The sequence below is a fragment of the Streptantibioticus ferralitis genome (assembly GCF_029223525.1).
GTDB classification, from domain to species: Bacteria; Actinomycetota; Actinomycetes; order Streptomycetales; family Streptomycetaceae; genus Streptantibioticus_A; species Streptantibioticus_A ferralitis.
The window spans coordinates 227,100-324,575 of sequence record NZ_JARHTQ010000008.1; the positions used below are offsets into that span (position 1 = coordinate 227,100).

General features: G+C 70.8%; 88 protein-coding genes, 1 pseudogene and 3 riboswitches (1 of these 92 cut by a window edge). Of the genes and pseudogenes, 27 read left to right on the plus strand and 62 right to left on the minus strand.

Features of this window, described 5'->3' with window-relative positions:
• A protein-coding gene (gene dnaE, locus P2L57_RS15325; protein ID WP_275814358.1) for a DNA polymerase III subunit alpha crosses the window boundary here: on the minus strand, positions 1–127 show its beginning. It extends 3,434 nt beyond the left edge of the window; only the first 127 of its 3,561 coding nucleotides appear in the window; the start codon lies at positions 125–127; its stop codon lies beyond the left edge, outside the window.
• A 135-nt stretch (positions 128–262) separates the two neighbouring features.
• Between dnaE and P2L57_RS15330 the strand changes: the two genes are divergently transcribed.
• Entirely contained in the window at positions 263–919 is a 657-nt protein-coding gene (locus P2L57_RS15330; RefSeq protein ID WP_275814361.1) for a hypothetical protein, read from the plus strand.
• A gap of 72 nt (positions 920–991) precedes the next feature.
• A complete protein-coding gene (locus P2L57_RS15335; protein ID WP_275814627.1) occupies positions 992–1,801 on the plus strand; it encodes a thioredoxin domain-containing protein in 810 nt (269 codons plus the stop codon).
• Between the two features lie 7 nt (positions 1,802–1,808).
• Here the strand turns inward: P2L57_RS15335 and P2L57_RS15340 are convergent, their stop codons facing one another.
• On the minus strand, positions 1,809–2,390 hold the full coding sequence (locus P2L57_RS15340) for a dienelactone hydrolase family protein (RefSeq protein WP_275814363.1): 582 nt from the start codon (positions 2,388–2,390) through the stop codon (positions 1,809–1,811).
• 156 nt (positions 2,391–2,546) lie between these two features.
• Here P2L57_RS15340 and P2L57_RS15345 point away from each other — a divergent pair, with 156 nt between their 5' ends.
• Complete coding sequence (locus P2L57_RS15345) at positions 2,547–3,659, plus strand: mechanosensitive ion channel family protein (RefSeq protein WP_275814366.1); 1,113 nt, start codon at positions 2,547–2,549, stop codon at positions 3,657–3,659.
• 92 nt (positions 3,660–3,751) lie between these two features.
• On the opposite strand, the pseudogene P2L57_RS15350 reads toward P2L57_RS15345, so the two are convergent.
• The 5 genes and pseudogenes from P2L57_RS15350 to P2L57_RS15370 all read right to left on the minus strand — a co-directional run.
• A pseudogene (locus tag P2L57_RS15350) lies at positions 3,752–3,979 on the minus strand (Na+/H+ antiporter); the annotation flags it as partial.
• 317 nt (positions 3,980–4,296) lie between these two features.
• Positions 4,297–4,782 (minus strand): GNAT family N-acetyltransferase, encoded by a 486-nt coding sequence (locus P2L57_RS15355; RefSeq protein WP_275814369.1) that lies wholly within the window; start codon positions 4,780–4,782, stop codon positions 4,297–4,299.
• A complete protein-coding gene (locus P2L57_RS15360; RefSeq protein ID WP_275814372.1) occupies positions 4,779–5,720 on the minus strand; it encodes an RluA family pseudouridine synthase in 942 nt (313 codons plus the stop codon). The genes P2L57_RS15355 and P2L57_RS15360 overlap by 4 nt, the downstream gene beginning before the upstream one ends.
• Before the next feature lie 46 nt (positions 5,721–5,766).
• Positions 5,767–6,456, minus strand: coding sequence for a signal peptidase II (gene lspA, locus P2L57_RS15365; protein WP_275814375.1), 690 nt, complete (start codon positions 6,454–6,456; stop codon positions 5,767–5,769).
• A 76-nt stretch (positions 6,457–6,532) separates the two neighbouring features.
• A complete protein-coding gene (locus P2L57_RS15370) occupies positions 6,533–7,369 on the minus strand; it encodes a TraR/DksA family transcriptional regulator (RefSeq protein WP_275814378.1) in 837 nt (278 codons plus the stop codon).
• A 524-nt stretch (positions 7,370–7,893) separates the two neighbouring features.
• Between P2L57_RS15370 and ileS the strand changes: the two genes are divergently transcribed.
• A complete protein-coding gene (ileS, locus tag P2L57_RS15375) occupies positions 7,894–11,028 on the plus strand; it encodes an isoleucine--tRNA ligase (RefSeq protein ID WP_275814381.1) in 3,135 nt (1,044 codons plus the stop codon).
• Positions 11,029–11,231: 203 nt separating this feature from the next.
• Here ileS and P2L57_RS15380 read toward each other — a convergent pair whose 3' ends face one another.
• The 17 genes from P2L57_RS15380 to mraZ form a co-directional block, all read right to left on the minus strand.
• Positions 11,232–12,434: a DivIVA domain-containing protein gene (locus P2L57_RS15380; protein WP_275814384.1), complete on the minus strand. Its 1,203-nt coding sequence runs from the start codon at positions 12,432–12,434 to the stop codon at positions 11,232–11,234.
• Positions 12,435–12,480: 46 nt separating this feature from the next.
• Positions 12,481–12,765 (minus strand): YggT family protein, encoded by a 285-nt coding sequence (locus tag P2L57_RS15385; RefSeq protein ID WP_275814387.1) that lies wholly within the window; start codon positions 12,763–12,765, stop codon positions 12,481–12,483.
• A 62-nt stretch (positions 12,766–12,827) separates the two neighbouring features.
• Positions 12,828–13,388: a cell division protein SepF gene (locus tag P2L57_RS15390; RefSeq protein WP_269854375.1), complete on the minus strand. Its 561-nt coding sequence runs from the start codon at positions 13,386–13,388 to the stop codon at positions 12,828–12,830.
• 124 nt (positions 13,389–13,512) lie between these two features.
• Positions 13,513–14,232, minus strand: coding sequence for a YggS family pyridoxal phosphate-dependent enzyme (locus P2L57_RS15395; protein WP_275814393.1), 720 nt, complete (start codon positions 14,230–14,232; stop codon positions 13,513–13,515).
• A gap of 7 nt (positions 14,233–14,239) precedes the next feature.
• Positions 14,240–14,956 carry a peptidoglycan editing factor PgeF gene (gene pgeF / locus P2L57_RS15400; RefSeq protein WP_372515719.1) on the minus strand — a complete coding sequence of 239 codons (717 nt, stop codon included), beginning with the start codon at positions 14,954–14,956 and terminating at the stop codon, positions 14,240–14,242.
• Positions 14,957–14,990: 34 nt separating this feature from the next.
• The gene (ftsZ, locus tag P2L57_RS15405) at positions 14,991–16,241 is read right to left on the minus strand and encodes a cell division protein FtsZ (protein ID WP_275814396.1); all 1,251 of its coding nucleotides are present in this window, start codon (positions 16,239–16,241) and stop codon (positions 14,991–14,993) included.
• Between the two features lie 274 nt (positions 16,242–16,515).
• A complete protein-coding gene (locus P2L57_RS15410; RefSeq protein WP_275814399.1) occupies positions 16,516–17,322 on the minus strand; it encodes a cell division protein FtsQ/DivIB in 807 nt (268 codons plus the stop codon).
• Between the two features lie 33 nt (positions 17,323–17,355).
• Complete coding sequence (murG, locus tag P2L57_RS15415; protein ID WP_275814402.1) at positions 17,356–18,450, minus strand: undecaprenyldiphospho-muramoylpentapeptide beta-N-acetylglucosaminyltransferase; 1,095 nt, start codon at positions 18,448–18,450, stop codon at positions 17,356–17,358.
• Between the two features lie 6 nt (positions 18,451–18,456).
• Positions 18,457–19,896 (minus strand): putative lipid II flippase FtsW, encoded by a 1,440-nt coding sequence (gene ftsW, locus P2L57_RS15420; protein WP_275814405.1) that lies wholly within the window; start codon positions 19,894–19,896, stop codon positions 18,457–18,459.
• Positions 19,897–19,953: 57 nt separating this feature from the next.
• Positions 19,954–21,456 carry a UDP-N-acetylmuramoyl-L-alanine--D-glutamate ligase gene (gene murD / locus P2L57_RS15425; protein WP_275814409.1) on the minus strand — a complete coding sequence of 501 codons (1,503 nt, stop codon included), beginning with the start codon at positions 21,454–21,456 and terminating at the stop codon, positions 19,954–19,956.
• 8 nt (positions 21,457–21,464) lie between these two features.
• On the minus strand, positions 21,465–22,529 hold the full coding sequence (gene mraY, locus P2L57_RS15430; RefSeq protein WP_275814412.1) for a phospho-N-acetylmuramoyl-pentapeptide-transferase: 1,065 nt from the start codon (positions 22,527–22,529) through the stop codon (positions 21,465–21,467).
• Between the two features lie 3 nt (positions 22,530–22,532).
• Positions 22,533–23,951: a UDP-N-acetylmuramoyl-tripeptide--D-alanyl-D-alanine ligase gene (locus P2L57_RS15435; RefSeq protein ID WP_275814415.1), complete on the minus strand. Its 1,419-nt coding sequence runs from the start codon at positions 23,949–23,951 to the stop codon at positions 22,533–22,535.
• A complete protein-coding gene (locus P2L57_RS15440; protein WP_372515720.1) occupies positions 23,948–25,666 on the minus strand; it encodes a UDP-N-acetylmuramoyl-L-alanyl-D-glutamate--2,6-diaminopimelate ligase in 1,719 nt (572 codons plus the stop codon). Before P2L57_RS15440 ends, P2L57_RS15435 begins: the two co-directional genes overlap by 4 nt.
• Positions 25,667–25,673: 7 nt before the next feature.
• Positions 25,674–27,635: a peptidoglycan D,D-transpeptidase FtsI family protein gene (locus P2L57_RS15445; RefSeq protein WP_275814421.1), complete on the minus strand. Its 1,962-nt coding sequence runs from the start codon at positions 27,633–27,635 to the stop codon at positions 25,674–25,676.
• Positions 27,636–27,639: 4 nt separating this feature from the next.
• Positions 27,640–28,104, minus strand: a complete 465-nt coding sequence (ftsL, locus tag P2L57_RS15450; protein WP_275814424.1) for a cell division protein FtsL — start codon at positions 28,102–28,104, stop codon at positions 27,640–27,642.
• A gap of 8 nt (positions 28,105–28,112) precedes the next feature.
• Positions 28,113–29,084, minus strand: coding sequence for a 16S rRNA (cytosine(1402)-N(4))-methyltransferase RsmH (gene rsmH / locus P2L57_RS15455; RefSeq protein ID WP_275814633.1), 972 nt, complete (start codon positions 29,082–29,084; stop codon positions 28,113–28,115).
• 356 nt (positions 29,085–29,440) lie between these two features.
• Positions 29,441–29,872 carry a division/cell wall cluster transcriptional repressor MraZ gene (gene mraZ, locus P2L57_RS15460; RefSeq protein ID WP_275814428.1) on the minus strand — a complete coding sequence of 144 codons (432 nt, stop codon included), beginning with the start codon at positions 29,870–29,872 and terminating at the stop codon, positions 29,441–29,443.
• A gap of 368 nt (positions 29,873–30,240) precedes the next feature.
• On the opposite strand from mraZ, the gene P2L57_RS15465 reads away from it, so the two are divergent.
• The 4 genes from P2L57_RS15465 (at position 30,241) to P2L57_RS15480 (ending at position 35,749) form a co-directional block, all read left to right on the plus strand.
• Complete coding sequence (locus tag P2L57_RS15465) at positions 30,241–30,786, plus strand: beta-class carbonic anhydrase (RefSeq protein WP_275814432.1); 546 nt, start codon at positions 30,241–30,243, stop codon at positions 30,784–30,786.
• Between the two features lie 172 nt (positions 30,787–30,958).
• On the plus strand, positions 30,959–31,954 hold the full coding sequence (locus P2L57_RS15470; RefSeq protein ID WP_275814435.1) for an AAA family ATPase: 996 nt from the start codon (positions 30,959–30,961) through the stop codon (positions 31,952–31,954).
• Positions 31,955–32,030: 76 nt separating this feature from the next.
• Entirely contained in the window at positions 32,031–33,362 is a 1,332-nt protein-coding gene (locus P2L57_RS15475) for a DUF58 domain-containing protein (RefSeq protein ID WP_275814437.1), read from the plus strand.
• A complete protein-coding gene (locus P2L57_RS15480; RefSeq protein WP_275814440.1) occupies positions 33,359–35,749 on the plus strand; it encodes a transglutaminase TgpA family protein in 2,391 nt (796 codons plus the stop codon). The genes P2L57_RS15475 and P2L57_RS15480 overlap by 4 nt, the downstream gene beginning before the upstream one ends.
• 63 nt (positions 35,750–35,812) lie before the next feature.
• On the opposite strand, the gene P2L57_RS15485 is transcribed toward P2L57_RS15480, so the two are convergent.
• From P2L57_RS15485 to P2L57_RS15495, 3 genes are all read right to left on the minus strand, one after another.
• A complete protein-coding gene (locus P2L57_RS15485; protein ID WP_275814443.1) occupies positions 35,813–36,220 on the minus strand; it encodes an SCO2097 family morphological protein in 408 nt (135 codons plus the stop codon).
• A gap of 286 nt (positions 36,221–36,506) precedes the next feature.
• Positions 36,507–37,262: a methyltransferase gene (locus tag P2L57_RS15490; RefSeq protein WP_275814447.1), complete on the minus strand. Its 756-nt coding sequence runs from the start codon at positions 37,260–37,262 to the stop codon at positions 36,507–36,509.
• A gap of 97 nt (positions 37,263–37,359) precedes the next feature.
• Complete coding sequence (locus P2L57_RS15495) at positions 37,360–37,851, minus strand: SAV_6107 family HEPN domain-containing protein (protein ID WP_275814449.1); 492 nt, start codon at positions 37,849–37,851, stop codon at positions 37,360–37,362.
• Positions 37,852–38,090: 239 nt separating this feature from the next.
• On the opposite strand from P2L57_RS15495, the gene P2L57_RS15500 reads away from it, so the two are divergent.
• The 4 genes from P2L57_RS15500 to P2L57_RS15515 all read left to right on the plus strand — a co-directional run bounded on the left by P2L57_RS15500 (position 38,091) and on the right by P2L57_RS15515 (position 43,395).
• Positions 38,091–38,909 carry an ATP-binding cassette domain-containing protein gene (locus P2L57_RS15500; protein ID WP_275814452.1) on the plus strand — a complete coding sequence of 273 codons (819 nt, stop codon included), beginning with the start codon at positions 38,091–38,093 and terminating at the stop codon, positions 38,907–38,909.
• The gene (locus P2L57_RS15505; RefSeq protein WP_275814455.1) at positions 38,881–40,968 is read left to right on the plus strand and encodes a YhgE/Pip domain-containing protein; all 2,088 of its coding nucleotides are present in this window, start codon (positions 38,881–38,883) and stop codon (positions 40,966–40,968) included. Before P2L57_RS15500 ends, P2L57_RS15505 begins: the two co-directional genes overlap by 29 nt.
• A gap of 21 nt (positions 40,969–40,989) precedes the next feature.
• Positions 40,990–41,592: a TetR/AcrR family transcriptional regulator gene (locus P2L57_RS15510; RefSeq protein ID WP_275814458.1), complete on the plus strand. Its 603-nt coding sequence runs from the start codon at positions 40,990–40,992 to the stop codon at positions 41,590–41,592.
• Positions 41,593–41,970: 378 nt separating this feature from the next.
• Positions 41,971–43,395, plus strand: coding sequence for a phytoene desaturase family protein (locus P2L57_RS15515; protein WP_275814461.1), 1,425 nt, complete (start codon positions 41,971–41,973; stop codon positions 43,393–43,395).
• Between the two features lie 16 nt (positions 43,396–43,411).
• Here the strand turns inward: P2L57_RS15515 and P2L57_RS15520 are convergent, their stop codons facing one another.
• From P2L57_RS15520 to P2L57_RS15540, 5 genes are all read right to left on the minus strand, one after another.
• Positions 43,412–44,344, minus strand: a complete 933-nt coding sequence (locus P2L57_RS15520; protein ID WP_275814464.1) for a hypothetical protein — start codon at positions 44,342–44,344, stop codon at positions 43,412–43,414.
• Between the two features lie 62 nt (positions 44,345–44,406).
• Positions 44,407–45,324 carry a methylenetetrahydrofolate reductase [NAD(P)H] gene (gene metF / locus P2L57_RS15525; RefSeq protein WP_275814467.1) on the minus strand — a complete coding sequence of 306 codons (918 nt, stop codon included), beginning with the start codon at positions 45,322–45,324 and terminating at the stop codon, positions 44,407–44,409.
• A 59-nt stretch (positions 45,325–45,383) separates the two neighbouring features.
• The gene (thiE, locus tag P2L57_RS15530; RefSeq protein ID WP_275814470.1) at positions 45,384–46,082 is read right to left on the minus strand and encodes a thiamine phosphate synthase; all 699 of its coding nucleotides are present in this window, start codon (positions 46,080–46,082) and stop codon (positions 45,384–45,386) included.
• A 41-nt stretch (positions 46,083–46,123) separates the two neighbouring features.
• Positions 46,124–46,498: an Rv2175c family DNA-binding protein gene (locus P2L57_RS15535; RefSeq protein WP_275814473.1), complete on the minus strand. Its 375-nt coding sequence runs from the start codon at positions 46,496–46,498 to the stop codon at positions 46,124–46,126.
• A 313-nt stretch (positions 46,499–46,811) separates the two neighbouring features.
• Positions 46,812–48,029 (minus strand): NAD(P)/FAD-dependent oxidoreductase, encoded by a 1,218-nt coding sequence (locus P2L57_RS15540; protein WP_275814476.1) that lies wholly within the window; start codon positions 48,027–48,029, stop codon positions 46,812–46,814.
• A gap of 216 nt (positions 48,030–48,245) precedes the next feature.
• Positions 48,246–48,359, plus strand: a riboswitch (TPP riboswitch).
• On the opposite strand from P2L57_RS15540, the gene thiO reads away from it, so the two are divergent.
• From thiO to P2L57_RS15565, 5 genes are all read left to right on the plus strand, one after another.
• Positions 48,356–49,531, plus strand: a complete 1,176-nt coding sequence (gene thiO / locus P2L57_RS15545; protein WP_275814479.1) for a glycine oxidase ThiO — start codon at positions 48,356–48,358, stop codon at positions 49,529–49,531. It overlaps the preceding riboswitch by 4 nt.
• Positions 49,528–49,728: a sulfur carrier protein ThiS gene (thiS, locus tag P2L57_RS15550; protein WP_269854347.1), complete on the plus strand. Its 201-nt coding sequence runs from the start codon at positions 49,528–49,530 to the stop codon at positions 49,726–49,728. The genes thiO and thiS overlap by 4 nt, the downstream gene beginning before the upstream one ends.
• A 4-nt stretch (positions 49,729–49,732) precedes the next feature.
• Complete coding sequence (locus tag P2L57_RS15555) at positions 49,733–50,539, plus strand: thiazole synthase (protein ID WP_275814482.1); 807 nt, start codon at positions 49,733–49,735, stop codon at positions 50,537–50,539.
• A gap of 80 nt (positions 50,540–50,619) precedes the next feature.
• The gene (gene pknB, locus P2L57_RS15560; protein WP_275814486.1) at positions 50,620–52,527 is read left to right on the plus strand and encodes a Stk1 family PASTA domain-containing Ser/Thr kinase; all 1,908 of its coding nucleotides are present in this window, start codon (positions 50,620–50,622) and stop codon (positions 52,525–52,527) included.
• Positions 52,527–53,402: a deoxyribonuclease IV gene (locus P2L57_RS15565; protein ID WP_275814636.1), complete on the plus strand. Its 876-nt coding sequence runs from the start codon at positions 52,527–52,529 to the stop codon at positions 53,400–53,402. Before pknB ends, P2L57_RS15565 begins: the two co-directional genes overlap by 1 nt.
• A 43-nt stretch (positions 53,403–53,445) precedes the next feature.
• Here P2L57_RS15565 and P2L57_RS15570 read toward each other — a convergent pair whose 3' ends face one another.
• Positions 53,446–54,060 (minus strand): sulfite oxidase-like oxidoreductase, encoded by a 615-nt coding sequence (locus tag P2L57_RS15570; protein WP_275814489.1) that lies wholly within the window; start codon positions 54,058–54,060, stop codon positions 53,446–53,448.
• A 171-nt stretch (positions 54,061–54,231) separates the two neighbouring features.
• On the opposite strand from P2L57_RS15570, the gene bfr reads away from it, so the two are divergent.
• Positions 54,232–54,714, plus strand: a complete 483-nt coding sequence (gene bfr, locus P2L57_RS15575; RefSeq protein WP_275814492.1) for a bacterioferritin — start codon at positions 54,232–54,234, stop codon at positions 54,712–54,714.
• A gap of 7 nt (positions 54,715–54,721) precedes the next feature.
• On the opposite strand, the gene P2L57_RS15580 is transcribed toward bfr, so the two are convergent.
• Together P2L57_RS15580 and P2L57_RS15585 are read right to left on the minus strand one after the other, a co-directional pair.
• Complete coding sequence (locus P2L57_RS15580) at positions 54,722–55,018, minus strand: (2Fe-2S)-binding protein (protein ID WP_275814495.1); 297 nt, start codon at positions 55,016–55,018, stop codon at positions 54,722–54,724.
• Between the two features lie 143 nt (positions 55,019–55,161).
• Positions 55,162–56,505 carry a class II 3-deoxy-7-phosphoheptulonate synthase gene (locus tag P2L57_RS15585; protein WP_275814499.1) on the minus strand — a complete coding sequence of 448 codons (1,344 nt, stop codon included), beginning with the start codon at positions 56,503–56,505 and terminating at the stop codon, positions 55,162–55,164.
• A gap of 261 nt (positions 56,506–56,766) precedes the next feature.
• Between P2L57_RS15585 and P2L57_RS15590 the strand changes: the two genes are divergently transcribed.
• A complete protein-coding gene (locus P2L57_RS15590) occupies positions 56,767–58,704 on the plus strand; it encodes an anthranilate synthase family protein (RefSeq protein ID WP_275814503.1) in 1,938 nt (645 codons plus the stop codon).
• Between the two features lie 55 nt (positions 58,705–58,759).
• On the opposite strand, the gene P2L57_RS15595 is transcribed toward P2L57_RS15590, so the two are convergent.
• From P2L57_RS15595 to P2L57_RS15610, 4 genes are all read right to left on the minus strand, one after another.
• Positions 58,760–59,788: a 6-phosphofructokinase gene (locus P2L57_RS15595; RefSeq protein ID WP_275814506.1), complete on the minus strand. Its 1,029-nt coding sequence runs from the start codon at positions 59,786–59,788 to the stop codon at positions 58,760–58,762.
• Positions 59,789–59,936: 148 nt separating this feature from the next.
• Complete coding sequence (locus P2L57_RS15600) at positions 59,937–60,608, minus strand: response regulator (protein WP_275814509.1); 672 nt, start codon at positions 60,606–60,608, stop codon at positions 59,937–59,939.
• Entirely contained in the window at positions 60,605–61,816 is a 1,212-nt protein-coding gene (macS, locus tag P2L57_RS15605; protein ID WP_372515721.1) for a MacS family sensor histidine kinase, read from the minus strand. The genes P2L57_RS15600 and macS overlap by 4 nt, the downstream gene beginning before the upstream one ends.
• A gap of 38 nt (positions 61,817–61,854) precedes the next feature.
• Positions 61,855–62,604, minus strand: coding sequence for a lysophospholipid acyltransferase family protein (locus P2L57_RS15610; RefSeq protein WP_275814512.1), 750 nt, complete (start codon positions 62,602–62,604; stop codon positions 61,855–61,857).
• 473 nt (positions 62,605–63,077) lie between these two features.
• On the opposite strand from P2L57_RS15610, the gene P2L57_RS15615 reads away from it, so the two are divergent.
• A complete protein-coding gene (locus P2L57_RS15615; protein ID WP_275814515.1) occupies positions 63,078–63,866 on the plus strand; it encodes an alpha/beta hydrolase in 789 nt (262 codons plus the stop codon).
• Positions 63,853–64,395 carry a hypothetical protein gene (locus P2L57_RS15620; RefSeq protein ID WP_372515722.1) on the plus strand — a complete coding sequence of 181 codons (543 nt, stop codon included), beginning with the start codon at positions 63,853–63,855 and terminating at the stop codon, positions 64,393–64,395. The genes P2L57_RS15615 and P2L57_RS15620 overlap by 14 nt, the downstream gene beginning before the upstream one ends.
• Before the next feature lie 492 nt (positions 64,396–64,887).
• Here P2L57_RS15620 and P2L57_RS15625 read toward each other — a convergent pair whose 3' ends face one another.
• The 6 genes from P2L57_RS15625 to P2L57_RS15650 all read right to left on the minus strand — a co-directional run bounded on the left by P2L57_RS15625 (position 64,888) and on the right by P2L57_RS15650 (position 69,798).
• On the minus strand, positions 64,888–65,643 hold the full coding sequence (locus P2L57_RS15625) for an endonuclease/exonuclease/phosphatase family protein (RefSeq protein WP_275814518.1): 756 nt from the start codon (positions 65,641–65,643) through the stop codon (positions 64,888–64,890).
• Positions 65,644–65,770: 127 nt separating this feature from the next.
• On the minus strand, positions 65,771–66,712 hold the full coding sequence (locus P2L57_RS15630; RefSeq protein WP_275814521.1) for an ROK family glucokinase: 942 nt from the start codon (positions 66,710–66,712) through the stop codon (positions 65,771–65,773).
• Between the two features lie 55 nt (positions 66,713–66,767).
• The gene (locus P2L57_RS15635; protein WP_275814524.1) at positions 66,768–67,169 is read right to left on the minus strand and encodes a DUF5304 domain-containing protein; all 402 of its coding nucleotides are present in this window, start codon (positions 67,167–67,169) and stop codon (positions 66,768–66,770) included.
• A 134-nt stretch (positions 67,170–67,303) separates the two neighbouring features.
• On the minus strand, positions 67,304–68,455 hold the full coding sequence (locus P2L57_RS15640) for an ArsA family ATPase (RefSeq protein ID WP_275814527.1): 1,152 nt from the start codon (positions 68,453–68,455) through the stop codon (positions 67,304–67,306).
• 5 nt (positions 68,456–68,460) lie between these two features.
• Positions 68,461–68,901 (minus strand): SRPBCC family protein, encoded by a 441-nt coding sequence (locus P2L57_RS15645; RefSeq protein WP_275814530.1) that lies wholly within the window; start codon positions 68,899–68,901, stop codon positions 68,461–68,463.
• Positions 68,902–69,036: 135 nt separating this feature from the next.
• The gene (locus tag P2L57_RS15650) at positions 69,037–69,798 is read right to left on the minus strand and encodes a metallophosphoesterase family protein (RefSeq protein WP_275814533.1); all 762 of its coding nucleotides are present in this window, start codon (positions 69,796–69,798) and stop codon (positions 69,037–69,039) included.
• A gap of 309 nt (positions 69,799–70,107) precedes the next feature.
• Here P2L57_RS15650 and P2L57_RS15655 point away from each other — a divergent pair, with 309 nt between their 5' ends.
• A complete protein-coding gene (locus tag P2L57_RS15655; RefSeq protein WP_275814536.1) occupies positions 70,108–71,907 on the plus strand; it encodes an AMP-dependent synthetase/ligase in 1,800 nt (599 codons plus the stop codon).
• A gap of 444 nt (positions 71,908–72,351) precedes the next feature.
• Here P2L57_RS15655 and P2L57_RS15660 read toward each other — a convergent pair whose 3' ends face one another.
• On the minus strand, positions 72,352–73,485 hold the full coding sequence (locus P2L57_RS15660) for a glycosyltransferase family 4 protein (RefSeq protein WP_275814539.1): 1,134 nt from the start codon (positions 73,483–73,485) through the stop codon (positions 72,352–72,354).
• A 191-nt stretch (positions 73,486–73,676) separates the two neighbouring features.
• Between P2L57_RS15660 and P2L57_RS15665 the strand changes: the two genes are divergently transcribed.
• The gene (locus P2L57_RS15665) at positions 73,677–74,846 is read left to right on the plus strand and encodes a putative hexosyltransferase (protein WP_275814542.1); all 1,170 of its coding nucleotides are present in this window, start codon (positions 73,677–73,679) and stop codon (positions 74,844–74,846) included.
• Here the strand turns inward: P2L57_RS15665 and P2L57_RS15670 are convergent.
• The 6 genes from P2L57_RS15670 to P2L57_RS15695 form a co-directional block, all read right to left on the minus strand.
• The gene (locus tag P2L57_RS15670; RefSeq protein WP_275814545.1) at positions 74,834–75,979 is read right to left on the minus strand and encodes a M48 family metalloprotease; all 1,146 of its coding nucleotides are present in this window, start codon (positions 75,977–75,979) and stop codon (positions 74,834–74,836) included. The two genes, P2L57_RS15665 and P2L57_RS15670, sit on opposite strands and share 13 nt — an antisense overlap.
• On the minus strand, positions 75,976–77,211 hold the full coding sequence (locus tag P2L57_RS15675) for a hypothetical protein (RefSeq protein ID WP_275814548.1): 1,236 nt from the start codon (positions 77,209–77,211) through the stop codon (positions 75,976–75,978). The genes P2L57_RS15670 and P2L57_RS15675 overlap by 4 nt, the downstream gene beginning before the upstream one ends.
• 104 nt (positions 77,212–77,315) lie before the next feature.
• Positions 77,316–78,398: a C40 family peptidase gene (locus tag P2L57_RS15680; protein WP_275814551.1), complete on the minus strand. Its 1,083-nt coding sequence runs from the start codon at positions 78,396–78,398 to the stop codon at positions 77,316–77,318.
• Between the two features lie 262 nt (positions 78,399–78,660).
• Positions 78,661–79,683, minus strand: a complete 1,023-nt coding sequence (locus tag P2L57_RS15685) for a C40 family peptidase (RefSeq protein WP_275814554.1) — start codon at positions 79,681–79,683, stop codon at positions 78,661–78,663.
• 10 nt (positions 79,684–79,693) lie between these two features.
• Positions 79,694–79,846, minus strand: a riboswitch (cyclic di-AMP (ydaO/yuaA leader).
• Between the two features lie 479 nt (positions 79,847–80,325).
• Entirely contained in the window at positions 80,326–81,690 is a 1,365-nt protein-coding gene (locus tag P2L57_RS15690; RefSeq protein ID WP_372515724.1) for an NYN domain-containing protein, read from the minus strand.
• Positions 81,691–81,751: 61 nt separating this feature from the next.
• A complete protein-coding gene (locus tag P2L57_RS15695; protein WP_275814557.1) occupies positions 81,752–82,006 on the minus strand; it encodes a hypothetical protein in 255 nt (84 codons plus the stop codon).
• Between the two features lie 214 nt (positions 82,007–82,220).
• On the opposite strand from P2L57_RS15695, the gene P2L57_RS15700 reads away from it, so the two are divergent.
• On the plus strand, positions 82,221–82,997 hold the full coding sequence (locus tag P2L57_RS15700) for a rhomboid family intramembrane serine protease (RefSeq protein ID WP_275814647.1): 777 nt from the start codon (positions 82,221–82,223) through the stop codon (positions 82,995–82,997).
• Between the two features lie 39 nt (positions 82,998–83,036).
• On the plus strand, positions 83,037–83,318 hold the full coding sequence (locus P2L57_RS15705) for an Lrp/AsnC family transcriptional regulator (protein WP_275814560.1): 282 nt from the start codon (positions 83,037–83,039) through the stop codon (positions 83,316–83,318).
• Positions 83,319–83,338: 20 nt separating this feature from the next.
• On the opposite strand, the gene P2L57_RS15710 is transcribed toward P2L57_RS15705, so the two are convergent.
• From P2L57_RS15710 to ctaE, 6 genes are all read right to left on the minus strand, one after another.
• Positions 83,339–84,727 (minus strand): aminotransferase class V-fold PLP-dependent enzyme, encoded by a 1,389-nt coding sequence (locus P2L57_RS15710; protein ID WP_275814563.1) that lies wholly within the window; start codon positions 84,725–84,727, stop codon positions 83,339–83,341.
• 163 nt (positions 84,728–84,890) lie between these two features.
• Positions 84,891–85,007, minus strand: a riboswitch (SAM riboswitch).
• 69 nt (positions 85,008–85,076) lie between these two features.
• Positions 85,077–86,141: an anthranilate phosphoribosyltransferase gene (gene trpD, locus P2L57_RS15715; RefSeq protein ID WP_275814567.1), complete on the minus strand. Its 1,065-nt coding sequence runs from the start codon at positions 86,139–86,141 to the stop codon at positions 85,077–85,079.
• A gap of 192 nt (positions 86,142–86,333) precedes the next feature.
• Positions 86,334–87,980, minus strand: a complete 1,647-nt coding sequence (gene qcrB / locus P2L57_RS15720; RefSeq protein WP_275814570.1) for a cytochrome bc1 complex cytochrome b subunit — start codon at positions 87,978–87,980, stop codon at positions 86,334–86,336.
• The gene (qcrA, locus tag P2L57_RS15725; protein WP_275814573.1) at positions 87,977–89,032 is read right to left on the minus strand and encodes a cytochrome bc1 complex Rieske iron-sulfur subunit; all 1,056 of its coding nucleotides are present in this window, start codon (positions 89,030–89,032) and stop codon (positions 87,977–87,979) included. The genes qcrB and qcrA overlap by 4 nt, the downstream gene beginning before the upstream one ends.
• Complete coding sequence (gene qcrC, locus P2L57_RS15730) at positions 89,029–89,835, minus strand: cytochrome bc1 complex diheme cytochrome c subunit (RefSeq protein ID WP_275814576.1); 807 nt, start codon at positions 89,833–89,835, stop codon at positions 89,029–89,031. The genes qcrA and qcrC overlap by 4 nt, the downstream gene beginning before the upstream one ends.
• A gap of 65 nt (positions 89,836–89,900) precedes the next feature.
• On the minus strand, positions 89,901–90,521 hold the full coding sequence (gene ctaE, locus P2L57_RS15735) for an aa3-type cytochrome oxidase subunit III (protein ID WP_275814579.1): 621 nt from the start codon (positions 90,519–90,521) through the stop codon (positions 89,901–89,903).
• Positions 90,522–90,802: 281 nt separating this feature from the next.
• On the opposite strand from ctaE, the gene P2L57_RS15740 reads away from it, so the two are divergent.
• Complete coding sequence (locus P2L57_RS15740) at positions 90,803–91,207, plus strand: hypothetical protein (protein WP_275814582.1); 405 nt, start codon at positions 90,803–90,805, stop codon at positions 91,205–91,207.
• A gap of 3 nt (positions 91,208–91,210) precedes the next feature.
• Here the strand turns inward: P2L57_RS15740 and P2L57_RS15745 are convergent, their stop codons facing one another.
• The 4 genes from P2L57_RS15745 to ctaC all read right to left on the minus strand — a co-directional run bounded on the left by P2L57_RS15745 (position 91,211) and on the right by ctaC (position 95,753).
• Positions 91,211–92,485 (minus strand): L,D-transpeptidase, encoded by a 1,275-nt coding sequence (locus P2L57_RS15745; protein WP_275814585.1) that lies wholly within the window; start codon positions 92,483–92,485, stop codon positions 91,211–91,213.
• Positions 92,486–92,602: 117 nt separating this feature from the next.
• Positions 92,603–93,001 (minus strand): cytochrome c oxidase subunit 4, encoded by a 399-nt coding sequence (locus P2L57_RS15750; RefSeq protein ID WP_275814588.1) that lies wholly within the window; start codon positions 92,999–93,001, stop codon positions 92,603–92,605.
• Entirely contained in the window at positions 92,998–94,725 is a 1,728-nt protein-coding gene (gene ctaD / locus P2L57_RS15755; RefSeq protein WP_275814591.1) for an aa3-type cytochrome oxidase subunit I, read from the minus strand. Before ctaD ends, P2L57_RS15750 begins: the two co-directional genes overlap by 4 nt.
• Positions 94,722–95,753 (minus strand): aa3-type cytochrome oxidase subunit II, encoded by a 1,032-nt coding sequence (gene ctaC, locus P2L57_RS15760; protein WP_275814594.1) that lies wholly within the window; start codon positions 95,751–95,753, stop codon positions 94,722–94,724. The genes ctaD and ctaC overlap by 4 nt, the downstream gene beginning before the upstream one ends.
• 338 nt (positions 95,754–96,091) lie before the next feature.
• Here ctaC and P2L57_RS15765 point away from each other — a divergent pair, with 338 nt between their 5' ends.
• Positions 96,092–97,468, plus strand: coding sequence for a cysteine desulfurase/sulfurtransferase TusA family protein (locus P2L57_RS15765; protein WP_275814597.1), 1,377 nt, complete (start codon positions 96,092–96,094; stop codon positions 97,466–97,468).
• Positions 97,469–97,476: the final 8 nt, after the last annotated feature.

A 97,476-nucleotide genomic window follows, 5' to 3' on the forward strand; every position in this document is an offset into this window, starting at 1 on the left:
GATCGGTCATGGCGATGTGCGACATGCCCATCTCCTGGCACGCATTGAACATGTCCTTCAACCGCGCCGCCCCGTCCAGCAGGGAGTACTGGGTGTGGACGTGCAGGTGCGTGAAGGTCTTGGCCACGGTGCGGGACACCTCCGGTGGGAGCTTTGGGAGAGGTGGAAAGTCTAGTCCGCGGCACTGACAGCAGGGGCCCGCTCATATCGTTGCGCGACCTTTAGGCGCCGCATACGGATTCCCGTGGCACACTCTGGCCTCATGGAGGGGACTGCACACTTCAGGGCGGCGCGCGCCGCGCTGTTCGCCGCGCTGTGCGTCACCCTCTCCACCACCTCGCACGTCCTGCTGTCGCGGCTGCCGCTGCCGCTGCCCACGGTGGCGTTCGCCTTCCTCGGCATGTTCGCGCTCGCCTATGCGCTCGCCGGCCGGGAGCGCGGCTTCTGGCCGATCACCTCGCTGCTGGTGCCGCTGGAGCTGGCCGCCGACACCGTGTTCACCACCGGCCAGCACACCTGCTACGGACCGTCCGGCGGCCCGGTCACCGGCGCGCTGCGGTCCTTCGGCGCCGATGTGATCTGCGACGGCGGCCGGGTCGGCACCCCGCTGGCCGGCGCCGGGCTGCCGGTCGCCGACCCGGCGCTGCCGTGGCTGCTGCTCGCCGCACATGTCGCCGTGGGGCTGCTCGCCTCATGGTGGCTGCGGCGCGGTGAGGCGGCGCTGTACCAACTGCTGCGCGCCACCGCTTCGTTGGCGTTCCGCCCGCTGACCCGGGCGGCCACGGTGCTGTGCGCCTACGTCGCCGGACCGGCCCGGCCGCGCGCGCGGCGGCCGGAGGCCCGGGCGGCCGTGCCGGTACCGCCACTCCTGCTGCACTCCGTCGTACGTCGCGGCCCGCCGCGCCCGGCCGCGGTCTGACCCTGCCGTCGGGCCGCCGCACCGGGCCACGCAGCACGTACATCCACCACCGTGACGGAGAAGCGGATCACCATGAGCAGCAAGAACTCCTGGGAGAACAAGGCGTCAGCGCGTGAGCGTCTGAAGGCCGAGCGTGAGCGGCAGGCGAAGCGGGACAAGCTCCGCCGCCAGCTCATCGCGGGCGGCGCGGTCGTCGCCGCCCTCGCGATAGCGGGCGGCATCGCCGTGGCCGTCTCGAATTCGGGCAGCCCCAGCAAGCCGCTGGTGCTGCCCGCCAACACCTCGGGGCCGAACGGCACGACGGTGATCTACGGCAACAAGAACGCCCAGCACACCCTGAGCCTCTACGAGGACCCGCGCTGCCCGGTCTGCGCCCTGTTCGAGCAGACGGACGGCAAGGACGTGCTCCAGGGCGCGCAGGACGGCCGGTACAAGATCCAGTACACCTTCGGCACCTTCCTCGACCAGGGCGCCAGCCCCGGCACCGGCTCCATGCACGCGCTCAGCGCCCTGGGCGCGGCGCTCAACGTGAGCACGGACGCGTTCGTCAAGTTCCACACCGCGCTGTACACCCAGGCCAACCACCCGCAGGAGACGACCGACAAGTTCAGCGACAACAGCTACCTGTTCAAGATCTCCGACCAGGTTCCGGAGCTGAAGGGCAACGCCGCCTTCCAGAAGGCGGTCAAGGACGGCACGTACGACGCGTGGGCGAAGAAGATGTCCGACTCCTTCAACAGCAGCGGTGTCCAGGCCACCCCCACCGCCAAGCTCGACAACAAGGACTTCCCGGTGGCCGGTAACGCCTTCCCGCAGACCGGTGTGATCACCTCCGCCCAGCTGGCGGCGGCCTTCGACAAGGCGCTCGGCCCCAAGAAGTAGCGGGCGGCTACAGCTCGGCGAGGAAGGACAGGGCCGTGGACCAGGTGCGCTCCGCGGCCTCCTCGTCCCAGTCCGGCAGGTCGGGGTCGGTGTAGAGGTGGCCCGCGCCGCGGTAGCGGTGCACCTCGACATCGGCGCCGGCCCGCCGCATCCGCAGGTACCACGCGTTCAGCCAGTCGTCGGGCTCGAACGGATCCGGCTCGGCGACGTGGAGTTGTACGGGGATATCGGTCGCGGCATCGTCCGCGATGTCCGAGGTGCCGTGCAGCAGCAGAAGGCCGCGGGCCTTCTCGTCGGCCAGGGCCAGGTTCTGCGCGATGGATCCGCCGAGCGAGAAGCCCGCGTACACCAGCCCGTCCGCGGAGTGTGGCGCCGCGGCGGCGACGGCCCGCCTCAGCAGTTCCTCGCGGCCGATCTCGTCCTTGATCGCCATTCCGTCCGTGACCGTGTCGGCGGTCCTGCCGTCGAACAGGTCCGGGACCACCACCTCGTGTCCGGCGGCACGCAGCCGGTCGGCCGCCGCGTGCACCGCGGGCCGCAGCCCGTACGTGGAGTGGAACAGGACGATCACTGGGCGTCCGGGGGGCATCCCCCCGGAAAAGACGGTAGCGGCAGCCAATGTGGTGAGCTTCCTCGCGTGGGCGGACGGCGTACACGCACCATCGTGCCAGTTACCCTCGGAGTGGCATCCGCAGCCGCGCACCAGTGCCGACTGCCGACGCCGACGAGTCCGAGGAAGGCCGATATGGAGACCGTGCTGCGACCGGTGATCGTGGCCGGAAGCGCCATCGTCATCACCCTGGCAGTGAGCTGGGCCGTGGACCGGATGCTGCGAAGGATCGACGCCCGGCGCCCGGACAACCCGCTGTGGCATCTGCTGCGCCGGTGCCGCTGGCCGTTGCGGATCGCGCTGTGCGCCAGTCTGCTGCTGGGCAGTTACAGCGCGGCGCACATCGGGCGCGGCCATGAGACGGGCATCAACCGGGCGCTGGCTCTGGTGCTCATCGGCGCGCTCGCCTGGCTGGTCGTCCGGGTCAGCACGGCCGTGGTCGAGTCGAGTTACGCCCGCTATGCGGCCACTTCGCAGGACGCCGCCCGGGTGCGGCGGGTGCGTACCCAGGTGACGGTGATCCAGCGGGTGGTCACGGCGGCCGTGGGTGTGGTCGCGGCGGCCGTGATGCTGATGCAGATCCCGGCCATGCAGGCGGTGGGCACATCCGTGCTGGCCTCGGCGGGTGTGATCGCCGCTGTCGCCGGTATCGCCGCCCAGTCCACGCTGGGCAATCTCTTCGCCGGGCTGCAGATCGCCTTCGGCGACATGGTCCGGCTCGGCGACACCGTGGTGGTCGAGGGCGAGTGGGGCACGGTCGAGGAGATCACGCTGACGTATCTGGTGGTCAACACCTGGGACGAGCGCCGGATCACCATGCCGGTGTCGTACTTCACCAGCCACCCGTTCCAGAACTGGTCGCGCGGCAGCGCCCAACTGACCGGCACGGTCTTCCTCCATCTCGACCACGCCACCCCCATCGACCTGCTGCGTGAGCACCTCTACCAGGTGCTCAAGGACTGCGAGCAGTGGGACGGCCGGGCCTGGAGTCTGGTGGTCACCGACACCACGCCGAGCACGATCCAGGTGCGGGCGCTGGCCACCGCCAAGGACGCCGCCGACATCTGGACCCTGCGCTGCACGATCCGGGAGCGGCTGATCGACTGGTTGCGGCGGGAGCACCCGTACTCCCTGCCGAGGATCAACACCGCGCCCGCGCCCGGGCTTTCCTCGGCTCCCGACCGCGGCGTGTCGGCCGGGCCGCGCCCCGACGACATCGGCCCGGGGCCCGGCGCGCCCAACGGCTGACGGCTGTCTCCGGCGGAGGGCACGCACACTTGGGCGGCTCGCCGCCGGCGCCGAACCAGCCGCGCCCCGGAGAGAAACCGTCCGAGGTCCCGTCAGTGCAGGCTGCGGACGTCGAGATGGCGTAGGACGCGGTCGACCACCTCCGGGTCGAAGCCCGGCCGGCTACGGGCCACGAGTACGGCCCGCCGGGCGGCGGACATCATCTCGTTGTGCACCCGGCGGATGTGCCGCCGGCGCGTGACCCGCTGCTTGACCGCCTCGCGCCGCTCGGTGCCGACCATGTCCGGGCTGATCCGCGCCCCGATGTCGTAGGCACGCCGGGGGCGGCGTAGATCAGCGGGGGCGGCGCCAGCGGCAGGATCAGCCCGGGGCGGATGGCGACGTTCGGTACGAACGGCAACACCGCCAGCACGCCCCCGAGCAGCGTCATCAGCACCGGGGACGGCAGCCCGAGCCGCTCTCCCACCGGGACCATGCCAAGGGTCCCGAGCAGCAGGATGAACAGCAGGGCGAGCCGGTCCACGGACGGCACGCTCCCGGAGTCGAGATCTGGCGTCAGCCGCCTTCAGCGTGCCACGAGCCACTGACAATCCGGATCCTGAGCCCGTTTCAGGACCCGAGCGTCACATCGCCCGGCTCACAGGGTGCGGCGCATCGCCTGGTGCGGAATCCCGCTTCCCTCGTCGAACTCCGGCCCGTACGCGGTGTATCCGAGCCGCTGGTAGAAACCGAGGGCGTGCGTCTGCGCCTCCAGATAGATCCCGGTGAGACCGAGTCGGCGCGCCTCGTCCTCCACCGCGCGTACCAGCGCGGCGCCCAGACCGGTGCCGCGGGCGGACTTGGCCACGGCCAGCCGCCCGAGTACCGCGGTCAGGTCGTCGTCCACCGCCGCCGGGTACTTCCGGCGCGCGACGGCGCCGTGCAGGATGCGGACGGTGCCCGCCGGACGCCCGTCCTGGGCACCGGTGGCGAGCAGATGGACGGCGTGCGCGTCGTACGCGTCCATCTCCACGCTCTCCGGAACGCCCTGCTCGGCCACGAACACCTCGCGGCGGACGGCGAAGCAGCCGTCCATCTCCGGCTCGCCCGCGACCTCGATCCGGTAGCGCTGAGGGTCCGTCATGCGCTGTCCGCCCGTACCGTGTCCAGCGCGTGCTGGAGGTCGGCCGGATAGGGGGCGTCGAACTCCACCCAGCGGCCGTCGGCCGGGTGCTCGAAACCGAGGCGCACCGCGTGCAGCCACTGGCGGGTGAGCTTCAGCCGCTTGGCGAGCGTCGGGTCGGCGCCATAGGTCAGATCGCCGACGCAGGGGTGGCGGTGCGCGGACATGTGGACCCGGATCTGGTGGGTGCGGCCGGTCTCCAGCTTGATGTCGAGCAGGCTGGCGGCGCGGAACGCCTCGATGAGGTCGTAGTGGGTCACGCTGGGCTTGCCCTCGGCGACGACCGCCCACTTGTAGTCGTGGTTCGGGTGGCGTCCGATCGGCGCGTCGATGGTGCCGCTGAGCGGGTCGGGGTGGCCCTGCACCAGCGCGTGGTAGCGCTTGTCGACGGTGCGCTCCCGGAACTGCTGCTTGAGCAGGGTGTACGCCCGCTCGGACTTGGCGACGACCATCAGCCCAGAGGTGCCGACGTCGAGGCGGTGCACGATGCCCTGGCGCTCGGCGGCGCCCGACGTGGAGATCCGGTACCCGGCCGCGGCGAGGCCGCCGATCACGGTCGGCCCGGTCCACCCCGGGCTGGGGTGCGCCGCAACTCCGACCGGCTTGATGATCACGACGACGTCATCGTCATCGTGGATGATCTCCATGCCCTCGACCGGCTCGGCGACGATCCGTACCGGCGCCGCGGGCGCGGGCATCTCGACCTCGAGCCACGCCCCGCCTCGCACCCGGTCGGACTTCCCGGCGGCGGCGCCATCCACCCGTACCTTGCCGTCAGCGGCCAGCTCGGCCGCCTTCGTACGGGAAAAGCCGAACATACGGGCCAGCGCGGCGTCTACCCGCTCGCCCTCCAGGCCGTCGGGTACCGGGAGAGTGCGGGTCTCGGGAAGGGTGCTCACCCGATCGAGTATGCCGGACCGGGCGGGCACCCCGGTCCACGGGCCGTCAGTCCCGGTGCACGGTCCCGTCCGGGTCGAGGCCGCGGAAGGAGAGCCAGACGATCAGGATGCCGCCGCAGACGATCGCGGAGTCGGCCAGGTTGAAGACGGCGAAGTGCGCCGGGGCGATGAAGTCCACCACACCGCCCTGGAAGACACCCGGCGAACGGAAGATGCGGTCGGTGAGGTTGCCGAGCGCACCGCCGAGCAGCAGGCCCAGCGCGATCGCCCACGGCGCGCTGTAGAGCTTGCGGGCCAGCCGGGCGATCACGCCGATCACGATGAGCGCGATCAGCGTGAAGACCACGGTCATGCCCTGGCCGATGCCGAAGGCGGCACCCGAGTTGCGGATCGCCGCGAACTGCAGGTAGTGGCCGATGAGCTGGATCGACGGCTGGTTCTCCAGATGCTGGACCACGAGCGTCTTGCTGATCAGGTCCAGGGCGTAGGCGAGTGCCGCAACGCCGAACAGCACGGCGATCCGGCGCTTGCGGCGCGGGACGGGCACGTCCGTGGCACCGCCCGGCGCCGCGTCCGGCTCCGGAGTACCGTCAGTGTCCGCGCCGTCCGCGGCCGGTGACGCCTGTGCGTCCTTCCCGTCCGCCGGCTCGCCCGCCACCTGTCCGAAACCAGGGGGACCCCCCGCGCCCTTGAGGCGTGGGGGAGTACCGATGGTCCGTCGCTCCGCCTTCGTCACGTGAGTCCCTCAGCCTTGAGTCCCGCGTCAGGCACTGCCTGACGGAGTCGAGCGTACGGCACCGGGTTCACCGCGGTCAGCGGCGTTCGGTCCGCTGCTTGCACTCAACGCACAGGGTTGCCCTCGGGAATGCCTGCATGCGGGCCTTTCCGATCGGCTTGCCACAGGATTCGCACAAGCCGTACGTGCCATTGTCCAGGCGTTCGAGCGCGTGCTCGGTCTGCAGCAGCATCTCCCTGGCGTTTTCGGCCAGGGCGATCTCGTGCTCGCGTGAGATGTTCTTGGTCCCGACGTCCGCCTGGTCGTCCCCAGCGCCATCGCCGGAGTCCCGCATCAGGCCTGAGATCGCGTCCTCGGAGGCGAGGATCTCGCTGCGCAGCCGAGCGGCCTCGTCCATCAGCGCGGTCCGCGCCTCCGCGACCTCCGCCGGTGACCAGGGCTCCTCTCCTGGGCGTACGGCGAGGGTCCCGGGGTCGACCGGGCCGGGGTCCGCCGCGGCGCGCGCGGACGGAAGCGGGGAGGCCCCACGGGCCGCTGTCTTCTTCGCAACCACCGTCTTGGCTCCTGTCTGCTTAGCGGTCGCGCTCTTTTTCGCGGCCGTCGCCCTCTTGGTGGTGGTGCTCCTGGCCGCCGCCTTCCTGGCGACGGCCTTCTTGGCCGGGGACTTCTTCGCCCCGGTCCTTCCTTCCGCTGCGGCGTCGGGTGTCGCCGCCTCCTTCTCGGCCGCCGTCTTCGCCATGGTCCTCTTGGCGGGGGCCTTCTTCGCCGGAATCTTCGCCTGGGTCTTCTTGGCCGGGCTCTTCTTGGCTGGGCTCTTCTTGGCTGGGCTCTTCTTGGCCGCGGTCTTCTGGGTGGCGGCCTTCTTGGCGGTGGGCGCCGGTCTCTTCGGCGCTGCGGTCTTCTTCACCACCATGGACGCGGCCCCTTCACATAGTGTGATCTTGCTCGCGAATCGTCCCGGAACGATAAATCGACCCGGCGCCCGCGGCAACGGGGCTCGCCCACAGCAGGCAGGTCTGCATCCGTTGTGCCCAGCTCACCGGCGGGTAATCCGGTACGCCCCGGTAGCGACCCGTCCAGTGCGCCTAACGTCCCCATTCGGGTCAGTGGGGGAACAGCAGGGGTCAGCGGGGAATTCCGGAAGAGGACCCGGCCCGTTCGCCGTACACTGTCCGAAGCGAAAGGCGTGGAAAGGGACGAGTAGCGCCGCACGCAGCCATGAGCGATCCGGGGATGGTGTGAGCCCGGGGGTGTGCGCGACGTGAAGATCACCCCGGAGCCGCCGGAGGAAAACCCAGCGGGTGAGTAGAACCGGTTTCGCGACCCCAATGAGGGGGCCGGGAGGGATGACTCCCGGCCAAGGAGGGTGGTACCGCGGGAGCACCTGCTCTCGTCCCTCCGACGGAGATCGCACCGTATCCGCCGGAGGACGTTCCGATGACGCAGTACCGCCAGGTCCCCGCCCAGGTAGACCTGCCCGCCCTTGAGCACGAGGTGCTCGGGTTCTGGCAGGAGAACAAGGTGTTCGCCCGCTCCCTGGAGCAGAGCGAGGGACGGCCCGAGTGGGTCTTCTACGAGGGCCCGCCGACCGCCAACGGTATGCCCGGCGCGCACCACATCGAGGCCCGCGTCTTCAAGGACGTCTTCCCGCGCTTCAAGACCATGCAGGGCCACCATGTGACCCGCAAGGCGGGCTGGGACTGCCACGGTCTGCCGGTGGAGCTGGCCGTCGAGAAGGAGCTGGGCTTCTCCGGCAAGCAGGACATCGAGCGCTACGGCATCGCGGAGTTCAACGCGAAGTGCCGGGATTCCGTCACCCGGCACACCGACGCCTTCGCCGCGCTGACCCGGCGCATGGGCTACTGGGTCGACCTGGACCAGGCGTACCGGACCATGGACCCGGAGTACGTCGAGTCCGTCTGGTGGTCGCTCCAGCAGATCTTCGACAAGGGCCTGCTGGTGCAGGACCACCGGGTGGCGCCCTGGTGTCCGCGCTGCGGCACCGGCCTGTCCGACCACGAGCTGGCGCAGGGCTACGAGACGGTCGTCGACCCCTCAGTCTTCGTCCGCTTCCAGCTCACCTCGGGCCCCCTCGCGGGCCAGGCGTCGCTGCTGGTGTGGACCACCACCCCGTGGACCCTGGTCTCCAACACCGCGGTGGCCGCGCACCCGGAGGTCACCTACGTGGTGGCCACCGACGGCAGCGAGAAGCTGGTGGTGGCCGAACCACTGCTGGACAAGGCCCTGGGCGAGGGCTGGACCGCCACCGGTGAGACCTACCGCGGCACCGAGATGGAGCGCTGGACGTACCAGCGCCCGTTCGAGCTGGTGGACATCGAGAACGCGCACTTCGTGGTCAACGCCGACTACGTGACCACCGAGGACGGCACCGGCCTGGTCCACCAGGCTCCCGCCTTCGGTGAGGACGACCTCAAGACCTGCCGCGCGTACGGCCTGCCGGTGGTCAACCCGGTCAACCCGGACGGCACCTTCGCCGAGGACCTGGCTCTGGTCGGCGGCCAGTTCTTCAAGAAGGCCGACGAGGCGCTGGTGGCCGACCTCCAGTCCCGCGGCCTGCTGTTCCGGCACCTGCCGTACGAGCACAGCTACCCGCACTGCTGGCGCTGCCACACGGCGCTGCTGTACTACGCACAGCCGTCCTGGTACATCCGCACCACGCAGATCAAGGACGCCCTGCTCCGCGAGAACGAGAAGACCAACTGGTTCCCGGAGGCGGTCAAGCACGGCCGCTTCGGGGACTGGCTGAACAACAACATCGACTGGGCGCTGTCCCGCAACCGCTACTGGGGCACCCCGCTGCCGATCTGGCGCTGCGCGGAGAACCACCTCACCTGCGTCGGCTCGCTCGCCGAGCTGACCGAGCTCACCGGCACCGACCAGACCTCGCTGGACCCGCACCGCCCGTACATCGACGAGATCACCTTCGACTGCACCGCCGAGGGCTGCCAGTTGACCGCCACCCGCGTCCCCGAGGTCATCGACGCCTGGTACGACTCGGGCTCCATGCCGTTCGCGCAGTGGGGCTACCCGTACCGCAACAAGGAGGTCTTCGAGAAGAGCTACCCGGCGCAGTTCATCTCCGAGGCGATCGACCAGACCCGCGGCTGGTTCTACACGCTGATGGCGGTCGGCACGCTGGTCTTCGACCGCAACGCCTACGAGAACGTCGTCTGCCTCGGCCACATCCTCGCCGAGGACGGCCGCAAGATGTCCAAGCACCTGGGCAACATCCTGGAACCGATCCCGTTGATGGACCAGCACGGCGCCGACGCGGTCCGCTGGTTCATGGCGGCTGGCGGCTCGCCCTGGGCGGCCCGCCGGGTCGGCCACGGCACGATCCAGGAGGTGGTGCGCAAGACGCTGCTCACCTACTGGAACACGGTCGCCTTCCAGGCCCTCTACGCCCGCACCTCGAACTGGGCGCCCAGCGCCGCCGATCCGGCCCCGGCCGACCGGCCGCTGCTGGACCGCTGGCTGCTCGGCGAGCTGAACTCGCTGACCCGGGACGTCACCGACGCCCTGGAGTCCTACGACACCCAGCGGGCGGGCAAGGCCCTGTCGGCCTTCGTCGACGACCTGTCCAACTGGTACGTCCGCCGCTCGCGCCGCCGCTTCTGGCAGGGCGACAAGGCAGCGCTGCGCACCCTGCACGACGTCATCGAGACGGTCACCCGGCTGATGGCTCCGCTGGTCCCGTTCATCACCGAGCGCGTCTGGCAGGACCTGGTCGTCCCGACCACCCCGGATGCCCCGGCCTCGGTCCACCTGGCCGGCTGGCCGGAAGTCGACGACAATCTGATCAACCCCACCCTTTCCGCCCGAATGACCCTGGTTCGCCGCCTGGTGGAGCTGGGCCGTGCGACCCGGGCGGAGTCGGGCGTCAAGACCCGTCAGCCGCTGTCCCGGGCGCTGGTCGCGGCGGCCGGGTTCGAGTCGCTCGACGCGGATCTGCGCGCCCAGATCGCGGAGGAGCTGAACGTCAGCGCCCTCGACTCGCTCTCCTCCGTCGGCGGTTCGCTGGTGGACACCACGGCGAAGGCCAACTTCCGGGCGCTGGGCAAGCGTTTCGGCAAGGGCACCCAGCCGGTCGCCAAGGCCATCGCCGAGGTGGACGCCGCCGCGCTGTCCCTGGCGCTGCGCGAGGGCACGGCGGCGGTCGAGGTGAACGGGGAGACCATCACGCTGTCCGCGGAAGAGGTCATCATCACCGAAACCCCGCGCGAGGGCTGGTCGGTGGCCTCGGACTCGGGCGCGACGGTCGCCCTGGACCTGGAGATCACCCCCGAGTTGCGCCGGGCGGGGCTGGCCCGGGACGCCATCCGCCTCATCCAGGAGGCCCGCAAGAACAGCGGCCTGGACGTGGCGGACCGGATCGCGCTGCGCTGGCGCGCATCCGACGGGGAACTGGCGGAGGCGCTCGGTGAGCATGCTGGGCTTGTCTCCGACGAGGTCCTCGCCGTTGACTTCGCGGAGGGGGAGGCGGATTCCGCCTATGGCGAGCCGTTCACGGACGAGGCGCTGGGGCTGACGTTCCGCTTGCGCAAGCAGTAGCTTTCCCACCCGCCCCTGGGGGCTTCGCCCCGGACCCCTTGCCTCAGTCGCCGGGCGGGCTCACCAGAGCCCGCCCGGCGACTGAGGGCACCGCAGCGGCGAGCAGCCGCAACGGCGCTGTCCGGCGGAACGCCAAAAGGGCCGGGCCCCAGGGGAACGTATCCCCGGGGGCCCGGCCCTGTGCTTCGCCTGGCGGCGAGCGTTCAGTTGTCGTCCTCGTCGATCAGGAAACCCCGCATCGGCGTGGGCGCCTGCTGCAGCGGCTGCGGGCCCTGGGGCCGCACCGGTGCCATCGGCTGTGTCATGGCCGGTGACATCTGCTGCTGACCGCCGTAGGTCTGGTTACCGCCGGCACCGCCCATCTGCTGGCCGCCGTAGGTCTGGTTGCCACCGTTGGTGTGCCCCATCGCTCCGGCACCGGCCGCGGCCATGCCGCCACCCATCGAGCCGCCACCCATCGAGCCGCCGCCCATGGTGCCGCCGCCGAGCGAGCCGCCCATGGTGGACGACGAGGGCAGCGACGCGGTCGCGGGCGTCCGCGGCGGGGCCAGCGAGTCGTCCGCCTGGTTCTCCAACTGCCGCAGCTGGCTCTCCAGGTAGGACTTCAGACGCGTCCGGTACTCCCGCTCGAAGCCCCGCAGGTCCTCGACCTTGCGCTCCAGCGTGGCGCGGGCCGACTCCAGCGAGCCCATCGCGACGCGGTGCTTCTCCTGCGCGTCCCGCTCAAGGGCGTCCGCCTTGGCACGGGCGTCGCGCTCCAGACCCTCGGCGCGGCTGCGCGCCTCGCCGACGATCTTGTTGGCCTCGGAACGGGCCTCCGCGATCGCCTGGTCGGCGGTCTGCTGCGCCAGCGAGAGCACCCGGGCGGCGCTGTCGCCACCGGGACCACCCTGCTGCATGGGGTGACCGGGACCCCCCTGCATCGGGTGCTGTCCCATCGGACCGGGACCCATCGGGCCCTGACCCATGGGACCGGGACCCATCGGGCCCTGTCCCATCGGACCCTGACCCATCGGGCCCTGACCCATGGGACCGGGACCCATCGGGCCCTGGCCCTGCGGGCCGTGCTGCGCGCTCGGACCAGCCGGAAGCTGCGGGGCGCCAGGCAGTTGGGGCGGACCGCCCATCTGCTGCTGGCCCGGCGGCACCGGCTGCGGGCCGGATATGGCGGCGGGCACGGGAGCACCCTGCCGGTCCTGCGGCTCGGGCTTGCGCTGCTGGTTCTGTGCGGCGGCGCGGGTGGCCGCCGCGAGTTTGGCGCGCAGGTCCTCGTTCTCCCGCAGCAGCCTGGTGAGCTCCGCCTCGACCTCGTCGAGGAAGGCGTCGACCTCGTCCTCGTCATAGCCTTCGCGGAGGCGGACGGTCGTGAACTGCTTGTTACGAACGTCCTCGGGGGTCAGCGGCATCTCTTCACCTCAACGTGATCGTCGGCAATCGGCAAGACCGTATCGTTCACAGCCTGGCCACGACGGAGATCAGGATGTAGACGATGATCATCAGTACGAAGAAGGACAGGTCGAGCGCCACGCCCCCGAGACGCAGCGGCGGAATAAACCGCCGCAGAAGCTTGAGTGGCGGATCGGTGACAGTGTAGGTGGCTTCGAGAAGGACCACCATCACCTTGCCAGGTCGCCACGATCGGGCGAACTGGAAGACGTAGTCCATCACCAACCGGAAGATCAGCACGATCAGGAAGCACATCAACGCGATGTAGATGACCTGTTTAGCGACACTCATCGCGCTCCCCTCTCCCCTGCTCTCCGCCGGCCTTGTCGGTCCGGTTCCACATGGTCGCTGTCTCAGCTCTGGTTGAAGAACCCGCCCTCGGCGATACGGGCTTTGTCCTCCGCCGTGACATCGACGTTAGCAGGAGACAGCAGGAACACCTTCTGCGTCACCCGTTCAATGCTCCCGTGCAGACCGAAGACCAAACCCGCCGCAAAGTCAACAAGACGCTTCGCATCCGTGTCATCCATCTCCGTCAAGTTCATGATCACCGGCGTGCTCTCGCGGAAGTGTTCCCCGATCGTACGGGCTTCGTTGTACGTCCGGGGGTGAAGCGTGGTGATTCGATACGGCTCTCGCTCCGACACAACCTTGGGCATGATCACCGGTGCGTTCTTCTCCAGAGTGCGGCGTTCAGGTGTGATGGATGCCACGGGGGCGATCCGCGGTTCCCGGGGGGCCGGCGCATGCACGATTCGCGCCGGTTCCTCCTGAGTTGGCTGGTGTTGTCGTCTTGCCCGGTCGGGTTCCGGCTCGGGCTCGAACTCGTCGTCGGGGTCGAACCCCGGGCCGTCGTACCCATCGTCCTCCACGAGGCCGAGGTAGACCGCCATCTTGCGCATCGCGCCGGCCATGCTCTGCGTCCTCCGCTCTGTGGTGGATCGGCACCGTCACCAGGTGAGGGGATCCACTGGGCCAGCTCCGTGTCCTGACGGAGCATGACCATATTTTCTGCTGTGGTCCGACTTCCTCGTGACGTTACCCGAGGGCGGGACGGACTCCGAGTACCGCCGTACCGACGCGGACATGTGTCGCACCGGCGGCGACGGCTTCCTCAAGGTCCGAACTCATCCCTGCGGACACCATGGTTGCAGCAGGATGCGATTCGCGCAGTGCGGATGCGATTTCCATCAGCCGGTCGAAGGCGGCCCGCGGCTTTCCCGCGTACGGACCGGCGAGCGGCGCTACAGTCATCAACCCCTCGAGCCGCAACCCCGGTGCGGCGGCGATCGCGTCGGCCACGGCGACCGTGTCGGCCGGGGCCGCACCACCCCTACCGCCCACAGATCCTGACGAGGCGTCGAGAGCCACCTGTACCAGGCAACCAACCTCGCGCTCCGCCCGGACCGCGGCCGTTGAGAGTGCGTCAACCAGTCGCAATCGGTCGACAGAGTGCACAAAGTCCGCATAACGCACCACAGACCGGGCCTTGTTGGTCTGCAGTTGTCCCACGAAGTGCCAATTCAGGTCGAGTTCGGAACATTCTGCGGCTTTGGGCGCCGCGTCCTGGTCGCGGTTCTCGGCGACCTCCCGCACTCCGAGCTCCGCGAGATACCTCACATCGCTCGCCGGGTAGGTCTTGGTGACCACGATCAGGGTCACGTCCTCGCGCTCGCGCCTGGCGGCGGCACACGCGGCCGCGATGCGCTGCTCGACCTGAGCCAGATTCGCGGCCAGTTGGGCCTTCCTGTCCGTCATCTCTCCGTCACTCGCTGCCGTCCAGCCAGACATATCCGGCGAGCCGCCCCGTCGTGCGGTCGCGTCGGTACGAGAAGTGGTCTGCGGACTCCAGGGTGCAAATATGGGATTTCTCTCTTATTGACACCCCAAGTCGGGCGAGTTGGGCATGAACCCCGGCCGTCACATCGACCGACGGCGTCCCCCAACTCGTCTCGGCCCTGGCCTCCGGAACCACATCGGCGACCTCCTCGCGCATCTCGTCCGGCACCTCATAGCACCGGCCGCAGACCGCAGGCCCGGTGAAGGCGGTGATGCGTTCGGGTCGCGCACCGAGCCGGGTCATCGCCTCGACCGCCGCCGGAACCACTCCGGCGACGAGTCCGGGCCGTCCGGCGTGTGCGGCGGACACCACACCCGCGACCGGGTCGGCCAGCAGTACCGGCACGCAGTCCGCGGTGAGCACGGCGAGCGCGAGTCCGGGGCGAGCGGTGACCACCGCGTCCACCGCGGGGACCGGTGCGTCACCCCAGGCGGTGTCGACCACGGCCACGTCGTTGCCGTGCACCTGGTTCATCCAGACCACATCACCGGGGTCAAGCCCCAGCGCCTTCGCGGCGAGTTCGCGATTGGTCCGCACGGCCCGCGGGTCGTCGCCGACCGCGCCGCCGAGGTTGAGCTCCTCGTACGGAGCGGCGCTCACCCCGCCCCACCGATCGGTGAAGGCGAAGTGGGCGCCGCTCACTTCATAACGCTGCCGGATTATCAATTGCGCGGGTTCACTTCAAGAAGTCGGGAACGTCCAGCTCTTCGGCCTGGCTGTCCTGGTAGGGACGGGCCGGGGGCACCTGCGGCGGTGCCAGCGGAGCGGTCGGGGCCTCGGCGACCGGAGCGGGCTCCGGTCGCTCCTCCCTGACCGGCTCGGGGTCACGCGCGGTGACGCTGCCGAGGCCGCCGAACGCCGGGCGCGGGGACTCGGTCGGCTGACTGCCGATACGGGAGGCTGCAGACGGGGTGGACGAAGCGCTCTCGTCACGGCCGCCGTAGGCGCCGAGCACCTTCTCGCGGTTCTTGGTGGGCGGCTGCCCGCCGTCGAATCCGGCCGCGATGACGGTGACCCGGACCTCGTCGCCGAGTGCGTCGTCGATGACCGCACCGAAGATGATGTTGGCCTCGGGGTGCGCGGCCTCGCTGACCAGTTGGGCGGACTCGTTGATCTCGAACAGACCCAGGTCCGAGCCGCCCGAGATGGACAGCAGCACGCCCCGGGCACCGTCGATGGACGCTTCGAGCAGCGGCGAGGAGATCGCCATCTCGGCGGCGGCCACCGCGCGGTCGTCGCCGCGCGCCGAGCCGATGCCCATCAGCGCCGAACCCGCCTCGGACATCACCGACTTGACGTCCGCGAAGTCCAGGTTGATCAGGCCGGGGGTGGTGATCAGGTCGGTGATGCCCTGGACACCGGAGAGCAGTACCTGGTCCGCCGACTTGAACGCGTCCAGCACACTGACCTGGCGATCGGAGATGGACAGCAGACGGTCGTTGGGGATGACGATCAGGGTGTCGACCTCGTCGCGCAGGTCCGCGATGCCGTCCTCGGCCTGGTTGGCGCGGCGGCGGCCCTCGAAGGTGAACGGGCGGGTGACCACGCCGATCGTCAACGCGCCCAGCGAACGGGCGATGTTGGCGACGACGGGTGCGCCACCGGTGCCGGTGCCGCCGCCCTCCCCCGCGGTGACGAAGACCATGTCGGCCCCCTTGAGGACCTCCTCGATCTCCTCGCGGTGGTCCTCGGCGGCCTTGCGGCCGACCTCGGGGTTGGCGCCGGCGCCGAGGCCGCGGGTGAGCTCACGGCCGACATCGAGCTTGACGTCGGCGTCGCTCATCAGCAGGGCCTGTGCATCGGTGTTGATCGCGATGAACTCGACGCCCTTGAGCCCGACCTCGATCATCCGGTTGATGGCGTTGACGCCACCGCCGCCAATGCCAACGACCTTGATGACTGCGAGGTAGTTCTGCGGTGCTGCCACGTCGAAGGCCTCTCGCCTCGATTTACGTGTCGGCGCCTCGCGAAGTCGCGGTGCGCCGACGGATGCCGATGGGACGGTTCGGACGCCGACCCGAACCCTAACCCTGAGGTTTAGGGTTACCAGTATGTCTGTTCCTTGTGTCCGCCTGCACAGGACACTAAGTCGACAAGCGGTACTCGTTCAACGAACACGCCGAACCTCCCGCTTTTCTTTTGACCCTATGTGATCACGCCTGATGCGGGCCAACCAGGGTGGCCCCGGACAATCTGCTCCGTCAACTACCCGATGACGCGGGCGCGGTGGGGGCGCTCACGTCATAGTGCGCGGCACTTCCCGCCGCCTTCATCAGCGCGGTCAGCGCGGCGGCCTTCCGCGCACCGTGTTCGGCGCTTCCCCACAGCACCGTGCGGCCGCCGGTGAGTTCCAGCGAGATGGCGTCAAACGAACGCACTTGGATGGTTTGCGTCTGCTTCTGTACGGATTCAGGGAGATCCATGGCGACTTGCACCGTCGCACGCAGAAGTCGATCTGTCCCGAAATAGCGGTTGCTGGGCATCTGGCTCTGGTCACTCGAAGCGGCGTCGCCAGCCAATTCGACGATCGGAACTCCGGAAGGCGGGGTCGAGTCCGTAGCAAATCGGACACCGCTCACGTCCACTTCCTGGAACTTTCCGCCCTTTTTGAGAAGTACTTTTGGCGTTCGCTCGGTCACTTTCAGTACGATCTTGTCCGGCCAGGACCGTTCGACGTCAATCGAGGCGATCCTCGGCAGCCCCGTACGGAGCTGGTCCGCCACCGCGCCGGTGTCGACCGAGACCAGCGGCGTCCCGATCCGCACCGCCGCCACGGCCCGGACCTGGTCGGCCGAGAGCACCCGGGTACCCGACACCCCAACCTGCCGCACCCTCAGCCAGGGTGACCCGTAGAACAGGTACGTACCCCCGCCGACCAGCAACGTCGCGGCGACGAGCAGAACCAGGACGCCGCGCCGGGAGAGCCGGGGCCGGGGCGGGCGGCGGACCGCGGGGTGCGGCCGGGCCGGGCGAGCGCGCTCACGGTCGGCGGTCGTCGGTCCGGCCACTGCCCCTCCTCTAGCTCCTCCGCACGTTGTTCCCTATCCTGCCCGGCCGGCGGCGATGGCCTCGTGCACCATGCCGACGAGCAGGTCGTCGGCGTCGCGTCGGCCGAACTCGGCGGCGGAGCGGGACATCTCGTACAACCGGTGCGGATCGGTGAGCACCGGCAGGACGCTGCCGAGCACCCACTCCGGGGTGAGCTCGGCATCGTCGACCAGCAGACCGCCGCCCGCCTTGACCACCGGCTGGGCGTTGAGCCGCTGTTCGCCGTTGCCGATCGGCAGCGGGACGTACGCGGCCGGCAGGCCCACCGCGGACAGCTCGGCGACGGTCATGGCACCGGCCCGGCACAGCATCATGTCGGCCGCCGCGTACGCCAGATCCATCCGGTCGAGGTACGGGACGGGGAGATACGGGGGCATGCCCGGCATGTTGTTCGGCTGCGGCAGCTCGTTCTTGGGGCCGACCGCGTGCAGGATCTGGACGCCGGACTGCTGCAGACGCGGAGCCACCGCCTGGATGGTCTCGTTGAGCCGCCGGGCGCCCTGCGAGCCGCCGGAGACCAGCAGGGTCGGCAGGTTCGGGTCGAGGCCGAAGGCGGCGCGGGCCTGGGCGCGCACCGCGGCCCGGTCCAGGGTCGCGATGGAGCGGCGCAGCGGGATGCCGATGTACCGGGCGTCGCGCAGCTTGCTGTCGGGAGTGCTGACCGCGACGACCTTCGCGTAGCGAGAGCCGATCTTGTTGGCCAGACCGGGGCGGGCGTTGGCCTCGTGGACCACGATCGGCACCCCGAGCCGCTTGGCGGCCAGATACGCGGGCAGCGCCACATAGCCGCCGAAGCCCACCACGCAGGAGGCCTTGGTGCGCTCGAGCACCTGCTCGGCGGCCTTGATGGTGCCGCGCAGCCGACCGGGAACGGTGATCAGTTCCGGGGTGGGCCTGCGCGGCAGCGGGACTGCGGGGATCAAGGCCAGTTCGTAGCCGCGTTCCGGAACCAGCCTGGTCTCCAGGCCCCGCTCCGTACCGAGCGCCGTGATCCCCACGGTCGGGTCCTGCCTACGCAGGGCATCCGCGAGCGCGAGCGCGGGCTCGATGTGGCCGGCGGTCCCCCCGCCGGCGAGAACGACATGCACCGAAATTCACCGCTTCCTGGACGACCGTCGTCGGACGAGACGTCGCATGCTACGTGTCATTGCCCCTGTCACAGGACCCGCCCCCCGCGCGGCCAGTGCCGCCCTCGCGCCGGGCTCGCTCCTGGCGAAGGAGATCAGCAGCCCGATCGCGAACATGGTCGGCAGCAGGGCCGAACCCCCGTAGGAGAACAGCGGGAGCGGAACCCCGGCGATCGGCAGCAGACCGAGCACCGACCCGATGTTGACCACGGCCTGGGCCATGATCCAGGTGGTCACGCTTCCCGCCGCGAACCTGACGAAGGGGTCCTCCGTGCGTCCGGCCACGCGGATACCCGCATAGCCTAGAGCCGCGAAGAGACCGAGCACCGACAGCGTCCCCGCTAGGCCGAGTTCCTCCCCTGTCACGGCGAAGATGAAGTCGGTGTGCGGCTCGGGGAGTTGACCCCATTTTTCCACACTCGCGCCAAGACCGGAACCGAACCATCCGCCCGAGGCCAGTGCATAGATCCCGTGCACCGCCTGCCAGCACTGATCATTGACCCCCGGGTCGGTGGCACCAATGCACGCGAGCCGGGACATCCGGTGCGGACTGGTCTTGATCAGCAGCAGCGCGAGCAGTCCCGCCACGCTCAGCACGCCCGCGAACAGCCTGGTGGGCGCCCCGGCCAGCCACAGCAGCCCGAACAGCATCGCGGTGAGCACGATCGCGGTGCCCATGTCGCCGCCGAGCAGGATCAGCCCGAGGACCAGCATGACCGCCGGTACGAGTGGCACCAGCAGATGCTTCCACTGGGTGAGCAGCCGCTTCTCGTACTTGCGGGCGAGCAGGTCGGCGCCCCACAGCACCAGGGCGAGCTTGGCGAACTCGCTGGGCTGGATCTGGAACGGGCCGCCGATGGACAGCCAGTTCTGGTTGCCGTTGACCTTCTTCCCTATCCCCGGCACCTGCACCAGCGCCATCAGGAAAATCGATCCGGCTAGCAGTGGATACGCCAGCGTCCGATGGGTCCGTACCGACAACCGGGCGGCGAACACCATCAGAACCCCGCCGATGGCTGCCGCAAGCAACTGCTTACGGAAGAAGTAGGTACCCGGCAGGCCCATCTGCAACGCCTTGACCTGTGAGGCGGAGAACACCATGACAAGGCCGAGCACGGTGATCAGGGCACTGCCGCCCAGGATCAGGTAGTAGGCGGTCAGCGGCCGGTCCCAGGCCCTTCTGACCCGCTCGTACGCCACCCGCGCACCGCGTACCGTACCGCCCCGGCCCGACGTGGCCGTACCCGGCGGCCGGGCCGGGCCCGCGGCGCCCCGGCCGGACCCGCGCAGCGGCCCCGGTACGGCGGCCGGGCCCGGACGCGCCGGGGGGCGGCCGCCGGGCAGCGCCTGCGACGCCCCCGGTCCGGGGCGGCGGCCGTCACGGGCGGTAGAGCGGTCGGCCGTCATGCGCGTCCCCTCCATCGGTGCGTCGCGCCGGGTCCTCGGCGACGCGTGGACGACCGGCTATCGGTTGTTGTGCAGAGCGCGTACGGCCGCGGCGAAGGCATCGCCGCGCTTGCCGTAGTTGGCGAACATGTCCATCGAGGCACAGGCGGGGGCCAGTAGGACGGTGTCGCCGGGCTGGGCGAGTGCTGCGGCGGCGTCGACCACGGCCGTCATCGCTTCAGTGTCGGTCCGTTCCAGGTCGACGACCGGGACTTCGGGGGCGTGTCGTCGAAGCGCTTCGGCGATCAGGGCGCGGTCGGCGCCGATGAGCACGACCCCGCGAAGTCGCTTTGCCGATTTGGCGACAAGCTCATCGAACGTGGCGCCCTTGGCCAGACCTCCGGCGATCCACACGATGTGCTCATAGGCGGCCAACGACGCCTCGGCGGCATGGGTGTTGGTGGCCTTGGAGTCGTCGACGTAGTCCACGCCGTCCACGGTGGCCACCCGCTCGATGCGGTGCGCGTCGGGACGGAAGGCGCGCAGCCCGTCGCGTACCGCGCGCGGTTCGACGCCGTAGGCGCGGGCCAGCGCGGCGGCGGCGAGCGCGTTGGCGATGTTGTGCGGCGCCGGGGGCTGGACGTCGGTGACCTCGGCCAGTTCCTGGGCGTTCTTGTACCGGTCCTCGACGAAGGCCCGGTCGACCAGGATCCCTTCCACCACGCCGAGTTGGGAGGGGGCGGGCGTGCCGAGGGTGAAGCCGATGGCCCGGCAGCCCTCTTCGACGTCGGCCGCGCGGACCAGTTCCTCGGTGGCCGGGTCGGCGGTGTTGTAGACGCAGGCGACCGTGTTGCCCTCGTAGATACGACCCTTGTCAGCGGCGTACGCGGCCATCGAGCCGTGCCAGTCGAGGTGGTCGGGGGCGATGTTCAGTACGGCGGCGGAGTGGGCGCGGACGCTGGGCGCCCAGTGCAGTTGGTAGCTGGACAACTCGACGGCGAGGACGTCGTACTCCTCCTCGCCGAGCACGGCGTCCAGCACGGAGACGCCGATGTTGCCGACGGCCGCGGTGCGCAGGCCCGCCGCCTTCAGGATCGAGGCGAGCATCTGGACGGTGGTGGTCTTGCCGTTGGTCCCGGTGACCGCGAGCCAGGGGGCGGCGCCCGCCCGTCGCCCACCACCACCCTCAACCGAGGCGCTACGCGCCGCGGATACACCCGCCCGTCGCCCACCACCACCCTCAACCGAGGCGCTACGCGCCGTGCCGCGTAGCCGCCAGGCCAGCTCCACGTCGCCCCAGACCTCGATGCCCACATCCGCGGCTGCCGCGAAGAGCGGGCTGGTGGGCTTCCAGCCGGGCGAGGTGACGATGAGGTCGGTGCCCTCGGGCAGGGTGTCACCGTCGCCGAGGCGGACCGTGATGCCCTCGCCCCCAAGAGCGGCCGCGGTCTCCCGCTGCCGCTCGCCGTCGCCGCCGTCGACCACGGTGACGTGCGCGCCGAGACCGGCGAGCACCCGGGCGGCGCTGACCCCGGAGACGCCGAGCCCGGCGACCGTGACGTGCTTACCCGACAGTTCCATGGCAGTCCTTACTTCGCCGCGACGAAGCCCGCGTAGAACAGGCCCAGGCCGACGGCCATGCACATGCCCTGGATGATCCAGAAGCGGACCACGACCAGAACCTCGCTCCACCCCTTGAGCTCGAAGTGGTGCTGGAGTGGGGCCATCCGGAAGACCCGCTTCCCGGTGAGCCGGAAGGAGCCGACCTGGATGACGACGGAGAGGGTGATCAGGACGAACAGACCACCGAGGATGGCGAGCAGCAGCTCGGTGCGCGAGCAGATCGCGAGTCCGGCGAGCGCGCCGCCGAGCGCCAGCGACCCGGTGTCACCCATGAAGATCTTGGCGGGCGAGGTGTTCCACCACAGGAAGCCGAAGCACGCGCCCATCAGGGCGGCCGCCACCACGGCGAGGTCCAGCGGGTCGCGTACGTCGTAACAACCCGGGCCCGCGGTCAGCGGGTTGGCGCAGGACTGCCCGTACTGCCAGACGCCGATGACGGTGTAGGCGGCGAAGACCATCACCGAGGCGCCGGTGGCCAGACCGTCGAGGCCGTCGGTGAGGTTCACCCCGTTCGACATCGCGAGGATCATGAACAGCGCCCAGATGACGAAGATCACCGGGCCGATCGACCAGCCGAAGTCCTGGGTGAAGGACAGCCTGGTGGAGGCGGGGGTGGTGCCGCGCCCGTCGGCGAAGTTGAGGGCCAGCAGCGCGAAGGTGATGCCGACGATGAACTGCCCGGCCATCTTGGCCTTGGCCCGCAGACCGAGGCTGCGCTGCTTGACGATCTTGATGTAGTCGTCCAGGAAGCCGACCACGCCGAGACCGGCGAAGAGGAAGAGCACCAACAGGCCGGACATCGTGGGCCGTTCGGAGACGATGACCTTGGTCATCGCGTAGGCGATCAGTGTCGCCAGGATGAACGCGATACCGCCCATGGTCGGGGTGCCGCGCTTGCTGTGGTGTTCCTTGGGGCCGTCGTCACGGATGAACTGGCCGTAGCCCTTGCGGGCCAGCAGCTTGATCAGCAGCGGGGTGCCGACCAGGGACAGGAACAGCGCGATGACACCGGAGATGAGGATCTGTTTCATCGCTCAGCCCTCGCCCTCGGCGCCGTCCAGCAGTGCCAGTGCGATCCGCTCCAGGCCGATCGACCTCGATGCCTTCACCAGCACGACGTCCCCCGGGCGCACTTCGCTGCGCAACAAATCGATCGCCGTCTCCGCGTCGGACACGTGCACCGACTCCTCACCCCATGAACCCTCGTTCTTGGCGCCCATGTCCAACCAGGCGGCCGCCTGGCCACCGACGGCCACGAGCTTGCTGACGTTGAGCCGGACGGCGAGCCGCCCGACCGCGTCGTGCTCGGCGAGGGATTCCCCGCCGAGCTCGGCCATCTCGCCGAGCACCGCCCAGGTCCGGCCCCCCCTTGCCCGTGCGGCTTCGCCCATGGCGGCGAGCGCACGCAGCGCAGCACGCATGGAGTCGGGGTTCGCGTTGTAGGCGTCGTTGACGACCGTCACACCGTCCGGCCGTTCGACGACCTCCATACGCCAGCGCGAGAGTGTGCCCGCCTCCGAGAGCGCGGACGCGATCTGCGAGGTGGGCATGCCCAGTTCACCGGCGACGGCGGCCGCGGCCAGCGCGTTCGACACGTGGTGCTCACCGTACAGCCGCAAGGTCACTTGGGCGCACCCGGTGGGTGTGCGGAGTGTGAAGACCGGGCGTCCGCTTTCGTCGAGGCGGACGTTCTCGGCACGCACCTCGGCGTCCTCGGCCTCGCCGAACAGCACCGTCCTCGCCTTGGTGCGGGCCGCCATCGCCCGTACCAGCGGGTCGTCGGCGTTGAGCACCGCGACGCCGCCTTCCACGGCGGGCGGCAGCGCCTCGACCAACTCGCCCTTCGCCTGGGCGATCTGCTCACGGCCGCCGAACTCGCCGATGTGCGCGGTGCCGACGTTGAGCACCACGCCGATGCGCGGCGGGGTCAGGCTGGTCAGGTAGTTGATGTGGCCGATTCCGCGCGCACCCATCTCCAGTACGAGATGGCGGGTCTCCTCGTCGGCGCGCAGCGCGGTCAGCGGCAGCCCGATCTCGTTGTTGAAGGAGCCGGGCGGCCAGACGGTGGGGCCGATCTTCGCCAGCAGTTGGGCGATCAGGTCCTTGGTGCTGGTCTTGCCCGCCGAGCCGGTGAGCGCGACGACGCTGGCACCGAGCCGTTCGATGACGGCCCGGGCGAGTGCGCCCAGGGCGGCCTGGACGTCGTCGACGACGATCGACGGCCCGGCGATGGGACGGGCGGCCAGTACCGCCACCGCACCGGCCGCCAGGGCGGTCTCGGCGAAGTCGTGTCCGTCCACCCGCTCACCGCGGAAGGCGGCGAACAGCGCGCCGGGGCGCACCTCTCGGGAGTCGATCACCACGGATCCGGTGACGGGGACGCGCGGGTCGGGTATGTCGTGCATGCTCCCGCCGACCGCCTGCGCGACCTCGGCGAGGGTGAATGCGATCACTGCTGGTCCTGGTCCTTCGCTTGGGTGAGCGGAGTTTCGGCTTTCCGGAGCGCGGCGTTCCGGATCGCTGTACGCAGTACCTCACGGTCGTCGAAGGGGCGTACCACTCCGGCGATGTCCTGGCCCTGTTCATGGCCCTTGCCCGCGACGAGCACGGTGTCCCCGGGTTCGGCGACCGCGACGGCCGCGGCGATCGCGGCCGCCCGGTCCGGCTCCACGGTGACATGTCCGCGCTCGTGCGCGGGTACCTCGGCGGCCCCGGCCAGCATCGCGGCGAGGATCGCCAGCGGGTCCTCGGAGCGCGGGTTGTCCGAGGTGAGGACCGCCGTGTCGGCCAGCCGCGCGCACGCGGCGCCCATCGGGCCGCGCTTTTGCTGGTCACGGTCGCCGCCGCAGCCGAGGACGACATGGATGCGGCCCTCGGTGACCTTGCGCAGGGCACGCAGTACGGACTCGACGGCGTCGGTCTTGTGCGCGTAGTCGACCACCGCCAGATACCCCTGGCCCTCGTCCACCCGCTCCAGGCGGCCGGGGACGCCGGGGACGGCGGCCACACCGTCGGCCGCGGTCTGCGGGTCGATACCGGCGGCGACCAGTGCGGTGATCGCGGCGAGCGAGTTGGCCACGTTGAACGGGCCGGGCAGCGGCGCGGTGGCGCTGACCCGCTCGTCCTTCGGGCCGACGACGGTGAACGTGCTGCCCAGCGGCCCGACGGTGACGTCCTCGGCACGCCAGTCGGCGTCCGGGTGGCCCTCGGCGGAGAAGCTGACCACCGGCACGGTGGCTTCCTTCAGCAGCCTGCGGCCGTACTCGTCGTCGAGGTTGACCACCCCGGCCCGGCTGCGGACCGGGGTGAACAGCTGCGCCTTCGCCTGGAAGTAGTCCTCCATGTCGGAGTGGAATTCCATGTGCTCGGGGCTGAGGTTGGTGAACACCGCGATGTCGAAGACCGCGCCGTCCACCCGGCCGAGCACCAGGGCGTGGCTGGAGACCTCCATGGCGACGGAGCGCACACCGCGTTCCCGCATCACCGCGAACAGCGCCTGCAGGTCGGTGGCCTCCGGCGTGGTGCGTTCGCTCTTGATCCGCTCGTCGCCGATCCGCGACTCGACGGTGCCGATCAGCCCGGTGTGCTCGCCGTGGGCCGCCCGCAGGCCGCCCTCGACCAGATACGCGGTGGTGGTCTTGCCCGAGGTGCCGGTGATACCGATCTGCAGCAGGTCATGGCCGGGCTCGTCGTAGATCGCGGCGGCCAGCGCGCCCATCCGGGCCCGCGGCTCGTCCACCACGAGGACCGGCAGCCCGGTGGCGGCGGCGCGCTGCCGGCCCGCCGGGTCGGTCAGGACCGCGACCGCGCCGCGCTCGGCGGCCTGGGCGGCGAAGTCGGCGCCGTGGAAGCGGGCGCCCGGCAGAGCGGCGTAGACGTCTCCCGGGCGGACCGCTCGGGAATCGTGGGTGATGCCGGTGGCGGACTTCCCCGGGGAGGGCACCGCGGTGCCGAGCTGCTCGGCCAGCTCCGTGAGCGGTTTGGGGCGGACCTGGGACGGGCGCGGCGGTCCCGGGACATGACCGGGGTCGCCCTGCGCTTGGTGGGACTGATCAGCATGTGGCACGGCGGTGAGGTTACCGGGCGGGTACGGGTCCCGGCGAAAAGGGGCCAGCGCCGACGGCTCTCCGGCGGTTCCCTCTCCCGTTGAATCTGTGATCGTTGTCACGGTGTCCTCACTGCTTCCCGGACTGGAAGTCGACGGGGATCTGCGGTCCCGCCGTACCTGTGGGCGGCACCTGGAGTGTCTTCAACGCGAACTCCATGACCTGCTTGAAGACCGGCCCGCAGATCTGGCCGCCGAAGTAGCTGCCGACCGTCGGGTTCTGGATGACGCAGGAGACCGTGACCCGCGGGGCGTCGGCCGGGGCGAAGCCCATGAAGGAGGCCGTGTAGCCGTGGTAGCGGCCGGTCTTGGGGTCGACCCGGTTGGCCGTGCCGGTCTTGCCCGCCACCCGGTAGCCGTCGATCTGCGCCTTGGTGCCGGTGCCCTGGTCGTCGCCGACCACGGACTCCAGCATCTCGGAGAGCGTCTTGGCGGTCTTCTCACCGACCACCCTGGTCTTCTTGGCCGCGGGGGCCGGGGTGAACTGGCCGTCGGGGCCGGTGGTGCCCTTGACCAGGGTCGGCTGGATGCGTACTCCGCCGTTGGCGATGGTCGAGTAGATCGAGGTGGCCTGTACCGCGTTGACGGACAGTCCCTGGCCGAAGGGGATCGTGTACTGCTGGGAGGTGCTCCAGTTCTGCGGTTTCGCCAGGATGCCGGGGGTCTCGCCGGGGAAGTTCAGCCCGGTCGGATCACCGATGCCGAACTTCCTCAGATACGAGTACAGCACCTGGTTGGCTTGATTCTGGTTCTTGCCGAGCTGGCCGGTCGCCAGGATCGTCCCGATATTGCTGGATTTGGCCAGCACCCCGTTGAGGGTGAGGTCCCAGGTGCCGTGGTCGACGTCATCGTGGAAGACCCGGTCGCCGCGCTGCAGGGTGCCGGGGACGACGACATGCGTCCAGGGGGTGGCCACGCCCTCGTCGAGGACCGCGGACATCGACATCAGCTTGCTGACGCTGCCGGGCTCGTACGCGTCCTGCAGGGCCGGGTTGCCCAGCGCGGCGGGGTCGGCGCGGCCGATGTCGTTGGGGTCGAAACCGGGGGCGTCGGCCATGGCGAGGATCTGGCCGGTGCGCGAGTCCTGGACGACCACGTAGCCGCGGTCGGCCCCGGACTGCCGCACCTGCTGGCTGATGGCGCTCTGGGCGGCCCACTGGATGTCCCGGTCGATGGTCAGCTCGACGTTCGCACCGGGCACCGCGGACTGCTCCTGGATGCCCGCGCTGGGGATCATCTGGCTGCCGGACTGGGCGTAGGTCATCTTGCCCGGCCGACCGGCGAGTTCACCGTTCAGCCCGGCCTCCAGGCCGCCCGCGCCCTGCTGCTGGCCGTTGACGAAACCGAGCACACCGGCCGCGAGGTCGCCGTTGGGGTAGACCCGCTTGCTGGTGGGCTCGGACAGGACGCCGTTCAGCAGACCGGGGGCGCCGTGCTTGGCCGCCTGGTCGGCCAGGCTGCTCTTGAGGACCTTGATCCGGTTCCACACCTGCGGCAACTGGCGGCGGGCCAGCACCACGTAGCGGGACTTGGGGGTGGACAGCTGCTGGGCGATGGTCCGTTCGTCGCCGCCGATGATCGGGGCGAGCAGCGCGGCGGCCTGCTGCGGGGCGCTGTCGGTCTTGGCCTGCTGCGGGGTGAACAGGTACGGGTCGGCGGTGATGTCGTCCGCGTCGACGCTGGTCGCCAGCGGTACGCCGAAGCGGTCGGTGATGTCGCCGCGCTTGGCGGCGATCTCCACCGGCTGATAGCGGTTGAGGTCCGCCTTGGCCGCGTACGCGGCGGCGTCGACGACCTGCACCTGGAACAGGCGTACCGAGAACACCACCAGCACCAGGGTGAGCAGCACGGTCACCAGCCGCAGCCGGGGCCGGGGCTGCATGAGGCGCAGCGCGGGGGCCGTGGACGGCCGGGCCGGGGCGGTCGTCCGCGGCCGCGGACGCGCTCCGGGGCCCGGCCCGCCGGGTCTGGGCCCGCGGGGAGCCGCCGGGCGGGGCGGCTGACCGCGGCGGGGCGGCTTCTGCTCGGTCACTCGCTCACCTTCCGACGGTCGGGGCGGCACTCGCGGGTCGGGGGGCCGTGAGCGGCTGCGGTGCGGGAGCGGTGTTCGCTGCCGTGCCGGGCGGTGCGCTGGCCTGGCCCGGTACGCCGTGGACCTTGCCGTCGGGGCCGAGGAAGGCCGGGGTGCCGCCCGGCACCATGCCGAGCCCCCGGGCGCGCTGCTCCAGCGTGCCGGGGGCCGAGTCCTTGTCGACCTCCTGCTGGAGCGCCTGCTCCTGGTCGGTGAGGTCCGTGGTCTCCTTCTTCAGCTTCGACAACTGGAAGGACCCCTGGTTCACCGCCGTGTTGAGCAGCAGCAGCGAGATCAGTCCGCTGGCCAGCAGCGCCACCACCAGCAGCACGAACGGCGCCCGGGCTGCCTTCGCCGACCGTCCGGTACGGCCCGGCAGCAGCCGGCCCAGCCCCGGCCGGGGCGCTGGCTTGGGTTTGCCGCCGCTCATGCCGCCGGTCATGGGGCGGCCCGCTCGTCCGGAGCGTCCTCGCGGACGCGTTGGGCGGCGCGCAGTCGGGCGGGAGCCGCGCGCCGGTTGGCGGCGATCTCCTCTTCGGTGGGCAGTTCGGCGCCGCGGGTGAGCAGTTTCAGCCGCGGTTGGTACCGCTCGGGGATGACCGGCAGCCCGGGCGGCGCGGTGTTGCTGGCGCCCGCCGCGAAGACCTGCTTGACCAGGCGGTCCTCCAGCGAGTGGTACGAGAGCACGGCGATCCGCCCGCCGACGGCCAGCGAGGCGACGGCGGCCGGGATGGCCCGCTCCAGCACCGCCAGTTCGCCGTTGACCTCGATACGCAGCGCCTGGAAGGTGCGCTTGGCCGGGTTGCCGCCGGTGCGCTTGGCGGCCTGCGGCAGCGCGGCGCGGATGAGTTCGACCAGTCGCGCGCTGTTGCTGAACGGTTCCCGCTCCCGCTCCCGCACGATCGCTTCCACGATCTTGCGGGCGAACTTCTCCTCGCCGTACGTCCGCAGGATGCGGACCAGTTCACCGGGCGGATAGGTGTTGAGGACCTCGGCCGCGCTGATCCCGACGTCCTGGTTCATCCGCATGTCGAGCGGGGCGTCCTGCGCGTACGCGAAACCGCGCTCGGCCTCGTCGAGTTGCATGGAGGAGACGCCGAGGTCGAACAGGACGCCCTGGACCTTGGGGATCTGCAACCGGTGCAGGACATCGGGCAGTTCGTCGTACACGGCGTGCACCAGGGCGGCCCGGTCGCCGAAGGGCGCCAGCCGCTCCCCGGCCAGCTTGAGCGCGGCCGGGTCGCGGTCGACCGCGACCAGCCGGACGTCCGGGAACGCCGTCAGCAGCGCCTCGCTGTGCCCGCCGAGGCCGAGCGTGGCGTCGACCACCACCGCGCCGGGTTCGGCCAGCGCCGGGGCCAGCAGGTCGAGGCAGCGCTGGAGCATGACCGGGACATGGCGTGGCTCCACCGTCACCGCCCCTTTCCGGCGTCGCCTCGCCGCGGCCGCGGCGGGGTGCAGGGGGTACCTCCCATGCCCTTAGGGCATGGGGGCGCGTGGCAGGTGGTGCTCATCTGGGCCCTCTTGTCGGACTGCGCCCTTGGGAACGCGCTGGACGTACCGCCGGGTCCCCGCCCGCTCGGAAGGGGAAGAGGCCGGCTGGTACCGGGGAAGTAGCACCAGCAGACCGTGGAGCGGGAGGAGGCCTGGCGTCACGTACACGGATGGCGCGGGCGTGGCTGCCGGGTGTTTCGGATGCGGACAGTTCGGATGGTTCGGGACGTGGTGTGCGCCAGGGCGCGTCACGTCGGGGCGCGGCGGCGCCGTCACAGTATTCCGGGAAGCACCTCCTGCGACAGAGCCGAGAAGGACTCCTCCTGGGCGGCGAGGTAGTGATCCCAAGCCGCGGCGTCCCACACCTCGACCCGGTTGTTGGCGCCGATCACCGCGCAGTCCCTGGCGAGTCCGGCGTAGTCGCGCAGCGGCTGCGGGATGGTGATGCGCCCCTGCTTGTCGGGGATCTCGTCGGTGGCTCCGGCGAACAGCACCCGCATGTAGTCGCGGGCTGCCTTCGAGGTCACCGGCGCCTGCCGCAGCTGCTCGGTCACGGCGCGGAACTCCTTCGCCGGCCAGACACACAGACACCGCTCCTGGCCCTTGGTGATCACCAGTCCGTCGGCGAGCTGGTCACGGAACTTCGCCGGGAGGACGAGTCGGCTCTTGTCATCGAGTCGCGGCGCGTACGTTCCGAGGAACATCCGCACCTCCCGCACTCGACCCGCACCGACCGCCCGGACTGCCCGAAACACCACAATGGGAGCACCTCGCCTCCCACTTCGCGCCACTTTACTCCACGTTGCCCCACCGTCAACCGACGCCAGGAGTACTCAGCCATCACTGTGACAGACGAAACCGCAGGCCAGAGTGGTTGCGGCCGCAGTATGCGCGGGCGCCCCGGCGCGGCGGGCGCAGCATCGCGCGCCCCTTGCGCGCAATTCACCCGTTCGGGGGAGCCGCCGCCTCACCTGTGGGTTACCTCACAGGTGAGGCAATTGACGCGGTAATTACGCGATTTCGACCAGCCCACGGAGGGACAGCGCGCCCCTCGCCCGTTACGGTCACGGACATGCCCATACCTGCACCGCTGCCCGCCGAGTCCACCGCCGACGCCGCCGGGGAGTCCGTGATCGACCGCCTGGTGGCGGCGAACCGACGCTACGCGGCGGACTTCCACGACCCCGGTATGGACGCCCGGCCGGTACTGAAGGTCGCGGTCGTCGCCTGCATGGACGCCCGTATCGACCTGCACGCCGCGCTCGGCCTGGAGCTCGGCGACTGCCACACCATCCGCAACGCGGGTGGTGTGGTCACCGACGACACCATCCGCTCGCTGACCATCAGCCAGCGTGCCCTCGGCACCCGCTCGGTGGTGCTGATCCACCACACCGGCTGCGGCCTGCAGTCGCTGACCGAGGACTTCCGCACCGAGCTGGAGCGCGAGGTGGGCCAGCGCCCGACCTGGGCGGTGGAGGCGTTCTCCGATGCGGACCAGGACGTACGGCAGTCGATGGCCCGGGTGCGCACCTCGCCGTTCCTGCCGCACACCGACGATGTGCGCGGCTTCGTCTTCGATGTGCACACCGGCCTGCTCCGCGAAATCACGACCGAGTAACGCCCTCTTGGCGCAGGCCCGTGACGTAGGGCCAAGCGGAAGGGAAGAATGCACAGAGCGGCACCGGCTTCCCCGGTGCGCGGAGTCGGGGAGGGCCGGTCCTCGGAATGCGACGGGCCCTGGACAAGGGCGCCAGCACGGGCCCTGCTGCACATGGGCCTAGGAGGGCCGGGTGACGACCTTTGACGCACGAGCGAGCCTCAGCGATCTGACCACCACCGTGGAGCGGGTGCGGCGTTCGGTGGAGAACGTGATCGAGGGCAAGCCCGAGGTCGTACGGCTCGCACTGACGGTGCTGCTCGCCGAGGGGCATCTGCTGATCGAGGACGTGCCGGGCGTGGGTAAGACCATGCTCGCCAAGGCACTTGCGAGATCCATCGACTGCTCGGTGCGGCGCATCCAGTTCACCCCCGACCTGCTGCCGTCGGACATCACCGGAGTGAGCGTCTTCGACCAGCAGCGCAAGGACTTCGAGTTCAAGCCGGGCGCGATCTTCGCGCAGATCGTGGTCGGCGACGAGATCAACCGCGCCTCGCCCAAGACGCAGTCGGCGCTGCTGGAGTCGATGGAGGAGCGGCAGGTCACCATCGACGGCAGTACGTACGAACTGCCCAGCCCCTTCATGGTGATCGCCACCCAGAACCCGGTGGAGATGGAGGGCACCTACCCGCTTCCGGAGGCGCAGCGGGACCGCTTCATGGCACGGGTGTCGATCGGCTACCCCAGCCCGGAAGCCGAGTTGCAGATGCTGGACGTGCACGGCGGCGTCAACCCGCTGGACGATCTGCAACCCGTCGCACACGCCCACGAGATCGCCAAACTGGTGGAGGCGGTGCGGACGGTGCACGTGGCTCCCGGTGTGCGCCGCTACGCGGTGGATCTGGTCGGCGCCACCCGCCACCACCCGGAACTGCGGCTGGGCGCCTCACCGCGCGCGACCCTGCACCTGGTACGGGCGGCTCGGGCCGCCGCGGCCCTGGACGGACGGGAGTTCGTGCTGCCGGACGATGTGCAGGCGCTCGCCTCCGCGGTACTGGCACACCGGCTACTGCCCACCGCGCAGGCGCAGTTGAACCGCCGCACCCCGGAAGTCGTGGTGACCGAGATCGTCCGCCGCACCCCGATCCCGGACCCGTACGGTCCGCGCTCCGGCGGCCGATCACTGTGAACGCCCCGCACGCGGCTGCCGCCGCCGTCCCGGCGGACCTGGGTCCGGTGCCCGCGGAAGCACCGGGGGCCGTCGCATGAGCCCGGGCGGGCCCGACAGGAGCGAGCCGGAGGGCGGGGTGCGCCAGGCGCTCAGCGGGCTCACCACGCGGGGGCGGTCGTTCCTGGCTGCCGGGGTCGCGGCGGGCGTCTGCGCCTACGTGCTCGGGCAGCCGGACCTGCTGCGGGTCGGGTTGCTGCTCGCGGTGCTGCCACTGGTCTGTGTGGCCGTGCTGTACCGCACCCGGTACCGGGTGTCGAGCACCCGCCGCCTCAGCCCGTCGCGGGTGCCCGCGATGTCCGAGGCGCGGGTCCGGCTGCTGGTGGAGAACGTCTCGCGGCTGCCCACCGGGCTGCTGATGCTGCAGGACCGGGTGCCGTACGTGCTGGGCCCGCGCCCGAGGTTCGTACTGGACCGGGTCGAACCGGGCGGGCACCGGGAGGTGGCCTACCGCGTCCGGTCCGATCTGCGCGGGCGTTATCCGCTCGGGCCGCTTCAGCTGCAGTTGGCGGATCCGTTCGGCATGTGCGAGCTGACCCGGTCGTTCGCGACCTCCGACGTGCTGACCGTGGTGCCGCGCACGGAGCATCTCCCGGCGGTGCGCCTCGGCGGGGAGGCGTCGGGGTACGGGGACAGCGGGTACCGGGCGCTGGCGCTGGCGGGTGAGGACGATGTGATCCCGCGCGGCTACCGGTACGGCGACGACCTGCGGCGGGTGCACTGGCGGTCCACCGCCAAGTACGGAGAGTTGATGGTGCGCCGCGAGGAACAGCCGCACCGGGCGCGCTGCACCGTCCTGCTGGACACCCGGCGCATCGCCTTCCACGGGGCGGGGCCGGATTCCCCCTTCGAGTGGGCGGTGACCGGCGCCGCGTCGGTCGCGCTGCACATGCTGGAGCGCGGATACGCGACCCGGCTGCTGACCGACACCGGCAGCTGTGTGCCGGGGCCGGAGGGAGCCGCGGGCTCGGGCGGTAACGGCGGGTTCGGCGGCTCCGGCGCCGACTCCTCGGAGACGGCCGGGCTGTTGCTGGACGCGCTCGCCGTGGTGGACCACTCGGACGGCGCCGCGCTCTCCCCCGCGCACGAGGTGCTGCGCGGGGGGAACGAGGGGCTGGTGGTGGCCTTCCTCGGGGAGCTGGACGAGGAGCAGGCGACGGTGGTCGGACGGATGCGGCAGCGCACCGGCGGCGCGGTGGCGTTCGTGCTCGACGGGCGGGACGACGGCGAGCGGACCCACACTCCGCTGCGGCTCCTGCGTGAGGCGGGCTGGACCGTGCTCCTGGTACGGCCCGGCGACCAGTTGGCCGATCTGTGGCGGCAAGCGGACCGTTCCGCCTCGCCCAACGGAACGGGGGCCAGGCGATGAGCGGAGGGGCACGGCTGACGTTCTGCGCGGCGCTGGCCTCGTTGCTGACAGCGTGTTCGCTGCTGCCGCTGGCGACGCCGACGACATGGATCGTGCAGGCCGCGGTGCTGGTGCTGGTGCAGTCGGCGGTGGGCGCCGGGGCGCGGCGGATACCGCTGGCCAGACCGCTGACGGTGGCGCTGCAGGCGACCGTGTCGCTTGTGCTGCTGGCCTTCGTCTTCGTCCGCGCCCACGCGGTGCTCGGCCTGCTGCCGGGCCCGGCCGCGATCGGCGGGCTGGGCCTACTGCTCGGGGACGGGATACGCGACGTCGGCCAGTACGCCACACCGGCGCCGGTGACCGGCGGGATCCGGCTGCTGCTGGTGGGCGGCGTGCTGCTGATCGCGCTGGTGGTGGACGTACTCGCGGTGACCTACCGCAGTGCGGCCCCGGCCGGGCTGCCGCTGCTGGCGCTGTACTCGGTCGCCTCCGGGCTGGGCGAGGGCGGTGTGCACTGGCTGTGGTTCCTGCTCGCGGCGGGCGGATACCTTCTGCTGCTGCTCGCGGAGGGCCGGGAGCGGCTGTCGCGGTGGGGGCGGGTGTTCGGCGGCTCGGCGCGCCGTGCCGGGCATCCGGCGGGCGGCGCCGGGCCCGGCGGGCAGGGCGCGGTGGCACCGGTGCGCACCGGGCGCCGGATCGGCGCGCTGGCCCTGGGGCTGGCGCTGATGGCACCGGCCGCGCTGCCCGCGATGGGCGGCGGGCTGCTGGACGCCGCCGACCCCAATGGCCCGCTCGGGCACGGCGGCGGCACGATCACCGCGGTCAATCCGCTGGTGTCCCTGCAGAACAACCTCAATCAGCAGGGCGACCGCGAAGTGCTGCGCTACAGCACCACCTCCCCCGACGCCCTCAGCATGTATCTGCGGATCATCACGCTGGACCAGTTCGACGGCACCTCGTGGAAGGCGTCGCAGCGCCGGGTCACCGACGTGCCGGACCCCTTGCCGACGCCCGCGGGGCTCAGCCCCGGGGTGCAGGTGAGCCAGGCGGCCACCTCGATCAGGGCCGTCTCGACGTATGCGCAGAACTACCTGCCGCTGCCCTATCCGGCGACGAGGGTGCGGATCGCCGGGAACTGGCGGTACGAACCGGAGGGCCGCACCCTGATCGGCGACCACGGGCAGACCACCGCGGACGCGCAGTACCAGGTCTCCAGCCTGCTGGTGCAGCCGACGGCGCGCCAACTCGCCGAGGCTCCCCCGGCACCGTCTCAGATCCAGCGGGACTACACCCAGGTCCCCGGCTCGCTGCCGGCCGATGTCCGGCAGATCGCGCAGCAGGTGACGCAGGGCGCGGCCAACGCCTACGAGCGCGCGGTCAAGCTGCAGAACTGGTTCACCCTGACCGGTGGTTTCACCTACGACACCCGGGTCCAGGAGGGCAGCGGCCCGGATGCGATAGACCGCTTCCTGCGGGACAAGCGGGGCTTCTGCGTCCATTTCGCCTTCACCATGGCCGCGATGGCACGCACCCTCGGTATCCCGGCCCGGGTCGACGTGGGCTTCGTCCCGGGCACCCAGCAGTCGGACAACTCCTGGCTGGTGGGGGTGAAGGACGCGCACGCCTGGCCCGAGCTGTACTTCGAGGGGGTCGGCTGGACCCGCTTCGAACCCACCCCGAGCCGTGGCAGCACCCCCGACTACACCCGGGACAACACCACGTTGCCGGGCACCCATGACCCGGCCGGGCCGCAGCAGGGCGCCAGTTCGGCGCCGTCCGCCAACCCCTCCGCCACGCCGACCTGCGACGAGGCGGCCCGCCGGACCAACGACTGCGGCAACAGCGGCCTGCCGTCGGTCAGCGCGCCGGGCGGTGGCGACAGCTCAACCGCCGGGGTGTGGATCGTAGTGGCTGGTGCCCTGGTGCTCGGCGCGCTGTGCCTGCTGCCGATGGTGTGGCGCTCGCGGCTGCGGACCGCCCGGCTGGGGCCTGATGACGACTCGCCAGGTGGCCGGGTGCCGGCCGCCTGGCGTGAACTGGTGGACACCGCCTGGGACTACGGCATCCTGCCCCATGGCTCGGAGACCCCACGCGGAGCGGCCGACCGGCTGATCCGTGTGGGCAGGCTGGAAGGCGGCGCCGCGGAGTCCGCCCGCCGGCTGGCGAGCGCGATGGAACAGGTGCTGTACGCACCGGCGCCGAGCACGGCGGCGGATGTCGCCGAGGACGTACGGCGGGTGCGCCGGGCGCTGCACGCGGACGCCGACCGGTCCACCCGGGTTCGGGCGGTCCTTGCGCCGAGGTCGGCGGCGCGGCTGGGGTGGCGGGTCGCGGACCGGTGGTCGGCCGTGCTTCGCCGGTGCCGCGAGGTGGCCGGGCGCGCGGCGACGGCGGTCAGAGCACGTTGAGGGGCGCGGGTTCCGGTGGGAACCCGCGCCCCTTCAACGTCACGCTTTCGGAAGATCCCGGTGTCAGGGACCCTGCTGCTCATCGCGGCGGCGCTGCCACCGCTCCTCGATCCGGTCCATCACACGCCCCTTGCGGCGGGGGTGATGGCGTCCGTACTGCCCTGGAGACATGCCCATGCCCGGCTGCTGCTGAGCGGGCTTCACCGAGCGCCGCCAACCGGTGATCGCGAGCGCGGCGCAACCCAGCATGACGAGGAATCCCACCACACTGATCCAGATCTGCTGGGCGACCATTCCGGCCATCAGCAGCGCGATGCCCACCAGGAAGCCCGCTACCGCCTGGTATACACGCCGTCGAGTGAACGTGCGCAGCCCGCTTCCCTCAAGCGCCGACGCGAACTTGGGGTCTTCGGCATACAGCGCTCGCTCCATCTGCTCAAGCATGCGCTGCTCGTGCTCCGAGAGCGGCACGGAGTCCTCCTACTCGTCGGTCGCAGGGGCGCGACCGGTACGACCCTTTCAGGATAGGCAGGGATCCGTCCCCGTGAAACCCGCCCCTGAGCGCAAATCCAACCGCCGATCCACTTGTCGCGTACCTGCGGAGTGACGAGCGCGACGGAACGAGGAGTGCATTCCCCACCCACCGGCCCGTCATGCTGTCGTTGCTTTACCCAGATGATACGTTCCGCAGCCCTGGAACGGGTGGGGCTGTGATGGACTGCTCGCGCCGATCCTCAGCCGCGGTGCGCGAGGCTCCTCAGCCGCGGTGCGCGAGCACATGCAACTGGGTGGCGATGGAGTGGAACGCGGGCAGTTCGGCGGCGGCCAGCTCCAGCCTCAGCAGCGCGTCCAGCGCGCCGGGCTCGGTGTCGACGAGCACACCGGGGACGAGGTCGGCGAAGACCCGCACCCCGTGTACGGCGGCCACCTCCAGGCCCCCGTCACGGACCAGCGCGGTCAGGTCGTCCGCGGTGAAGCGGCGGGGCAGCGGGTCGCCCTCGCCCCACCGGCCGTCAGGATCGGAGAGCCCGCGCTGGGCCTCGGCGAAGTGGCCGGCGATGGCCCGCGCGAGCACCGCTCCGTTGCGGCTGGCGGCGAGCAGGCTGAGGGTGCCGGACGGGCGCAGCGCGCGCACCACGTTGCGTACACCCTCGGCCGGGTCGTCCACGTACTCCAGTACGCCGTGGCAGAGCACCGCGTCGTACGAGGACGGCTCGACCACGTCGAGCAGCCCGTGCGCATCGCCCTGCACACCGCGGATCCGCTCGGTCACCCCGGCCTCGGCCGCCCGCCGCTCCAACGCGAACAGCGCGTCGGGGCTGGGATCCACCACCGTCACCCGGTGCCCGAGCCGGGCGACGGGGACCGCGAAGTTTCCGGTCCCACCACCGGTATCCAGCACGTCAAGGGCCTCGAGTCCCGAGGCCTTGGCCTGCCGTTCCAGGGCATCCTTGAGCACCTCCCAGACGACGGCGGTACGCAGGGACGCTCGGGGGCGCAGCGGATCTGACACGGCGGGGCGGCTCCTCGGCGCGGCGTCGCAGGCTCTTGACCTGCGGCACGGAACTTGACGTCGGCCTCCACCTTAATGGCCCGCGGCCGGGAACCCCCTAGCCGAGCGGTGGCTGCAGCCCCAGCAGCCGTTCCACCAGCCGCAGGAACATCCCCGTGGCTCGCAGCAGGTCGTCCGCCGCACGCCAGCTGGCGGCGCCGGGTATGCCTGCTTCCGCCTTGGCGCGGCGGGTGGCGCCGGAGGCGAACAGGGCGCTCCACTCGGCCAGTTCGGGTGCGACCTCGGGCAGAACCTCCCATGCGCTGCGGATCCGCTGTCTGCGGCGGGCGGTCGGTTCCGGACGGCCGCGTACGGCGAGGACGGCGGCGGCGGTGCGCAGCGCGGCGAGGTGAGCCGTGGCGTAGCGCTCGTTGGCGGTCTCCAGGACCGCGGCTTCGTCGAGGCCCGCGTGGGCCTGGGCCAGTAGATCGAGGGCGGCGGGTGGTGCGGCCATCTTGCGCAGGACGGGGTGGACATCACTCGGCGGACCGGATGCCGGGCCCGTGACGCCGTGACGGTGACGTGCGCGTGCGCTGGCGGTGGCAACCATGGCGACCTCCTGTCTTCGGACTCCTGTCTTCCTTCGGACGACGGTTCGAGTCCGTCCACGCTCATAGTGGGGCAGACCACTGACAATCGACTCTGACCTGCGGAAACGCCAGTAACCGCAGCACAGTTGGCGCATCAGCCACCCCCGCCCGAACCGGCCCGCATCCCATGCGGCATACTTTTTGAACTGACCAGTCAGTTCAAGTTCATGCCAGTCAGTTCAAGTTCAAGGGAGGGCACGTGGGTCGGCACGCCGAAGCGCACACGGCTACCGCCGCACCGCACGGTGCGGCGGTCAGCGCCGACGGGTTCGGACTCAAGGGACCACGGGGCTGGGTCTTCCGGAACGTCGCGTTCGACGCGCCGCCCGGGAGCCTGATCGCCGTCGAGGGGCCGTCCGGCTCAGGTCGGACCTGTCTGCTGCTCGCGCTGACCGGCCGGATGCGCGGCACCGAGGGGCACGCGGAGGTCGCCGGACACCGTCTGCCCAAGGGCCTGTCGGCGGTCCGCCGGATCAGCGGGCTCGGACCGGTGGACGGCGTGGCCGAGCTCGACCCCGCCCTGACCGTCGCCGAGCACCTACGGGAACGGGCGCTTCTGCAGCGCCGGTTCGACGGCTCGTTGCGCGCCCTGCTGCGGCCCCGCCGCGAGCGCGCCGCCGAATCCCGTGCCCGGACGGAGCAGGCCCTGGCCACCGCCGGACTGGACCTGGACACGCTGTCCAAGGGCCCGCGCACCTACGTACGGGACCTGGAGCGGCTGGAGGCACTGCGCCTGGGCACGGCGCTGGCCCTGATCGGCCGCCCGCGGCTGCTCGCGGTGGACGACGCCGACCACAAGCTGTCGGCCGAGGACCGCACGGCCGCCTGGCACACCCTCCGGGCCGTCGCCGACGCCGGTACGACCGTGGTCGCGGTGTGCACCGAGGCACCCGAGGACGCGTTCACCGTCCGCCTGGGCGGCGTGGAAGGCGACTCCGAGGAGACGACCAGCACCGACGACACCACCGAGACCAAGGAGGGGGCGGCGCATGCGTACGCCGAAACTGGCCGCGCTTGAGCTGCGCAAGTTCGGCAGGGGGCGGCTGCCGAGGGCCGCGATGGCGGCGCTCCTGCTGCTGCCGCTGCTCTACGGCGCGCTGTACCTGTGGTCGTTCTGGGACCCGTACGGGCGGCTGAACAAGATCCCGGTGGCGCTGGTCAACGCCGACCAGGGCGCGACCGCCCGCGGCCACAAGCTCACCGCGGGCGATGACATCGCCCGCAAGCTGAGCCACAGCAGCGCCGGCTTCGACTGGCAGGAGACGGACGCCGCGCACGCCGCCAAGGGCGTGGAGAACGGCAAGTACTACCTGTCGCTGACCATTCCGGCGGACTTCAGCCGCCGCGTCGCCTCCAGCTCCGGCAACGACCCGCAGACCGGGGCGCTGCAGGTGCGCACCAACGACGCCAACAACTACGTCGTCGGGCAGATCTCCCGTTCGGTCTTCGCCGAGATCCGCTCGGCGGCCTCCGCCAACGCCTCCCGGTCGTTCTACGACAACATCTTCGTCTCGTTCTCCGACATCCACGACAAGACGCAGCACGCGGCGCAGGGCGCCGACGACCTGCACGGCGGAATCGACAAGGCGCAGCAGGCCACCGGGCAGCTGGCCAAGGGGCTCGGCACGGCCAAGAACGCCAGCGACCAGATCGGCAACGGCCTCGACACGCTGCAGAGCGCCACCGGACAGCTCGCCGACGGCGTCCACACGGCGGCGGACGGCACCCAGAAGCTGGCCGACAAGGTCAACGGCTCGGTGGACAGCTACGGCCCGTTCCTGAAGTCCCACAGCAAGGAGATCGGCACCATCGCGCAACTGGTCGCCGACGCTTCGCAGGCGATCCGCGACAATCTCACCCAACTGCCGCAGAAGGCCGCCCAGTTGGCCACCAAGACGCAGACGAACGCCGACAACGCCCGCGCCTACTACCGCACGCACTGCGGCACGGTCCCGCTACCGGGCGCGGACTGCGGCGCGTTGAAGGACATCGCGGACGGCGCGGACCAGGCGGCGAGAGCCGCGGGCGACGTCGACACGCTCGTGAAGGACAACTCCTCGTCGTTCGACAAGATCGACGGCGACCTCAAGACGCTCCACTCGCTGGCGCAGCGGATAGCCGACGAGGCACCGACCCTGTCCACGGACATGGACAACGCGGTCGCCCAGGTCAACGCGTTGAACTCGGGCCTGCACAAGCTCGCCACCGGCGCCGACGGCGTCCACGACGGCACCACCACCGCCAAGAACGCGATCGACTCGCTCGGTTCCGGCATCGGCGACCTGAGGTCCGGCGCACAGTCGATCAACGGCGGGATGTACAAGCTGTCCGACGGCTCCAACACGCTGGCCACCGGTCTGAAGGACGGCGTCCAGCAGATCCCGGACTACGGCAAGCGGGACCGCGACACCCGTACTTCCGTGATGTCCGACCCGGTGCGGCTGCTCTCGCAGGCGACACACAAGGCTCCGACCTATGGCACCGGTCTCGCCCCGTACTTCATCCCGCTCTCCCTGTGGGTCGGCGCCATGGTGGCGTACATGCTGATGCAGCCGCTCAGCAAGCGCGCGCTGTCCGCGGGCGCCCCGGCGTGGCGGATCGCGTTCGCGGGCTGGCTGCCGGTCGCGGCGATCGGTGTGCTGCAGACCGGCGCGCTGCTGTCGGTGCTGCACTGGGCGATCGGGTTGCAGATGGCACGGGCGACCGGGACCGTCGGGTTCCTGGTGCTGGTGGCCGCGTGCTTCGCGGCCATGGTGCAGTTGCTGAACGCGCGCTTCGGGCCCGCGGGCCGGGTGCTCGTCCTGGCGCTGCTGATGCTCCAGCTGACCTCGGCGGGTGGTACGTACCCGGTGCAGGCGTCCCCCGGGTTCTTCAACGCGATTCACCCGTTCCTTCCGATGAGCTACATCGTCGACGGGTTGCGCCACCTGATCACCGGAGGTGAGATGTGGCCGGTGTGGCGGGCGTGCCTGGTGTTGCTGGCGTTCACCGCGGGCTCGCTTACCCTCACCGCGTGGAGCGCTCGCCGTAAGCAGGTGTGGACGGTGGACCGGCTCCATCCCGAAATCAGTTTGTGAACGGGGAGGAGAATCGGCGCTATGAACAGCGCACGACGCCAGGCCACCCGGCAGCGGCTCTACGAGGCCGCGGTCACCCTCATCGCGGAGAAGGGGTTCTCGTCCACCACCGTGGACGAGATCGCCGAGCGCGCCGGGGTCGCGAAGGGCACGGTGTACTACAACTTCGCGAGCAAGAACGACCTCTTCGAGGAGTTGCTGCGGCATGGCGTGGGGCTGCTCACCGCATCCCTGCGCGAGGCGTCGGAGAAGGTGACCGCGGCGGGCGGCAGCCGGGTCGACGCGTTGGACGCGATGATCCGTGCGGGGCTGGTCTTCATCGGCCGCTACCCGTCGTTCACCCAGCTGTACGTCGCGGAACTGTGGCGCACCAACCGGGCCTGGCAGTCCACCTTGATGATGGTGCGCCAAGAGGCGATCGCGGTGGTGGAGAAGGTGCTGCGCGAGGCGGTGGACGGTGGTGAGCTGAGCGACGAGATCGATGTGCCGCTCACGGCGTCCGCGCTGTTCGGGATGGTGCTGGTGGCGGCGCTCGACTGGCAGGCGTTCCAGCCCGACCGCGACATCGACGACGTACACGCGGCCCTGTCCCGCCTACTGCAGGGCAGAGTGGGCGGCAGCTGACGGTTGGGGGCTTGCCGCCAAAGGAATCCCGCGGCGGCGCGCAACCACGACGTACGGGACCGGCGGTACCGAACCCAGCGCAACCCCGGAACGAAGACCCCCCACCGAGACCAGCGCGCTGGTCCGGTACGGCTCGATCCCCCTTCGAGCCGCCCCGGACCAGCGCTTCCCCCGGTCCGCGAGCGGGCGGCTCCGTTCCGCCGCCCCGTGTCGGCGGTCCGATGACTCATCCCTGCTCGCGGGCTCCACTCTCTCGTCGCCGCGGGCGGCTGCCCATCCGCTCGGCTACTCATCTGCGTGCCCAGGTAGCCACTAGGTACGGATACTCAGTCCCGGCCCGGCGGCCGACTGTCAGTGGTGACCGATACAGTCCCTGGCATGGCACGGATCGCGGTAATCGGCGCGGGTATGGGCTCGCTGGCGGCGGCCGCCCGGCTCGCCACGGGCGGCCACCGGGTGGCGGTGTACGAGCGCGCGCAGACGTACGGGGGCGGTGTCGGCCGCTACGAGCGGGACGGGTTCGCGTTCGACACCGGGCCGGGACTGCTCCATCTGCCCGCCGTCTACCGGGACTTGTTCGTCAAGACGGGCAAGGAGACCCTGGAGCGCACCGTCGAGCTGGTCCAGGTGGATCCGGCAAGCCGCCATCTGCTGCCGGACGGCACCGGGTTCGCGCTGCCGAACGCGTCCCGCGCGGGCGTGGTCGCGGCGCTGGACGAGGCGTTCGGGGCCGGTGCGGGCGAGCGCTGGAGCGAGGTGATGAACCGGGCGCGTGCGGTCTGGGAGGTGACCCGCCGCCCGCTGCTGGAGGACACGCTGGCCGCGGACACCGGGCCGCTGGGCCGCGATCCGTACCCGGCGCGCCGCGGGCTGTTCGGCCGTGGATCAGCGCGCACACTGGCCGAGGTGGGCCGCCGCGAGCTGAAGCACCCCGGCCTGGTCTCGCTGCTGGCGGGTTATGTCCTCGCGTACGGGTACGACCCGGGCACCGCGCCGGCCAGCGCGGCCGTTCTGCCCTACATGGAGCAGACCTTCGGCTCCTGGTACGTCGGCGGCGGCTTGCGGGCGCTCGCGGACGCGGTGTACGAGCGCTGTCTGGCGCGCGGCGTGGAGTTCCACTTCGGGGCCGAGGTGGCCGACGTCGTCGAGAAGGACGGCCGGGCGGTGGGTGTGGAGCTCGCGGACGGCACCCTGGCGGACGCCGACACGGTGGTCCGGGGCACCCCGCGCGACCCGCTGCCGGTGGACCTGGCCCGCTTCACCGTGCTGCTGGCACTGCGCGGGCCGCGCCCGGCGGGAACCGCACACCGCACCATCGTGCACGGTGCGGACAGCGCACACGACGGCCGCCCGGGCACCGGCGCGCCCACCGTGGCGGTGCTGCGCCCGGAGGACGCCCGGCTGCGCCCGGACGACGGGCACGAAGCGGTCACACTGACGGTCACCGTGCCCGCGCAGGGACCGGTGGACTGGACAGCGGAGGGCTACGCGGACGCGTTCGCGGACCGGGTGGTGGAGGTGGCGGAAGCCGCCATACCTGGCCTGTCGGAGCGGATCCTGTGGCGCGAGGTGCGCACCCCCGCGGACACCGAGCGGCAGACCGGCTTCCGCGGTGGCGCGGTGCCCGGCCCGGCGCTGGCCGGTGCGTCCGGTGCGTATCTGCGGACCGGCAACCGCGCCCGCGCCGAGGGGCTCTATCTGGTGGGCGGTTCGGCACATCCGGGTGGCGGGCTGGCGCATGCCGGGATGTCCGGGGCGATCGTCGCGGACCTGATCGCGGGCGGTCCCGGCGGCAGCCGATGACCCGGAGTCCGGGCGCTCAGTAGCGGTACGGGTCGTAAGGGTCCGTGGGCTGCGGCTGATCGTGCATCGGGGGCGCCTGCTGGGGGATGTGGGCCTGCTCGGGGATGTGGGCCTGCTCGGGGTAGGGGTGCTCCTGCGGCGGCATCCAGACTCCGTCCGGCGGGGTCTGGTAGCCGTACTGGGCGGCGTACGGATCCTGCGGCGGATAGGCCTGCTGGGGGTACTCCTGGTACTGCGGATACTGCTGCTGGCCGTAGCCGTAGCCGTAGTCGTATCCAGGCTGCGGGGCGTTCCCGAACACATCCGCCTCGTAGGCCATGTACTCGGGCATGGCCGCGGGCTGCTGCTCCGGCCATGCGGAGCCTTCGGCTCCGTACCCCTGCTGCGCGCCGTACCCCTCGTAGCCGGCGGTGGCATACGGGTCGGCGGCATACGGGGAGCGGTCACCGTAGACCGCGTACTCCCCCGTGTCGTCGGGCATCGGCATCGGCGAGTACACCTGTGTGCTGTCCACGCCTTGGCCGTATTCGTCGCCTCCGGCGTCGAACGGCTGGAACGCGGCGGTCGCGGTGAGGGCCTCCTCCGCGGCCACGGCGACCGCGGTCTCCTCGGCGTCGGCCGAAGGCTCCGGCGCGGCCGGCGGGGCGGCGTTCCCCGCGCCGCGGCCCGCCCTGCGGCGGCGGCTGGAGCCGGGCCGCCCGCCGAGCGCCCAACCGGTGGAGAAACCGCGCCGGTGCGACAGCGTGACGAAGGTCTGTCCGGTCGCGAACCCGGCCGCGCCCAGGCAGATCACGATCACCGACGGCAGGGCCACGCCCAGGACCACACCGCAGAACCCGGCGAAGGCCAGCACCCGCCAGCGCAGCCGCGCCTTGTACTGCAGGAGGACCTCACCCAGCAGCCAGAGCGCCACGACACCGAACGCGATATAGAGCACCGTGTAGCCCATGCGCGCACTTCCCTTTTACCGTTCACCGCCGTCGTATCCCCCGGGGGCGGCGGATCCGCCCGTTACGACCTTTGGTGCAGACCGAGATTCTCGTAGATTTCCAGCGACGCTGTGGAGTGGTTCAGGGTAATGAAGTGGAGTCCGGGGATGTCCTCGGCCATCAGCCTGCGGCACATCTCGCTGGCGAACTCCACACCGATGGCCCGCACGGCCGCCGGATCGTCCTGGACCGCGAGGATTTGTTCCGCCAGCCGCGGCGGGAACGGCGCGTTGCCGAGCTGGGAGAAACGCTCGATTTGCCGGACGTTGGTGACCGGCATGATCTCCGGAATGATCGGCGTCTCGCAACCGGCCTTTGCCACCCGGTCGCGCAGCCGCAGATAGTCCTCGGCGTCGAAGAACATCTGGGTAATGGCGAAGTCGGCACCCGCCCGGCACTTCTCCACGAAATGCCGGGTGTCGGACTCCCAGTCGGTGGAACGCGGATGCATCTCGGTGAAAGCCGCGACGCCCACGCAGAAGTCCCCGGACTCCTTGATCAGCTCGACCAGTTCGGCGGCGTAGCGCAGGCCCCGCGGATGCGGGACCCACTCGCCCATCGGATCGCCGGGCGGATCGCCGCGGACCGCGAGCATGTTGCGGATTCCGGCGTCCGCGTACTGCCCGATGATGTTCCGCAGCTCGGCGACCGAGTGGTTGACCGCGGTCAGATGCGCGCACGGGGTCAGCGTGGTGTCGGAGACGATGCGGTCGGTGGCGCGGACCGTCCCCTCACGGGACGAGCCGCCCGCGCCGTAGGTCACGGATACGAAGGTCGGCCTTACGGCCTCGATCCGACGGATGGCGTTCCAGAGGGTCCGCTCGCCCTTCTCGGTTTTCGGGGCGGCGAATTCAAACGAGTACGAGCGCTCGCCGGACGAGAGCAGTTCACGAATGGTGACCGCGCGATCGGTCCTGGTGGAAGGAGTTCCGAGGGCCATGTCGTTCAGGCTAACGGCCTGCGTGGACACCCCGTAACCAGCTTCAGCGATATGACCGGTTATGACGGACTTCCGTCCGCCCCTCGGACGATCTTCGCCAGCCGTGCCGCGGCCTCGGCGGGATCGTCCGCCTCGGTGATCGCCCGGACCACGACGATCCGCCGTGCTCCCGCCGCCAGCACCTGCTCCACATTGGACAGGTCGATACCGCCGATCGCGAACCAGGGGCGGCCGGTGGCCAGTCCGGCCGCGTACTCCACCAGCGGCAGACCGGGGGCGTGCCGTCCCGGCTTGGTGGGGGTGGGCCACACCGGCCCGGTGCAGAAGTAGTCCGCACCGGGCTCGGCGGCGGCCGCGGCCGCTTCGGATTCGGCATGGGTGGAGCGCCCGATGACCACCTCGTCACCGAGGATGGCGCGGGCTGCGGGCACCGGCAGGTCACCCTGACCCAGGTGCAGCACGTCCGCGCCCGCCGCGTGCGCGACGTCCGCCCGGTCGTTGACCGCGAGCAGCTTGCCGTGTCTGCGGCAGGCCGCGGAGAAGACCGCGAGGTGCTCCAGCTCCTCGGCGGCCTCCATCCCCTTGTCACGCAGCTGGACGATGTCCACGCCGGAGCCCAGGACCGCGTCCAGGAACTCGGGCAGATCGCCCTGGCGCTTGCGGGCGTCGGTGCACAGGTAGACCCGGGCGTCGGCGAGCTTCGCGCGCACCGCACGCCCGTAGTGCGCGGAATCGGCCTCGGCGGCGGTACTGGTCATACGGTGGCGCTCCCCCGGTCGGGTCCCCGGACGGGGAAGGGTCAGACGGCGAGCGCCTGGGCGCGGCGCTTCACCTCGGTCCCGCGATTCTCGCGCAGAGCCTGGGCGGGGGTGCCGGGCAGGGTCGGGTCGGCGGTGAACAGCCACTCCAACGCCTCTTCGTCGGTGAAGCCGTCGTCCCTGAGGAGCGTCAGCGTTCCGGCGAGTCCCTTGACCGCCTTGCCGGCGCCGATGAAGTCGGCGGGAACCATCAGGACCCGGTTTTCGCCCCGACGGACCGCGATGAGCTGACCCTCCTTGATCAGCTGCCGAACGCGGGTCACTTCGATATCGAGCCGCTCAGCGGCGTCGGGGAGAGTGAGCCAGGAAGGTACGAGGGCGTCAATCTTGGGGTCAATCGACGAGTAACCAGTCACGGGACAAGCCTGCCATCCCGCACCGCCAACCGGTACCCGGGCTGGGGCGCACGGGGGACGGCGCCGCACGGGCCCCGGTCCGAGGTGGGCGACCGGGCTCGGCGTCCGGCCCGGTCCGCGCCCGGCGCGCCGCCCGCCCGAAGTCACCCTGACGGCTGCCCGCCGTACCAGGGCCGCTCGGCGAGTCTCCGGGCCACGACGACGCGTCGGCCACGACGCGGAGGGCCCACGCCACGGAGGGCCCGCGGTGCAGAAAGTCGGCCTACGACGCGGAGGGCCCGCCGCGCGGACGGTTCACCCCGCGGGACAGGCGCTATGCCGCGCTGCGTACCGCCGACTTCAGCGGGACGGAGGGATCGGCCGCCGCGGACGGGTCCAGTAGCGCGCCGCGTTCGATCAGCTTGCGGCCCTGGGCCAGGTCGCGCGGCCGGCCCACGGCGAGCAGCGCGACCAGCGCGCCGTCCCGCAGCCAGCACACCGACCACGCCGGACCGTCCGGATCACCGCGCCGCAGTATCTGGTCGGCGTCGGTGTGGTGGCCCGCGTACTGCACGAAACGCCCGAACTGCTCGGACCAGAAGTACGGCACCGGGTCGTACGGCTCGTCCCCGCCCAGCAGGTTTCCCGCCGCCGTACGCGGTCCCTGCACAGCGTTGTCCCAGTGGTGGATGAGCAGCCGCTCGCCGTAGCGGGCGGACGGGAACGACGCGCAGTCGCCCACCGCGAGGATGCCCGGGACCGAGGTGCGCAGCCGGTCGTCGGCGCGTACCGCCCGCTGCGCGTCCAGCTCGATGCCGGAGCCCGCGAGCCAGCCGGTCGTCGGGCGCGCGCCGATCCCGACCACCACCGCACCGGCGGGCAGCCGGGTGCCGTCGGCGAGCACCACCGCGCCCGGTTCGACACCGGCGACCGTGGCTCCGGTCAGCAGCCGCACCCCGGCTTCCTCGTACCAGCCGCGCATCGGCGCGGCGATCTCGGCGGGCAGCACCCCGGCCAGCGGTCGCTCCGCGGCCTCGACCACGGTCACCTCGCACCCCGACTCGCGGGCCGCCGTGGCGAACTCGGCGCCGATCCATCCGGCGCCGACCACGACCACCTGGCGTTTGGCGGCCAGGACCGGGCGCAGCGCGTTCGCGTCGTCCAGGGTGCGCAGCATGTGTACGCCCGGTACCCCGACCGCCCCCGGCAGCGTCACCGGTTCCGCGCCGGTGGCGATCACCAACCGGTCGTAGGGGACCGTGCCCCGCGCCGTCGCCACCTGCCGCTCCGCCGGGCGCACCGCGTCGGCGTGCTGGCCGAGCAGCAGCTCGATGCCGAGCCCGGCGAAGTCCACGTCGAAGGCGGAGCCGTCGGCGGAGCCGAGCAGCACGGACTTGGACAGCGGTGGCCGGTCATAGGGGTGGTGCGGCTCCGCGCCCAGCAGTGTGATCGAGCCGCTGAATTCGTGTTCGCGCAGCGACACCGCGGTCTGTACTCCGGCCATCCCGGCTCCGACCACCACGACGCGGCGCACATTCTGGTCATCGCTCACGTGATCACGGTAGCGCCGCACAGGGCGGATACCGCAGCGGCGTGCGACGAGATCCCTGACACATCGTCACGCCCACCCCCCGGCGCTTCGCCGGCACAGCGCGGCGCCACGACCCCGCCCCCTCACTCCTGGCCGGGGGCCGGGAGTGCGGGGCACCCGGGATCCGTCCGAGGGGGTCTGGGGGTCCCCCGGATCAAGCAGTAAGGTGGCGTCACGCATTGCACTCGCGGGAGCCCGGACGTACCGGGCTGAGAGGGCGGCTGAGCGGCCGCCGACCGTAGGAACCTGATCCGGGTCATGCCGGCGAAGGGAGGAGCGGGATTGTCATGCTTTCTTCGGGTTGCCCGCCGCAAGGCGACGACGTGCTCGTCATCGGCGGCGGCATCATCGGTCTGGTCACCGCCTGGCGGGCGGCCCAGCACGGGCTGCGGACGGCGGTGGTGGACCCGTCACCGGGCGGCGGCGCCGCACGCGTGGCGGCCGGGATGCTCGCCGCCGTCACCGAGCTCCAGTACGGCGAGCAGACGCTGCTCGACCTCAATCTGGCCTCGGCGCGGCGTTATCCGTCGTTCGCCGCCGAGTTGACCGAGGCCACCGGTCTCGACCTCGGCTACCGGCCGTGCGGCACGCTCGCGGTCGCGCTGGACTCCGACGACCGTGCGGCGCTGCGCGAACTGCACGCCTTCCAGCTCTCGCTCGGCCTCGAATCCGAGTGGATCAGCGGTCGTGACTGCCGCCGTCTTGAGCCGATGCTGGCCCCCGGGGTACGCGGCGGCCTGCGGGTGGACGGCGATCACCAGGTCGATCCACGGCGACTCGGCGCCGCCCTGCTACGGGCCTGCGAGCTCGCCGGGGTGACCTTCCACCGCGATCTCGCGGACCGGGTCACGGTCGACGGCGACCGGGCCCATGGCGTGGTGCTGCGCGACGGCACGGCGCTCACCGCCGGGCAGGTGGTACTGGCCGCGGGCAGCCTGAGCGCCACCGTCGCGGGCCTGCCCGAGCACGTACGGCCACCGGTGCGGCCGGTGAAGGGCCAGGTGCTGCGGCTGCGGATCCCGCAGGCGTACGCGCCCTTCCTGTCCAGGACGGTGCGCGGGGTGGTGCGCGGCGGCCATGTCTATCTGGTGCCGCGCGAGAACGGCGAGTTGGTGGTCGGCGCGACCAGCGAGGAACTGGGCTGGGACACCACGGTCACCGCGGGCGGCGTCTACGAACTGCTGCGGGACGCGCACGACCTCGTACCCGGCATCACCGAACTGCCGCTCTCCGAGACCCTGGCGGGGCTGCGCCCCGGCTCACCGGACAACGCCCCGATGCTCGGCCCGACCGCGCTGCCCGGGCTGCTGCTGGCCACCGGCCACCACCGCAACGGAGTGCTGCTCACCCCGGTCACCGGTGATGTGATGGCGCAGGTACTGACCACCGGCGAAGTCCCGGCGTACGCACGCCCGTTCACCTCCGCACGATTCGCGAACGCACTCCAGGAGCAGGCCGTATGACCGTCTCGTTGAACGGCGAAGCCCGCGAAGTCCCCGAAGGCCTCACCCTCGACCGCCTCGTCGCCACCTTGACCACCGCGCACTCCGGCGTGGCCGCCGCCGTCAACGAGACGGTGGTCCCCCGCAGCCGATGGACCAGCACCGCGCTCGGCGAAGGCGACCGCGTCGAGGTCCTCACCGCGGTCCAGGGAGGCTGATCACATGGCCGACGACCTGTTCAAGATCGCCGACGCCGCCTTCACCTCCCGGCTGATCATGGGCACCGGCGGTGCGCCCAGTCTTGAGGTCCTGGAGCAGGCGCTGCTCGCCTCCGGGACCGAGCTGACGACGGTCGCCATGCGCAGGCTCGACCCGACCGTCAAGGGCTCGGTGCTGTCCGTGCTCGACAAGCACGGCATTCGCGTGCTGCCGAACACGGCGGGCTGCTACACCGCCGGGGAGGCCGTCCTCACGGCGCGACTGGCCCGCGAGGCGCTGGGCACGAACTGGGTCAAGCTCGAAGTCGTCGCGGACGAACGCACGTTGCTGCCGGATCCGGTCGAACTGCTGGACGCGGCCGAGACGTTGGTGGACGACGGCTTCGTCGTACTGCCGTACACCAACGACGACCCGGTGCTCGCCGCCAAGCTGGAGGACGTGGGGTGTGCGGCGGTCATGCCGCTGGGCTCGCCGATCGGCTCCGGGCTCGGCATCCGCAATCCGTACAACTTCCAGCTGATCGCGGAGCGGGCGTCGGTTCCGGTCATCCTCGACGCGGGGGCGGGCACGGCGTCGGACGCGGCGTTCGCCATGGAGCTGGGGTGCTCGGGGGTGATGCTGGCGTCCGCTGTGACCAGGGCGCAGCAGCCGGTGCTGATGGCCGCCGCGATGCGGCACGCGGTCGAGGCGGGACGGCTCGCCGCGCGGGCGGGCCGGATTCCGCGCCGGCATCATGCGGAGGCGTCCTCGCCCGTGGAGGGCCTGGCCGCGCTGGATCCGGAACGCCCGGCGTGGGGCAGTGGGGCCTGACGGCCCCGGAGCACGCCGCGAGGTGGGGCCGATCCTCGTGGGGGCTGGCTCCCACAGTCCCACCTCGTAAACTCCATCCCGTGAATACGACCCTCCAGGACCCGCTCGTCGGGCAAGTGCTCGACGGTCGGTACCGGATCGAGGCACGGATCGCCGTCGGCGGGATGGCCACGGTCTACCGGGCCGTGGACACCCGTCTTGACCGTGTGCTCGCGCTCAAGGTGATGCATCCGGCGCTGGCCGGCGACGCCGCCTTCGTCGAGCGGTTCATCCGGGAGGCCAAGGCGGTCGCCCGCCTCGACCATCCCAACGTGGTGGGCGTGTTCGACCAGGGCACCGACGGTACGTATGTCTATCTGGCGATGGAGTACGTGGCCGGATGCACACTGCGGGACGTGCTGCGCGAGCGCGGCGCGCTGCCGCCGAGGGCCGCGCTGGACATCCTGGAGCCGATACTGGCCGCGCTGGGCGCCGCGCACCGCGCGGGCCTCGTACACCGTGACATGAAGCCGGAGAACGTCCTGATGGGCGACGACGGCCGGGTCAAGGTCGCCGACTTCGGGCTGGTGCGCGCGGTGGGCACCGACACCACCTCCACCAGCGGCGAGGTGCTGGGCACGGTGTCGTACCTGGCACCGGAGCAGATCGAGCACGGCACCGCCGACGAGCGCTCCGACATCTACGCGTGCGGGGTGCTGCTCTACGAGATGCTCACCGGCGCCAAGCCGCACAACGGCGGCACCCCGGCCGCCGTGCTCTACCAGCATCTGCACCAGGACATCGCGCCGCCGTCGGCCGCGGTGCCCGGCCTGGCGCCCGAGCTCGACGAACTGGTGACAGTCATGGCGGCGCGTGAGCCGGGGCCGCGCCCGTCCGACGCGGTGGCGGCGCTCGGGCGGTTGCGTTCGGTGCGCTCGGCGCTGTCCGACGAGCAGTTGGACGCGGCGCCGCCGCAGGCTTTGGCGGGCGCGGACGGTGACGACCGTACGACGGTCATCCGCCGCGAGCGGACCCAGCGGACCGAGGTGATCAACCGCACCAGCCGTTTCCAGCTGCCACCGGATCTGATCAAGCACGAGGAGCCCCCGGCGCCCGGCGCCCGACGGCGGCTGCCGCGCCGCGGTCTGATAGCGATCGTCACCGCGCTGCTGGTGCTGTTCGGCGCCGGCGCGGTCGTCTGGTACGTGGGCTCCGGCCAGTTCACCAGCGTGCCGCCGGTGCTGGCGCTGTCCAAGGCGCAGGCCGAGCAGAAGCTGCGCAACGCCGGGCTCGGCGTGCGGGTCAGCGAGGGTTTCAGCGAGACCGTCGCCAAGGATCATGTGATCTCCACCGATCCCGGCCCCGGCCAGCGCATCCGGGGCAACGGCACGGTGCATGTGGTCGTCTCGCGCGGCCCGCAGCGCACCGATGTGCCGCAGGTGGCCGGCAAGCCGCTGGAGCAGGCGCAGCAGCAGATCAAGGATGCCGGTCTGACCCCGGGGACGGTCGCCGAGGCCTTCAGCGACACCGTGCCCGCGGGCGCCGTGATCTCCATCGATCCCGCGCCGGGTACCGCGCGCAAGAACGGCGACGCCGTCGCGATCACCGTCAGCAGGGGCAAGGCGGTGCCGATCCCGAACGTGGTGGGAGCGACCGTCAGCGACGCCGAACAGAAGCTCCAGGCCGCCGGGTTGAAGGTGCAGGTCTCCGGCAGCCCGGTGTACTCGGACTCGGTGCCCAAGGACTCCGTCGCCCAGCAGAGCCCCGCCGACGGCGGACAGGCCGCGCAGGGCGACACCGTCACGCTGACCGTCTCCAAGGGCCAGCAGCTGTTCAAGGTGCCGGATGTGACCGGTCAGGACACCGACACGGCGAAGCAGACCCTGGAGGCCGCGGGCTTCAAGGTCACCGTGATCAACCTGTTCTTCACCGGCAAGGTCTTCAACGAGTCGCCCGGCGGCGGTTCGATGCAGCCGAAGGGCACCACGATCACCCTGTGGGCACGCTGATGGCGGTCAGGAGCAGCGGTCCGGCCCGCAATCCCGTCGGCGCCCATGTCCCGGTGGCCGGTGGGCTCGCGGCCACCGGCCTGAAGTACGCGGACGACATCGACGCCGAGGCCGTCCAGGTCTTCGTCGCCAACCCGCGCGGCTGGGCGACGCCGGTGGGCAGTCCGGCGCAGGACGAGGCCTTCCGCGAGCGGTGCGCCGCCGCGGCGGTTCCGGCCTACGTGCACGCCCCCTACCTGATCAACTTCGGCTCGCACACGGCGGCGACCGTGGACAGTTCGGTGGCCTCGCTACGGCATTCGCTGCGCCGGGGGCGGGCGATCGGCGCGCGGGGCGTGGTGGTGCACACGGGTTCGGCAACCGGTGGGCGGCCTCGCTCGGTGGCGCTCGCACAGATACGGGAGCGGATGCTGCCGCTGCTCGACGAGTTGACCCACGACGACGACCCATGGCTGCTGCTGGAGCCCACCGCCGGGCAGGGTGCCTCGGTGTGCTCCCGCATCTGGGACCTCGGCCCGTACTTCGAGGCACTGGACCGGCATCCGAAGCTGGGCGTGTGCCTGGACACCTGCCATGTCTTCGCCGCGGGCCACGACCTGACCGGCCCCGGGGGGATGAAGCAGACGCTGGACCTGCTGACCGACACGGTCGGCGCGGGACGGCTGAAACTCATCCACGCCAATGACTCCAAGGACGTGGTCGGCGCGCACAAGGACCGGCACGAGAACATCGGCGCCGGTCACATCGGCGCGGAGCCGTTCGGTGAGCTGTTCCGGCATCCGGCGACCGAGGGCGTACCGCTGGTGATCGAGACGCCGGGGCCGAAGGAGAAGTACGCGGCGGACGTGGCCCGGCTCAAGGAACTGCGGGCGTAGCGGCCCGCGGGCACCGCGCCCCGGTCAGGATCCGCCGGGAAGGCTAGAGCTCGGGGCCTTCGCCGGGGACCTCCTGGTACGAGTAGCGCTGCTCGCCCCATGGGTCGCCGATGTTGTGGTAGCCGCGCTCCTCCCAGAAGCCGCGGCGGTCGGCGACCATGTACTCGATGCCGCGCACCCACTTGGGGCCCTTCCAGGCGTACAGATGCGGGACTATCAGACGCACCGGGAAGCCGTGCTCGGCGGTGAGCAGCTCGCCGCCCCGGTGCGTCGCGAATATCGACTTGTCGTCGGCGAAGTCGGCGAGCCGCAGGTTCGAGCTGAAGCCATACTCGGCCCAGACCATGACATGCGTGACCTCGGGTGCGGGCGGCGCCAGCTTCAGCACCGTCGAGGTGGCCACCCCGCCCCACTCGACGCCGAGCATGGAGAACTTGGTGACGCAGTGGAAGTCGCCGATGACGGTGGCGTGCGGCAGCGCCGAGAACTCCTCGTGGTTCCAGCAGTGCTTCTCACCGTCGGCCGTGGCCCCGAACACCCGGAACTCCCAGCGGTCCGGCTTGAACCTGGGCACCGGCCCATAGTGCAGAACCGGCCAGCCGCGCTGAAGCCGCTGTCCGGGAGGAAGCTCTCCTTCGCGGCGTTCCGACTGACCCATGACTCCATGGTGACAGACCGGGCAGCATGCTCTTGACCCGCGGTGAACCGCTGGGCGGCCAATCACGACAAGCTGCCATGAGTGTGTACTTACTGGATCGGTCCGCGGCTCGGTGCGAGGATGCGCCCATCTGCCCCGCCCCCAGGGCACCAACGAAGGGACGGCGTTGCCATGCAGGGCGACCCCGAGGTCATCGAGTTCCTCAACGAGCAGCTGACCGGCGAACTGACCGCGATCAACCAGTACTTCCTGCACGCGAAGATGCAGGAGAACTTCGGTTGGTACAAGCTCGCGAACTACACCCGGGCCGAGTCGTTCGACGAGATGAAGCACGCGGAGGTGCTCACCGACCGGATCCTCTTCCTTGAGGGGCTGCCCAACTACCAGCGGCTCTTCCATGTCCGGGTGGGCCAGACGGTGACCGAGATGTTCCAGGCGGACCGGCAGGTCGAGGTGGAGGCGATCGACCGGCTGCGCCGCGGGATCGAGGTGATGCGGGCCAAGGAGGACATCACCTCGGCCAACATCTTCGAGTCCATCCTGGCCGACGAGGAACACCACATCGACTATCTCGACACGCAGCTGGAACTGGTGGAGAAGCTGGGCGAACCGCTCTACATCGCGCAGGTCATCGAGCAGCCGGACGCGTCGTAGGCCGGGCTCAGGCCGCCTTGAACGCCGCCAGCACCGGACGCGGCGCGGCCGCGGGCTCGCCACGGGACTGCTCGGTGGCGGCCGCCGTGGGAGTCAGCCGGGCCTGGATCTCAGCGCGTGAGACCTCGCCACGTGAGACACAGCCGCCGCCGCGGCCCAGCAGCGCCTGTATGCGGCGGACGCAGGAGCCGCAGTCGGTACCCGCCTTGCACGCGGAGGCCACATCACGCGGGGTGCAGGCCCCGGCGGCCTTGTGCGCATGCACCTGTGCCTCGGTCACGCCGAAGCAGCTGCATACGTACACGCGGGTTCCCTCCCAGCGGGTCCCTAGGTTACTGAGGCAAACCTAACCTTACCTGCCGTGCCCTGCACCGCAAAGAGCCGAGGGGCACGGATCCATGTGATCCGTGCCCCTCTGGCTTTTTGGGGTTTGCCGGTGGCCGCGGCCTACTGCTGGCGGTACATCTCCGCGACCAGGAATGCCAGGTCAAGCGACTGGCTGCGGTTGAGCCGCGGGTCGCAGGCGGTCTCGTAGCGCTGGTGCAGATCGTCGACGAAGATCTCGTCGCCGCCGCCCACGCACTCGGTGACATCGTCACCGGTCAGCTCCACATGGATGCCGCCCGGATGGGTGCCAAGGCCCTTGTGGACCTCGAAGAAGCCCTTGACCTCGTCGAGCACGTCGTCGAAGCGCCGGGTCTTGTGACCGGAGGCCGCCTCGAAGGTGTTGCCGTGCATCGGGTCGCACACCCACGCCACATGCGCGCCGGACGCGGTGACCTTCTCCACCAGCTCGGGAAGCCGGTCACGGATCTTGTCGGCGCCCATGCGGGTGATGAACGTCAGGCGGCCGGGCTCGCGCTCCGGGTCGAGGCGCTCGATCAGGGTGAGCGCGTCCTCCACGGAGGACGTCGGGCCGAGCTTGACGCCGATCGGGTTGCGGATCCGGGAGGCGAACTCGATGTGCGCGCCGTCCAGCTGCCGGGTGCGCTCGCCGATCCACACCATGTGCCCGGAGACGTCGTACAGCTTGCCGGTGCGCGAGTCCACGCGGGTCAGCGCCGACTCGTAGTCCAGGATCAGCGCCTCGTGCGAGGAGTAGAACTCGACGGTCTTGAACTCCTCCGGGTCGGTACCGCAGGCCTTCATGAAGTTCATCGCGTTGTCGATCTCCCGGGCCAGCGCCTCGTAGCGCTGACCGGACGGGGACGACTTCACGAAGTCCTGGTTCCAGGCGTGCACCTGGCGCAGGTCGGCGTAACCACCGGTGGAGAAGGCACGCACCAGGTTCAAGGTGGCGGCCGAGGCGTGGTACATCCGCTTCAGCCGCTCCGGGTCCGGCGTGCGGGCCTCGGGGGTGAACTCGAAACCGTTGACGCTGTCGCCGCGGTACGTCGGCAGGGTGACGCCGTCGCGGGTCTCGGTCGGCTTCGAGCGCGGCTTGGAGTACTGGCCGGCGATCCGGCCGACCTTCACCACCGGGACCGATGCCGCGTAGGTGAGCACGGCACCCATCTGCAGCAGCGTCTTCAGCTTGTTGCGGATGTGGTCGGCGGAGACCGCGTCGAACGCCTCGGCGCAGTCGCCGCCCTGCAGCAGGAACGCCTCGCCACGGGCGACGGCCCCCATGCGGTTGCGCAGCAGGTCACACTCGCCTGCGAAGACGAGCGGCGGATACGACTCGAGGTCGGCGATCACATCGCGCAGAGCCTCGGGGTTGGGCCACTCGGGCTGCTGCGCCGCGGGAAGGTCGCGCCAGGTGTTGCCACTGGCAGGGGATTCAGCGTTCACGGTCACAAGGCCAACATTACGGGGTCTTGTCCAGATGTTTTCGTCGATGCCCGCAGGATGAGACAGTCCGTGGTCATCCCGGGTCGTGCGCTAGGGTCGGGGCCATGTTCGCGCAATCCGAGTTGACCTGCCGCACGGCATGGTGGTGGACCGCTGATCCGGCGGCCCACTGATCGCGCGCACTCAGAAGTTCCGCGAAGGCCGCCCGAGGGGCGGCCTTCGGCGTATCTGGCCGCCCTCCGCATCCCGGAAGGATCCGCCATGAACGCAAGCCCCAGCGCACTCGTCGAGCGCCTGTGCTCCCCCGCCTGCCCGCCGTTCGCCCTGCTGCACCGCCGTACGCCCGGCCGCGCCGCGGACACCGCCGAGCTGCTGCTCGGCCCGGTCGAGCGGCTGGAGCGGCTGGCCGACATCCCGCTGCCGTCCGGTGTGCCCGAGCTTGGCGTGGCGCTGGACGCGCTGGCACTGGTGCCGTTCCGGCAGATCCGGGAGCGCGGCTTCGACGTGACCGACGACGGCACACCGCTGGTGGTGCTGCGGCCGCGGGAGACGCACCGGCTGCCGGTGTCCGAGCTGCTGGCCGCGCTGCCACGGCACGGCGTGTCGGTCGAGCGCGGAGCGTTCGACGTGGACGACGACGCGTACGCGCGGATCGTCGAGCGGGTCATCGAGGACGAGATCGGCCGGGGCGAGGGCGCGAACTTCGTGATCCGCCGGACCTTCCGCGGCGAGATCCCCGGCTTCACCGCCGCCGACGCGCTCGCCCTGTTCCGGCGACTGCTGAGCGAGGAGCGCGGCGCGTACTGGACGTACGTGGTGCACACCGGTGAGCGCACGCTGGTCGGCGCCAGCCCTGAGGTGCACGTCCGGATGTCGGGAGCGACGGTCGTGATGAACCCGATCAGCGGCACCTACCGCTATCCGGCCGAGGGCCCGTCCGCCGAGGGCCTGCTGGCGTTCCTGCGCGACGCGAAGGAGGTGGAGGAACTGACCATGGTGGTCGACGAGGAGCTGAAGATGATGTGCACCGTCGGCGACCTCGGCGGCCACGTGGTCGGGCCGCGGTTGAAGGAGATGGCGCATCTGGCGCACACCGAGTACGAGTTGCGCGGCCGCAGTTCGATGGACGTACGGGACGTGCTGCGCGAGACCATGTTCGCCGCGACGGTGACCGGTTCGCCGGTGCAGAACGCCTGCCGCGTCATCGAACGCCATGAGCCCTCGGGGCGCGGCTACTACGCGGGCGCCCTCGCGCTGATCGGCCGGGACGCGGACGGCGCGCAGACCCTCGACTCGCCGATCCTCATCCGCACCGCCGACATCGCCCCGGACGGACGGCTGAGCGTCCCGGTGGGCGCGACGCTGGTACGCCACTCCGACCCGCGCGGCGAGGTGGCCGAGACGCACGCGAAGGCGGCCGCGGTCCTGGCCGCGCTGGGGGTACGGCCCGGTCCCGGGCGCTCCGAGGAGGGCCCGCGGCCCCGGCTCGCCGACGACATCCGGGTGCGCGCGGCACTCGACGCCCGCCGGGCGAACCTGGCGCCGTTCTGGCTGCGGATGCAGGACCGGCCGGCCGCCGAGCCGACCGGCCTCGATGGCGACGCCACACGCCGCCACGCCATCGTGGTCGACGGTGAGGACACCTTCACCGCGATGCTGGCGCACGTACTGCGCTCCTCCGGGCTTGAGGTGACCGTACGGCGCTACGACGAGCCCGGGCTGCGGGAAGCGGCGCTGACGCACCCCGGCCCGGTGGTGCTCGGCCCCGGGCCGGGCGACCCGTCGGACCGCACCGACCCCAAGATGCGCCAACTGCGCTCGTTGGCCGCCGAGTTGCTCAGTACCCACCGGCAGGGGCTGCTCGGTGTGTGCCTTGGTCATGAGCTGATCGCGGCCGAGCTGGGCCTGGAGATCGTCCGCAAGCGGGTGCCGTTCCAGGGCGCTCAGGAACACATCGACCTGTTCGGACGGCCGGAGACCGTCGGGTTCTACAACACCTTCACCGCCCGGTGCGATGACGCCGCCGCCGATGAACTGGCCATGCACCGCGTCGAGTTGAGCCGTGATCCGGCCACCGGTGACGTCCACGCGCTGCGCGGCCCGGGCTTCGCGGGCGTCCAGTTCCATCCGGAGTCGGTACTGACGATGAACGGCAAGGCGATCGTCACAGAGCTACTGGCCACGGTGACGGTGGCTTGAGGAAAACAGGGTGGGTGGATGCGTGGGGAAGACATCCCCACCCACCCACCCGGCATCAGCCGAAGAAGACCCCGGCTTCCGCATAGAGCGCCGGATCAACGGTCTTCAGCTTGGCCGTGGCCTCGGAGAGCTCGACGCGCACGATATCGGTGCCGCGCAGCGCGACCATCTTCCCGAAGTCGCCGTCCTGAACGGCATCGATCGCGTGCAGCCCAAACCGGGTGGCGAGCCAGCGGTCGAACGCGGACGGAGTACCGCCGCGCTGGATGTGGCCCAGGACCGTGGTCCTGGCCTCCTTCCCGGTGCGCTTCTCGATCTCCTTGGCCAGCCAGTCGCCGATCCCGGACAGCCTGGCATGCCCGAACGAGTCCAGCGTGCCGTCCTTGGTGACCAGTTCGCCGTCCTTGGGCATGGCGCCCTCGGCGACCACGATGATCGGCGCGTACCGGACCTTGAAGCGGCTCTCCACCCAGCCGCAGACCTCGTCGATGTCGAAGCGGTGCTCCGGGATGAGGATGACGTTGGCGCCGCCCGCGAGCCCGGCGTGCAGCGCGATCCAGCCCGCGTGGCGGCCCATGACCTCGATGACCAGGACCCGCATGTGCGACTCGGCGGTGGTGTGCAGCCGGTCGATGGCCTCGGTGGCGATGTTGACGGCGGTGTCGAAGCCGAAGGTGTAGTCGGTGGCGTTGAGATCGTTGTCGATGGTCTTGGGCACGCCCACGCACGGGATGCCGTACTGCCCGGAGAGGGTGGCCGCCACGCCCAGGGTGTCCTCGCCGCCGATCGCCACCAGCGCGTCCACCTCGTGCTTGGCGAGGTTCTCCTTGACCCGGCGGACCCCGTCCGCCACCTTCAGCGGGTTGGTGCGGGACGAGCCGAGGATGGTGCCGCCGCGCGGCAGGATGCCGCGGACCGCGGGGATGTCGAGCTGCTTGGTCTGGCCTTCGAGCGGGCCGCGCCAGCCGTCGCGGAAGCCCACGAACTCATGCCCGTACTCCTGTACGCCCTTGCGCACCAGGGCCCGGATGACCGCGTTCAGCCCGGGGCAGTCACCGCCGCCGGTCAGTACTCCAACGCGCATGGAAGCCTCCCTCTCTGCAGCACTGGCAGTCGACACGGCACACGCTAGCCGTGGTCCAGGTCACAGGGGATCGTCCGTGGCGCGGATTCCCGTCCACCGCAGGGGAGTTGGGGATCATGGACCACCCGAACGGGTGGCCCGAGCCGGCTCAGTCCTCGTCCAGGCCGCGCTCGATCGCGTATCGCACCAGCTCCACGCGGTTGTGCAACTGCAGCTTGCCCAGGGTGTTCTGGACGTGGTTCTGCACGGTGCGATGGGAGATGACCAGCCGCTCGGCGATCTGCTTGTAGCCGAGGCCCTTGGCGACCAGCCGCAGCACTTCGGTCTCCCGCTCGGTCAGCCGCGGTATGTCGGTGTTCTCGGGTTCGGCGGTCGGCGGGGCGGCGGCGAGCCGCCGGTACTCCCCCAGGACGAGACCGGCCAGGCCCGGTGTGAAGACGGGGTCACCGACGGCGGTACGCCGTACCGCGTCCACCAGTTCGTCCCGCCCCGCGGACTTCAGCAGATAACCGGTCGCTCCGGACTTCACCGCCTCCAGTACGTCCTTGTGCTCACCGCTCGCCGACAGCACGAGCACCCGCAGCGCGGGGTCGCCGCCGACCAGTTCCTTGCAGACCTGCACACCGGGCATGCCGGGCAGGTTGAGGTCGAGCACCAGCACCTGCGGGGACGCCGCGCGGGCCCTGCGCACCGCCTCGGGGCCGTCGCCCGCGGTGGCCACCACCTCGTATCCGGCCTCGGCCAGGTCCCGGGCGACCGCGTCCCGCCACATCGGGTGGTCGTCCACCACCATCACCCGCACCGCCCCGCCGGTGGTCATCGCCCCGTCCTCTCGTCCGTTGTCCGCCTCGTTCGCGGAATCCGCAGTTCGACTTCCGTGCCCTGTCCGGGTACGGAGACCAGCTCGGCCGTGCCGCCGAGGTCGCGCAGCCGTCCGCGGATGGACTGGGCCACGCCCAGCCTGCCCTCGCGTTCGGCGGCGGCCAGTCGCCCCACGGGAATGCCCGGGCCGTCGTCCCGGACGCTCACCAGCACCTCGCCTCCCTCGTCCTCGACCAGGATCCAGGCGTGCGCCTGCCCTCCCGCGTGTGTCCGCACGTTGTCCAGGGCGGCGCCGACCGCGGCGGCGACCTGCCGGGCCGCGTACGGCTCCAGCGGCACCGGCCCGGCGGGCGCCGACACCGTCACCCGCGCCCCCGTGTACCGGCCGAGCAGGGCGGCCAGGTCCGTCGACTCCTCCTCGCCGCACGGGACTTCGACGGCTTCCGCACCCCGCTCGTCACGCGGCGGGGGTGCCGAGGCGCTGGAGACCAGGGCGCGCAGCGCCACTTCCTGCTCGCCCGCGAGCCGCCCCAACTCTGCTGCCTCACCGCCGATTTCACCGCCGCGCCGCTGGACCATGGCCAGCACCTGGAGCACGCTGTCGTGGATGTCACGGGCCAGCCGCTCGCGTTCCCGGGTGGCGGCATCGATCTGCAGCGCCCGGGCGAGCGCCCGCTCACTGCTGCGGGCCACCTCGACCACGTAGCCGATGCCGGTGGTGATGAAGAACAGCAGGACGATGCTGTGCACATTGCCCTGGGTGACCTCGCCGCGTTCGACGACGTTGGAGACGCCCACGATGGCCGAGGTGGCCGCGGCCCAGCGCCAGCCGCCCTTGATGGCGAACGCCAGCACCGGCCCCGCCGACCAGATGCCCACCAGGGTCGGCTGCCCGGCGACCACCCGGGCGTGCGAGTCGACGACCGGGGTGAGCAGGATCCCGGTGAGCGCCACGCCGAGGTCCGCGAGCAGGAAGCGCTTGGTGCATCGCGCGGCGGAGCCGACGAACGGGGTGGTGACCAGGGTCCACACCGCGAGCAGGCCCAGGAAGACCCCGGCCGCCACCGGATGCACGTAGTCGGCGACCGCGACCGAGTACCCGGTGAGCACATAGCCGAGCACCAGCACGCGGTACCAGGTGAGCGCCCGCCACAGCGGCTGCTCGACGGACATCCGGGCGACCTGCGGCCGTGCGGCGCGCGACACCGTACCCCCCTCGCTTCCGGCTGACCGGTCCGTTCGGCTCAGGACCCGGACTTCTCGTGCCTGGCGGCCTTCTCGGCCTTCTCGGCCTCCTCGGCCTGCTTCTTCGCCTCGGCGATCTGGCGCTTCGCGGCAGTGGCGTAGATGTCCACGTACTCCTGCCCGGACAGCTTCATGATCTCGTACATGACCTCGTCGGTCACCGAGCGCAGGATGAAGCGGTCGTTCTCCATGCCGTGGTAGCGGCTGAAGTCCAGGGGCTTGCCGATCCGGATGCCGGGGCGCATCAGCTTCGGCACGACCTTGCCCGGCGGCTGGATCTTCTCGGTGTCGATCATGGCCACCGGGATGACGGGCGCCCCGGAAGCGAGCGCCACCCGGGCCAGACCGCCGGGCTTGCCGCGGTAGAGGCGCCCGTCGGGCGAGCGGGTGCCCTCCGGGTAGATGCCGAACAGCTCACCGCGGGCCAGCACGTCAAGGCCGCTCTTGACCGCCGCCTCGCCCGCGCCGCGCGCCCCCGACCGGTCCACCGGCAGCTGCCCGACGCCCTTGAAGAACGCCGCCGTCAGCTTTCCCTTGACACCGGGTGAGGTGAAATATTCGGCCTTCGCGATGAAGGTGACCTTCCGGTCAAGGACCGCGGGCAGGAAGAACGAGTCCGAGAAGGACAGGTGATTGCTCGCCAGGATCGCCGGGCCCTCTTGGGGGATGTTCTCCAGCCCCTCGACCCAGGGCTTGAAGGCGAGCTTGAGCGACCCGCCGAGCGTCAGCTTCATCACGCCGTAGAACAACCGAGGACCTCCTGTAAGGGCGACGGTAGACCTTAACCTGCCACGACGCGGATCTTGCCGCCCGTACATGCGACGCAGCGGCGCGCAGCGCCTCCGTTGAGGGTGGTGGCGGGCGACGGGCCGACGAACGCAGCGGCGCGCAGCGCCTCCGTTGAGGGTGGCGGTGGGCGACGGGCGGGCGAACGCAGCGGCGCGTAGCGCCTCCGTTGAGGGTGGCGGTGGGCGACGGGCCGACGAACGCAGCGGCGCGCAGCGCCTCCGTTGAGGGTGGTGGCGGGCGACGGGCGGGCGAACGCAGCGGCGCGTAGCGCCTCCGTTGAGGGTGGTGGTGGGCGACGGGCGGGCCTGACGGACCTACCGGGTGTCCAGTGGGCCGCGTACTGTGAGGTACCTATCCGCGCCCGGTGCCGTCAGCCCCGCTGACCCCGTACCGACCGACCCTCCGGATCGCCCTCACGAACAGGAGACCCACGGTGCCGCTCATGCCCGGAGCCGAACCGTACCGCCACGACGGCGGAGAGATCGGCGTGCTGCTGTGCCACGGCTTCACCGGCTCCCCGCAGTCCTTGCGCCCCTGGGGCGAGTATCTCGCGGAACGCGGTCTGACCGTGTCGCTGCCCCTGCTTCCGGGGCACGGCACCCGCTGGCAGGACATGCAGCTGACCGGCTGGCAGGACTGGTACGCGGAGGTCGACCGGGAGCTGCGCGCGCTGCGCGAGCGCTGCTCCCGGGTCTTCGTCTTCGGGCTGTCGATGGGCGCTGCGCTCACCATCCACCTGGCGGCCGAGCACGGCTCGACGATCAGCGGGATCGTGCTGGTCAACCCGTCGGTCAAGGCGGACGGCGCACAGTTGAAGGCGGTGCCGGTGGCCCGGCACTTCGTGCCGTCGGTCAGGGGCATCACCAGCGACATCGCCAAGGAGGGCGGTGTGGAGATCGGTTACGACCGCACTCCACTGCACGCGGTGTACTCGATGACGAAGTTCTGGCGGATCGTCCAGGCCGACCTACCGAAGGTCACTCAGCCCGTGCTGCTGCTCAACAGCCGGGTGGATCACGTTGTGCACCCGTCGAACGGGGATCTGGTGGAGCACAGCGTGTCGTCCACCGATCTGACCCGCACGATGCTGGAGCACAGCTATCACGTGGCGCCGCTCGACAACGACGCCGAGCAGATCTTCCGGTCCAGCTACGAGTTCGTTCGACGGCTGGCACCCGCGTCGGACGGGGAAGTCAACGAGGTGGCCAGTGGCGGAGCGTGACGAGCCGCCGCAGGACGGCACGGAGGGCGCGGAACCGCGGGACCCGGCGGGCGGTGCGGGAGTCCCGTTGGACGAGGACGCCGCCTGGGCGCAGATCGTCGCCGGGTACGGCGAGGAGCCGCAGGTGCCGGAGGGCTGGCCGGAGCCGGAGGACCGCTCCGGCAGTGGGGCGACCGCGCCCGAGTCGCCGAAGAACACCGGTATTCCGGATATTCCGCGCAACTTCGTCATCCGGGCTCCGCGGCCGGGGCCACGCGACTACGAACTCTCCGACGACGGGGACGAGGGGCACTTCGTACCGCCGGAGCCGCCGCCGCTGCCGCCGAGCGATGTCACCACCAAGTTCGCCTGGATCGCGGTACTCGGCGGACCGCTGCTGGTGCTGGGGTTCGTGCTCCTCCAGGAGCCGCTGCCCTGGTGGGCGATGGTGCTGGGGATCGGCGGCTTCCTCGGCGGATTCGCGACGCTGGTGGCACGGATGAAGAACGGCGACGAGGACGACGACCCACACGGCGGCGCGGTCGTCTAAGGCGCCTTGCGCCTTAGACGTGTTTCTGGGGGTTCGCCTCCGGCGCGTTCGCCACCGCCGGGCTCCGCCGCGGTGGTTACTCGCCGCCGCGGCGGCTTCTTTCAGGGGGCAAGCCCCTTGACCCCCGCGGCGGTCTTCGAGGGTCAGCACGCCCCCTCCCCCACGGCGGGTCTCGAAGGGCAGCACACCCCCGACCCCCACAGCGGATTTCGGGGGTCGGCAAGCCCCCCTGACCCCCGCGGCGGATTTCCCGGGTCGGCGGGCCCGTGGCCCCTGCGGCATTCCTGGGGCCACCGCGGCACTCCTGGGGCAAGGCCCTGGCCCCCGGGTCGTTTCTGGCGGACCGGGGCCAGCCCCCGGGCAGTGCCCGGGGGTGCGGGGGCCAGTGCCCGGGGGCCGGAGGCTTGCCCCCGGAAGAGTCGGCCGCGGCGGCGGGCAACCGCCGCGCCGGAGCCCGGCCGTCCGGGACCGGCCGCAACCCGGTCCAGGCCCTCAGCCCGCAGGAACGCGCAGCGCGGCCAGTACCGGCAGGTGGTCCGTGGCCGCCGTCAGGTCGTCCATCCTGACGCCCGGAAGGGCGCTGGGCACCCCGCAGCCGAGCACCTCGACGCCCTTGCTGGCGAAGATCGCGTCGATGCGCTGGTACGGATCGCCGGGGCGCGAGGTGAACTCGCCGCCCCACGGCCGCACCGCCCAGCCGTCCTGGAGTTCGGCGGCGATCCGGGAGAACGACCGCCCGTCGGGGTGGTCGTTGAAGTCGCCGCCGACCACTGTGTGCGGCTCCGCGGCGGCCTCGACCCGGTCGAGCAGCAGCCCCGACTGCACGTAGCGCTCTTCGGGGTTGACGCTCAGGTGGCAGCTGATCACACCCAGCCGCGCTGCGCCGAAGCGCAGTACCGCGGTCGCGAAGCCACGCTGGTGCAGGCCCGGGGTGCGGGGCAGCAGCAGATCCTCGGTCCGCTCCACATGGGCCCGCAGATTGGCGAGGATCATCGGCCCGGCGGCGGTGGCGCCACCGGAGACCGTGACCAGTCCGGACTCGCGGGCCAGCCATGCGGCATGCTTGCGCCAGCGGAAGAACCGCGGGGCCTCCTGGACGCAGACGACATCGGGCGCACAGGCCCGGATCACCCGGGCCAGCGCCGTTCGGTCGTCGCGCATGGACCGCACGTTGTAGCTGAGCACACGGACCACCGCCGAGCCGCCCGGTTCGGTACGGGAGTTCGGCAGGGTGCCCGCCGCGCTCACCGCGCCACCCTGTTCGCTGCTCCGCCCGCGCGACGCACAGCCGCGCCCTTCGCCGTCGTCAGCGGCCGGTCGGCCGCGCGTGCGTCGCTCACGTCTCTGCCCGTTCCAGGTCGTCCGTCGTCCGGTGTCAGCCCTGGCGCGCCAGGTCGGCGGCGCCGACCAGTCCGGCCTCGCCACCGAGCTGGGCGGCGAGCACCTGGGCGTGCGGCCGCCACTGACCGCCGACCAGCCAGCGCCGGAAGGACTTTCGGATCGGTTCCAGCACCAGGTCGCCCTCGTCGGAGACACCGCCGCCGACGATGAACGCCGAGGGGTCGAAGAGCGAGGCGAGGTCGGCCAGCCCGGCTCCGGCCCAGCGGGCCAGCTCGCGGAAGGAGTCGATGGCCACCGGGTCGCCCTTCCTGGCGGCCTCGCTGATGTGCTTGCCCTCGATGGCGTCGACGGTGCCGTCGCCCAGGCCGAGGAGTATCACCGCGTTCTCGGGGGTGGCGGCGGCGCGCTGGCGCGCGTAGCGGACGAGGGCGCGCCCGGAGGCGTACTGCTCCCAGCAGCCCTGGCTGCCGCAACCGCACAGCAGGCCGTCCGGCACCACACGGATGTGGCCGAACTCGCCCGCGACGCCGAAGCGTCCGCGGTGCAGCTTGCCGCCGATGATGATGCCGCCGCCGAGGCCGGTGCCGAGGGTGATGCAGACGACGTCGTCATGGCCCTGACCGGCGCCGAACCGGTACTCGCCCCAGACGGCCGCGTTGGCATCGTTCTCCACCACCACGGGGAGGCCGACCCGCTGCTCGACCTTGTCCTTGAGCGCCTCGTGGCGCCAGTTGATGTTCGGCGCGAACAGTACGGTGGCGCGCTTGTCGTCCACGTATCCCGCGGCTCCGATGCCTACGGCGTCGATCTGGTGGGTGGCGCTGACCGTGCGTACCGTGTCCGCGATGGCGTCGATGACGCCTCCGGGAGTCGACGGGGTCGGCACCTTGCAGGTCTCGAGGATCGAGCCCTCTTCGTCGACCACGCCGGCCGCGATCTTGGTGCCGCCGATGTCGACGCCGATGGTGAGTCCCATGTGTCCCTCAGATTTTGGTCGAACCCCGCTTAAGGCAACCGTACCCGAGGAGGGGTCAGTCGAGGTCGATGTGTTCACTTCCTGAACGGTGACCATCGCCGCTGGACTGTGTCCAGCGGCGCTCCTGACCGGTGACGGCCGCCCGGTAGGCGGCGAGCAGCTCGGACCCGGCGGCCGCGAGGTGCTCGAAGACATCAGGGTTGCGGTCGCGGATCGGTTCAACGGCCGCCCGCACCTGAGAGATCACCGTCTGGGCGGCCATCTCGGCGGCCGGGGACCGTAGTTCGGCGACCTTGTCCGCGACGGCCTCGGCAAGCTTGCGCAGCTCGTCCGCGGCGCTGCCGGGGCGGTGGCCGGCCTGCTCACGGCGGCGGGCCCGCTCGGCGGCGAGATCCTCGGCGCAGGCCGTGGCCCACGCGTCGGCGTCGGTGTGCGGACGGTCCTGGCCTTCGCTCATCGCGGACTCCTCGCGGCGCTCCGGTGTACTGGGTTCACCGGTTGTACTCAGTAGTGTGCGCTGCCGCACTTCGGCTCACCCAGTGGTGGTTGATGGTGACGCTATCCAACGTTAGCCCGGCGGGTACGCCGGATTCACCGGGGCCACAGCTCCGGGTCGGGGACGAAGCGCACCTCGAGGACGCCGTCGCGCAGCGCGGCTCCGCTCACGGTGCACCGGCGCAGCGCGGACGGCAGCGGCATGATGCGCCGGAAACCGGCCGCGTCGACGACGACTTCATCTCCCCGCCTGACCAGGTCGAGGGTGTCGCGGGTGGCGCCGGGCAGCGGGAGCCGCCACACCAGCTGGCCGTCCGCGGCCCACCGGTCCTGCACGCTCCAAGGCTCCGCGGCCGGGGTCGCGGGCAGCGGATCGGCTCCGGCGTCCTGCCCGCCGAGTGCGGCCAGGTCGTCGGGCCCGTACGGGTCGCGGCCGAGGTGCGGCAGTTCGCGGACCGGGACGCCGTCGGCGGTGAACTCCTCGTACAGCGCCTTGAGATGATCCTGCTGCTGGCCGGAGAGCCCGGCCAGGAAGGGGTCCGCGGAGCCCGTCGGCAGCAGCCGGTTGGCCGTCACCGACTCCAGCCGGTGCCCGAAGAGGGCGAGCCCGGTACGCGCGGCGCGTATCCGGTCCGCGGTCCGCGGCCCCGGCTCCACGACGAGCCGCACCGTGGTGGCGGCGGATTCGATCACCGCCTGCACCGCGGCGAGTTCGGCGTCCCAGCGGGCCGCCGTCTCGTACAACCACTCCGCGGGCATCGGCACGCCCGCGAGTTGGGCGAGCATCGGGCGCAGCGCGCGGGCGGCCTGCCGCTCCGCCGGCAGCAGTCGGGCGAGGTAGCGGCGCAGTTGCTCCGGGAGGGCCAGCAGACGGATGGCGCCGCACACCGGCGGCAGATCGGCCACCACGATGTCGTGGCCACCGGTCGCGCCGAGCGCGTGCAGCAGCGCGAACTCCCGGGAGCCCGGCAGCTCGGTGAACTCCTCGGTGTCCAGCGGGCTCGCGCCCACCAGGTCGAAGACGGTGGACAGCCGCTCCTGGAGGTCGGCGGCCCGGTCCTGGAAGACGCCGGCGCTGTCCAGCGTCCGCACGGTCAGCCCGGGAGTCCCCGGCGCGGTGAGGCCCGGCGGCGGATCGGCGGTGATCAGCAGGGTGCGGACACCCGCGCGGGCGGCGGCGAGGGCGGTGGCCGCGGCGACGGTGCTCGCCCCGGCGCCGCCGGGACCGGTGACCAGGACGGTACGCACGAAGGTCAGCCCTGCTCCACGCGCTTCTTCAGCCCGTCGAGGGCGCGGTCGATGATGACCTTCTCGGCCTTGCGCTTGATCATGCCGAGCATCGGGATCTTCACGTCGACGGTGAGCTGGTAGGTGACCTCGGTGCTGTTGCCGCCCGCGAGCGGGGCCAGGGTGTACGAGCCGTCGAGGGCGCGCAGCATCTGGGACTTGACCAGCGACCAGCTGACCTTGTTCGGGCCGCCCCAGGTGTACTGGAGGGTGTGGTCGTCCTTGATCGCTCCGGCGTCGAGGACCAGCCGGACCCGCTCGGCGCGGCCCTCGGCGTCCTTGGCGAGGATCTCGGCCTCCTTGACCTCGCCGGTCCACTCCGGGTAGCGCTCGAAGTCCGAGATCACCTTCATGACGTCGGCCGGGGCCGCCTCGATGGTGATGCTCGAGCTGGTGTGTTCCGCCATCGCCGTGGCCCCTCCGGGACTTCGCGTCGGGTGTCCCAGGCGCCTCGCACGAATGGGCGCCGCGCCTGGAGTGTTCTGGTGCGCCAGGTTATCGCGCACGGATCGGGCGATGCGTAGCGCCTCGGTCGACCTCGGTCACCACTCCATGACGTACGGGGTGTGGGTGGCGTTGAAGTGGCCCACGTTCACGCACTCGGTGCCGCCTATTCGCATCCGCGGCATCAGCGGCTGGTGCACATGGCCGAAGAGGGCGTACCGCGGGCGCACCGTGTGGATCGCCTCCAAAAGCGCCTCGCTGCCGCGCTCGAAGCGGCGGGCCACGGTGTCGTAGCACAGCTCCGGGACGGCGGGCGGGATGTGCGAGCAGAGCACGTCGACCGGGCCGAGGGCGGCGACCTTGGCCGCGTAGGCCTCGTCGTCGATCTCGTACGGGGTGCGCATCGGGGTGGTCAGTCCGCCACCGACGAACCCGAAGACCCGGCCGCCGATCTCGGCCGTCATCCCGTCCAGGATGGTGGTGCCGGGTCCGGCGAACTCCGGCCAGAGATCCGGCATGTCGACATTGCCGTAGGTGGCGTACGTCGGTGTGGGCAGCACGGCGAACATCTCGGCGTACTGCTTGCGGACCGCGCTCTCCAGGGCGGCGGCGCGGTCGACGCCGTCCCACAGCCGCCGGGAGAGGGCGCGCGCCTCCTCGAAGCGGCGTGCGGTGCGCAACTCCACGATGAGGTCGGCGTTCTCGGTGCCGAACAGTTCCGGGAAGATTCCGCGGGAGTGGTCCGCGTAGTCGAGGAAGAGGACCAGATCGCCGAGACAGACCAGGGCGTCCGCACCCTCTCCCGCCCTGGCGAGAGGTTCGACGGCACCGTGGACATCGCTGACGACATGGACCCGCATAACGATCACCTTAACGGGCGGCACAAGGGGCCGAGGATGCCGCGCACCCGGCGGCTCGGCGGTTACCTGCGAGTCACCAGGCCTCTGCAATAGGGTGCCCGGAGCACCGCTGCGGCCGCGTTCGAGCGGCGGACGGACAGGCCGGTGACGTGTGGCGCTTCTATGGAGGGTTGGTGTGACACAGCGAACATCTGCCCCTGACCCCTATCCCGGAAGCTTTACCCATGGGTAACGTCCGGGCCGTCCGATACAGCTCTTGATCACGAGCGCAGCCGACAACGTAGCCGGCGCCGACGAGGAGCATCAGTCTTGCGCGAGTTCAGCCTTCCGGCTTTGTACGAGGTCCCCGCTGACGGCAATTTGACGGATCTCATCCGCCGCAACGCCGCGCAGCATCCCGACGTCCCCGTACTGGCCAGAAAGCGCGACGGGGTCTGGCAGGACGTGACGTCCAAGGAGTTCCTCGCCGAGGTGCGCGCCGCCGCCAAGGGCCTGATCGCCTCCGGCGTCGAGCCCGGTGACCGGGTCGCCCTGATGTCCCGCACCCGGTACGAGTGGACGCTGCTGGACTTCGCGATCTGGAGCGCCGGGGCGGTCACCGTCCCCGTGTACGAGACCTCCTCCGCCGAGCAGGTCGAGTGGATCCTCGGCGACTCCGGCACGGTTGCCTGTGTGGTCGAGACGGCCGCACACGAGGACGTGGTGGAGTCGGTACGGGAACGGCTGCCGCGACTGAAGCACGTCTGGCGGATCGACGCGGGCGCCGTGGAGACCCTGGGCTCGTCCGGCAGCGATGTGTCCGACGCGGAGGTCGACGAGCGCGGCGAGATCGCCGACGCCGACACCCCCGCCACCATCGTCTACACCTCCGGAACCACCGGACGCCCCAAGGGCTGTGTGCTCACCCACCGCAGCTTCTTCGCCGAGTGCGGCAACATCGTGGCCCGGCTGACGCCGCTGTTCCGTACCGGCGACTCCTCCGTGCTGCTGTTCCTGCCGCTGGCGCACGTGCTCGGGCGGCTGGTCGAGGTGGCCTGCGTGATGGCACCGATCAAGCTGGGGCACGTCAGCGACATCAAGCAACTCACCGACGAGTTGGCGGCGTTCCGCCCCACGATGGTCCTCGGCGTGCCGCGGGTCTTCGAGAAGGTCTACAACTCGGCGCGGGCGCAGGCCCAGGCGGGCGGCAAGGGCAAGATCTTCGACAAGGCGGCCGACACCGCGATCGAGTACAGCCGGGCGCTGGACACCAAGGCGGGTCCCGGCCTGCCGCTCAAGTTCCGCCACAAGGTCTTCGACCGGCTGGTCTTCGGCAAGCTGCGCCAGGTACTCGGTGGCCGCGCCACCCACGCCATCTCCGGCGGCGCCCCGCTGGGCGAGCGCCTCGGCCACTTCTACCGGGGCATCGGCTTCACGGTGCTGGAGGGCTACGGCCTGACCGAGTCCTGTGCGGCCACCGCCTTCAATCCCTGGGACCGCACCAAGATCGGCACGGTCGGCCAGCCGCTGCCGGGCAGCGTGGTGCGGATCGCCGACGACGGCGAGGTGCTGCTGCACGGTGAACACCTGTTCACCGGCTACTGGAACAACGAGCGGGCGACCGCCGAGGCGCTTGAGCACGGATGGTTCCACACCGGGGACATAGGCACCCTGGACGAGGACGGCTACCTCACGATCACCGGCCGCAAGAAGGAGATCATCGTCACCGCGGGCGGCAAGAACGTCGCTCCCGCCGTCATCGAGGACCGGATCCGCGCACACGCGCTGATCGCCGAGTGCATGGTGGTCGGTGACGGCAAGCCGTTCGTCGGGGCGTTGATCACGCTCGACGAGGAGTTCCTGCCGCGGTGGGCCGAGCAGCACGGGAAGCCCGCCGACACGCCGGCGGGCGAACTGCGGTCGGATCCGGAGCTGTTGGCCGAGGTGCAGCGTGCCGTGGACGATGGCAACGCGGCGGTTTCGCACGCCGAGGCGGTCAAGAAGTTCCGTGTACTGCCTTCGCAGTTCACGGAGGAGTCGGGGCATGTGACTCCGTCGCTGAAGCTGAAGCGGAACGTTGTTCTGCGGGACTTCGCGGATGAGATCGAGGCGATTTACGCCTCCCGCTAGTTCGCTCGCGCTTGGCGGTTCCGGGTACGGAGATTTCCCTCCCACCCCGTTGCCGGTGCCCGCATCTTGCCGTTGCGCGGGGCGGCCTCCGGCCCGGTTGCGGTTCCGCTCGCGCTTGGCGGTTCCGGGTACGGAGATTTCCCTCCCTCCGACCCGTTGCCGGTGCCCGCATCTTGCCGTTGCGCGCGGCTGCCGTGGGGTCGGGGGCGGGCCGGGGTGTCTCCTCACTCCAGCTATCACCGCACAGTTGCGGTGCTTCGCGGGGTCGCTGCGGAGACACCCCGGCCCACCCCCTTCCGCCGTCGACTGCGCTCGCGGCTGAGTGGGTGGGGATGCGAACCCGAGGGGAAGAGGGCCAAAGGAATCGCACCCCCTGTGGATCGTGGTGGCCACCGGGCCGCAGCGCGGGAAACAACGTGAGGGGTCGGGGGCGGAGGGAGGGGACTACCCCAAGAGGCCTTTGAGGCGCTCCGCGAGGAGATCCCAGCGCCAGGCCTCCTCCACCCACTGGCGACCACGGTCGCCGAGCCGGCGGCGAAGTTCCGGATCGTCCAGCAACGTGACGATCCGATCCGCGGCCGAGGAGGCCGACCCGCCCCGGACCACCCAGCCGGTCTCACCGTCGAGAACGGCGTCCGGCGCGCCGCCGGAGTCGCCCGCCACCACCGGCAGTCCGGTGGCCGACGCCTCCAGGTAGACGATGCCGAGGCCCTCGACGTCCAACCCGCCCCGGCGGGTCCTGCAGGGCATCGCGAACACATCACCGGCGCCGTAGTGCGCGGGCAGTTCCTCCCACGCCACGGATCCGGTGAAGCGCACCGATCCGGCCACCCCGATCTCCGCCGCGAGCTTCTCCAGCTCCGCGCGGTACGGGCCGCCGCCGACGATCAGCAGGACGGCGTCCGGCACCCGCCGCAGGATCTGCGGCATGGCCTGGATCAGCGTGTCCTGCCCCTTGCGCGGCACCAGCCGCGAGACGCAGACGATCACCGGCCGGTCGGTCAGGCCCAGCCGGGCCCGTACCACCGCGCCGCCCGAGCCGGGGTGGAAGGTCTTCTCGTCGACACCGGGCGGGAGTTGGACCATCCGCGACGCGGCCTGCTCGGTGAGCGCCGAGGCGATCCGGGAGCGGGTGTACTCGCCGAGGTAGGTGATGGTGTCCGTACCCTCGCCGATGCGCCGCAACAGCTGCCGGGCGGCGGGCAGTTGGGCCCAGGCCGCCTCGTGCCCGTGCGTCGTCGCCACGATCTTCCGGGCGCCCGCCCTGCGCAGCGCCGGGGCCATCAGCCCGAGCGGCGCGGCGGCGCCGAACCACACCGAGGAGCAGCCGTGCTCCCGCAGCAGCCGCACCGCGCGCCGGGTGACCCGCGGGGTCGGCAGCAGCACGCTGGTGCGGTCGCGCACCACCGGGAACGGCTGCTCGGCGTCGAAGGCGGCGACCTCCCTGCCGTCCTTCCAGGTGGAGGCGTAGACAACGACCTGTCCGGGGTCGAGGCGCAGCGCCATGCTGTGCACGAAGGCCTGGATGCCGCCGGGGCGTGGCGGGAAGTCGTTGGTGACGATCAGGGTCTTGTTCATCGGTAGAGACCGTACCCGGTGCGGTCCCGGGGCGGGCCGGGCGAGGGCCCGGGAGCGCGCCGGGCGGCACCGGAAGTGGGGCCGGCGGAGATCGTGGCGTAGCCTCGCGGTACCCCACGTACCGCGCCCCCGAGGAGCTTCCGCTGCCGGACCTCACCGAGAACTCCCGCGCCACGCCACTGCGGTTCGAAGTGCGCCCGCCGGGAGACGACAGTGACAGCGCGCCGTCCGGCACCCCGCCGCGGACCGGCCGTCGACTGCTGACCGCGGCCGGTCCCGCGCTCGCCGTATGGGCGGGCGCGGCGCTGCTCCAGCTGCTGATGCTGTGGTGGCTGAGCACCCGTCCCGACTGGCTGCACACCGCACTGACGCCCTGGGACAACGAGTGGTACGTGTCGATCGCCGAGCAGGGCTATCCACACTCGTTCTCGTACGACGCGAACGGACAGCTGACCGGCAACACGCTTGCCTTCTTCCCGCTCTACCCCTTGTTGATCAAGGTGGTGGGCACGTTGACCGGCCTCGGCGGGCAGAGCGCGTCCATCGCGGTCGCCTGGCTCGCCTCGGCGGGCGGGGCCGTGGCCGTGTACCGGCTGGGGCTGCGGCTGTACGGGGAGCGCGCGGCGCTCTGCCTGGTGCTGCTGGTGTTCACTCAGCCGATGGCCATCACCTTGTGGATCGGCTACAGCGAGAGCCTCTTCCTGCTGCTGGCGGCGTGCTGTCTGCTCGCCGCGCACCGGCGGGCATGGCTGACGGCGGGCGGGCTGGCTTTCCTGGCCGGGCTGACCCGGTCGACCGGGGTCGCGGTGGCGCTGGCGCTGGCGGTCGCCGCGCTGCCGCCGATGTGGCGGGCCCGTCGGATCGACTGGCGGGCGCTGGCCGGGGTGGCCGTCGGCCTGCTCGGTGTACCGCTGTACGTGGCCTGGGTGGGGCTGCGGCTCGGCAGGCTGGACGCGTGGCTGACGATACAGCGCGCCGGCTGGCACACCGCCTGGGACTGGGGGTACGCCACCTGGCAGTTCCTCGCCGACACCCTGCAGCGCGGCCATGACTGGGTCCCGGTGGCCACCGCCGTACTGCTGGTGGCGCTGGCCGCGGCGGCCGTGACCGCGGTGCTGCGGCGGCCGTGGCCGCCGTTGGCCGTCTACGGGTTGCTGGTGTTCGCGCTCACCGTGGGACAGACCAACTACTACCACTCCAAGTTGCGGCTGCTGGTGCCCGCGCTGCTCACGCTGGTGCCACTGGCCAGGGCGTTCGGGAAGGCGGGGCCCCGCTCGGCGGCGCCCGCGGCGGCGGTCTTCGCCCTGTTCGGCACCTGGTTCGGCGCGTACATGCTGACCAACTGGATCTACGCGATCTGAGTCCGCTGGTAGTCCCGCGCGGCGGCGATGCGTTGCACCGCCGTCGGGTGGGTGCCGAACAGCAGATGGAGCGGCCTGGGCGGATCCGGGTCGGCCACGTTGGCGACGGTCAGCCGGCGCTGCATCGCGATGAACTCGGCCGGATCCCCGGTCAGTTGGAGTGCGTGCCGATCCGCGCGCCGCTCGACCCGGCGGGTGAGCGCGCAGCCGAAGGGCCCGGCCGCCGCCGAGCCCAGCGCCGCCAGAGCGGCCAGCAGCGCCATCGACCGCGGATCGGCGAAGCGGTGCACCCCGGCCGCCTCCAACAGCGGCGACCAGCTCACCACCAGGGCGAGCAGGCATACCCCGAACGCCGCGCCGAGCGCGCCCAGCAGCGTGCCGCGCGGCACATCACGGTGTTTGACGTGGCCGAGTTCATGCGCCGCGACCAGCTCGATCTCCCGCGGCCGTGCGGTGGCCAGCAGCGTGTCGTAGACGACGATGCGACGGGTCCTGCCGAAGCCGGAGACATAGGCGTTGAGCGCGGTGGTACGGCGTGAGGCGTCGGCGACCAGGACCTCGCGTACCGCGATCCGGTCGCGGGCGGCCAGTTCCAGCAGCGCCTCGCGCAGCGGGCCCGGTTCCATCGGCGTGAAGCGGTTGAACACCGGTTCCAGCAGCACCGGCGCGAGCCAGGACATCACCACGGCCGCGAGCGCCGCGGCCCCCGCCGCCCAGGCCCACCACCAACGGGTGGCGCCCGCGAGGGCGTAGACCCCGAACAGGGCGCCGAGCGCCAGCGGAACGCCGATCAGCAGCCCGCGCGCCTGGTCGGCGAACCAGCCCGGCCAGCCCTGCGTGACCAGACCGGACCGTTTGCGAACCACCCGGACCCGGGCGGCGAACGGCAGCGTCACCAGCTCCGCGGCGAGCAGCAAGGCGAGCCCGCCGAGCGCCACCCGGGCACTCCAGGCGCCGCCCAACGGCCGCGCCACCGCTGTCACCAGGGCTGCCCCGGCGGGGGTGAGCCCGAGGACCAGCAGCAGCGCCAGTGACGCCACCCGGGCGGCGAGCAGCGGCGGCCACTGCGCGCGGCGCAGCGCACGTCCCCGTGCGATCTGTTCGGCGGAGAAGTCCGGCTCCTGGCCGCTCATCCCAACTCCTTTGCCACATAGGCCCGCCAGCGTGCGGTGAACGCGTCCAGGCCCACCCCGAGCGTGCCGTGCAGCGCGGCGTCGGTGGGCTCGTGCCCTGCCGCACGGTACAGGTTCACCAGTGCCTGGCTCCCCCACTGCTCGGCGACCATCCGGCAGGCCAGCCAGGCGCCTTCGTAGGCCTGCGGGAGGCCGGTGCGGGCGCTGCCGAAGTCCGCGTCGGAGGGCAGCTGTCGGGGCTGCCGTCCGGCATGTACGTCAGCGCTCAGCTCGGCCGCCACCTGCTGCGGCGGCTGGCCGGTTCCCGTGTTGCCCACCCAGTCGGCAAAGCCCTCGGAGAGCCACAGCGGGGTGGTCGAGGTGGTCGCGGTACGGGTGGCGACATGCGTCAGCTCATGGGTGAGCACAACACGGCGGCCCACCGGGCTCAGACCGGAAAACGCCTGCGGGTTGACGATGACCCGGTCGGCCGGTGCGCTGCCGTTGCCGTGCTGCTCGGCGGTGGTCACCGCGGCGATCCCCTGGTAGGCGGACGGCTGGGCGCCCAGCAGGGTCGCCATCTGTGGCTCCGAACCCGGCACTTCGATGATCGCCCTGCCCGGCCAGTCCCCCCGCCAGGCGCCCTGGACGACGGGCACCGCGGCGTCGGCGAGGTCCGCGTACGCCGTGAGCTGCCGGGCGTCGCCCTGTCCGAGGACCAGGCTGCGCCGCCCTCGGACGACCGTGGTCCTGCCCTGGTCCCACGGCTGGACGGTGGTGTGCCTGCCTGCCGGTTCGCCGTCCGTCTGCCCGGCGACGTACCAGCGGCCGCCGCGTTCGGTCAGCGTCAGGTACGCGACCGAGGAGACCGGCGCGGTGTCGTATCCGCGTAGCGCGTAGTCCAGTTCCACCTGGGCGGCCACCCGCCGGTCGGCGTCGGATTCGGTGCTGAGCGGGAAGGCTCCGGTGCGCTGGAGCCGGTACGACCAGGAACCGATCGGCAGTTCGGTGAGATTGGCGAACACCTGCCGCTGCGCGTCCCGGAAGCCGGTGGCCGTGGGGTCGACGGTGGCCAGGAAGGCGGCGGCGTCGCGGTGCAGTACCGCCTGCGCTCGCTGGTCGAGCACAGCGCGCACCGCCGCGCTGGCGTCTCCTGGGCGGGTCCCGCCGCCACCGCATCCGGCCAGCCCGGCCAGGGCCACCGCACACCCCATCGCGACGGCCCGCCGGGGCCACACCCACCGTGACGGCACCCCTTGATCCTACGGTCGGCAGTCGGCCCCCGGTGAGCTTGCCCCCGCCCGGGAGACCGGGGCCCGGAGGCCTGGGTGCCCGCCCCCGGAGGACGCAAACCCCTTCACGGCCGGACGACGGCCGCCACCGGCATCATCCCGACCGAGTCGTACCGCACCCGAGCCCCCGGATAGGGGGCATGGATCACCTTGCCCCCGCCCACATACATCCCGACATGGCTGGCGTCGTTGTGGTAGATGATGAGGTCGCCCGGTCGGGCCTGCCCGAGCGGGACCCGGTGGCCGGCGGACATCTGCTCCTGGGAGGTGCGCGGCAGGGTCATCCCGGCGTGCTGGTAGGACCAGTACATCAGCCCGGAGCAGTCGAAGGCGCCCGGTCCGCTGCTGCCCCAGGCGTACGGGGAGCCGATCGCGGTCTTGGCGGCGGCGACGGCCTGGGCCGCCCGTCCGCCCAGCGGTACGAGGTCCGCCAGCCCCGCCGCCCGATCGCCCGCCGGTCCAGAAGCGGAACCCGAAGCGGAATCCGCGCCCGGGCTGTTGGTGCGGTTGTCGGCAGCGGGCCCGAAGCCGATCGCGGCCTGCTGTGCGGCGGGCAGCGAGCCCAGCAGGCGCTGTGCCTCGGCAAGCTTGTCCTGCACGGTCCGCTTGTGGTCTTCGAGCGCGCCGCGCACCCGGTCCAGCTCGGCGAGCTTGGCGGCGGCCTGGTCGTGTTGCTGGGCGAGGGTCCGCTGCGCGTCCTGGAGCGCGTGCAGTTGCTCGACCCGGCGGCTGTCGATGCGGTCCAGGGTGGACGCCCGGTCCAGGTAGTCGCCGGGGTCGGAGGAGAGCAGCAGGGCCAGCTCCGGATCCACGCCGCCGCCCCGGTACTGAGCGCCCGCGACCTTGCCGAGCGCGTCACGCATCCGGTTGACCTCGTCCTGGCTGCGTGCCAGTTCGCCCTGCAAGGTGTTCAACTCGCCGCGCAGCCGGGCCGCGCGCTCCTGTGCGGCGTCGTACTTCTCGGTGGCCTGCTCCGACTGCTGGTACAGCCCGTCCACCCGGGACTTCACCTCGCCCGGGCTGTCCTGCGACGTGGCGCCCGCCGGAACGGTGCTGAACACCGCGGCGGCCGCGGCGGCCGCGGAGAACACCGCGAACCGGGTGACCCGTACGAGACCCGGTTGCGCGGGACGGCGATGGGTCGCCATAGGGGCCGCACCTCCTTCTGTGCCGGGCAGACAGTAGCGTCACGGTCACAGTCGGTTCAAAACACCGGCGCGCATGGAAAATTGACGGCGCGTCGGATCCGCAGGTCACCGCCCCCGGGCGGGCAGGGCGCGACACCTCGTGTCACCCGTCCGGCGCACCTGCGCGGCAGCGGCCGGTGACCACTCCGGGAGGTGATTACGGGTACGACAAAGGCCCCGCTCGGGGGAGCGGGGCCTTCGGTGTTGACTCGGGGTGTGGCGCTCAGCCGACGCGGACGCCGAACTGGAACGGCATGTTGTTGATCGACTCGTAGCGCACGTCGGCACCGGTGTGCGGGGCGTGCAGCACCATGCCGTTGCCCGCGTAGAGGCCTATGTGGTGCAGGTCGCCGTAGAACAGCACCAGGTCGCCCGGCTCCAGCTGGTCCATGGTGAGGTGCGTACCCGCGTTGGCCTGGTCCCAGGTGGTCCGGGGCAGGGAGACGCCTGCCTGCCCGTACGCCCAGGAGGTCAGCCCGGAGCAGTCGAAGGCGGTCGGGCCGGTGGCCCCCCACACGTAGGGAGAGCCGATCACGCCCTGCGCGGCGGCCAGCGCGGCGGCGGCACGCTGCGAGGCAGGCACGGAGCTGCCCAGGTTGGGGCGCGAGTTGTCGCGGCTGGCGCGGTTCTGCTGGTCGATGCTGGCGCGCTGCTGCGCGGTGAGCGAGTTGAGCAGGTCCTGCGCCTTGGACAGCTTGTCCTGGACGTCCTTCTTCTTCTGCTCAAGCTGCTTCTGCGTGCTGTCCAGCTGGGCGAGCTTGGTGGCCGCCTCGGTGCGCTCCTGGTCCAGGGTGCGCTTCTGCTCCTCGATCTGCTTCAACTCGTCGGCCTGCTTGCCGCTCAACTGGTCGAGCGTGGAGGCCTTGTCGAGGAAGTCGTTCGGGTTCGAGGAGAGGAACAGCTGCACCGACGGGTCGATACCGCCGCTGCGGTACTGGGAGGCGGCGAGCGTCCCGATGCTGTCCACCAGCTTGTTCAAGGTGGCCTGCTCGCGGGCCACCTTGTTCTGCAGGTCGTTGACCTGCTGCTGGAGCTTGTCGTGCTGCGCCTTGGCACCGTCGTACTGCTGGGTGGCCGTCTCCGCCTGCTGGTTCAGCGAGTCCACCTGGGACTTGACGTCCGAAGTGCTGGGCTTCGGGTCGGCGTTGGCCGCCTGGGAGGACAGGGCGACGGCTGCGGCGGCGGTCGCGGTGAGCACGGTCACGCGAGTGCGACTGGCGGGCTTGGGACGACGGTGGGACGCCACGGAGGCGAGCTCCTTCTTCCTGCGGCCGCCTACCGGGTGAGCTGTCGGGTTCGGGCCGGAAGTAGCCCTACAAGGCCTCACCGCATCCTGGTCGATGCGGCCTGACCCCGATTCACCCCGGGAACGGTGGTTCCCCGGCTCCGAGCGTCGGCAACCCCCGTCAATACCGGCGCGTCGAACTCGGCGGTAACCCCCACTGCCATCCGGGCTGGATGATCGACTGCGCGGAGGTTCGAGGCCTGACCCTAGTAACCAGGTTGTGATCGGTTCAAATCCTTGCGGGAAAAAACTTGGCCGGCAGACGAGTTTTTTACGGACACCGCACCGCCCGTGACGACCAATTGACGCAGTGTCGAGGGAAAACCCCGCGAAAACGATCCGGGACGGGATTCTGTGGCGTACGTCACAGGGTGGAATTCCGGCCCCGCGCACTCGTCGGCGACACCTCAACTCGCCACCAGAAAAGCCACCATGAATGGCGCAAGCCCTAAAAACGGACTTCCCCGGCCTAATTGGCGAGTTCCGGCCGAGTCCGGCGACTTCGGGCGGCCTGGCGAACTCCGCCCGAGAGCAACGGCAGAGCGGCGCCGCGCGCAATTCCGGTGGCTTTTCTGCGGCTTGCCGCATTTGCGGCATGGTCGGTCAGCCGCGGGCCAGTCGGCGCAGCAGCAGCGTGGAGGCGACCGGGCGGGCCCCGGCCTTGGCCACTCCGTCGGCCACCTCGCGGTCGGCGGAGACCACCACCACCGGTCGGCCCGGCGGTTCGGCCCGTACCAGCCGCCGGATCAACTCGTCGGCGGTCTCACCGGGCTTGCTGAACAGCACCCGTACTCCGCGTGGTGGCGCGAGCAGTACCGGCGCCGCCAGCTCGGCCCCGTCGAAGACACAGGTGACCTCGGCGCCGGTCTGTGCGGCGAGCACGGCGAGGCCGCCCAGCAGCCGCAGCCGCTGCTTCTCCAACGGCAGGGTCGGATAGCCGGTCTTGGTGACGTTGTAGCCGTCCACCACCAGATGCGCCTGGGGCAGCGCCAGCAACTGGTCGAGCAGTGCCGGATCGTCCTCCGACAGTGCGCGCCGGGCCACATCCCTGGGGTTGATCGCACCCGGCGCGACCGCGTCCACGGTGTCGGCCGGGCGCCCGGAGACGGGCGGCAGCGCCAGTTCGCGGCGCAGCCCCTGGGCGGCGTCCAGCACCGTGTCGAGCAGCAGCCGCAGCCGCATGTCCTCCACGCTGCGGCCCTCGCGCACCGCCCGGCGGCTCGCCTCCAGCGCGGACTCGGCCTCGGCCAGCCGGGCCCGCAGTCGCCGGGCCTCCCCTTCGGCTGCGGCGAGCTCGGCGGCGGCCGAGGCGCGGGCCTGCGCGGACTCGGCCTCGGCGTTGCGCAGCGCGGCCTGGCCGCGGCGCAGGTCACTGGTGATGCTGCGCAGCTTGCGCTGCAGGGAGTCGGTCTCCTTACGGGCCGCCTCAAGCTCCGCGCGGGCCGACTGGACCTCGGTCTGGGTGGTCGCCCGCAGCCGGGCCAGCTCCGCCTTGACCTGCTGCAGTTCGCGTGCGGTCTCCTCACCGACCTGGTCGGCATGGGCGCGCTGCGCCTCCTCGCCCGCGGCGGCGACGAGTTTGGGCCATCCTGCCGGGCGCAGCAGATAGGCGGCAGCCGCCACGTCGATCGGATCGGCGGCGGGCGGCGGCGTCCCGGCCTCCAGCGCGGCGGCGAGTTCCGCTTGGGTCTCGCGCAGTCGCCCGGCGATGCGCTGGCGGAAGACCGGATCGGTCTCCAGGGCGGCGGCGAGCGCGTTCCCGGCGAACTTGGCACGGCGGGACGGGGTGAAACGGGCGTACTGGCGTAGCTGGGTGGGCAGTTCCGCCGGGGTCAGCGAGCCGAAGGCCTCGGCCGCTATTGAGACGACCCGATAGCGCACTCCCTCGGGCAGCGGCCGGTCGAGCGGCTCGTCAAACCCGGCGGCGCCCTCCGGTTCCGCCTGCGGATTGCCGCCCGTACGCTCCACCAGTCACTCCCGTCAGTCTCCACCCCCGTCGTACGTCCCTATTGTCCCCGCCCGAGGCGGGTCAGACCTGCCCTGGCTCCGCGCCAGGCCCGGGCCGGTCAACCAGTTCGACCTGGTCGGCGGCGTTGCACCAGCGGCATCGCACCGATTCGACGGCCTCGCTGAGCACCTCGCGCTCCTCCACCTTCGGCTCACCGGCCAGGTCCAGGTGGACGTACTCGACGACCTGGCTGGACCGGGTGACGTCGAACCGGGTGAGGTTGCCGCACAGTGTGCAGCGCCACCGGGTCTTGGCCGTGGGCAGGGGGACCGGCATCTGTCGTCCTCTTCTCCAGGTTCGGGGCGGGCGTGGCTGGGCCTGGCTCAAAGAATGCGGTTGCGCTCCGGGCAACCCTACGGCCTAGGGGGTTACCCGCGCTGCGGGAGTCCGGCAGGCAGTCCGGCGAGGCGCCCTATGCCCGTTAAGCCCGTTCCGACATGATCGGTTTATGCCCGCGCGCCACCGCGTCACACAGTTCCTGGACCAGGCCATGGGTCGGGCGGGTCCCCCGACGGGCCGGCCGCCGCACCGGCTGCCCGTGGTCACCTACACGGTGATCGGTCTGTGCGTGGTGGTCTTCGCCTTCGGCCCGATCTCCGGTCTCGACCCCGGTTCCGGCTCCGGGCAGGCGCAGCTGTGTGCGCAGGCGCTCTACTTCGACCGCTGGGGGGTGATCCCCAGCGAGCTGTGGCACGCCCCGCTGCACGCCGCCGCGCTGGGGCTGCCGCCCGGCTGCGCGGTGCCGCCGGGGCACGCCAAGGTGCCGGTGCTGTCGGTGCTCACCGCGCTGTTCGTACACGGCGGATGGCTGCACCTGCTGGGCAACATGCTGTTCCTGTGCGTCTTCGGCGCCGGGGTGGAGCGGCGGATGGGGCGGCTGCGGTACGCCCTGTTCTACCTGGCGGTCGGTTGTCTGGCCACGTTCGGCTACGCGCTCGGGCACGCCCATTCGGCGCAGTCGCTGGTCGGGGCGTCGGGCGCGATCGCGGGTGTGCTCGGCGGATACCTCTACCTCTACCCCAAGGCCCGGGTGACCAGCATATTCCCGTTCCTGCTGGGTCTGCCGCTGCGCTTCCCGGCCTGGCTGGTGCTGGGCTTCTGGTTCGTGCTGCAGTGGCTGTCGACGCGGGCGCCGCAGACCGGGCCCGGGGTAGCGTACCTCGCGCATGTCATCGGTTTCGCGTTCGGATTCCTGTGCACCGCGGTGTGCTTCCGGGCCCGTTCGGTACCACCAGGGGACGGCGAGCCACGGGTCCGGGGGGCTTAAGCTGACTGCGCAGGCCGCGACCCGAGGAGACAGTCAGCCGTGATCACCGCGATCGTGCTCATCAAGACCGACGTCGACCGCATCCCGGAGATCGCCGAGTCGATCGCCGCGCTGGAGCACGTGAGCGAGGTCTACTCGGTCACCGGCACCTACGACCTGGTCGCCATGGTGCGGGTGGCCCGGCACGACGACCTGGCGGACATCATCCCGGGCCGGATCAGCAAGATCCCCGGCGTCGCCGCCACCGACACGCACGTCGCGTTCCGCACCTACTCGCAGCACGACCTGGAGGCGGCGTTCGCCATCGGCCTGGAAGGCTGATCAGCGCCGATCAGCCCTGTTCAGCCGCGGTCCGGCACGCAACGGCCGTCCTCCGTACGGTAGTTCCACTTGGCGCCGTCCCGGACCAGCTCCGCCACCGCGCCGAGGAAGCGATCCACGTGCTCGTCCGGGGTACCGGCGCCGAAGCTGACCCGGATGGCGTTGAGCGAGGGGGTACCCCCGTGGGGCTGGGGGAGCTCGCCCGGCTCCGCCTCCGGCGCACCGCACTCGCCCAGCGCGTCCGGCGCGCTGCCGAGCAGCGTGCGGACCAGCGGATGCGCGCAGAACAGGCCGTCGCGCACCCCGATCCCGTACTCCGCGGAGAGCGCGGCGGCGAAGTGCGAGCTGTTCCAGCCCTCCACCACGAACGAGATGACGCCCACCCGCGGGGCGTCCTCGCCGAACAGCGACAGCACCTTGACCTGCGGGATCCCGGCCAGTCCGGACAGCACCCGGGAAACCAGTTCCTGCTCCCGGACGACCAGCGGACCGAAACCGGCCTCGGTCAGCGCCCGGCAGGCGGAGGCGATGGCGTACCCGCCGATCACATTGGGCGAGCCGGCCTCGTGCCGGGCGGCCGTGGTGTGCCATTCGACGTCCACCGTGCCGTCGGCCCGGCGGGCGACCTTCTTGCTGGCACCGCCGCCCGCCAGGTACGGGTCCGCGTCACGCAGCCAGTCCGCGCGGCCGGCCAGCACCCCGGAACCGAACGGCGCGTACAGCTTGTGCCCGGAGAAGGCCACGTAGTCCACGTCCAGCTCGGCGATGTCCACCGGGTGATGGGGCGCGAGCTGTGCGGCGTCGAGCACGATACGGGCGCCCTGCGCATGGGCGGCCGCGGCCAGTTCCCGCACCGGCCACAGCTCACCGGTGACGTTGGAGGCACCGGTCACGCAGACCAGCGCGGGGCCGTGGGGTGCCCGGTCGGCGAGCGCGCGCGCCAGGGTGTCGACCGCCTCGCGCGGGGTGCGGGGCGCGCTGAGGTAGCTGACGTCGCCGTCCCGCCAGGGCAGCAGCGAGGCGTGGTGCTCGGTTTCGAAGACGAAGACCCGGGTGCCGGGCGGCAGGACCGCGGCGAGCAGGTTGAGCGAGTCGGTGGTCGACCGGGTGAAGACGACCTGGTCGTCGGCGCGGCAGCCGAGGAACTCCGCGACGGTGGACCGGCTTTGCTCGAAAAGGTCGGTCGACAACTGCGACAGATATCCGGCGCCGCGGTGCACGCTGCCGTAATAGGGAGCGTACGCGGCCACATCGTCCCATACCCGTTGCAAAGCGGGCGCGCTGGCCGCGTAGTCCAGTGCGGCATAGGTGACCTCACCGCCGGCCACCAGTGGCACGCGGACATCTCGGCCGAGAACCGGCAGTGGCTGACAAATGGCCTGATCGGCGGCAGAGTTGAGCACAGACATGACGAAATCTCCCGAAGGGCAAGCAGCGGAAAGTCGCTCGACGCGGAATCGCGGAGCGGCGAGGCAGAGCCTCGGAAAAGGAGAAAGGCGGGCCGACAGCCCTATCGCATTCGCTTGCTCATCAGAATCTCCCGCGATAACCAGGACCCCTGGATATGCGAGGGGTCCGCGCTTGCCGTAAGCCTCACTGCTTACGGCCTGGTCATCACCCGGGGCACCCCGCCACGGACGGAGGGTTGCCGGACAGCAAGCCGGGGCATTTTCGCTGTCGCTCGTGACCTTGGAGGGGAGTGTAGCAGGGGTTGCCCCCGGGGGCGGCTTGGGGGCGAAGCCCCCAAATGACATACCCCTACCGGTTGCTGGCCTCAACCCAGCGGTCGAGGGCCCGTTGGGCGGAGCCCGAGTCGATGGACTCGGCGGCGCGCCGCATGGCGGCGGCGATGCTGTCCGTCAAGGAGCCCTCGCCCGGCGAGAGCGCGACGAGTGCGGCCGCCGAGTTGAGCAGCACCGCGTCCCGTACCGGACCGCGCTCACCGGCCAGCACCCGGCGGGCGACCTCCGCGTTGTACGCGGCGTCCGCGCCGCGCAGCGCCTCCACCGGCACCAGTTCCAGGCCGACGTCCCGGGGGTCGAACGGGACCTGGTCGACCTTGCCGTCGCGTACCACCCACACCCGCGAGGTCGCGGTGGTGGTCAGCTCGTCCAGGCCGTCGTCACCGCGGAAGACCAGCGCGGAGGAGCCGCGGTCGGCCAGCACACCCGCCACGATCGGCGCCATGCGGGCATCGGCGACACCGGTGGCCTGGGCCCTTACCCGGGCCGGATTGGTCAGCGGGCCGAGGAAGTTGAAGATGGAGGCGATCCCCAACTCGCGCCGGGCGCGGGCCACATGGCGCAGTGCGGGATGGAACTTCACGGCGAAGCAGAAGGTGATGCCCGCCTCCGCCGCGACCTCGGCGACCCGCCGCGGCGCCAGCTCCAGATTGACCCCGAGCCGCTCCAGCACGTCGGAGGCGCCGCTGGCGGAGGAGGCGGAACGGTTGCCGTGCTTGACGACCTTCGTGCCGGTGCCGGCCACCACGATCGCCGACATGGTCGAGATGTTGACCGTCCTGGCCCGGTCGCCGCCGGTGCCGACGATGTCCACCGAGGGGCCCGGCACCTCGATGAGGTTGGCGTGCTCGTACATGGTCCGTACGATCCCCGACAGTTCCTCGACCGTCTCGCCCTTGGCGCGCAGAGCGACCGCGAAGCCGGCGATCTGGGCATCGCTCGCCTCGCCGCTCATGATCCGGTCCATCGCCCAGGCGGCGTCGTCCGCGGACAGGTCGCGACCGGCCAGCAGGGCGCTCAGTACGTCCGGCCAGCTGCGTGCCGCCACGGTCTCGCCTCCGGCTGGGGTCTGGGCGTTCATGGTCCACGCTCCTGGCGGTTGACGGTCTCGTTCCGGAGGCGTCCCCCGGACACCCCCGAGCCTATCGGCGTACTGCGGTCGGGCGGGCACCGTGCCCGCACTGCGGACGCGACCAGGGCCCCGGCCCGGTCCCTGTGGCGGGGACCGGGCCGGGGCCCTGGTCAGTGGCGATCAGTGCCGGGCGCGGCGAGATCAGTGGTGGCCGTGCCCACTGGTGATCTCGGCGTGCTCCGCCGCGGTCGGCTTGGGGATCTGCGCCCCCTCGCCGTACATGCTCCGCGACAGCTTGGCGCGCAGCTTGGTCTTGCGGTCCACCTTGCGACGCACACCGTTCTCGTCGACGTCGGGGCCGAGTTCGAGCGGCTCCGGCTGGTCGTGCGCGGTGAGGGTGTGCATCTGGTCCTGCGGCAGCGGCTCGTGCACCTCGATGAACTCACCGTGCGGCAGGCGCTTGATGATGCCGGTCTCGCGACCGTGCAGCACCTTGTCCCGGTCCCGGCGCTGCAGGCCGAGGCAGATCCGCTTGGTGATCACGAACGTCAGGGCCGGGATCGCGAAGAAGCCGATCCGGACGGTCCAGGTGATGGCGTTGATCGACAGGTGGAAGTGGGTGGCCCACAGGTCGTTGCCACCGCCCACCAGCAGGATCAGGTACCAGGAGATCCAGGCCGCGCCGAAGCCGGTACGCACCGGGCGGTTGCGCGGACGGTCCAGGATGTGGTGCTCGCGGTCGTCACCGGTGACCCAGGCCTCGATGAACGGCCAGACGGCGATCGTCACCAGCACCAGCGGGAAGATGATCAGCGGGATGAACACACCCAACTGCAGGGTGTGGCCCCACAGGTTGATCTCCCAGCCCGGCATGACACGGATCAGGCCCTCGGAGAAGCCCATGTACCAGTCAGGCTGCGCACCCGTGGACACCTGGTCGGGTCGGTACGGACCGAACGCCCAGATCGGGTTGATCGTGGCGATCGCCGCACAGGCCGCGATGACACCGAAGACCAGGAAGAAGAAGCCGCCCGCCTTGGCCATGTACACCGGCAGCAGCGGCATGCCGACGACGTTCTTGTTGGTGCGGCCGGGGCCCGCCCACTGCGTGTGCTTGTGGTAGAAGACCAGGATCAGGTGGCCCACCAGCAGCGCGGCCATGATGCCCGGCAGCAGCAGGATGTGGATCGTGTAGAAGCGCGAGACGAAGTCGTGCCCGGGGAACTCGCCGCCGAACAGGAACATCTGCAGGTAGGTCCCGACGATCGGGACCGACAGGATCGCGCCCTCCATGAACCGGACGCCGGTACCCGACAGCAGGTCGTCCGGCAGCGAGTAACCGGTGAAACCGGTGAACATGCCGAGGACCAGCAGCAGGAAGCCGAACACCCAGTTGACCTCACGCGGCTTGCGGAACGCGCCGGTGAAGAACACCCGCATCATGTGCACGAGCATCGCGGCCACGAAGACCAGCGCCGCCCAGTGGTGGATCTGACGGATCAGCAGACCACCGCGCACCTCGAAGCTGATGTGCATGGTCGACTCGAAGGCCTCCGACATGCGGATGCCCTGGAGCGGAACGTAGGGGCCGTTGTAGACGACCTCCTGCATGCTCGGGTGGAAGAACAGCGTCAGATACACACCCGTGAGGATGATGATGACGAAGCTGTAGAGCGAGACCTCACCGAGCATGAAGGACCAGTGGTCCGGGAAGATCTTGCGCATGTTGGCCTTGGCGAGGCCGTAGATACCCAGCCTGCCGTCCGCCCAGTCCGCCAACCGCTCACCGGCCGGGGCCTTGCCCCGCCGGGCGGTGGCGTCAGTCGCCTCGTGGCTTGCAGTGCTCATCCGCGCTCCCAGAAGCTCGGGCCGACGGGCTCCTCGAAGTCGCCGAGCGCTTCGAGGTAACCCTGTGCGTTGACGCTGATCCGCAGCTGCGGCAGGGCGTGGCCCGCCGGGCCGAAGATCACCCGGCCACCGTCGGAGAGGTCGAACGTCGACTGGTGGCAGGGGCACAGCACATGGTGCGTCTGCTGCTCGTAAAGGCTGATCGGGCAGCCGACATGGGTGCAGATCTTGGAGTACGCGACGATCCCTTGGTGCGACCAGTCCAGCTCGCGCTTGTCCTTGATGTCCTCCGGGTTGAGCCGGACGATCATCAACGCGGCCTTGGCGATGACGGTCTGGAAGTTCTCGGCGTCGTCGCTCAGGCCTTCCGGCTTGGCGAACGTCAGCGAGCCGACGCCGATGTCCTCGGGACGCAGCGGCTGATCGGTGTTCTGGTTGATCAGCTTCATGCCCTTGCGCCACGCCGTGGTCCGGAGCTTCTTCTCCGGCAGCGGGCCGAGGTCACGCAGCAGCACGACGCCGGACAGCGGGACGAGGGACAGGGCGCCCATCATCGTGGTCCGGATCAGCTTGCGGCGGCCGTACTGGCTCTCCTTGACGCCCTGCCGGAAGTCGGCGAAGACCTGCTCGCGGACCTCGGGGCTGGCCTCGATGGCGTGCCGGTCGTCCGGGACCTCCTCGTCCGACATCAGCGTGCGGGCCCAGTGGACCGCACCGGCGCCGATGGCGAACAGCGCGACACCGAGGGTCAGCCCCAGGGCGAAGTTCAGCGCGCTGACGTGCCCGAACGGGAAGATGTAGACGATCTTGTCGATCGGGAAGATCACGTAGGAGGCGATAAAGCCTACTGTCGCGATCATGGACAGGGTGAACAGCAGCGCCACGGTGCGCTCGGAGCGCCTGGCGGTGCGTTCGTCGATGTCCTGACGGCGCGGCTCGTGCGGCGGCAGGCCCGGGTCTGCGAACGGGTCGCCGACCGGCTCTACTGCACCGTGGTGAGCGTGCTCCCGCTCACTCGGCAGGTTTTCTTCTGACATGTCCTCGTTGCTCATGACTTCCTGGCCTTTGCCGTGTGAGCGGCGACCCAAATGGCCACGGTGATCATCGCACCGAGACCGAAGATCCAGGCGAAGAGACCCTCACTGACCGGACCCAGGCCGCCGAGCTCAAGCCCACCGGGGCTTGAGGACTTCGAGCTGTCGACCTGCGCCAGGTAGCCGATGATGTCCTTCTTCTCCTTCTGCGGCATGGTGCTGTCCGGGAAGTTGGGCATGTTCTGCGGCCCGGTCAGCATGGCCTCGTAGAGGTGCTTGGGGTCGACGCCGTCGAGGGTCGGCGCGAACTTGCCCTCGGACAGCGCACCACCCTTGCCGGTGGAGTTGTGGCACTGCGCGCAGTTGGTACGGAACAGCTGCCCGCCGTTGGCGATGTCCGCACCGTCGGGGCTGTACTGCTGCTTCGTCGGGATCGCCGGGCCGGGGCCGAGCGAGGCGATGTACGCGGCGAGCTGGTCGATCTGCGCCTGGTCGTAGATGGCCTTCTTCCGCGGGACCTGCGCGCCGGGCTGCTGGGCCGGCATACGGCCGGTGCCGACCTGGAAGTCCACCGCGGCGGCGCCGACACCGACGAGGCTCGGACCGTTGTGGGTGCCCTGCCCGGAGGTGCCGTGGCAGGAGGCGCAGCCCACGGAGTAGAGCTTCTTGCCCTCCTCGGTCGCGAGGGACTGCGCGGAGTCGGCCTGCGCCTTCTCAGCCGGCGCGAACGCGGCATACAGCCCCCCGGTGGCCGCAAGCGCGAAGAGTAGGACGACGAGCGCCGCCAGCGGGTGGCGTCGTCGTGCGGAGAGCTTTTTCACGGATTACCCCGGTGTCAGGATCTTCTGCGTCGATGCTTCTGGTGTGGTCCGGTGGTGCGGACCGATTACTTGATCAAGTAGATCGTGGCGAAGAGGCCGATCCAGACGACATCGACGAAGTGCCAGTAGTAGGACACGACGATGGCCGCCGTGGCCTGCTCGTGGGTGAACCTCTTGGCCGCGTACGTCCTGCCCAGGACCAGCAGGAAAGCGATCAGACCGCCCGTCACGTGCAACCCGTGGAAGCCGGTGGTCAGGTAGAACACCGAGCCGTAGGGGCTGGACTTCAGGGACAGACCGTCGTGCTTCACCAGCTCGGTGTACTCGAAGATCTGCCCGCCGATGAAGATCGCACCCATGATGAACGTGATCGCGAACCACATGCGCAGCTTCTTCACGTCACCGCGCTCGGCGGCGAACACGCCGAGCTGGCAGGTGAGTGAGGAGAGCACCAGGATCGTGGTGTTCACTGACGAGAACGGCACGTTCAGTGCGTGGTTCTGGCTGTGCCAGAAGGCCGTTCCGGTCACCGATCGCAGGGTGAAGTACATCGCGAAGAGGGCCGCGAAGAACATCAGCTCGGAACTCAACCAGATGATGGTTCCCACGCTGACGAGGTTCGGCCGGTTGACCGACGGGTGCGCGTGCCCGGTTTCTACTGCTGTTGCTGTCGCCACGACCGACATTATGTCGGTCGCTTATCTCGCGCTCACTCCGGGGGGTGCGATTCGGTGTGTCAAGGGCTGGCCGGCTACTCGCGTGGCGTACCCCGGCCGTCCCTCGAAGGAGCGAAGCCGCAGCCGCGGCCGCGCCGTCCGCCCAGCCCACGGCCGGGCCTGACAGTCCGTCGGCGGATCGTCCGGTCTGTCGGAACCCTCCTCGGGCGCAGCGCCACGGGAGTAGCATCGCCGCGTCCGCGCCGCGGTCACCGACCGCGCGGCGGCCCTCGACGAGGAGGCTGAAGCCCATGCAGCAGACCGCCACGGTGCTCGTCTACAGCGACGACCGCAACACCCGGGAACAGGTCCGGCTGGCGATCGGTCGCCGACCCGCGCCGGACGTACCGCGGGTGGAGTTCCTGGAGTGCGCCACCGTACCGGCTGTGCTGTCCGAGCTGGACAAGGGCGGGATCGACGTCTGCGTACTGGACGGCGAGGCGGTTCCGGCCGGCGGGATGGGTGTGTGCCGCCAGATCAAGGACGAGGTCTTCCAGTGCCCGCCGGTGCTGCTGCTGATGGGACGCCCGCAGGACGCCTGGCTGGCCACCTGGAGCCGGGCGGACGCCGCGGTGTCCCATCCGATCGATCCGATGGCGCTCGCGGAGGCGCTGGCGGGCCTGCTGCGCAGGGACCGGTCGCCCGCCAACACCTGAGGGTCACACCTGCGGGGTGAGCCGCGCCGGGCTCGACGGGTGCGGCGCGGCGGGGCGGTTGCCTGAGCCGCCGCGGCCGCCCAGTGCGCTGCCCTTGGCCCACTCGTCCCAGGACATGTTCCAGTCGCCGAAGCCGTTGCCGAACGGCTCCATCATGGCGCCCTGGCTGTTGACCACCTGGACTATGTCTCCGGTGCGCACCTGGTTGAAGAACCAGTGCGCGTTGTCGGTGCTCATACCGGTGCAGCCGTGGCTGACGTTGTCCGCGCCCTGCGACCCGACCGACCAGGGCGCGGCGTGCACGTACTCACCGCTCCAGGTGACCCGGGTCGCCCAGTACACCGGCAGGTCGTAGGAGTCCGAACTGCCGCTGGATATGCCGATCGTGCTGCTCTTCATCCGGACGAACGACTCCTTGCCCAGCACCACTTTGATGCCGTTACGGGTGGAGAAGCCCGGTTTACCGGTCGTCACCGGGATGGTGCGCAGGACCTGGTTGTTGCGCCTGACCGTCAACTGGTGCGCGGCGGCGTCGGTCACCGCGATGACCCGGTCGCCGGTGTGCAGTGTCACGGGGTTGGCCTCACCGCCGTACAGCTTGCCCTGTATTCGGGCGCCGAGCAGGGTGCTGGTGACGTTTATCCGGGCGTCGGTCGGCCAGTACTCGCGCGGCCGGTAGTGCAGGGTGCGGTCGTCCACCCAGTGCCATGCACCGGTCACCGCGGGGACGGTGCTGACGTGCAGGGCGCTCTCGATGACCACCCGGGCCGCCGGGTCCTTCACCGGCTGGCTGAGTTCGGCGGTGATGGGCTGCCCCACACCGTAGTCGCCCGAGTCCGGGCCGATGCGGACCTTCAGGGCGGCGCCGGCGGGCCTGGTGTCGAAGCCGATGGTCTGCCGGCCCTGGGCACCGCTGGCGTTCTCGGTGCTCACCCGGACGGTGTAGTGGGCCCCTGCGGCAAGCGGCGCGGTACTGCGCCATTTGGTGCTGTCGGCCCCGAGTTCACCGCGTACGAAGCGTCCTGCGGCATCGGTGGCCGTCACATCGGTGATCTTGTTGCCATCACCCTTGATGGTGACTTCCAGTGGTTTGTTCGGATCGACCTGGCGACTGCCGTCCTCGGTGCTGTACGTGATCTGCCCGGCCGCGTTGTAGGGCGCGGCGGCCAGCGGATTCCCTGATCCGCCACAGGCGGTGAGCTCCACCGCCAAAGGCGCGAGCAGCGCGAGGTATGACAGACGGCATATCACCCAGTGACCGCGAGATATGTGACTCATGGTCACAAGGTAAGAAGAATCACCCGTACCCGCGCGCTGCGATCCGGCAAACGGGGATCGGTACCGCCGGGCGGGCGAAGCACCGGGCCCCGGCCCTGGTGCTCTGCGGCGGACGGCTCAGTAGCGCTGGTCCGGACCGCGGTAGTACTCGAACACCCAGCCGAAGATGCCGACCAGGATGAACGGGGCGGAGAAGTACATCAGCCACCAGCCGAAGACGATCCCCATGAACGCCAGCGCACCACCGAAGGCGAGCGCCAGCGGCTGCCAGCTGTGCGGGCTGAAGAAGCCCAGCTCACCGGCGTCATCGGCGACGTCGGCATCCGGCCGGTCCTGTGCGCCGGTGTCGGCGCGGCGCGCGGTGAAGGCCAGGTAGTAGCCGATCATCACGCTCAGGCCGAAGGCCAGGAAGAGGGCCGTGGTGCCCGCGGGCTCGTGGGACCACACGCCGTACACGATGGCGACCAGCAGAATGAACACTGCCAGCCACAGGAACATCTTGCCCTGGATCTTCACTTGCCGGCCTCCTTGCCCTCGGCACCGGACAGGACCCGCTCACCGTGGCCTTCGAGCTCCAGCGCGGTGATCTCCGGGTGGTGGAGGTCGAACGCCGGAGATTCGGAGCGGATACGCGGCAGCGTGAGGAAGTTGTGCCGCGGCGGCGGGCAGGACGTCGCCCATTCGAGCGAACGGCCGTAGCCCCAGGGGTCGTCGACCTCGACCTTCTTGCCGTACTTGGCGGTCTTCCAGATGTTGTAGAAGAACGGCAGCATCGACGCGCCGAGCAGGAACGAGCTGATCGACGAGATGGTGTTCAGCGTGGTGAAACCGTCGGCCGCCAGGTAGTCCGCGTAGCGGCGGGGCATGCCCTCGACGCCCAGCCAGTGCTGCACCAGGAACGTGCCGTGGAAGCCGATGAACAGCGTCCAGAAGGTGATCTTGCCGAGTCGCTCGTCCAGCATCTTGCCGGTCATCTTCGGCCACCAGAAGTGGAATCCGGCGAACATCGCGAAGACCACCGTGCCGAAGACCACGTAGTGGAAGTGGGCCACCACGAAGTACGAGTCGGAGATGTGGAAGTCCAGCGGCGGCGCGGCCAGGATGACACCGGTCAGACCACCGAAGGTGAAGGTGATCAGGAAGCCGATCGCCCAGAGCATCGGGGTCTCGAAACTCAGTGACCCCTTCCACATCGTGCCGATCCAGTTGAAGAACTTCACACCGGTCGGGACGGCGATCAGGAACGTCATGAAGGAGAAGAACGGCAGCAGCACACCGCCGGTGACGTACATGTGGTGCGCCCACACGGTCACCGAGAGACCGGCGATGGTGATGGTCGCGGCCACCAGACCGATGTAGCCGAACATCGGCTTGCGGCTGAAGACCGGGATGACCTCACTGATGATGCCGAAGAACGGCAACGCGATGATGTACACCTCTGGATGGCCGAAGAACCAGAAGAGGTGTTGCCACAGCAGCGCACCGCCGTTGGCGGCGTCGAAGACATGCGCACCGAACTTGCGGTCCGCCTCCAGCGCCAGCAGCGCGGCGGCGAGCACCGGGAAGGCCAGCAGCACCAGAACGGCGGTCAGCAGCACGTTCCAGCAGAAGATCGGCATCCGGAACATCGTCATGCCCGGAGCGCGCATGCAGATGATCGTGGTGATGAAGTTGACCGCACCGAGGATCGTGCCGAAGCCGGAGAAGGCCAGACCCATGATCCACATGTCCGAGCCGACACCCGGCGAGCGGACCGCGTCCGACAGCGGGGAGTAGGCGAACCAACCGAAGTCCGCCGCACCCTGCGGGGTGAGGAAGCCACCGACCGCGATCAGCGAGCCGAACAGGTACAGCCAGTAGGCGAACATGTTCAGCCGCGGGAACGCCACGTCGGGCGCGCCGATCTGCAACGGCATGATCCAGTTGGTGAAGCCCGCGAACAGCGGCGTCGCGAACATCAGCAGCATGATCGTGCCGTGCATCGTGAACGCCTGGTTGAACTGCTCGGTCGACATGATCTGCAGGCCGGGACGAGCCAGCTCGGCGCGCATCAGCAGCGCCATGATGCCGCCGATGATGAAGAAGCCGAACGACGTCACCAGGTACAGCGAGCCGATCGTCTTGTGGTCGGTGGTGGTCAGCCACTTCACGACCGCGTTGCCCGGCTGCCTACGCCGTACCGGTGGGAGCTCCGTGGCTCCGCCCACGGCAGCACCCTGGGGTTCGTTGAGGATGCTCACTTGTCACTCTCCGACTGGCTGTTGCCCGGCGTGCCGGTGCCCGTCTGGTTGACGGTCGTGCTGCCCGGCTGCCGGTTCGTCTTCGCGTCCCGCGTGTTGCCCGTGGTCGGGATGCCCGCCGGGAGGTAGCCGGTCTGCCCCTTGCTCGCCAGGTCCTTCAGGTGCGCCTCGTACTCGGCCGGCGGGACGACCTTGACGTTGAAGAGCATCCGGGAGTGGTCGACACCGCACAGCTCGGCGCACTTGCCCATGAAGGTGCCGACCTTGTTCGGGGTGACCTGGAAGACGTTGGTGTGGCCCGGGATGACGTCCATCTTCATCAGGAACGGCACCACCCAGAAGGAGTGGATGACGTCCCGCGAGGTGAGGACGAACTTGACCGTCTGGCCCTCGGGAAGCCACAGCGTCGGGCCGGGGCTCGGGTTGCCCTTGTCCCACTCGGCCGGGGTGCCGGTCTCGTAGACACCGCCCGCGTGCGACGGCATGCCCTCAAGGGCGGTCGACGGGATGCTCGACAGCTCGGCCGGCACGGCGGTCGGGGACTTCGGGCTGCCCGGCACGTCCTCGACGTAGTTGAACGCCCAGCTCCACTGGAAGCCCACCACGTTGACGATGTGGTCGGGCTTCTTGGAGGTCTCCAGGAGCTTGGACTCGTCTCGTGCGGTGAAGTAGAAGAGCACCGAGATGACGACGAGCGGGACCACGGTGTACAGCGCCTCAAGCGGCATGTTGTACCGGGTCTGGGTGGGCACCTCGATCTTCGTCCGGCTGCGCCGGTGGAAGATCACTGCCCACAGGATGAGGCCCCAGACGAGCACGCCGGTCGCCAGTGCGGCGGCCCAGGAGCCCTGCCAGAGCGAAAGGATCCGCGGTGCCTCTTCCGTGGCGGGGCTGGGCATGCCGAGGCGGGGGAAGTCCTTGTAGGTGCAACCGGTTGCGGTCACCAGGACCAGGCCCGCGGCCAACGCCTGCGGCAACCGCCGCCGCATCGGGCGCCGCGACTTGCGGTCGGAGCCGTTGGGACTCACGTAGCGCCTTCCCGAGAGTCTCGCCCGCGCGCCCGGGATCCCGGCCGTTGCGTGCGGTCGGCACCCTGGCGCGGGCAGGGTTTGGATGTTTATGCGGACCAAACCCTACTGGACGCTTTTCGGGGCCACGCGGGGAGGGGTCCCAACGCGCCGGACCCGCCGGTGGATCGCCCCCCAAGGGGTGGAATCCCGCACTCCAGGGGCCAATTGACGGGGTGCTGGACGCGGGGCGGTTTGTACGGATTTACCGTATGCCATGGAGGTCGGCCGACCGGGTCACGGAAGGGGTGGGCGACTGCCGTACCACCTGGTACCGCGGGAGCGGTAGCGTCGGGAACGTGCCTTACTTCGATGTGGCGTCCACCGCCCCCCTGCACCCGGTCGCCCGGCAGGCCCTGCTCGCGGCGCTGGACGAGGGGTGGGCCGATCCGGCCCGGCTGTACCGGGAGGGGCGGCGGGCGCGGATGCTGCTCGACGCCGCGCGGGAGACGGCGGCGGAGGCGGTCGGCTGCCGGGCCGACGAGCTGAGTTTCACCTCTTCGGGCACCCGGGCGGTGCACACCGCCGTTGCCGGGGCGCTCGCGGGCCGCCGTCGGACGGGCCGTCACCTCGTGGTGTCCGCCGTGGAGCACTCGTCGGTGCTGCACGCGGCCGAGGCCCATGAGGCGGACGGCGGTACGGTCACCGAGGTCGGCGTCGACCGGACCGGCCGGGCGGCGCCCGAGGCGTTCCGCGCCGCACTACGGGGCGATACGGCGCTCGCCTGTCTCCAGTCGGCCAACCACGAGGTGGGCACGGTGCAGCCGGTGGCCGAGGTGGCGGCGGTGTGCCGGGACGCGGGTGTGCCGCTGCTGGTGGACGCGGCGCAGTCGTTGGGGTGGGAACCGGTGGCGGGCGACTGGTCGCTGCTGGCGGCGAGTTCCCATAAATGGGGTGGTCCAGCGGGAGTTGGGCTGCTCGCGGTGCGCAAGGGGGTACGGTTCGCGGCACCGGCGCCCGCGGACGAGCGGGAGCGCGGACGCGCGCCCGGGTTCGAGAACCTCCCGGCGATCGTGGCGGCCGCCGCGTCGCTGCGCGCGGTACGGGCCGAGGCCGACGCCGAACGCAAGCGGCTGGGCGCGCTGGTGGACCGGATCCGCGCGCGGGTTCCGGAACTCGTACCGGATGTCGACGTGGTGGGCGACCCCGTGCGGCGACTGCCGCATCTCGTCACGTTCTCTTGTCTCTATGTCGACGGTGAGGCGCTGCTTGGCGAGTTGGACCGCGCGGGCTTCGCGGTCTCGTCCGGTTCGTCGTGCACGTCGAGCACGCTGACCCCGAGCCATGTGCTGCGGGCGATGGGCGTGCTGTCGGAGGGCAACGTACGGGTGTCGCTGCCGCTGGGCGTGCCGGAGTCGGACGTCGACCGCTTCCTGGAGGTACTGCCCGGCGCGGTGCGCCGGGTCCGCGAACACCTGGGCGCGCCCAGCGAGGGCGTCCGCGCCGACGGCCCGGACCTGGTCCTCGACACCCTGGGCAAGCGCTGCCCGATCCCGGTGATCGAGTTGGCGAAGGTGATCGGCGATGTGCCGGTCGGCAGCACGGTGACCGTGCTGTCCGATGATGAGGCGGCCCGCCTCGACATTCCCGCGTGGTGCGCGATGCGGGACCAGGAGTATGTGGGGGAACGCGGCGCCCCCGACGGCACGGCCTATGTGGTACGCCGCCGGACGTAGTTTTTCCC

Excerpts from the sequence above, each read along its gene's own strand:
- P2L57_RS15570 (WP_275814489.1), bottom strand. The coding sequence starts at position 54,060 with ATGGGTCAGTCGGAACGCCGCGAAGGAGAGCTTCCTCCCGGACAGCGG.
- thiE (WP_275814470.1), bottom strand. The coding sequence starts at position 46,082 with ATGACCAGTACCGCCGCCGAGGCCGATTCCGCGCACTACGGGCGTGCG.
- qcrB (WP_275814570.1), bottom strand. The coding sequence starts at position 87,980 with ATGAGCACTGCAAGCCACGAGGCGACTGACGCCACCGCCCGGCGGGGC.
- metF (WP_275814467.1), bottom strand. The coding sequence starts at position 45,324 with ATGGCCCTCGGAACTCCTTCCACCAGGACCGATCGCGCGGTCACCATT.
- P2L57_RS15390 (WP_269854375.1), bottom strand. The coding sequence starts at position 13,388 with ATGGCCGGCGCGATGCGCAAGATGGCGGTCTACCTCGGCCTCGTGGAG.
- trpD (WP_275814567.1), bottom strand. The coding sequence starts at position 86,141 with ATGAACGCCCAGACCCCAGCCGGAGGCGAGACCGTGGCGGCACGCAGC.
- P2L57_RS15340 (WP_275814363.1), bottom strand. The coding sequence starts at position 2,390 with ATGCCCCCCGGACGCCCAGTGATCGTCCTGTTCCACTCCACGTACGGG.
- thiO (WP_275814479.1), top strand. The coding sequence starts at position 48,356 with ATGCTTTCTTCGGGTTGCCCGCCGCAAGGCGACGACGTGCTCGTCATC.
- P2L57_RS15335 (WP_275814627.1), top strand. The coding sequence starts at position 992 with ATGAGCAGCAAGAACTCCTGGGAGAACAAGGCGTCAGCGCGTGAGCGT.
- P2L57_RS15555 (WP_275814482.1), top strand. The coding sequence starts at position 49,733 with ATGGCCGACGACCTGTTCAAGATCGCCGACGCCGCCTTCACCTCCCGG.
- P2L57_RS15505 (WP_275814455.1), top strand. The coding sequence starts at position 38,881 with ATGCGTACGCCGAAACTGGCCGCGCTTGAGCTGCGCAAGTTCGGCAGG.
- ftsL (WP_275814424.1), bottom strand. The coding sequence starts at position 28,104 with ATGAGCGGCGGCAAACCCAAGCCAGCGCCCCGGCCGGGGCTGGGCCGG.
- P2L57_RS15380 (WP_275814384.1), bottom strand. The coding sequence starts at position 12,434 with ATGCCGCTGACCCCCGAGGACGTTCGTAACAAGCAGTTCACGACCGTC.
- mraY (WP_275814412.1), bottom strand. The coding sequence starts at position 22,529 with ATGAAACAGATCCTCATCTCCGGTGTCATCGCGCTGTTCCTGTCCCTG.
- thiS (WP_269854347.1), top strand. The coding sequence starts at position 49,528 with ATGACCGTCTCGTTGAACGGCGAAGCCCGCGAAGTCCCCGAAGGCCTC.
- P2L57_RS15510 (WP_275814458.1), top strand. The coding sequence starts at position 40,990 with ATGAACAGCGCACGACGCCAGGCCACCCGGCAGCGGCTCTACGAGGCC.
- P2L57_RS15645 (WP_275814530.1), bottom strand. The coding sequence starts at position 68,901 with ATGGCGGAACACACCAGCTCGAGCATCACCATCGAGGCGGCCCCGGCC.
- P2L57_RS15465 (WP_275814432.1), top strand. The coding sequence starts at position 30,241 with ATGCCCATACCTGCACCGCTGCCCGCCGAGTCCACCGCCGACGCCGCC.
- P2L57_RS15695 (WP_275814557.1), bottom strand. The coding sequence starts at position 82,006 with ATGCCGGTCCCCCTGCCCACGGCCAAGACCCGGTGGCGCTGCACACTG.
- P2L57_RS15520 (WP_275814464.1), bottom strand. The coding sequence starts at position 44,344 with ATGGGCTACACGGTGCTCTATATCGCGTTCGGTGTCGTGGCGCTCTGG.
- P2L57_RS15650 (WP_275814533.1), bottom strand. The coding sequence starts at position 69,798 with ATGCGGGTCCATGTCGTCAGCGATGTCCACGGTGCCGTCGAACCTCTC.
- bfr (WP_275814492.1), top strand. The coding sequence starts at position 54,232 with ATGCAGGGCGACCCCGAGGTCATCGAGTTCCTCAACGAGCAGCTGACC.
- P2L57_RS15495 (WP_275814449.1), bottom strand. The coding sequence starts at position 37,851 with ATGGTTGCCACCGCCAGCGCACGCGCACGTCACCGTCACGGCGTCACG.
- P2L57_RS15395 (WP_275814393.1), bottom strand. The coding sequence starts at position 14,232 with ATGACGGACAGGAAGGCCCAACTGGCCGCGAATCTGGCTCAGGTCGAG.
- P2L57_RS15600 (WP_275814509.1), bottom strand. The coding sequence starts at position 60,608 with ATGACCACCGGCGGGGCGGTGCGGGTGATGGTGGTGGACGACCACCCG.
- P2L57_RS15680 (WP_275814551.1), bottom strand. The coding sequence starts at position 78,398 with ATGGCGACCCATCGCCGTCCCGCGCAACCGGGTCTCGTACGGGTCACC.
- P2L57_RS15355 (WP_275814369.1), bottom strand. The coding sequence starts at position 4,782 with ATGACGGACCCTCAGCGCTACCGGATCGAGGTCGCGGGCGAGCCGGAG.
- mraZ (WP_275814428.1), bottom strand. The coding sequence starts at position 29,872 with ATGTTCCTCGGAACGTACGCGCCGCGACTCGATGACAAGAGCCGACTC.
- P2L57_RS15590 (WP_275814503.1), top strand. The coding sequence starts at position 56,767 with ATGAACGCAAGCCCCAGCGCACTCGTCGAGCGCCTGTGCTCCCCCGCC.
- P2L57_RS15475 (WP_275814437.1), top strand. The coding sequence starts at position 32,031 with ATGAGCCCGGGCGGGCCCGACAGGAGCGAGCCGGAGGGCGGGGTGCGC.
- P2L57_RS15370 (WP_275814378.1), bottom strand. The coding sequence starts at position 7,369 with ATGGTGGTGAAGAAGACCGCAGCGCCGAAGAGACCGGCGCCCACCGCC.
- qcrA (WP_275814573.1), bottom strand. The coding sequence starts at position 89,032 with ATGAGCAACGAGGACATGTCAGAAGAAAACCTGCCGAGTGAGCGGGAG.
- P2L57_RS15740 (WP_275814582.1), top strand. The coding sequence starts at position 90,803 with ATGCAGCAGACCGCCACGGTGCTCGTCTACAGCGACGACCGCAACACC.
- P2L57_RS15345 (WP_275814366.1), top strand. The coding sequence starts at position 2,547 with ATGGAGACCGTGCTGCGACCGGTGATCGTGGCCGGAAGCGCCATCGTC.
- P2L57_RS15660 (WP_275814539.1), bottom strand. The coding sequence starts at position 73,485 with ATGAACAAGACCCTGATCGTCACCAACGACTTCCCGCCACGCCCCGGC.
- ileS (WP_275814381.1), top strand. The coding sequence starts at position 7,894 with ATGACGCAGTACCGCCAGGTCCCCGCCCAGGTAGACCTGCCCGCCCTT.
- P2L57_RS15670 (WP_275814545.1), bottom strand. The coding sequence starts at position 75,979 with ATGAGCGGCCAGGAGCCGGACTTCTCCGCCGAACAGATCGCACGGGGA.
- P2L57_RS15515 (WP_275814461.1), top strand. The coding sequence starts at position 41,971 with ATGGCACGGATCGCGGTAATCGGCGCGGGTATGGGCTCGCTGGCGGCG.
- P2L57_RS15710 (WP_275814563.1), bottom strand. The coding sequence starts at position 84,727 with ATGTCTGTGCTCAACTCTGCCGCCGATCAGGCCATTTGTCAGCCACTG.
- P2L57_RS15385 (WP_275814387.1), bottom strand. The coding sequence starts at position 12,765 with ATGAGTGTCGCTAAACAGGTCATCTACATCGCGTTGATGTGCTTCCTG.
- murD (WP_275814409.1), bottom strand. The coding sequence starts at position 21,456 with ATGGAACTGTCGGGTAAGCACGTCACGGTCGCCGGGCTCGGCGTCTCC.
- P2L57_RS15745 (WP_275814585.1), bottom strand. The coding sequence starts at position 92,485 with ATGAGTCACATATCTCGCGGTCACTGGGTGATATGCCGTCTGTCATAC.
- P2L57_RS15595 (WP_275814506.1), bottom strand. The coding sequence starts at position 59,788 with ATGCGCGTTGGAGTACTGACCGGCGGCGGTGACTGCCCCGGGCTGAAC.
- P2L57_RS15635 (WP_275814524.1), bottom strand. The coding sequence starts at position 67,169 with ATGAGCGAAGGCCAGGACCGTCCGCACACCGACGCCGACGCGTGGGCC.
- P2L57_RS15565 (WP_275814636.1), top strand. The coding sequence starts at position 52,527 with ATGGCGGTCAGGAGCAGCGGTCCGGCCCGCAATCCCGTCGGCGCCCAT.
- ctaE (WP_275814579.1), bottom strand. The coding sequence starts at position 90,521 with ATGTCGGTCGTGGCGACAGCAACAGCAGTAGAAACCGGGCACGCGCAC.
- P2L57_RS15480 (WP_275814440.1), top strand. The coding sequence starts at position 33,359 with ATGAGCGGAGGGGCACGGCTGACGTTCTGCGCGGCGCTGGCCTCGTTG.
- P2L57_RS15630 (WP_275814521.1), bottom strand. The coding sequence starts at position 66,712 with ATGGGACTCACCATCGGCGTCGACATCGGCGGCACCAAGATCGCGGCC.
- ftsW (WP_275814405.1), bottom strand. The coding sequence starts at position 19,896 with ATGACGGCCGACCGCTCTACCGCCCGTGACGGCCGCCGCCCCGGACCG.
- P2L57_RS15700 (WP_275814647.1), top strand. The coding sequence starts at position 82,221 with ATGGGTCGGGCGGGTCCCCCGACGGGCCGGCCGCCGCACCGGCTGCCC.
- P2L57_RS15330 (WP_275814361.1), top strand. The coding sequence starts at position 263 with ATGGAGGGGACTGCACACTTCAGGGCGGCGCGCGCCGCGCTGTTCGCC.